Origin of the sequence: Caballeronia glathei (genome assembly GCF_000698595.1) — a bacterium.
Lineage (GTDB): Bacteria > Pseudomonadota > Gammaproteobacteria > Burkholderiales > Burkholderiaceae > Caballeronia > Caballeronia glathei.
Genome location: NZ_JFHC01000004.1, coordinates 1 through 113127 on the forward strand (window position 1 = coordinate 1; position 113127 = coordinate 113127).

Consider the following 113127-nt stretch of genomic DNA (forward strand, 5'->3'; position numbering starts at 1 on the left):
GATGTTCCAGTTGTGGCTGGAGCATCAAAAAGTCGCGACGATGCGCCCGCTTGCCACCCGGGCAACCGACCTGGCCTACATGGTCGGCTGAGATCGGCAACTTTCTGAACCCACCGGCACGGCCCCCTCACCGGATCACGATGCGGGGGCCTTTCCTCACGCGACGGGCCGTCACGAACGCAACGACGAATCCGAAATCGCCTCTTTCGCCTGTGCCGCTTCCCTCGCCTCACCCTTCGACACCGGCTCGAACACCACGTGCCTTGCCTGCGCATCGAACCGGCAGACCACGTCCGAGCCTTCCTTGATGTCTCCCTTGAGCATCTCCTTTGCCAACCCGTTCTCGATCAGTTGCCTGATCTGGCGCCGAAGCTCGCGCGCGCCGAACTCGGGCCGATAGCCTACGGTGGCGAGGTGATCGACGATCGAATCGTCGAAGCGCAGGCCGATGTCCTGACTGTGCGCCACGCGCTGCACCTGTTCGAGCTGCAGCCGCACGATATGGCGCGTCTCGTCGCGGCCGAGCGCCTTGAACAGGATGATGTCGTCGATACGGTTCAGGAACTCCGGCCGGAAGTGCTGGCGCAGCACGTCCATCACGCCGCTGTGCACCGACGCCGCGCCATCTCCGCTGAGAAAGCCCGGGCCCGCGCGGCTCTGGCCGGCGATCACGTCGGCGGCCAGATTGCTCGTCGCGATGATGAGCGCGTTGCTGAAATCCACCACCCGTCCCTTGCCGTCGGTGAGACGGCCGTCGTCGAACACTTGCAGCAATACGTTGTACACGTCGGGATGCGCCTTCTCGATCTCGTCGAGCAGGATCACGCTGTACGGCCGCCTCCGCACGCGCTCGGTCAGCTGGCCCCCCTCGTCGTGCCCCACGTAACCCGGCGGCGAGCCGATGAGCCGCGCCACCGCATGGCGCTCCATGTACTCGCTCATGTCGACGCGCACGATCGCGTCCTCGTCGCCGAACACGACTTCCGCCAGCGCCTTCGCCAGCTCCGTCTTGCCGACGCCGGTCGGCCCGAGAAACAGGAACACCGCCGTCGGGCGATGCCGCGCCTGCAGGCCGGTGCGCGAGCGGCGAACGGCGTCGCTCACCGCGGTCACCGCCTCGTCCTGGCCGATCACGCGCTCATGCAGGCGGACTTCCATGTTCAGCAGGCGCTCCTTCTCCTCGGCGGTCAGCTGCGCGACCGGAATGCCGGTGAGCTTCGCCACGATCTCGGCGACCTGCACCATCGTCACCCGCGACGTATCCGTGCCGACGTGCTGCTTCCATGCGTCCGTGGCCTCGTTGAGCGCACGCTCCTTTTGCTCGATCTCGCCATCGAGCGCATGCGCGCGGTCGAACTGCTTGCGCGACGCGGCGTAGTCTTGCTCGCGGCGCAGCTGCGCGAGTTCGGCTTCGAGTTCGAGAATCGCCGCGGGCCGCGAGGTGGCGGAGAGATTCGCGCGGGCCGCCGCCTGATCGATCAGGTCGATCGCCTTGTCCGGCAGGAAGCGCCCCGTGACGTAGCGATCCGACAGCTCCGCCGCGCCGACGATCGCGTCGTCCTCGATCGTCACCTTGTGATGCGCCTCCAGCCTGTCGCGCAGGCCGCGCAGGATGTTGATGGTCTGCACGACGCTCGGCTCGGGAATCAGCACCGGCTGGAAGCGCCGCTCCAGGGCAGCGTCCTTCTCGATGTACTTCTGGTATTCGGAAAGCGTCGTCGCGCCGATCAGGTTCAGCTCGCCGCGCGCCATGGCGGGCTTGAACACGTTCGCGATGTCGAGCCCGCCCTCGCCGCCGCCCTGCCCCGCGCCGACGATCGTATGCACCTCGTCCACGAAGAGCACGAGCGAGTCGCTGTTCGCGGTGATCTCGTCGACGACCTGCTTCACGCGCTCCTCGAATTCGCCGCGGAACTTCGCGCCCGCGACGAGCGAATTCACGTTCAGCTCGACGAGCCGCTTGTCGCGCAGCGACTCGGGGATGTCGCCGCTGATCATGCGCTGAGCGAGCCCTTCGACCACCGCCGTCTTGCCGACGCCCGGCTCCCCGATCAGCACCGGGTTGTTCTTGCGTCGCCTCGCGAGCACTTCGACCATCGTCTCGATCTCGCTCGACCGGCCGATAACCGGATCGAGCCGCCCTTCACGCGCGAGCGCCGTGAGATCGCGGCTGAACTTGTCGAGCTGCGGCGTGCGCGACGGCGCGACAGGCCCCCGCTGCCGCGCGCTCGTGCCGATGGCATGCAGGGTCTGCTGGCGCAGCGCCTCGGAATCGACGCCGAGCTTCGCGAGCAGCTGGCCGGCGAAGCTGTCGCGCACTTCGGCGAGACCGATCAGCAGATGCTCCGGTCCGACGTAGGTGTGCCCAAGCTGGCGCGACGCCAGAAACGCGCGGTCGAGCACGCTCTTCATGCGCGGCGATACGCCGATCATGCTCCCGGACGGCACCTCGCTCGCTTCACGCCGCTGCGCGTTCGCGTCGATGAACGCGCGAATACCCGACGCCTCGACGCCCAGGCTCTTGAGGATCGCGATGACGACGGCGTAGTCGGCCAGTTCGTAGAGAAGATGTTCGGTGTCCACTTCGCGGCGGCCGAACTGCACCGCGCGCTCGGCGGCACGCTGAAGCATTTCCTTTGCCAGATCGCTGAAATACTGGTCGATGCTGGCCGCTTCCGCGCCCTCGACCTGCTGCTGCCCGCCCGGGCCCGCCTGGGCGTCGGCGGGCCGTTCGCCCGCGGCGTCGGGCGCATCCGCGCGAAACAGCGCTTCGAGCGGCGATAGCGAGCGTTGATGACGCGTCAGTTGCGCATAGTGGAAGTCGCATACGTCGACGATACGGCGCTGGCCGTTCTGAAGGACGGCGAGGCGCACGCTGGCCGGACGCACGCCGCAGATGTCGCAAAGTAATCGTGCCATTCGAGGTTCCTCGTGCGATTGTCTCGATGGCGACACGTGGCGAGGGCCGGCGTCCGAACGTTCTGCTGTGTCGGAACACGGCTCCGGCGGCCACCATCCGTTTAACGGCGGAAAGTCCCTCGAGCATGTGCTGTTCCCTCCCGTCCGTGCGCAGACGGCAGGCCCGGGAAAGGTCGCTGCTCGTGAAATTGCGAGCACTGATCGTACACCGCGTGCGGCATCGCTGCGCGCAAGCGATTCAGAGCCGCGACGGGCGTACGCTCCACGCGATCCGGCTCGCGTGCATCAACCCCGCACTTCGATATGGTTGACGACGCCTCCGGTGCAATCCAGACACCAGGCGTCCTGCTCCGCCTGCCGGCTCTCGGCTTTGGTCGCCACCCGGCCCGACAGCGTGATCCTGCTGTTGCGCACATCGATACCGATCTGCTCGGCGCGCACGCGCGGATCGGCTTCGAGCACGAGGTGCAAGGCTTCTGAAATTTCTTCGTCGCCGTCCCATTCGGCGGGCATCGATTCGAGCAGGTTCACCACGTCGCGGCAGCCACCGACCCACCACGCGAGCATCCCCGCCAGCCGCCGGTGCGACAGGCTGATGACCTGCCCCGTCAGGGTCACCACGCCGCCCTCGACGGTCACCTCGATGACGCCGCTGCCTTCGTCGCCCGCCTGGTCCATCGTGCCGCGCAGCATGTCGAGCTGGCCCTTCACGCGCGCGCAGATCACGCAGTTGCGGAAATCCACCGCCTGCATGAGCCGCTCGCAGACGTGCGTGCGCAGTTCGCCATCGCCGACGGGCGGGTTCGCTGCGACACGCAACTGGTCGATCACAGGCGCCCCGTCGCCATGCAGGCGGGTCAGGCGAACGAGGCGCTTCTTGCACGCAATGTCAGGCACCTCGCCCTCGACGGTCAGCGCGCCGTCCCCGGCGCGTATATGAACGGAATGATGTTGCAGCTTCAGGTGCGACTCGCGCTCGAAGTCCGCCATCACCTGTTTCATGACCGTGTCGCTGCGTTGCATGATCCGCCTCGCGCAAGATTGATGACGCAGCGCATGGCTCAGGGGCCGGCGCCCGCGCCGCGAAGACGCCGGCGCGTCAGCCCGCGGGCATGCGCGCCGGCACGCCTGTCACACCGTCATGCCCTGGATGCGGCGGGCGAAGCTGGCGCGCTCGGCGCGGTCCATCAGGGCCAGAAACTGATCCGTGCCCATGTGGATCAGCTCTTCGTGGTCGCCGGCCTCGAAGTAGATATCGGGCTGGCGCGTGAGGCTCTCGTCGAGATAGGTCCGCATGCCATAGGCGGTGCAGACGGGCGGAACCGCTCCTGCATCGCAATCCTTGAACAGTTCGCGCAGATCGACTTCCGCGGCAAGCGAAAGCTGACGTCCGGTCGTCGTACGAAGCTCGGACAGTTGCACCGCATACGTGGATGGCAACACGGCTGCCACGTAGCCGTGCTCGTCTTCGAGAAGCACGGTTTTCGCAAGGCGGTCGCCGGGAATGTGCGCCGCCGCCGCGGTTTCCATGCTGTAGTGGCTGTACGGATGATGCACGATTTCGTAACGGGAGCCCTTGCTGCGCAGGCACTCCTCAAGCGTGGCGGACATCGACATGGCGCACCTCCTGACAAGGCGAACGGGAGATTCCTTAAGGATAGGTCGCTTTCGATCGCGTGGGAAAGGCGCCCCGGCGTCACGCACCTGTCTCGCCCGAGGGGACGGATCACCGGCGAAGCGTTTGCGGTTCACCCCGGCACGAGCCCTCGTTCCCCGAGCCACGCGGCATTGAAAAGCCGCGCGCGGTACAGGTCGCCGCGGTCGCACAGTAGCGTGACGATGGTATGCCCCGGCCCCATCTCCCGCGCGAGCCGCACGGCCGCCGCCACGTTGATGCCGGTCGAGCCGCCGACGAAAAGCCCTTCCTCGCGCAACAGCCGATAGACCATCGTGACGCACGACTGATCGTCGATGCGCACGGCATCGTCGATCGGCGTGCCTTCGAGGTTGGCCGTGACACGGCTCGACCCGATGCCTTCGGTGATCGAATTGCCCTCTGCGCTGATTTCGCCCGTTTTCACATAACTGTAGAGGCCACTGCCGTGCGGATCGGCAAGCACGGTCCTCACGCGCGGATTGCGCTCCTTGAGAAAGCGCGCGACGCCGGCGAGCGTGCCGCCCGTGCCCGTCGCGCACACGAATGCGTCCAGCTTGCCGGCCGTGTCCTGCCAGATCTCCGGACCGGTGGTCTCGTAGTGGGCCTGCCGGTTGACGAGATTGTCGAACTGGTTGGCCCAGATCGCATTGCCGATTTCCTGAGCGAGACGTCCGGCGATCTTCTGGTAGTTGTTCGGATCGCGATACGGAACCGCCGGCACCGCACGCACCTCGGCGCCCAGCAGGCGCAATTGATCCATCTTCTCCGGCGACTGCGTCTCCGGAATGACGATCACGCAGCGGTAGCCCCGCGCGGCGCAGATATGCGCGAGCCCGATGCCGGTATTGCCCGCCGTGCCTTCCACGACGGTGCCCGCCGGTCCGAGCACGCCGCGCCGCTCGGCATCCTGAATAATGTAGAGCGCCGCGCGGTCCTTGACCGACCCGCCCGGGTTCATGAACTCGGCCTTGCCGAGAATGTCGCAGCCGGTTTCCTTGCTGAGCGTCGCGAGTCTGATCAGCGGCGTGTTGCCGATGCTCCCGACGAAGCCTTCCCGTACAGCCATGACCGCCTCCCGTTCATGCCGTCCACGGCGACCGTTCCTACATTGACAGCATAGGCGAAGGGTCGAAGAGGGGCGAGGCCACCGTCGTTCCCGGTGGCGCCGATTCGTTTCCTACGTTCTTTAACCTGTTCAGGAAAAGCCCCGCGCACGGCGCGAACGCGTGGATCCGCAGCTCGCTATCTGGAGCGCACGCGTTTGCTGCGGGCTTTCGCGGGCTTGTCGTCCATCGTTCGCAGCCGGCTCAGTGCGCCGCTCGACAGCATCTCGCGGAGGATCGCCGAAAACGTGCTGGACGCAGCGCTGCTGTAAGCGCCCTTGCGCTTGAGCAGCGCAACCGTCCTGCCCGGAAACGCAGGGTCGAGCGGAACATAGGTCAGGTCGGCGTGCTCCTGCTGCATCGCGCTCGGAAGGACGGTCGCGATCTCGCCGCCGCGCACGATCTTCAGCACGACGCTGATGGAGTTCGCCTGCAGCGCGATGCGCGGCCTGATCCCGTTCGACTGAAAGTAGCTGTCGACATAGGCGCGCGCCGAAAAGCTGCTCGTGAGGAGCGCGAGCGGCAGCGCGGCCAGCTCCTGAGGCGTCACGGTGTGCGGCTTCGTCACGAGCGGATGCGCGCCGCCGACCACCAGCAGGAGACGCTCGGAAAAGAGCGGCTCGACTTCGATTTCCGCCGAGCGCACGTCGGCGAATCCGATCGCGACATCGATCTGGTCGTCCGTCAGCGCCTTCTCGATCGCTTCGAGCGAATCCTCCTTCAGATCGAGGGCGATGCCGGGATACAGCGCATTGAAGTGCCTGACGAGCGGCGCCACCAGGTACTCGGTGAACGTCGGCGTGAAGGCGAGCCGAAGCTGTCCGCGCGACAGGTCGCGCACGTCGTGCAGCGCGCGCCGCCCCGCCTCGAGATCGACGAGCGCGCGGCGGACATGCTCGACGTACGCGCTGCCGAAATCCGTCAGCCGCACGACGCGGCCGCTGCGGTCGAACAGCTGGCCGCCGAGTTCGGCTTCCAGTTGCCGGATGAACTGCGAAAGCGCGGGCTGCGAGACATGCAGCGCGTCTGCCGCGCGCGTGAAGTTGCGATGCTCGGCGACGGCGAGCAGGTACCGGATATGGCGGAGTATCAATCGGCGTCTCCATAAGATTTTCTTATTATGCAAATCCAAATCGGGTCTTGGACTTCAGCAGCGCCGCTCGGCACAATTCATGCAAGTCGGGCGCCGGCTGATTGTCAGCCGACGAATTCCCCGCCGTCAAAGGACAAGGGGTTTCACATGCAGTTCATCATCGTTGCTTCAGTCATTCTCGTGGCCATGGGGGCCCTCGCCACGTTTCTCATCGCCGACATGCTCGATGAGGGAGCGCTCTCGAAAGTCCAGCAGCACGGACGGTACGGATACCTCGGCGAAGAGGAAACGTCGGCGGCGGGCACACGTGCCGGCCTGCAGGGCGGCCTCGTTCCGGTGCCGGTGCGCGCGCGTCGCCATGCTGGCCTCGTGCGTGTCGCCGCGCGGCGCCGGGTCGCCTATCGCGGCGCGCACCGGATCTGAGCACCTCTGCCCGCGCACGTGACGCGGGCGGCGCGCCGCCTGCTACCGTTCGTCCGCTTCGATGATATGGAACACCGGCGTGGTGGCGCTCGCCGGCAGGGCGACGGCGCCGGAGAAAGCGGTCTTCCAGTCGTCGGGCAGGTTGATCGCGATGCCTTGCCGCCTGCCTCGCTCCTGCATCGTCTTCTTGAGGAGATGGCCGCTGAAGCCGAGGAAGGTGCTGGCGCTGAGCAGCGTCAGGATGCGCGGATCGTCTTTCTGCCGGGGCACGTGCGCGGCCTGTCGTCGAACCACGTCGAACAGGCTCGGAGGTGCGGCGCTGTCCCAGTCCTTCCAGGTGGGTCCGCCCCAGTGCACGCAGTGCGCGACGAAGACAACGAGTTCCACCGGCCAGTTGCTGACCACCCGGTCAGGCACCGCAGCGGCGCCCCCCTGTCCGCGCATCGCGTCCCACTCCGCTTCCATCCACTGACGGCGCATGTCGGCGTCGCCGGCGGTGTCGAGGAACGTGCTGATGAGGCCGACATCCTTTGAAAGCACATCCAGCGCCGCCGTGCCGTTCCTGACGGTCCGGGCATCCGGATCGACGACGTACCACGTGTTGCCGCGATAGATCAGGCCGGCGTTGCGCAATACCGAAACCACCTCGGCACCCGACTTGACGAGGTTGTCCATCACCCGGCGCAGCAGGCCGGTCGCGGCGAAGCCCGGGCCGAAACTGAATTTCGCCGAGTCCCACGTATTCACCGACGCCTGCGTTCCCTCGCCGACGCCCAGTTCCTTCCACAGCGCCTCGTTGACTTCCTTGCGCTTTGCGTCGGGAACATCGAGGCCGCGCGGCTGATCGCCCTTGTGCGACGGCCCGACGAACACGTAGCCGCCGGGCACGCGGTCGGCCGGCCGCGCCTTCACCGTCTGCAGCAGGTATTGCCCGGCCAGCGCCCGGTTGCGGCGGATCGCGTCGTACAGCGCCGAGTAGTAGCGCGGGTCGTTGAGGACGGGATCGTCGGGCTCGTCAGGAGGCGGAAGAAGCGGCGCCGGACGGCTGTCGGGACCGATGATGCGCGGCCAGTCGGGCGCGTCGTGCATGGCCCGCAGCTCGATTGCCTGATCCGGCAGCAGCCCCGCCGCCGCGGGTGAGCGGCCTTCGACCACATCCAGCGCAGCCATCAGACGGGCGTTCGTCCTGAACCGCGCCACGCCGGTAATCGTGGCGAAGGCGCCGGCGTCGAGCTTCAACATGCGCAGCGTATCGACGATATCGCGAATCCACAGGCCGTTGAGCGAGTCGGCGATCCGGTCGGTGTCGGATGCGAGCAGCAGATCGCGCAGGGCGTTCGCCATGCTCACCGCCGTTCCTGTCCACGCGACAGGCGCAGCCGGCGCCTGCGACTGGATACCGGAACTGCTGGCCGGTGCGCGCTGCACCGCTCGCGCGCTCGCTCGGTTGCCGGTCAGGCCCTGCATGGCGAACATGCGGGACGCGATCAGCGCATGGCCGGCGGTGCTGCGAGCGGGCGGCCGGTCGGCCTTGCGTTCGCTAGCGTCAGGCGGTTCGCCCGTTGCAGGCGCGCTCTCGGCGGGCGCGCCGCCGAGGAGCCGCTGCAACGCGTGGTTCCCGCCCGCGTCCCGGACCAGGGCGGCAACCTCCGACGCAACGCCGCCGCCCGGCTGCCGCGGAGCATCCCGGCCCGAAGAAGCCGATCTGGAATCAGCTGCCTGGCTCTTTTCGCCCGACTGGACTTTGCCTGCTGTCACCGGCCGTCTCCTTTCATTGCGCGATCCCGAGATCAATGCGCGCGCGAGGCGCCACACCGGCAACCGGACGGCCGTTCCGCACAAACGCCAGTCCGCCCGCTGCTTCCTGACCATTCTAGTGCGCGGCGGCGCCCTCTCCACTTGCGATGACGCGGCGCGATCCGCCATCGTGGGTGATAAAAGAGACACCCGATGCACGCGCAGGCCGCGCCTTGGCGGCCTTCAGGCCGCAAGGTCCGGCGCCGCCGGAAAGGTTCGAGCGGCCGGCGCGTCATTGCGCCGTGTAGCCGCCGTCGACGGCGATGCGCTGGCCGGTGAGGTAGCGCGCCTTGTCGCTGGCGAGAAAGACGATGGTCTCGGCGATCTCCTCGGGACTCGCGGCACGCCGCGCCGGCACCGCCGCGAGAAAGCCTGCCTTGGCCTTCTCGTCGCCGCCGACGAAGCGATCGAGCATGTCGGTGGCGACGGGGCCGGGCGCTACCGCGTTCACGCGCACGCCGGCGGCCGCGCCTTCGAGCGCCGCGCTCTTGGTGAGGCCTTCGACCGCGTGCTTGCTGGCCGTATAGACGGATGCGCCCGGCATGCCGACCTGTCCCGCGATGGACGAGAGATTGATGATCGAGCCCGAGCCCTGCGCGAGCATCGCGCGCATCTCGTGCTTGATCGAGAGCAGCGTGCCCAGCACGTTGGCCGTGAAGGTGTCTTCGTAGTTGGCGACGGTCTGCTCGACGATCGGCCCCGACTGGCCCTCGATGCCGGCATTGTTGACCGCCACGTCGATCCGCCCGAAGCGCTCGACGACCTGTTCGACGAGGTTGCGCACGTCGTCTTCGAAACGCACGTCGGCGCGCACGAACTCCGCTTCGGCGCCGAGGCCGCGCAGTTCGGCGGCGAGCGCCTGGCCCGCCTCCTCGCGGCGCCCGCTGACGACGACCCGGTGCCCTTCGCGGGCGAAGGCAAGCGCCGTCGTCCGTCCGATGCCGGTGAGCGCACCTGTGATCAGCACAACGTGCGGGCTGGTGGATGAGTGAGTGGACTGGTTCATTTCGATGCTCCTCTGTGTCGGGTTGACGTGTTGCGATGGATGCACTTTGATCGAATCCGGTCCGCTGAACCAGACGGCTCGCGCTCATATGACTGATTCCCATGAGGAATAGGCGCGGCGCGAAGGCGGGAGCGGCACCGTCGACAGGTTACTGCGACGCGAACTGCGTGTTCGCCGCGCGAGTGTCTTGCGATCGTATGCCTGATCGCGGCGCTGTGTTCCGTTGGGAAGCATGACGGTCGACGTCCCGGTTCTGACGAAGGCGGCCGTGCCTAGGAAGCGGAGGTTCTGGCCGAGGCGCCCTCTCGCGCGACCTGACACAATGCGCCTGGCCGCGCGGGCACGGCACCCGACGCGAGCGCTACGCCGAGGGCGGCGGCACGTTCGAGAGAAGCGGGCCGAGCCCTTCCGCTATCGTCAGATGCGCGATGACGGCATCGCGTAGCTTCGGATAGGGCAGGCCGGCAAGCATGGCGGTCTGCACGGCGGCCATGACTTCGCCCGCCTCCGAGCCGATCATCGAGAAGCCGAGGATGCGCTCGTCGGCGGCACCGACGAGCACCTTCATGAAGCCCTGTGCCTCCCCCGTCGCCGCGGTTCGCAGCACGGCGCTCATCGACAGCCGCGCGACGCGCACTTGAATGCCGCGCTTGCGCGCCTCGCGCTCGTTCATGCCGACGCGCAAGCGGGGGATCGGTGAACACGCAATACGGCATCAGCCGGTCGCTCGTCGCGCGCTTGCCGCCTGTCAGGTTGTCCCGGATGATGCGAAAGTCGTCTACCGACGCATGCGTGAACATCGGACTGCCCGCGCATTCGCCGATCGCCAAGATCTGCGGCGCGCTCGTCTCCGGCCGCAGCGATGAAGGATGGGGGACGGACCGGCGCAGCGAGACGCCGCCTACTGCCCGCGCGCAGGCGGCTGCGGATTGTTCGCCGGGTTGGTATCGAATCTGGCGATGCTCACGATGCCCGCGCCTGCGCCAAGCCCGGCGAGTTCCGATTGCAGCGCGTCGGCTGTCTCTTTCGCATACACCTCTTCACCGTCGACGTAGACCGTGAAGCTCTGCAGGTACTTCGCCTTCTTCTCAGGGTTCTCGATCGTCTGCCGGGTCCATTCGTACAGCGGATATTTTTCCGGACCCAGCCGGCGAGCCTCGTCCACGTAGTCGGCGAAGGCGTCGTACTGGCACTTCAGCGATGCGTCATGCCGGCGAAGAACGTCGCGCAACGCAGCGTGCGATGCGCATGCCGGGTCCGCGCGCAACGCGGCGGCAAGCTCGGCGGATACGCCGATCCTGATCTGAAACTTCCATGTGTCATCCATCGTCGCCTCGCTCCCCGGCACGTTCGCACGCAATCGGCATGCGCATGCGAGCCATTCTAACGATTGCCGCCACGATGCCCTTCGGCATCGTGGCGGCGAGTGCGAACTGCGAGGCAGATCCGGCTATCGCATCGACTTCAGGAACGTGATCGACGGCGCGAAGAAATACTCGCCGCCGCGCATGATGACGAAGCCCGAGAAGTCCTCCTCGCCCCTTCCGTCGCTCAGGCGCTTGCCGTATTCGACCGGCCAGCGCTGGCCCGACTGGCCGGCCGGCTGGCCGATCACCGGATCGATGCCCGTCGCCGGGTTGGGCGGATCGAGCGCCGCGCCCGTGGCCGGATCGATCAGCGCACCCGGCGCGCCCGGCTTGCCGGAGTTGCGGAAGTTCGCGTTGTTGACCCACTTCGTCTGCGTGAACTCGAACTGTTTCGCCAGATCGCTCTGGAACGCCATGAAGAGCAGCCCGACGTTGCCCGTCGGCTTGTTGTCGAGCCGGTCGTCGTTGGGATCATCGGTGCGCGTGCCGTACGGGATGCCTCGCCGTGCCATCAGGTGCGTCTTCGAATCGGCCGTATCCGTGCGCGGGTTCGACTTCCTGATGTGACCGGCGAACGGGCATTTGCGGCCCGCGGCATCGTCGGCGAAATTGAAGTTGTTGCTCGGCCCTTCGGCCGGAATCGTTCCTTCGACCGGCGACATCGTGACCGGCATGCCGTTCTCGAACCGCCCGACGACGCTCGCGCCGACATCGACGGAATTGGCCGCAAGCCCATACGTCTCCTCCAGCTGACGCGACAGCTGTTCCTCGCGCGTCTTGAAGCCGCGTACGTTCTGCTCCAGCTTCCTGAAGACGAAGTAGCTGCCGAAGCTGACGTCGTGCTTGCCGCCCGGGCACGGAACGAGCAACTGGCGAAGATGAATGGAAGGGTCCCAGTCCGATATGCCGCCCTTGCCGTTCTTCTCGCCATCGACGTCTTCCTGCAATGCGAGCGGCTGGCTGCGCCCGTCGACATAGCCGAAATGCTCGATGCCGTTGCCCGCCGCATTTCTCAACGCGTTGCCGTCTTCGCCGAACGCCGGATTCAGCAGCTTCACCGCGCCGCCGGTGCTGTTGATGCGCGCGACCATCTTGTCGCGTTCGGCGTCGCGGGTGGCCTTGTCGTCGTGGCCGATCAGGATCATCGCGTGGATCTCGCCTGCGAAATGCGGTTCCCAGGCGTTCACCGGCGGATCGTTCAACTGCCGGGTCTTCATGCCTTCCTGAAACGCCGGGTCGGCGGGCCTGGCGTCCTGCCTGCCGAGCGCGTCGTAGCCCGTCGACGACAGCATGAACGCGACGAAGGTGCCGCCGCCCACGCCCGACTTTCTGTACGCCTGCGCCTTGAGCAACTGATCGAGCGCAGCATTGACGTCGTCGGCGACACTGCCGGCGAACCTGCGTGCCGCGTCCTTCTTCTGCGGGTCGAACGCGATGAACAGATTGCTCGTATAGTCGCGGCCGTGCCCCTTGAGGATGTTGCCCTGCAGATCGTTGAGCATCGCGAGCTCTGCTGCGGCCTCGGGTTTGGCCGCAGCGTGAGCATTCGACCAGGACAGCGTTTGATCCAGGTTGAGAGACATAAATACCTCGTTGGACAAAAACTCATCACAGGCAATCACTGAAAACGCGCCGGTTTGCCAGCACGTGAAAATGGCGCCATTCCACCGGCAATCCGGTTGTTCATATACCGGCGGAATGGCCGACACGGAAATGGAATCGGACTCTTCTTTCCGAAAACAGGCGAACGCCATTAACAATTGCAAATGCCGCTTTATCCAGCCTTCATCCGAATGTAATCGGCGCATCATCCAGACGCGCCGATATCGTCGCCGCACCTGGGGATAGCGCGGGTCAAATGAAATCGCGTCGAACGCTTTTGGCTGGTGCGAGTGTCTTGGCTCGCAATATTAATTTAGGATGCCGGGGATTCGGAGTCGGCCAAATTACCGTTTCTAAACGCCGCTCGCGATAAATGCCGCGCCATTCGGTTGCGGGAATTGCGCGGCGCCGCGGCCGCCATTACCGGCTTGCAGAATTGCATTCTCGTTTCATTGCGGCCTGAAACGCCGGCGGCGAGGCAGGGATACGATACCTCTCATGCCTGGCGCGGCAGTCGCGCCGGCGTGCGGCATTTTCTTTCAGTGATCCCGGGAGCAGGCCATGTTTTCAGTGATGTTCGAAGTTCATCCGAAATCGGACCAGTGGGACGCGTATCTCGGCTACGCGCGCATGCTCAGGCCGGAACTGGAACGGATCGACGGCTTTATCGACAACATCCGCTATCGCAGCCTCACGCGCGATGGCTGGCTGCTATCGCTGTCGGGCTGGCGCGACGAAAAGGCGCTCGTGCGCTGGCGCACCGAGGCGCTGCATCACGGCGTGCAGGAGAAAGGCCGCTCGGACGTGTTCCGCGACTACCATCTGCGCGTCGGCGAGGTGACGCGCGACACGCGCCCGCCCGAGGGGCATGTGCTTCGGGAACAGCGGCTCGACGAGACGCAGGCGGGCGACGGCACGACCGTGGTCCTGATCGACGCCCGGCGCGACGCCGGGCGCGATACCGGCTGGACCGCGACGGCCGGCGCCGGGGCGGTCGCGGAGTCGCTCGGGCTGGCGCCCGAGGCGCGCGGCCTCGTCGCGTGGGACGTGTTCGACGCGGTGCTGACGCCCGGCGACGTGATCCTGCTCATGACCTGGCGGGACCACGACGCCGCCGCGGCATACGAAGCGTCGGCGCATCTGCCGGACGGCGCGCGGCTGCGCCGCGTGCGCGTCGTGCGGGACTACGGCATGTTCGACCGCCGCGAGGCGCCGCAATACTATCCCGCCGTCGAGGCTCGTCACGAAACCTGAAGGCGCGTATCGAACGGCCGATGGCGGTCAGTGCGTCCACAGCCAGTGCGTGCCGAGCCCGGCCGTGATCGCGGCAGGGTCGAACCCGTAGGCCATCAGCGCGGCGAGGCCGCGCCGCCCGTCGATCGACGCCGCCGCGCTCGTGAAGCCGTGCTTCGCCATCAGCGACGCTTCGAGCCCGTCCGCCGCCGCCTTCCCGGTCTCGATGGCCTGCATCGGCTCGGTCGCGTTGCGCGCGAGCCCGGCCGCCTGCGTGGCCGCGATGCCGAGCGCATGCCGCGTGCGCGTTTCGTCGAGCTTGAGGAGGCGCGACACCGCGAGCGATGCGCCGATCACCCCCACCGCCGACGACACGTTCCAGCGCGCGCGAAACTCCTCGCTGTCGAGCGCGGCGAGCACGCGCGCCGCCGCCTCGATGCCGACGGCCGCAGCCGCGGCAATTTCATCGGCGCTTGCCTTGAAGCGCTCGCTGGCGGCGATGACCGCGGCAAGCACGGGGATCGCGGTGGATGGCGGCGTGCGCGTGGCGAGCACGGCGCCCACGACCCACGCGCGCACGCGGGCGTCGGTGGACACGCTGCCCTGCGAGCGCAGCAGCGCGGCGATCTCGCGGCCGGTGTCGCCGGCTGCGTCGGCGATCGCGCGGGCGTGCGAAATGGCGTGGCCCGCGGCGGCGACGGCCCGCGAACGCGGGTCCGCGAGGGGCGCAGTGGCGAAGCTCACGAGCGCGTCGGAGACGGCGGAGCGGGTGGCGGTGTCATGCATGATCGAGCTCCGTGGTCGGAAGGAAGATGTCGAAAAGCGCGTCGAGATTTGCGGCGGCATCCAGCCCGGCCACTGCCGCGGCGAGCCGCAGCGCCGTGCCGTTGCCGAGCAGCGGATCGACGAGCAGGCGGACTTTTTCGATCAGCTCGTCGTCGGTCAGCGGCCGCGCGAGGCTGCCGCGCGCGTGCTCCACATGGGCCCCGACGACCGCGCCGCCGGTGAGCCGCGCTTCGATGAACACCTCGTCGCGGTTCACCGACGGGTCCGGCGCGAGCTTCGTCAGCGCCCGCAGCGCGCGCACGTCGGCGCGCACCACGCGCGCATCCTCGTATTGCGCGAGTCCGACCTGCCGGTCGCAGAGTGCCGCGGCGACGCCGTGGATCGCGCTGAAGCGCGCCTGCAGGCCGTCCTTCGGCTGCGGGTTGCCCATCAGCTCGGGCACGAGCGGATGGCAGCGCACCGTGATGGCCTCGATCGCGCCGGCGTCGTCGATCTTCGACGCGAGCACGAGGCCCGCATCGATCGCCGGATGCGCGACGATCCCGCACGGATACGGCTTGTAGGTATTGAAGAGCAGTTCCCAGCGGCCGCCCAGCTCGCCCGTCATCAGCTCGAAATCGACCTTCGTCGAGAGCGAATGCGAGTAGCCGCCCTGGGCCTCGAACACGTCCGGCGCGGCGCGCTGGCCCTGCCGCGCGAGGCGCGCGGCGGCGATGCCGTTGGCGGCCGCCTTGCCGGGGTGAAACGGCTTCGTCATCGTGCCGAAGGCTTCGCGCTGGCCGACGAACATTGATGCGGCGATGGACATGGCTTGCGCGAGTTCCTCCTCGCTCGAGCCCAGCAGCAGGCTTGCCGTCACCGCGCAGCCGATGACCCCGCAGGTGCCCGTAATGTGCCAGCCGCGGTCGTAGTGTTCCGGCGAGATCGACACGCCTGCACGCAACTGCGCCTCGCAGCCGAGCGCGAAGGCGGTGAGCGCGGCACGGCCGGTCGGCCTCGTCTCGGGCGCGAGCGCCGTCAGCACGGCAAGGACGGACGCCGCCGGATGGATGACGGTGGCGAGATGGGTGTCGTCGAAATCGTCCAGGTGGCCGGCAAAACCCGTGGCGAGCGCGGAGAAATGCACGTCGACCCGCTCTCGCCGGCCCGGCACCGGCACGATTTCGGCCACGCCGAGATCGTGCGCCGTCGCGAGAATGGCATCGACGCCCGGGTGCGCGGACGCGCCGACCGACGTGCCGACGACATTGATGAACGAACGCCTGGCTTCCTGCGCAACCGGAGCAGGCAGCGGACGGCGGGCGAGCGCGTAGAGGCCCTGCGCGAATGCGGCGGCGATGGAACTCATTGGGACAACTCCTCGAGACGAATGCCGTTGGTCTTCGGGCCGAAAAACCCGACCATCACGACGATGACGAACATGGCGGAAGAAATCAGTGCAAACACGGCGGGCACGCCCGAATGTTTCAGGAGCGCCGCCACCCAGAAGCCCACGAAGATGGAACTCACGCGGCTCCAGCTGAAGACGAAGCCCACGGCCCGGGCGCGGATGCGCGTCGGATAGAGCTCGGCCTGATAGGTATGAAAGATGCCGATCAGCCAGTTGTTGGCGATCGTCACCAGGCCGCCGAACAGCAGGATCGGCAGCGGATCGCGGGCGAGCCCGAACAGCACGCCGGCCACGGCCACCATGACCGCGCATCCGACCAGCTGCCACTTGCGCTCGATGCGCTCGGCGAACGCCATCGCGCCGAGCGCGCCGAGCGGCGTCGTGAAGGCGATCACCATCGTGTAGAGCAGCGAGTGCGTGATCGTGAGGCCCTTCGTGTAGAGCAGCACCGGCACCCACGCGCCGAAGCCGTACACGCCGAACGTCTGGAAGAAGTTGAAGAGCGAGAGCATCACCGTGCGCCTCAGGTAGCGCCCCTTCCACATTTCCGCGAACGATCCCTGGCCCTCGCCCGCGGCATCCGCCGTGCCGGTGCGCGGCGGCTCCAGCGCACGCCCCGTTTCCGCGATCACGCGGCGCTCGATCGCGTCCACGATCGTAAGCGCTTCGCCGAGGCGTCCCTTGCTCTCGAGCCAGCGCGGCGACTCCGGCAGTCCGCGCCGCATGAACCAGATCAGCACCGCGCCCGCCGAGCCGATGATCATCACCCAGCGCCAGCCGTCGAGGCCGAGGAACGCGTGCGGCACGAGCGCGTAGGACAGCACCGCGACCACCGGCACCGAAGTCAGGATCACGAGAATGCTGAACGCCATATAGCGGCCACGCGTATGGTGCGGCGTCAGCTCGGAGATGTAAGTGTCGACAGTGATCAGCTGCACGCCGATGCCGATGCCGGCAATGAAGCGCCAGAGATCCATCGTTTGCGGCGAGGTCTGGAACGCTGCGACGAACGTCGCCACCGAGTAGATCAGCATCGCGAACGTAAAGACGGCGCGGCGCCCGAAGCGGTCGGTGAAACCGCCCAGCGCTACCGTGCCCACGAACATTCCCGCGAAAAACGAGCCGAGGAAACTGGCGAAACCGTTCACGTCGAAAAGACCCACTGTGGTTGCGCGGTACATCCCGCTCCTGATCAAGCCCAGCGCGATGTAGGCCGCCATGAACATTTCGTAGAACTCGAACCAGCCGCCTATCGCAATGCGCGCGACGAGGCCGCGGAAAAATCGCGTGGGCGGCAGGCGGTCGAGCCGCGCCGACACGCCCGCTGCAACAATCTCCTTCTCCACGTACATGACAGTCTCCCGAAAGGAAAGTCAGTTGATCGCTGTATTTGGTATAGTGTCGACACTTTGCGGAGTGTAGGGCGAAACGATGCCTGCTCTCAAGTTAAAAATCTGTTAAATGTACACACTTCGGGTCATAGCGCGTGTTTAGCTAATGAGATTAGGATTTGCGCTCGATGGACCAGCCATCCCGGCCGGCCGGACCGCTGCATGACGGGGAAAAGAGATGGGCGAACGTGTCGACAGAAGCATGGCGGCGGATGACGGCGATCATTCGCCGGTGGCGGAGATCGTCGACTGGGTGGCGCGCGGGATCATCGAAGGCCGGCTGCAGCCGGGCGATGACCTGAATTCCGTCGACCTCGCGAAGCGCTTTCACGTCAGCCGCACGCCGGTCAGAGAAGCGCTGTTCGTGCTGGATCGCGAAGGGCTCGTCGACTGGTCGCCGCGCCGGCGCCCGCGCGTGTCGGCGCTCAGCCTCACCGACGCGCGCGAAATCTACGAGCTGCGCGCGCTGCTGTACGGGCAGGTTTCGCTTGCGATCGTCGCGCGCGCCAGCGACGACGACATCGAATCGCTCTGGCGGGCCCACCGGCAACTGGCCGGCGCAGCGGAGCGCGAGGACGTGGACGGCTTTTTCTGGGCCAATGTCGCGTTTCGCGACGAAGAGTTGCGCGTGAGCGGCAACGGCATTCTCAGGGAAGTGCTCGATTCGATGCGCATGCGCACCAACCGGCTCAGGCACCTGAGCGCATCGCTGCCCGGGCGGCTCAGGCGGTCCTGCGCCGATCACCAGCGCCTTTGCGAGGCGTACGCCGAGCGCGACGGCACGCTCGCCGCCGCGCTCAACCGCTCGATCGTGCTGGGCGCGCTGCGCGCCATCGAGCATGCGTGGCAGGAGACGCCGGCCGGCCGGTGACGGCGGGCTCCGGACGCGATCCGGTTCAGCGCGCGGGCCGCCTCGCGCGGCGCGCCGTTTTCGGACAAGACGAAAGGAATAGTCACGCCTCGTCGGCCGTTATGGTGATGTGCGGGGCCGTTCGCTCATGAATCGACGATCAACCGCCCGACGGCAATGCCGTTTCTTCAATACGCCGCGTCTGCGGCGCATCCAGGAATCCGGCCCCATCCAGGCACCGCTACGGGAGAGCACGCATGGCCCGCCTCGTCATTCCGTCCCACATGTCCGGAGAGCAGTACATCACGAAGGCAGCGTTGATCGCCGATCCGAAACTCGAAGTCAGGGTGTTTCCCGGCACGAAAATGCTGCTCGACGAATACAGGACAGATGCCGCACGCCGGGGTCAGTCATTGGCCGAACTTTATAATTCGCGCCATCGCACCGCTTTCGCAAACGATGCTGAAGTCAGAAACGCGATCGATCAAAAGCAGAAAGAAAACCTCAAATCGATGGTCGAATTTTTTCAAAAGGACATTATCAATCCGGCAAGGGTGTCCAGAGACGAAAATGAAAACCTCAAGCCAGTAACGCGTGGCTCGACGCAGGCCGTACGGGAGCTTTATCGCGACCCTGCGCGCAACGCGCAACAGGTCATCAGAAACGGCCTGGAAGTCGATCCTGAAACTCAACGCGGCATAGAGGAATTCTACTTTTCGAAAGGCTTGAAGAAGGACGAAAAATACGCGATTTTCTGGGGGCGAAAATCGGGCGAAATGACGGGCGCCGGTCCCGCCCTGGATACCAACGAAATCATGCTCGCCCAGATGATGTTCGTGATCCGCCGCAAGGATCCCCTGCGCAAGCTCATCCTGATCGGCGATCCGGTCGCGCTGCCGCTGGAGGTCGATGACATGAAGGTCCCGAGCTTCGACATCGATCTCGTGCGGTACTGGGACAGCGGTTTTCCCAACGCCACGGGTGTCCTCGCGCAGATGGGCTTCATCCGGCTCATCATCGACTGGAATCCGGACTCCGTCAGCATCGGCACCAATAGCGGCATTCTCGAGCTTCCGCATCTCATGGGCATGAAGACGGTATATCTCGAGAATGTGCATGACCATGCTCGCAAGGGCTTGCGGTGGCAGTTGCTTGCGGCGAACTATCGTGTTCCGACGGCGGACGAACTGAACGTGCTCGAAAGGAAACTGAAGAGCGAGCAGGCAAGCCCCAATCCCAACACAGGAAAGATCGACGCGCTCAACCGCGATATCGCGAAAATCAATAACAAGAAGATCGACGTCCTCAATCAGATCCGCCCCGGATTGCAGCGGTTCTCGACGACCACCAGCACCGAATTTCGCGCGTCGCGCAAGGCGTTGTTCGACGAGGTCGGGGCCTGGCTCGACAGGCAATCGCCGCCGGAGCCGCGCAATCCGGTCGCCGCGCATGACACCTTTCTCGATCTCCTGACATCCGCTGCGAATACCCCCGAAGGTGACAGGGAGTCGCTCGCCGGCTCTGGACAGTCATCCCCCTGGTGGACTCTTCAGCACAAGGCCGAGAGAGCGTGGGCGCCTATTCGCACTTCCCGGCAGCCATTCAGCGGATCGCCCGGAAAGCGCACGGATGCGCTCGCGGCGATGTCGGGCGCCATGCGGCTGCATGGCTTCACCACCGCGCAGAAAGAGCAGTTCTGGAACACGTTCAACTACACCTATGTCAACGACCGCGAAATGCCTGCGGTCAGCGCGCCGGACGTACGCGCAGGCTATCGGGCGTGGCTTCAGGAGACCGACGAGATATGGGCGTATGTGAAAGGCAGGCAGTTCCCCGGCAGTTAGCCACGCGATCGCCGCTCCTTCGCACGCGTGGCCTACCCTGCACGCGCATCACGTCCGCCCGTTTCGACAGCCGCCTTCGCTGCCGCCGTCATGACCGCGGCAGGCATCAGCCGCCCCTGGATCAACTGGCCCGCTGTCTTCACGGCGAGCGTGCCGATCACCACGTTCGCCGCGATGAACAGGACGGGTGCGAGCCATTCGACAGGACCCGTGGCGCCGCGCTCGACCATGCGCATCGCCATTGTCGGCAGCGCCGCGGCGCCGAAGCTGAAGGCCCAGTATGACGGCGCGAACGGCTGCTTGCGAATCCACGGCAGCAATCGCAACAGCAGGAGCGCCTGATACAGGCCGTAGCCGAGGAGGATCTGCGCGAACAGGTCGGGCGCGCCCGCACCGAGGCTCAGATAGGTCACGCCACCCACCACCGGCGGTGCAAGCTGGATGCCGACCAGCGGCCGCAATGCTTCGGAGAGTGGCTCACGAACGGCCGCGCGGTGCATCACCATCGATTCGATCGCGAGCCACGACAGCAGGCCCGCGCCGAAAAACATCGCGCCCACATGCGGCCAGCCGAAGCTCGCGGCCGCGGTTCCCGCGACGAAGCTGGGCGCGACCGACGGCAGGTACATCGCCGGGGTCACGGTTTCCGGCGGACTCACGCCCTGCCAGAAGCGCCCATGCAGAAACAGGCCGAGGACGAGCTGCCCGGCGACCGCCACGCTGAACAACGCGATCGCCGCGACCCGCGAGTACTGCAATAGCGCGAGCGCCGCAAGCAGGCTGGAAACGGGTGCGAGCGCCGCCAGCGACGATTGCACCGGATGCTGCAGTTCGGCGAGCGCCTGCGCGCGGTAGGCGATCCACTTGTGCGCGTACGCGAGCAGCAGGACCAGCCAGAGCGCGAGCGATGCGACGGTCAGCACCTGAGCCACGACAGCCGGCAAATGCCAGATCCGCACACCCACGCGCCATGCGTTCGCGAGCGCCAGCGCGCCCACAGCGATGCCGAAGAAAGCTGCCGGCATCGGTCCGCGATTGGTATTCATGCCTCACCTCCCTGATTTTTTCATGGCGCCCGCCTTGCGCAGGCGTGTCGATGGGAGGCACTTTACGAGGCCGCGCCGTACGCGGGAATGCCGCATTGACGCAGGAAAATGCTCGATCGTCTCAAAGGAACCAGGCCGGCAAAGCAAGACGAACGACGACTACCCGTCGCGATCAGGCGCGAGGCATCGAGCAGAAGGCCGCCGCGCGACGAGCGGCTCGCGCACCACAGCGGGGAACGGCTCGCCTCGACGCGGCCAATGACGATGCATCCACCGCTTCGCCGCGCACGCGACAGGCCTTCGCAAGCTCGCCGCCATGTCCGCGCCATGTTCCCTGTAACACGCACACCTTCGTATGAGCGGTGCGAACCAACGTGTGCGATGCGCAGCGACCGCATCAACTCCAGTCAATCGGGTTGTGATGGCGGACGGGGCGATCGCGCTCTTCCGTTCGCCTTCCTACGCTTTGTCCTGCTTGCCTCGACAGCGCGGCGTGCAGGGCAAAAAGAGCGGCATCGTCATGACCAAAGACGCATCGCGCCCACTCCCCGACCCGTGTCCGCCACCCACGGCGGCGCAAATAATTCATCCGATGCCGGAATATCCGCGAGCGCGTTGATGTTTACCCTTATGAACGCAGCATTCACCCGCCACCGACATCAAGGAGCAACAAAAATGAAGAAGCTCGTCCTGTTCACCGTATCCGCAATCGCCTTCGCTTCGACCGGCGTTTTCTCGAATGCATTCGCGCAGGAAAAGACGCGCGCGGAAGTCCGCCAGGAACTGATCCAGGCCGAAAACAACGGCTCGCGATTCGTGACCGACACCTCGTATCCGGCCGTCGATCCGATCTACGCCGCGCAGGTCGCGCGCCTGAAGCAAAGCCATGCCGACATGGGAACCGACACGTCGGGCTCGTCCGCGAGCGGCACGCGCATCACGATGCACAGCCATGGCGGCAATCAGTCGTGCGTGGGCCCGGCCGACTTCTGCACGCCGTTCTTCGGCAGCTGAATAGCACAGGCATCGCACTGAACCACGACACCGAACAACGAACCAGGGATTTTTCAACGATGAAAGTACTTCTTTGCCTCACCTTGGCAGTCAGCGCACTGGCAAGCCCCGCGCTCTCGTTCGCGCAGACATCGGACGCGCCGCTCACGCGCGCGCAGGTCCGCGCCGACCTCGTGCGTCTGGAGAAGGCCGGATACGATCCGAGCCGCGGCGATTACTGGAACTATCCGGTTGACATTCAGGCAGCGGAAGCAAAGGTCGCGGCGGAAGACGCGGGCCACGCGAACAACGCGGTAGGCGGTGTCGCGGACGATGGCACGTCGCGCTCGGGCCCGCCCGCCTCGCCGGTCACGACGCACTCGATCTACTTCGGCCATTGATGCACGCGTCCCTTGTCGCGCACGCCGCAATCCATGCGCGAACCGGCCCAATGCAGCACCATCGAGCGGGACTCGCCTAGCCCCACGGGTCCCGCGGCAAGCGCAGCACCGCATCCAGTCCACGCGACGGACGATTGACCAGCACGAGCGTTCCGCCGTGCGCCATCGCGATGCTTCTCGCTATCGTGAGGCCAAGTCCGCTGCCGCTCGTCCTTCCCGGACCGACGCGAAAATACGGCTCGAACACGCGCTCGAGCATGCCTTCTCCTTCGATACCCGGACCGTCATCGCTGATCGTGATGCGCACGGCGTCGCCGTCGTCGTTCATGTGCACCGAAGCCCCGCCGCCGTGGCGGATCGCGTTGTCGAGCAGATTCTGCAGGCAGCGCTTCAGGTTGCGCGGATAGCCGCTCACCGGTGCGCCGGCCCGCCCGTCGAGCGCGACACGGACGCCGGTTTCCGCGATGTCGTCGCAGAGTCCGCGCAGCATCGAATCGATGTCCATCTGGCGACGCGGCTCCGTAATCTCGACACCCTGCGCGAAGTCGAGCGTGGCGCGCACCATCGCATCCATCTCGTCGAGATCGCGGCTCAGGCGCTCGCGCGACACCTCGTCCGGCAACATCTGCGCACGCAGCCGAAGCCGCGTGAGCGGCGAGCGCAGATCGTGCGATATCGACGCAAAGAGCCGCGTGCGCTCCTCGATGGCACGAATCAGCTGCTGCTGCATCGCGTTGAACGACTGCGCCGCGACCCTCACCTCGCGCGGCCCGGCAAGATCGAGCGACGGCCGGTACACGTTCCTGCCGAGCGCTTCGGCGGCGACTGCGAGCCGTCTCAGCGGCTGCACGGCGACGCGCACCGCGATCAGCGCGAGCAGGAGCGCTGCCGCGAAACGGATCACGTAGATGCGCAGCAGATAGTCGATGGCGAGCGAGCGCGGCTCGCTTGCCATGCCGGCCTGCCCCTCGTGCGCGACGACGTCGAGCCACGTGCCGCTCGTCTGCAACTGCACGTGGAACTCGCCCGATGGCGTGCGCGATTCGAAGAGACTGAAGATGCCGCGGTGCTGGCCGGCATCGTCGGTCAGCTCGGCATCGATCAGGCGCAGCTCGACCGCCTCATTCAGACGATGCGCGAGCACGCCCGCGAGCACGTCCTCGATCGCCTGCTGCGCGACCGTATGCGCCGGCTCCGGAACCGGCGCATCGATGACGCGCAGGCGATAGCGCGCGTCGCTCAACTGACGGATGATCGCCGCGCGCGCGGCGGCGTCGGGTGAGGCCTGCAGAAGGCGTACCGTATCGGCGAGACGGCTCGCCAGGAGCCGCGCGGGAATCTCGAGCGTGCGGTTGTCGTGCGTCTCGAACCAGATCGTGCTCGTCAGCAACTGGCCGCCGAACATGCCCGCGACCAGAATCAGCACGAGCCGTCCGAACAGCGTGTCCGGCAGGAGGCGTAGCTTCATCGGCAGGGATCAGCCTTCATATGACACGTCCGCCGTGAGCATGTAGCCCTCGTTGCGCACGGTGCGAATGAGCGTCGCCTGACGCGCGGTGTCCTTCAGATGCTGGCGCAGCCGGCTGACACAGACGTCGATCGAGCGGTCGAGCGGCGAGCGCTCCTTGCCGAAGACCTCGTCGAGCAGATAGTCGCGCGAAAGCGGCCGGTTCGGATGATCGAGCAGCGTGCGCAGCGTGCGGTAATCGGAGCCGCCGAGCGTCACCACGACGCCCTCGGGCGACAGCATCTGCTTCATGCACGTATCGAGCCGCCAGCCGGCGAAGTTCACGTAGGCGGCGGCATCGCCGTGACGCGGCGCGGGCGCCTGGCGGGCGCGCCGCAGCACGGAGCGGATCTTGGCGAGCAGTTCGCGCGGATCGAAGGGTTTCGGCAGGTAGTCGTCCGCGCCCATTTCGAGCCCGAGGATGCGGTCGAGCAGACCGCCGCGCGCGCTCAGCATGACGATCGGCACGGTGTCGCGCCGGCGCAGTTCGCGGGCGATGTCGAGACCGTCCTCGCCGTCGAGCATCAGGTCGAGCACGACCAGATCGACCCGCGATGTATTGATCACCTGCTTCATCTGCGCGCTGCCGGTCGCCACCGACACGCGATATCCCACGCCCTGAAGATATTCGCGCAGCAGGTCGCGAATGCTGGCGTCGTCGTCGACTACGAGTATCTGATGCATCTGATGCGAAGCCACGAGCGCTGACTCGGGACGCGGAGGAAAAAGCGAAAAGGATCCTGAAAGGCAACATATTTCATTACAAAAGAGCCGCCTTTCAACACATCTGCATTACATTGCGCCGCTAAAGTTACGCGTCGTAATGAAACCGATTCTCATTCACAAACTATAGCATGACGAACAAGAACCGTCGCCGCACCGACGCGATCCACCACGCCCGCCGCGCCACGCGGCTCGCCGCCGCGCTCGTTTCCGGGCTGGCCGCCCATGCCGCGCACGCGCAATCGAGTGTCTCGCTCTACGGCCTGCTCGACGCGAGCCTGATCTACACGAACAACGCGCAAGGTCATTCCAACATTCAGGCGGGCAGCGGCAGCGTGACCGGCAGCCACTGGGGTCTGCTGGGACGCGAGGAGCTGGGCGGCGGCAACCAGGCGATCTTCCAGATCGAAAACGGCTTCAGCGTCACGAACGGCACGTTGCGCCAGGGAGGCCGCGAGTTCGGCTATCAGGCCTATGCGGGCCTGAGCAACCGCCAGTTCGGCACGGTGACGCTCGGGCGCCAGTACGATTCGGTGGTCGACTATCTCGCGCCGCTCAGCTTCACCGGGCGCCACCCGGGCGGCAACAACCTGTCGACGCATCCGTATGACAACGACAACCTGAACAACTCCTTTCGCGTCAACAACGCGGTGAAATTCGCGAGCGTGTCGTACGGCGGCGTGAAGTTCGGCGCGCTCTACGGCTTCTCGAACGAGGCCGGCGGCTTCAGCGACAACCGCCTGTACAGCGCGGGCGCGTCCTACGATGCCGGCCCGCTCAGCTTCGCCGCGGGCTATTTCAGAGCGGACAATCCGGGCGTCAGCAACACCGACGGAGCGGTCACGCTGACGGACCGCACCTTCATTGCCGACCTGCAACAGACGTATGGCGCAGGCGTCAACTACGCGATCGGCTCCGGACGGGTCGGCTTCGTCTGGACGCGCACGCAACTGGGCGGCCTCGCGACGATCAATGGCGCCAACAGCCTCGGCCTGCGGCAAAACGGCGAGGGCGCGAGCTTCGACAACTTCGAGGTGAACGCGGCCTACCGGCTGACGCCCACGCTCGAACTGGTCGGCTCGTACACGTACACCGACGGCACGCTGTCCACGGCGAGCGGCGGGCATCATCCGAAGTGGCACGACGTATCGATGCAGATGGACTATTTCCTGTCGAAGCGCACCGATCTCTACGTCCAGGCGACGTACCAGCACATCGCAAGCGACGGCTCGGGGCTGACCGCCGACATCAGCGGCCAGTCGCCATCGACGACCGACGAGCAGGTCGCCGTCGCGCTGGGGTTGCGGCACCGCTTCTGAGCGGCGACAAGCGCGCCACCGGCGCGCCACGCGCCCGAGGTCTTCCGAAGCACTTTCGAACGCCTTGCGAGCGCCACGCCGCGCGACTACGATCGTCGGCATGGAGATGACATCACTTGCAGGCAAGGTCGCGCTCGTCGCCGGAGCGACGCGCGGCGCGGGACGCGGCATCGCCGTGGAGCTGGGCGCGGCCGGCGCGACCGTCTACGTCACGGGCCGCTCGACGCGGTCAGCGCGATCGGAGATGAACCGGCCGGAGACGATCGAGGAAACCGCGGCGCTCGTCGATGCCGCGGGCGGCCGGGGCATCCCGGTCCGCGCCGACCATCTCGTGCCCGCCGAGGTAAGCGCGCTCGTCGATCGCATCAGACGAGAGCAGGGCCGGCTGCACGTCCTCGTGAACGACATCTGGGGCGCAACCACGATGGAGTGGAACAAGCCGGCCTGGGAATCCACGCTCGACATAGGGCTGCGCACGCTGCGCCTCGCCGTCGACACCCACGCGATCACGAGCCACTTCGCCATCCCGCTGATGCTCGAAGCGCCGGGCGGCCTGGTGGTGGAAGTCACCGACGGAACCGATGAATACAACGCAAGCCACTATCGCGTTTCGTTCTTCTACGACATCGCGAAGGCCGCAGTGAACCGGATGGCGTTCGCGCTCGCCCACGAACTGGGGCCGCGCGGGGCGACGGCGGTGTCGCTGACGCCGGGCTGGCTGCGCTCCGAGGCGATGCTCGAAGCCTACGGCGTCACCGAATCCAACTGGCGCGACGCGACGGCGCACTCGCCCCACTTCGCGATTTCCGAGAGCCCGGCGTTCGTCGGCCGGGCGGTGGCCGCGCTTGCGCAGGACCCCGACGTGTCGCGCTGGAACGGACAATCGCTGTCGAGCGGGCAACTGGCCCGCCTCTACGGCTTCACCGACCTCGACGGCAGCCAGCCCGACGCCTGGCGATACGTCCCCGAAATCCAGGACGCGGGCAAGCCGGCCGATACGACCGGCTACCGCTGACGCACGCCCCCTCATTCAAAGCAGCGCGCGCAGGCCCGCGGCGACGCGTCCGCCGGCATTTCCCCCGTTGCTGATATATTTGACACATCGGCAATGATGCGGAGCGCCCGTTTCGCGGCTCCCCTTCGTCGAACTGATCAAGGAAAGGATACGAACGATGACCAAACAGGTGATTTTCAGTGGTGCGCCTTCACAGGTCATCAACCTCCCGTCCGTGCTGAAGGGCGCGGCCGTGGTTCTGCCGATCGGCGCGATTCACTGGTATGCGTCGAACCACTTCACGGTGCACTGGAGTCTCGCGTTCGCGCAGATGGCGGCCGTCATGATCGCCTGCGGCGTGCCGTTCCTGAAGACCGCGTTCACCGAGATCGTCATCGACACCGAGCGGATCACCTGGACGCAGGGCATCCTGTCGCGGCGTTCGTCGACTCTGGAGCTGTCGAGCATCAGCGGCGTGACGCTCGCCTATCCGTGGTGGCAGCGCGTGTTCGGCACCGGCACGATCTTCATGGAGACGCTGGACCCGGCGCATCCCGTGAGGCGCCTGCCGGGCATCAGAAACGCGGAGCAACTGCGCCGGCAGCTCGACGAAGCCGCGCACGCGCGGCGCGATCCGAAGCAGGCCGCATCGGGGCCGTCCGGCCGCCCGGACGCGCAGCATCGGGCGGACCCGGAACCGGCCTGAGCCGGCCTTGATCCAGCCGGCCGACAAGGCCCTTCAAACGGGCCCCTTGATCCGGCCTCACCCCGCGCGCCGCGCCCGCACGGCGGCCGCAAGCGCATCGAGCACCGGCTCGGTCTGCGTCCAGCCGAGGCAGGCGTCGGTGATCGATACGCCGCGGCGCAACGGCACGCCCGGCTTCAGATCCTGGCACCCCTCCTCCAGATTGCTTTCGACCATCACGCCGATGATGCGCCGCTCGCCGCGCGACAGCTGCCCGGCCACGTCCTGAGCCACATCCACCTGACGCAGGTGCGACTTGCCCGAATTGGCGTGCGAGCAGTCGATCATCACCTGCTCGCGCAAGCCGAGCGTCCTGAGCGCCGCGCAGCTTTCCTCGACGGCGGCGCTGTCGTAGTTCGGCCCTTTCTTGCCGCCGCGCAGGATGACGTGCGCGTCGTCGTTGCCGCGCGTCTCGAAGATCGCGGCCATGCCCATCTTGGTCATGCCCATGAAGGCGTGGCTCGCGCGCGCCGCGACGATCGCGTCCGCCGCGATCTGCACGCCGCCGTCGGTGCCGTTCTTGAAGCCGATCGGGCAGCTCATGCCCGACGCGAGCTGGCGATGGCTCTGGCTTTCCGTGGTGCGCGCGCCGATCGCGCCCCATGCGATCAGGTCCGCGATGTACTGCGGGCTCAGCAGGTCGAGAAATTCGGTGGCGGTCGGCAGGCCGAGGCTGCTCACGTCGAGCAGCAATTGGCGCGCGCGGCGCAGGCCTTCGTTGATGCGGAAGCTGCCGTCGAGGCGCGGGTCGTTGATATAGCCTTTCCAGCCCACGGTGGTGCGCGGCTTTTCGAAGTAGACGCGCATCACGATCAGCAGGTCGTCGCGCAGCGCGTCGGCGGCGCGTTTCAGCTTGCTCGCGTACTCCAGAGCCTGGTCGTGGTCATGGATGGAGCACGGGCCCACCACGGCCACCAGACGGTCGTCGCGGCCGTGCAGGATATCCGCGACGGCCCTGCGGCTGTCCTCCACGAGCGTCTGCACGCCGGGCTGCACCGGCAGTTCGTCGAGGAGAAGCGCCGGGGAAATCAGCGGACGCACTGCGCCGATGCGCGTATCGTCGATGCGGGTCGTGTCCTGCGTGGAGTCGGCGACGCCAACTTCCTGATCGTGCGAGGGATTGTCGATGCGGCTCAAAATGGTCTCCGGGACTGGCGTGGGGCAGCGTCGATTATCGCACTCGCCCGCGCGGGCCGTCCCGGAGTCGTGGGCGCGAGCCGCCGCGCGACACGGGCGGACGGCGACTCAGCGATCATCCTCCCACACCGACGAAGCATGGCGGCACAGCGCGCGCACCCGCAGGTCCATGTACGGGAAGAGCGGCAGCCGGCTCAGCACGTCGTGCAGATGCGCGGGGCTGTCGACATCGAAGATGCTGATATTCGCGTACTGCCCCGCGATGCGCCACAGGTGCCGCCATACGCCGTCGCGCTGGAGTTGCTGCGCCATCGCCTTCTCCTCGGCCTTGAGCGCGCTCGCCCGCTCGCCGTCCATGTCGGGCGGCAGGTTGACGGTCATTTCGACGTGAAACAGCATTGCTCTTGCTCCTGATCGGTTGAAAAAAGCGCCCCGCGAAACCCGCCGGGCGAATCAAGCAGTTCTTCACACCGCGGCGCGCGGGCGCTCCACTTCGGTGCCCGGCACGTCGGCGCGCTCGGCAAAGAGCGTGAAGTCGAAGTCGATCAGCGCGAAGTTGCCTTCTACGCCGTACGGCTTGCCTTCCGCGCCCTCGGCCTTCTTCACTTCGGGCACGAGCCCGTCGCGCGTGGCGAACGCGAAGTCGTCCCACAGGTACGGATCGCCGTCGATATTGATCTGCGTCGTGAGCTTCCGGTGGCCCGGCGCCGACACGAAGAAGTGAATGTGCGCCGGACGATGACCGTGGCGCCCGAGCTGATCGAGCAACTGCTGGGTCTTGCCCGCGGGCGGCACGCTGTAGCCCACCGGCACCACGCTCGTGAACGCGTACTGGCCTTCCCCATCCGTGCGGATCGAGCGGCGCAGGTTGAACGCCGGCTGCGACTTATCGAAAAACGAGTAATTCCCCAGATGATTGGCGTGCCACACTTCGACCAGCGCGTCCGCGAGCGGCTGGCCGTCCTCGCCCAGCACGCGCCCGCGCATCACCAGCGTGTCGCCGGGATCGGTGCCGTCGTCGAGCCGCGCATGGCCGACCGACTCCGGCGCGCCCGCCACGTAGAGCGGACCTTCGATCGTGCGCGGCGTGCCGCCTTCGAGACCCGCCTTCGCCTCCGCTTCGTCCAGGCGCACGTCGAGGAAATGCTCGAAGCCGAGGCCCGCCGCGAGCAGCCCCAGCTCGCCGCTCTGCCCCGCTTCGCCCAGGTAGTTCAGCGCGGTCCAGAACTCGCCCGGCGTCACGTCGAGGTCCTCGATCGTGTAGAACAGGTCCCGCACGATGCGGTTCACGATCGTCTTCGTGCGCGGGTTGCCCTCGCTGGTGGCGCTGTCGTTGATCTTCTGCAGCAGGGCGTCGATGGCTTGCTTGTTCATGCTGTGTCTCCGTTGAATCGGTATATATGGGGAGTGATGCCGTTCAGCGCATCGCGACGCTCGCGCCGCGCTTCGAATCGCGCCGCAGGCGCCCGATGCGCTCCCAGTCGAGCGTGACGCCCAGGCCGGGGCCTTGCGGCAGATGCAGCGCGAAGTTTTCGTAGCGCAGCGGCTCGGTCAGGATTTCCTCGGTGAGCAGGAGCGGGCCGAAAAGCTCGGTGCCCCACTTCAGCTCGCTGAAGGTGGAAAAGAGTTGCGCCGAGGCGATCGTGCCGATCGCGCCTTCGAGCATCGTGCCGCCGTACAGGTCGATGTTCGCTGCAAGCGCGATGGCCGCGACGCTCGCCGCGCCCGTCAGGCCGCCCGATTGCGCGATCTTCACGGCGAACACGTCGGCGGCGCGGCTGCTGGCGAGCGCGAAGGCGTCGGCGGGGCCGTGCAGCGCTTCGTCGGCCATGATCGGCACGTGGGCGAGATCCGTCAGACGCTTGAGGCCCGCGCGGTTTCCGGCGGCCACCGGCTGCTCGATCAGGCTCACGCCCGCGTCGGCGAAGCGGGGCGCGGCCCAGATCGTGTCGGACTCGCTCCACGCCTGGTTCACGTCGACGCGCACTTCGCCGCGCGCGCCCAGCGCCTTGCCGATGGCGACCACGTGCGCGACATCGTCGGCCACGGCGCGCGCGCCGATCTTCAGCTTGAACACGCGATGGCGCTTCATGTCCAGCATCTGCTCGGCTTCGTCGATGTCGCGCCCGGTGTCGCCGCTCGCGAGCGTCCAGGCGACATCGACCGAATCGGTCACGCGGGAGCCGAAGAGTTCGGACAGCGGCACGTTCAGGCGCTGCGCCTGGGCGTCGAAGAGTGCGGTTTCCACCGCGCATTTGGCGAAGCGGTTGCCCTGAAAGAGCGCGCGCAGCTTCGCCATCGCGGCGCCGGGGCGGCTCGCGTCCATGCCCTCGAGCAGCGGGGCGAAGTAGGTATCGATGTTGACCTTGATGCTTTCGGGGCTTTCCTCGCCGTAGGCGAGGCCGCCGATCGTCGTGCCCTCGCCGACGCCCACTATGCCGTCAGCGCATACAACGCGCACGAGCACGAGCGTCTGGCAGTTCATCGTCGCCACCGAGAGCCGGTGCGGGCGAATCGTCGGAACATCGACGAGGATGGTCTCGATGGATTCAATTCTGGTGGACGTTGCTTGCATTGGCTTCTCCTGTCGAGACCAATGTTAAGAACTGCGCCCGGTCGAGTCCAACACCGTTTCCGACTACTTCCATACCTCCAGAGCATGCAGGCCGGCGCGCCCGGCGGCTGCGGCGTTCGCGGGCGCGCCGCAAGGCAATTGCAGCGCGGATAGAATCGCAGCATGTCCACGTCATCTTCTCCCGGCAGCGAGCGCGATCAAGAGCGCGATCACGACCACGAGCTTCCGCTGCACACGCCGAGCGTCGCGTCCCTGTCGCTGGCCGCGGCGATCGCGCTGATCGCCTGGCTCGCCGTCGCGGCGCAGGCCGACATCACGATCGGGCGCATGCTCGCCCGCGGCCTGTCCGTGCTGGAAGGGCTCGAACGCATGAGCAGCTACCTGACGAACCTCACGGTGTTCATCAGCGCGATCTGCTTCTCGTGCGTGGCGACGCGCGCGCGTTCGCCGTTCGCGCGCTTCTTCCGGCAGCCGACGGTGGTGACCGCGATCGTCGTCTACATGGTGTTCGTGGGGATCGCGTACAACGTGCTGCTGCGCTATCTGTGGACGCCTTCGGGGTATCGGGCGCTCGTCAACGAATGCCTGCACACCGTCGTGCCCGCACTGGCGGCGCTGTACTGGGTGCTGTTCGTCCCGCGCTTTCACCTGCGCGCGCGGCAATGCGCGCTCTGGCTCGTCTATCCGCTGTGCTACCTGTTCGTCACGCTGTGGCGCGGCAGCGTCTCGGACTTCTATCCGTACCCCTTCATCAACGTGAGCGAGCTCGGCTACGCGCACGCACTCTTGAACGCGACGCTCCTCGTGCTCGGATTCGTCACGCTGATGGGCGTATTCATCGCGATCAACCAGCGCCGGCCGGACCTGAACATGCCCGAGACCGGCGAGCAGAACGATCAGACGCGCGCCGAACCCTGACGCGGCGCGCCCAAGCGGCAGGACTTGCGGGGCCGTCACCGCCTTGCGGGCGACCAGCACGCTTGCGACGAACGCCCGCACGCGCGCCACGGCGCCACACAGGAAGATGAGCGCGTAATCGCTGTGCGTGTGCCCGAGGAGGAACGAATAGCGCTAGCCGCCGATCGCCTGGAACAGCGCGAAGGCCGTCGCCGCGCGGCTCCGGGCGGCGCGCCGCCCGGCATGGTCGTGCGGCACCATCTGTTTCAGCCCGCCGCCGGCGCGGAGCGGTAGACGGAGATGCCCTCCATCGGATCGACGTGCTCGCGCCACGGCGCCCGCCGGATCATGCGCGCGGTGTCCTCGTGGCCCGCCGCCCAGCGCCGTTCGATCCCGCCCGGCGAGAAATCGATGTCCTTGTTCAGGTCGTCGCCTTCGAAGCGCGGCGCGTCGAGTTCGAGCACCTGCATCGTCGTGCCGCAGCCCCAGCCGAGCAGTTCCCTTACCGCCGCCGTGTCGCGCTTGTCTTCGGCAATGTGCTTGCCGAGTTCGCGGATCACGTGGCGCAGCCGGTGAATCTGCATCTGCCGCTCCAGATGACTCTCCGAGCGGCTCGAATACTGGATGTCGCGCTGACGGCTCATCGCCTGCCAGATCGACTCGGGTTCCGGGCCGCTCGCCGGCCACAGCTGCACGGCGAAGATCACGGAGCTGTGGCGCGGACGGTCGTCGAGCACCGCTTCGAGCGGCGTATTCGAATAGATGCCGCCGTCCCAGTAGGTCTCGCCGTCGAGCCGCACCGACGGAAAACCCGGCGGAAATGCGGCCGATGCCATCACGTGGCCGATGTCGAGTGTCTCGTCGCGGTTCGTGAAATAGCGCATGCGCCCGCTGCACACGTTGACGGTGCCGACCGTCAGGCGCATCTGCCGCGCGTTCAGGTAGCCAAAATCGACGAGCGAATCGAGCGTCGCGCGCAGCGGGTCGGTGGAATAGAACGCGGCCTGTGTGAGCCCGACGCGCGCATGCAGGCCGAACCACGGTTCGAGTCGCGGCGTGAAGAACGACGGAATGCCCTTCGTGATGACCCCGATGTTGCGCAGCCAGTCGTCGAGGCCCGGCATCGCGCTCATGCCCGCGACGCCGCCGCCGAACCCCCGATAAGCGACCTGGTCCCAGAAACGCTTCAGGCGCGCGAGCCTGTCCTGCGACGGGTTGCCCGCGATGATCGCGCCGTTGATCGCCCCGATCGACGTGCCGATCACCCAGTCCGGCTCGATGCCCGCGTCGTGCAGCGCCTGATACACGCCCGCCTGATAGGCGCCGAGCGCGCCGCCGCCCTGAAACACGACGACGACCTGACCGGGAATGTCCGGATGGCCGGCCGGCGGGACCGGCTCTTCGCTGCGCGTCTTTCTGGCCATGTCGTTTTCTCCGTTCGCGAAGCGGCCCGCGGCCGGGCGTTCCCTGCCTGCCGGAGCTCGCGCACCGCGGCTGCCCGGCGGCGCCTGTCACGCGCTCAGACGTCCTTCGTGTCGAACATGAGGAGTTCGACGCCCGCCTGCGCGAAGTTCGCCAGATCGTCGGCTGTCGCCTTGCCCTGGGGGGAGGCGAGCGCGGCCTTGATCGCGTCCATCGACTCGAAATGCAGGATCGCCACGAGGTAATACGGCGACTCGCCCTGCCCGACCGCGACCGGCCCCGCATTCACCTCGTAGCGCGTGAGGCCGGGCAGCGTGCCCGCGAGCGGCGCATGGGTGGCCGCATAGTACGCGTCGAATGCGGCTGTATCGGACGGATTCCTGTAAAGCGCGACGAGCTTGGCCATCGTTAGTCTCCTTTGGTTGTGGGCTGGCGAAATTGCGTGGTCACTGCTTTTCGAGTTGCAGGTAGAGCCGCTGCACGTTCTGCGGCTGCGCGGCCGCGTAGAGCTTGTAGCTGCGGAAATCGGGTACCTGGACGGTGCGCATCGCGTCGGTGAGCCCGGTGCCGTTCGCGTAGGCACGCCGCACGGCGGCATCGAGCTGGCGCAGATAGTCGCCCGTCGCGGTGAGCGCGGCATCGTCCTTCACGACCGGGCCGAAGCCCGGCACGATCGCGTGCGGCGCGAGCGCCCGCACCCGGTCGAGCGCGGCGAGCCAGCCGGGAATCTGCTCGTTGCGCAGCTCCGGAATGCGCCCGGCGCTCACGAGCCCGCCTGCGAACAGCACGCCGGTGGAGGTGTCGAGCACGGCGAGGTCGCCGGGCGTGCTCGCCGGGCCGAAATAGAGCAGCTGCAGCGCGCGCCCGCCGCTGTCGATCTGCGTCGTATCCTCGACGGTCCGGTCCGGCACCGTCACGCGCGAGCCGCCCATCTCGTCGTCGCCGAGCGTGCGCTGCAGGTTCTTCAGACAGATCGCGCAACGCTCGCGGATCAGCTCGGCGGTGCGCCGCTGTGCGAGGATCGGCACGTCGCGGTCACGAAACGCCGACGCGCCGAACACGAATTCCGGCGCCTGATGCGTGATGATCACGAGCTCGATCGGCAGCGGCGTGATCTTGCGGATCGCCTCGATCATCGCGCGGCCGTAGCGGTAGGACGTACCGGTGTCGATCACGGTCACGCCGCGCGTGCCCACGATGAACCCGTTATTCGCGACGATGCCGCGATTGGCCGGCGCCACGGCGTCGCCGTTGCCGAGCATCGCGTAGACGCCGGGGGCCACCGCGACCGGCACAGGAACATCGCTCGCCGCCGCCCGCGCGAGCGGCGCCCACGCGAGACATGCCGCCACGAGGCAGGCCGCCACAAGGCAAGCCCACATGACAAGCGCGAGCCGCCACGCTCCGCGCCGCGCCTTTTCGCTCACGCCGCACGCGCCCATCAAAGCTTCGTCGACGAAGTTTGCTGCGCCGCCGGCTGCGGATTGACCGCGACCGCGCCATCGAACTTCCGGTTCTTCGTGTCCTCGACGTGCGCCTTCAGCTCGCCGCTCGTGCGCGGCACGAAGTAGAAGCGGAAATTCGGGTTCTCGCTGATCGAAAAGTTCACGTCCGCGATCATGACCGGCTTGTCCGCGTAGCTCACCGTCACCTTGCGGATGAAATACGCCGTCGCGTAGTTGCGCGTGATCTGGTTCATCGCCATGCCGGTGCGGTTCGGATGGCGCACCATCAGCTGCGCGAGCTGGGGCCGGCCGGCGACGGCCTGGCCTTCCGGCGTGAGGCGCACCGAACCCGCGCTCGCCTCGGCGGCGGCGTCGTCCTTGCCGGCCGGCGCCGAACAGCCGCCCGACGCCTTCACGAACCGCACCGAGCTGTACAGGCGGCCGTCGTTGGTCTCGGCGATCGCGCGCATGAACGTGTAGTCCTCCACGCGCACGCGCGTCTCGATGCTCGCGAGCCCGGACTCCGGCGTGAACTCGAACGAGCCGGCATACGGCTCGGGGTTCTCGTCGATGAACAGATAGATCTTCCTGATGTAGTGCGACGGCGTCTGCGGAAACTGCGCCGCAATGGAGATCGGCACGACGGCCGCGTCCGCCGCCCGCGCGGGCGCCTCCAGCCGGATCACGGCGTCGCCCCGGGCATCGACCGGGCGGCCCTTGAACATGCCTTCCTTGAAATCCAGCCAGCGGGCGACCTTGCTCGGGTCGTCGTCGGGCTGCGCTGCGTACGCCGGATGCGCCGCCAGGGCCGCCATTGCAGCGCCCGCGGCGAGCCAGCCAGCCAGCGCGGCCTGCCTGATCGTGGTCATGATGTTCCCCTCCGTTGCTGCCTTGCGTGCCGGCGCCAGCCGCCGCGCGGGCGTCCTGTGCCTGCCCCGCATTCGTCCTACTGTTCCCACTCGAGTTCGGCATACGCGGCCGTCACGTTGCGGCGATGGTAGATGTCGAAGAGCCGCCACTTGTCGCGCTGGTCGAGGCCGATCGTGTCGATGGCCTGCTGCATCGTCTCGCCCCGCCTGATCGCCGCACGCACATCGCGCGCCAGGCCGGCGAGATACGCCTCTTCGGCGTCGAGCGACGCGGGCCAGGGCGCATCGAGCGGGCCGTGCCCCGGCACCACGCGGCGCGGTTTCATCTGGCGAATCGCCGCGATGTCGGCGAGCCAGCCAACGAGGCTGCCGTCGATCACCGGAATGCACTCGACGAACAGCAGATCCGCGAGCCACAGCGTGCCGCTCTTCTCATCGTATACCGTCAGGTCGTTGTTGGTATGTGCTGTTTTCCATGTGCGCAGCGTGAGCTGGCGGCCGCCCAGATCGAGCGTTGCCGTGCCGTCGACGAGGAGCGTCGGCGCGATGATTTCGCTGCCGTCGGCAATCGCGCCGAGCTCGCGGCGCAGCACGCGCAGATAGCTGTCCGCGTGCGACGCCTCGGCCTCGGGAAGCGTCGCGCTGCCGACGAACTGCGGATGATCGTCCCTGAACGCGGCGTTGCCGAGAATGTGGTCCGGATGCATGTGTGTGTTGATGACATAGCAGACGGGCAGCGGCGTGACCGCGCGAATCGCGGCGCGCAGCGCGCGGCCCTCCTCGGCGGTGCCGCCGGTGTCGATCACGGCGACGCAGCGCGTGCCGACCACGAAGCCGACATTCGCGATGTCGCCGCGGTTCGCGGGCGTCGCGACGTCGTCGTGGCCGCGGTGCGCGTAGAGGCCGGGCGCGAGTTCCGTCACGGCGAACGGGGCCGCAGCGGGCGCCGCCCGCATGGCTGAAACGAGAAGGATCGCGGCAAGCGCAAAATGCACGCGACGCACGCGGCCCACGCTGCGCGTCATCGCGACGGGCCCGCATCGGCCGCCGTGCCGCCGCCGATCCGCTCGCTTCCCTTCGGCGGCCTCAGCGCGAACTGCGCGTATTCGCGCTCGAGGAACGGCGCGGCGTGTTCGAGCAGGAAGCGCCGGAACACGAGGCACGTCGGCGAAAGCTGCTTCGAGCGCGAATGCACGAGCTGCCAGGTGCGCTCGATCGGCGTGCCGTTCACGTCGAGCAGCGCGATCTCGCCGGTGCGCAGTTCGAGCGCGAGCGTATGAAGCGAAATCAGGCTCACGCCCAGGCCGGCCATCACGGCCTGCTTGATCGTTTCGTTGCTGCCGAGCGTCACGCTGCGCGCGGGCACGAACAGATGCTGCCTGAACATGTGCTCGACCACCCCGCGCGTGCCGGAGCCGGGCTCCCGCAGCAGGAACGTGTCGCCGGCAAGCTCCTGGAGGTCGAAGCGCCGCGCGTGGCGCAACGGATGCGACAGCGGCGCGATGATCACATGCGGGTGATACGCGAGCGGCTCGGCGGTCGTGCCAAGCTCGGGTGGCGGGCGGCCCATGATCGCGAGATCGGTGGCGTTGTCCTGCAGGAGCCGCAGCAGCGTCTCGCGGTTGCCGACCGAAAAGTGCACATCCACCTTCGGATACTGCTGCGAATAGAGCGCGAGCAGCTTGGGCGCGAAATACGTGGCCGAACTGACGATGCTCACCGCGATCGATCCGCTATCGGCCTGCGTGAGCGACATCATCGCGTCCTCGGCGTCCTTGATCTCGCCGAGAATGCGGCTCGCGTGATGCGAAAGGCGCTCGCCCGCCTCGGTCAGCGCGAGCTTGCGCGCGACGCGCTCGAAAAGCGGCAGGCCGATGGCTTCCTCCAGCTGCCGGATCTGCATCGACACTGCGGGCTGCGTCAGATGCAGTTCCTCGGCCGCGCGCGCGAAGCTCGGGCAGCGGCTCGCGATCACGAAGATCTGCAACTGGCGCAACGTCAGCGAACGGATGAAATTCACGATGAGCGGCCACCGGTCGATAGGAGTCGGCGCAACGGGTCGCACGCGGGCGCGCCGCACGGCCCGCGCGAACGTCAGCGGCTCGCGCGCGGCGCGTTCCCGGGCTTGACCGGCGTCGAGAGGTCGGGCTTCGACGGCGCCAGGTTCTTCAGTGCACCCTGAAAATTCAGCGTTTCGGTTTGCAGCGGATGGGCGAAGTCGTTGTTCGGGCCGGGCACCTCCGTGCGGATCATCACGACCTGCCCGGGCACGTCGTCGGCCATGATGAACGTGTAGCGCTTGCCCGTGTACTGCGCGAAACGCGCGGCGTTCGGGTCGTCGAGGTAGGGCTGGATCACGATCTTCTGCGCCTTCACGCGCTTGCCGGCGGCTTCGCCGGTGACCGGCGTGATCGGCGGCGCCGCGGCGAGCGCGAGCCGCACGCGCTTCTGGAAATAGCGGCGCTGCCCGCCCGTCAGCTGCTCCATCTCGGCGATGTCGTGCTCGAGGAAATACAGGATCACCGGATTGCACGGCAGCCCGCCCGGCACTTCCACCGGGCCGGTGTGATCGCTGATGCGCGCGTCGCCCTTCGTGTTGTCCGGGCTCAGCACGAGTACCCGCACCGTGTCGGTGAGCTTTTCGGGCGGCCCGGAATAGTTCACCACGTAGTCGAGTTCGGTCTGCGCAGCGACGCCCGCGAGATGCGCCGACATGAAGAGCAGCCGCTCGGCAGGGGCGATGGGCGCCTGCTGATCGGCCGCGGCGGCGCTGCCCGCGACGCTCATCGCAAGGCACACCACGCCCGCCGCCGCGAGCCGCCACGCACGCCGCACGCCCGACACCGCGCGTCTCATTGCGCGGCAGCCGGCTGCAGCGGCAGCAGCGGGACCTCGTAACTCGTGAGGATCTGGTCGATCTTCGGCTGGTTCGCCGCGATCCAGTTGTCGACCTTGTCGCGCCACGCCTTTTCTCCGTAACGCACGCCCATCGAAATCTCGAAATCGAAGCGGATGCCGGGTGTCGGCGGGAACGGCACGAGCTTCACGGAATCGCCCGCGCGCTTGACGAAGTAGCCCGCGATCGGCCCCCACAGGAAGGCCACGTCGACGTTGCCCTTCGACAGGTCGCGCTCGATGATCTCGCCCGGAAACGCCCCCGGGTCGCCGCTTTGCGCCTGATACGAGACGGCCTGCTCGAGCAGGTTGTTGCCGAGCAGCCAGTCGGCGGCGGGCGACTGCGTGAAGATGCCGAGGCGCAGCTTGCTCAGCACGTCGGGCGGCAGCTTGAGCAGGTCAGACGGCGTGCGGATGCTCGCAAGCTCCGGGCGGTTCGCGAACACCATTGCGTAGGTGGAGTGCAGATACGGCCGGGTCGTCGCCGTCAGTTCGTAGCCCTTCGGCACGCCGATCACGAGATCGCACCGGTAGCGCTCGGTGTCGGGCTCCTTCTCGCGCAGCGTGCGCCGGATGAAGCCCATGCGCTGCGGAAAGTACGTGTATTCCAGCTTGTAGCCGAAATCGCTCGCCATCTGGCTCGCGATCTTGTTCTCGTAACCCTCGCCCTTGCTGTTCGACAACGGCATGTTGTTCGGGTCGGCGCACACGCGCAGCACGCCGTCCGCGCCGTCGTTGTTGGGCAACGCATCGGCGGCGGGCGCGGCATGGGCGGCGAGAGCGGCACAGAGCGCGGCAGCGAACCGTACCACCGCGGCACGGGTTACTTTGCGATCGGACATCGACACCTCCGGAAAGGACGGCAAGCAGGCTCGGGGCAAGAAACGGATCACGCGGATCACACGGCAACTCACGCGGTGCGTGTCATTTTGCATCGATCGCCTGCAGATCGCCCGGATTGATCTTGCCATCGGAGCGTCCTTTCAGATACGCGTACAGGTTTTCCCAGTTCTTCTGCATCATCGTGCTCGAACTGAAGTCGGGCATGCCCTTGTCGACGCGTCCGCCGAATACCGTGCGATGAAACTCCTTCGGATCGAGCGTCTTCAGCGCGTCGATCAGCGAGGGGCCGACCATGCCTTCCTGCTTCGCGCCGTGGCAGCGTTCGCACGCGAGCGCGCGCCAGGTCTTCCAGCCTTGCAGGGTATTGCTGTCGACCTTGTTGCCATCGACGACCTTGTACGAAACCGGCTTGATCTGCCCTCCATCGGTCTGGGCGTAGGAAGCAGGTAACGCAAAGAGTGCTATCGCCAGCGGCAAAAGTGATCGGCCTTTCATGCGCATGTCTCCTTTCGAATTGCGAGTTCGGCCGGGCCGCCCGGAGGCGGCCGCGGACCGGAACGTTGATGCGGGGTGCGGGCTTCGGAAGACGCCGCCCGCCGCTGAAAATCACGAGGCGAGGCGTGCGTCTTCATTTGAAACCCGCGGGTTGGGCGCGTCAGCCGCCCGGGATGGCGAACACGAAGAGCGTGCCGCCGAGCGCCGTGTACTTCGCCAGTTCTTTGTAACCGCCGACCGCGCCCAGGCCTTCCGTCGACTTCTGCAGGCCCGCCGCCATGCCGATGCCGGCCCAGCCGCCGATGCCCGAATACACGCCGACGTACTGCTTGCCCTGGAACTGGTACGTGAACACGTTGCCGATAATCCCTGACGGGGTCTTGAACTTCCACAGCTCCTTGCCGTCCTTGATGCGCACGGCCTTGATGTAGCCTTCGAGCGTGCCGTAGAAGACGATGCCGCCTGCCGTCGCCAGCGCGCCGGACCACACCGAGAAGCGTTCCGGCTTGGACCACGCGATCTTGCCCTTGCTCGCGTCCCACGCGATGAAGTTGCCCATCGCGCCCTTCTCGTTCGGACCCGGATACATCGAAAGCGTCGCGCCCACGAACGGCTGGCCCGCCACGTATTCGACGTCGAACGGCTCATAGTCCATGCAGACGTGATTGGTCGGCACGAGGAAGAGCCCCGAGGGCGGATCGAAGGCGGCAGGCTGCTGGTCCTTCGAGCCGAGCGCCGCCGGGCAGATGCCCTTCACGTTGTGGTCCGGACCCGCTTTCTGCGTCGAGTAGGTGGCGTTGCGGATCGGCAGGCCGCTCTTCAGATCCACGCTGTCGGCCCAGTTGACCGCCGGGTCGTACTTCTGGGCGACGAGCAGTTCGCCCGTCACTCGATTGAGCGTGTAGCCGAAGCCATTGCGGTCGAAGTGAACGATGGCGGGCACCTTCTTGCCGCCGATCGGCAGATCCGCGAGGATCATTTCGTTCACGCCGTCATAGTCCCACTCGTCGTGCGGCGTCATCTGGTAGACCCATTTCGCCTTGCCGGTGTTCAGGTCGCGGGCGAAGATGGACATCGACCATTTATTGTCGCCGGGCCGCTGCGTCGGGTTCCAGGTGCCGGGGTTGCCGGTGCCGTAGTAGACAAGGTTGAGCTTCGGGTCCCAGGCGTACCAGCCCCAGGTCGTGCCGCCTCCGGTCTTCCACTGGTCGCCCTTCCAGCTCTTGAGCGACGAATCGGCGCCGATCGGGATCATCTTGCCGTCGGACCAGGTCATCGTCTGCTGGGGGTCGAGCAGCATCTCGTTGTCCGGACCCGTGCTGTAGGCTTTCCAGACTTCCTTGCCGCTCTTGATGTCATAGGCGATGAGCCGCCCGCGCACGCCGAACTCGCCGCCCGAGATGCCGGTGATGACCTTGTCGCCGAACACGTGGGGCGCGTTCGTGTTGGTTTCACCCGCCTTCGGATTGCCGTTCTGCGCCGACCAGACCACTTCGCCGGTCTTCGCGTTGAGCGCGACGAGCTTCGTGTCGGCCTGCTGGAGGAAGATCTTGTCGTCGCCGTAGGCGAGCCCGCGGTTGACGGTGTCGCAGCACATCACGGACACCACCTGCGTGTCCTGCTTGGGTTCGTATTGCCAGAGGAACGTCTGGTCCTTCAGATTGACGGCGATGACCTTGTTGGGGAATGGCGAGTGGATGTACATCGTCTCGCCGATGACAAGGGGCGACCCTTCGTGACCGCGCAATACACCGGTCGACATGGTCCAGGCCACCTGCAGCTTGCCCACATTGCCTTCGTTGATCTGCTTGAGCGTGCTGTAGCGGTGGTTCGAGTAATCGCCCGCCTGTGCCGCCCAGTTCGATGGGTTCTTGATCAGCGTGTCGAGCTGCGAATCGGCCTGCGCCACATAGGAATTCAGGCCCGCCGTCGCGACCACCGCCAGTCCAAGAACCAGGGTGCGTAAGTTCATGTCTCCTCCAGAATGGTGATGCCGTCCGATCCAGGAATGACCACGCTACCGCGTTGCATCGCGCGCGCCTTCTCGATGCAGGTAACGAGCTTCAGCTTCGCCCGGTGCATTGCCGGACTCTTGCGTATCTGAGGCATTTGCATATTCCATGCCGGGAGCGGCCGCGACCGCCGCCGCCTGTCCCACCGGCGAACGCTCCCCGCGCGGCGGGCGTTCCCTTTCCGGATTGCGACACATACTGTGTCAATTCCGCCATAGCGTGCGCGACGCGGTGCGCGATTCGCAACACACTCGGGCGCGGCAGGCCGTGACGCACCGCAGCACGCGCCACCGCGTGTCTTTATCGTCGTGCGGCGCGGGCGCATACTGGGTGCAACCATCGCTTGTTCAACGAACCCGCTCGCGGAGGGCTTTGCCATGACTCAAACCGAACAGGTCTTTTCCGACGACGAGATAGCGGCGCGTCTGACCGGCACGCTGCAACACTGGTACCTGGAAGACGGATGGCTCAGGCGCAAGTACAAGACGGAGGGCTGGAAGGGCACGCTGATGGTCGTCAACGCGGTGGGCCATCTCGCCGAGGCCGCCTGGCATCACCCGGATCTGACGGTGTCGTACGCGTTCGTCGTCGTGAAGCTGAAGACGCATACCGCGAAGGGCATCACCGCCAAGGACTTCGCGCTCGCGTCGAAGATCGAGGAAGTGATCCAGTGGCAGCCGGGCAAGGAGGGCGGTCCGCTGGAAGGCACGCCGTCCGACGACCAGCGCTTTCGCTATATCAAGTACGACGCGCCAAAGTCCTGAGCGGCGTCAGCCGCGCACCTGCGCAATCTGGCGCATGCGCCGCACAGTCTGGCGCATGCGTGACACAGTGCGCACGGCGCACGCGCCCGCGCCTGCCCTCCTGCGCGCCCTCCCGCGCCTTCCCTGTCCGCCTCGCCGGGCCCGCCCGCCGGGCGCGGGCCGCCGCTGGTACGGCTCTTGCCTGAGATGCACGGCTCGCGCCGCGACCCGTACGCGGGCGGCCAAGCCCACCGTGACAGACCAGTGAGATCAAAAGGACACTCGCGATGCAGAACCCATCCGGTCGCCTTTCGCCGCCATCGGCCGTGACGGTCGATGCGCCCGCACGCCTGCATCTGGGCTTCCTCGACCCGAACGCGTCGCTCGATCGCGCGTTCGGCAGCGTGGGCCTCACGATCGACGGATGCGGCACGCGGATCACGGCCCGGGTCGCGGACGAAATGCGCATCGAAGGCGCGGCCACCGATGCGCAGCGCGAGCGCATCGCGCGGCTGCTCGACCAGTTGCACAACGCCTACGGCGGCCCGCCGGTCGCGATCGACGTTCAGCGCACCCCGCGCGCCCACACTGGCTTGGGCTCCGGCACGCAGCTCGCGCTCGCGGTCGGCACGGCGTTCGTGCGCCTCGCCGGGCGCACAGCGAGCACGGCCGGGCTTGCGCGGCTCCTCGGCCGCGGCGCGCGCTCGGGCATCGGCATTCACGGTTTCGATCACGGCGGCGTGCTGGTCGACGGCGGCCGCAGCGGCAGCACGTCCGGCATCGCGCGGCTGCCGCCGCTCCTCTTTCGCCAGCCGTTTCCCGACGCGTGGCGCGTGCTGCTCGTCGACGACACATCCCGCGAAGGCCTGCACGGCGACGAGGAACGGCGCGGCCTCGCGTCGCTCGCGCCGTTCCCGCCGGCGCTCGCCGCGCACCTGTGCCACCTCGCGCTGATGCGCATCCTGCCGGCCGTCGCGGAAAGCGATTTCGACGCCTTCGCCCGCGGCATCACCGAACTGCAGCGCACCATCGGCGAATATTTCGCGCCCGTGCAGGGCGGCGTGTTCGCGAGCCCCGCCGTCGCCCGCGCGCTCGAATCCGTCGCGGCCGGGCAGACGGCCGGCATCGGACAGACGTCGTGGGGCCCGACCGGCTTCGCGTTCGTCGAGAGCGCGGGCGAGGCCGAACGCGCGCTCGCCGCGGTCCGCGCCGCGAGCCGCGACACGCCCGCCATCGCGTACGCGGTCGTCACCGGCCGCAACCGCGGCGCGACGTGGCGCGCAACCGATCTAGAGAGGTGCGGGATCGACGCCGCATGACATACCGCACGGCGCGCGCCCCGGGCCACGAGCCCGCGGCACGCGTCCTGCCAGCCCGCCGGACGCCAACCTGAACGAGACGAGCCCACCGCCATGCCCGAAGCCACCGAAAGGCCCTATATCCTGCACATGTTCACGTCCACGCCGCAGATGAGCCCGTTCGACGTCAACATGGCCGCCGACGCCGGCTATCAGATCGTCGTGCCGTATTGCAACGTCGACGAGGACAGCGTCGTCCAGCTCACCCAGGACGCGATTTTCTCGCGCGGGCCGAAAGGCGTGTCGCGCACCGGCATCTTCATCGGCGGGCGGGACGTGATGCTCGCCGCCGACATGCTCGACCGCGCCCGCCAGGCAATGGTCCCGCCGTTCGAAGTCTCCGTGTTCGCCGACCCGAGCGGCTCGTACACCACCGCGGCGGCGCTCGTCGCGCTCGTCGAGCGGCATCTGAAGGCCGAGCACGGCGCGGAACTCGGCGGCAAGCGCGTGCTGATTCTCGGCGGCACCGGCGCCGTGGGGCGCGTCGCGGCGGCGATGGCGGCCTCGCTCGGCGCGGACGTCGCGATCGCGAGCCATTCCAGCCAGTCGCGCGCGACCCAGGTGAGCGACGAAATCAACCGCCGCTTCGACATCGCGACGTCAGGCGTCGCGACCGGCACGCCCGAGCAGCTGCACAAGGCCCTCACGCGCGCCGAAGTGGTGTTCGCAACGGCGGTCGCGGGCGTGCAGGTGATGACCGCCGCCGACCTCGCGCGCGCGAAGAACCTCCTGATCGCCGCCGACGTCAACGCCGTCCCGCCGGAAGGCATTGCGGGCGTGAACGTGATGGACGACGGCAAGCCGCTCGCCGGCGCCGCGCGGGGCGACGCCATCGGCATCGGCGCGCTCGCGATCGGCAACGTCAAGTACCAGGTCGAACACCGGCTCTTCGTGCGCATGCGCACGGGCGGCAAGCCCGTCTACCTCGGCTTTCCCGAGGCGTTCGACGAAGCCCGCGCGATCGCCGCCGGCCCGGGCTGATGCACACGCCGCCGCTCCCCTCCCGCGCGCCGCATGCGCGCGCGCCGTGCGTCGCGGTCGCGGGGCTGTCGGCGCGGATGCTCGCGCAGTCGGCGGCGCGCGCCGGGTTCAACGTCGTCGCGCTCGACATCTTCGGCGACCGCGACACGCGCGAGTACGCGGGCCTCTGGTTCGACATCGGCGGCGAGGGGCTCGTGATCGACCGCGCGCGCCTTCATGACGCGCTCGAACACGCCGCGCGCCTGCCGCGCATGCTCGGTCTCATCGTGACGAGCGGGCTCGAGCCGCTCGCCGACGGCCTCGCGCGCGGCGAGCGGATGCCGCGCTTCATCGGCAACGGCGCGCAGGCGATCTCGGCGGTGCGCGACCCGCGGCGCTTTTTCCCGATGCTCGACGAAGCCGGCATCGACCATCCCGAGGTGCGCTTCACGCGGCCCGCCGATCCGCGCGGCTGGCTCGTCAAGCGCGCCCACGGCTGCGGCGGTGTGCACGTCGAGCCCGCCGGCGGCGAAGGCGGCGATGGCGTCGGCGATGACGCCTCCGCTTCGCCCGCCGGACCCGCCTACTTCCAGCGCATGAGCCCCGGCCGTTCGATGTCCGCGCTCTTCGTCGGCGCGCGGCGCGAGGTGTCGGTGATCGGCTTCGCGGAACAGCTTAGCGTCGCGTGCGGCAAGCTGCCGTTCGTGCACGCGGGCTCGGTCGGCCCGCTGGACCTGCCGCCCGCCACCGCCGAAAGGATCACGGCCGCGATCCGCACGATCGTCTGGCAGACGGGCCTCACGGGCCTGAACAGCATCGATTTCCTGCTCGACGGCGACACGTTCCGCGTGCTCGAAATCAACGCCCGCCCGTCCTCGACGATGGCGCTCTACGACGCCGCCTGGCCCGGCGCCTGGCCGCGCGGCCTGTTCGGCTGCCATCTGGACGCCTGCCTGGACGGCGACCCCGCCGCCGTGCCGCCCGCGCCCGCGCGACGGGTGGCCCAGCATGTCGTATTCGCGCCGCGCGGCTTCACCGCGTCCGCGCGCTTCAGCGACGCCTGTTTCGTCGACCCCGCCTGCCACGACGTGCCGCTCGCCGGCACGCGCGTCGAAGCTGGCCAGCCGGTGTGCACGCTCGTCGTCGCGGCGTCGACGCTCGCCGCCGTGCGCGACGAGCTGGAGCGCCAGCACGCGCGGCTCCTGCAACGCATCGAAACCTGTCACGAGTGCTCCCATGACGCCCTCTCCCCCCGCTGAACCCTTGAGCGTGAACGCGCTGAGCGAGCGCCTCGTCGCGCGTCTCGTCGAGAGCGCCGCGCGCCTGTCGGTCGACATTTCCCGCACCGCCGACGGCACCGTGATCGCCGACGCGGGCGTGGCCGCGCCGGGCGGCGTCGAAGCGGGCCTGCTGATCGCGCGCATCTGCATGGGGGGCCTCGGACGCGTCGCGCGGCGCATGAGCGGCGACGCCGATCCGCTGTGGCCGACCCTGATCGAAGTGCACACGTCGAATCCGGTGCTCGCCTGCCTCGGCAGCCAGTACGCGGGCTGGAGCCTTTCTGCGACCAAGGAGCAGACGGGCGGCAAGAAGTTCTTCTCGCTCGGCTCGGGCCCCGCGCGCGCGCTCGCGGCGAAGGAGCCGCTTTTCGGCGAACTCGGCTACCGCGACCGGCACGACAGCGGGGCGCTGGTGATGGAAGTGGACCGCCTGCCGCCGCAGGTCGTGATCGACAAGGTGGTGCGCGACTGCGGCCTCGCGCCCGAACGCCTGACCATTGCCGTTACGCCGACACACTCTGTCGCAGGGACGGTGCAGGTCGTTGCACGCGTCGTCGAGGTTGCGCTGCACAAGACGCACGTGCTCGGCGTGGACCTGCACGAGATCGTGGAAGGCAGCGGCACCGCGCCGCTGCCGCCGCCCGCGCCGGACGGCATCCAGGCGATGGGCCGCACCAACGACGCCATCCTGTACGGGGGCCGCGTGCATCTGACCGTGAAGCACGACGAGGTGGCGAGGCGCCTCGCGGCCGAGCTGCCGTCGTCGAACGCGCGCGACTACGGGCGGCCGTTCGCGGATATCTTCACGTCGTTCAACTACGACTTCTATCAGATCGATCCCGCGCTCTTCGCGCCCGCCGAAGTCTGGGTGAGCAGCCTCGAAAGCGGCGCGACGTGGCACGGCGGCAGGGTCGATGGCGCGCTCCTGCAGGCGCAGTGGGGCAGCAAGCCATGAGCACGGCGGCGCGCATCGCGGTCATGACCGACGAAACCGGCTGGCACACGTCGCGGCTGAAAAAGGCGTTCCGCGCGCGCGGCTGCGAGGCGCGCTGCGTCGATCTGGCCGACTGCCGCATCGACACCACCTGGGCGCCGCACGGCCTCGCGATCCCCGGCTTCGGCCACGGGCTGCCCGATGCGGTGTTCGTGCGCGGCATCGCGGGCGGCACGTTCGAGCAGGTGACGCTGCGGCTCGGCATCCTGCACGCGCTGCGCGAATGCGGCGTGCCGGTCTACAACGACGCGCGCGCGATCGAGCGCAGCGTCGACAAGTCGATGACGAGCTTCCTGCTGAACCGCCACGGTGTGCCGACGCCCGCGACATGGGCAGGCGAATCCGCGGCGTTCGCGCAGCGCGTCCTGATGCGCGAGGCGGCGGCGGGCCGCCGGGTCGTGATGAAGCCGCTCTTCGGCTCGCAGGGCAAGGGCTTGCGGCGGCTCGGCATGCGCGGCGGGCGGCTCGCGCCGCTGCCGTCGCTCGCCGGGTACAGCCGCGTGGCGTATCTGCAGCGCTATGTCGAGGGCGCGCGGCCCGGCTTCGACTGGCGCGTGCTCGTGATCGGCGGCCGGGCGGTGGCGGCGATGCGCCGCGTCGGCGGCCGGGGCTGGATCCACAATTTCGCGCAGGGTGCGGCCTGCGAGCCCGCCGCGCTCACGGACGCGCTCGCGCAGACCGCTGTGCGCGCGGGCGAGGCGCTCGGCCTCGACTACGCGGGCGTCGACCTGATCGCGCAGCACGGCCAGAATCCCGATGACGCCGGCGGCAACCTGCCCCCGCTCGTGCTCGAAGTGAACGGCGTCGCGGCGTGGCGCGGGCTGCAATCGGTGACGCAGCTCGACATCGCCGCCGCGCTCGTCGACGATCTGCTCGATCGCCGGCTCGCCGCACCTGGCGCGCCGCTCGTCCCCGTTACGTTTGCAGGCGGCGATGCCAGTGCCTGACGACATCGCGCGCGCCGCGTTCCTGCGCGCCTGCCGGCTCGACGTAGAGACGCCGAAGCCCGGCAACGTGAGCGCCGACAGCGCGGGGCACGGCATGACCGCCGCGCAGTTCATCGCGAGCGCCGAGGCGGCCGCGGCGCCGCTTTTCACGCCGCGCGCGGCCGTGGGCGAGCGCATCCTCGGCGCGGTGACGCGCACGCTCGAAGTCGCGGGCTGCAACACGAACCTCGGTATCGTGCTGCTCGCCGCGCCGCTTGCCGCCGCGCTCGACGACCTCTCCCCGCCCGTCGACGCGCTGGAATGGCGCGCCGCCACCGAGCGCGTGCTGGAACAGCTCGATCTTTCCGACGCCCGCGCCGCCTACCGCGCGATCGCGGCGGCGAACCCGGGCGGCCTCGGCGACGCGCCGGAGCAATCGGTGCGGGCGGAGCCGTCGGTCGGGCTGCGCGCGGCGATGTCGCTCGCCGCCGAGCGCGACAGCATCGCGCGCCAGTACGCGAACGGCTTTCGCGACATCTTCGAGACGGGGCTCGCGGCGGTGCGCGACCTGTCGGCTAAACCCGACGGCATCGTCACGCTCAACGTGTTCCTCACGTTTCTCGCCGGCTGGCCCGATTCGCACATTGTGCGCAAGCAGGGTGTGCCGGTGGCGCAAAGTGTCACGCGCGAAGCCAGGCTGCGCCACGCGCAATGGCGTGCCGCGCCTTCGGGCGTGCAAACGCCGCGCCTGTCGGCATGGGACGCCGAACTGAAGGCGCGCGGCATCAACCCGGGCACGAGCGCGGATCTCACGGTGGCGACGCTCTTCGTGGCGGGTTGCACCGTGCGGCCGTGAAGCGGCGGCGGCTCGCGCCGGCGCGCGATTGGCACGGAACATGTTAGTCACAACGTGGTTTGCCGATCCAAGCCTTGCGCGGCCGGAATCCGGCGTCGCGAGTTGACCGCAAGTCGCACTATCCGAGACCCAAAATCACTGGAGGAACAGCATGGCCAAGATCAATCGCGTCCTGGTAGGAGAGTCGCTCGTCGGCGAGGGCAACGAGGTCGCTCATATCGACTTGATCATCGGACCGCGAGGCTCCGCTGCCGAAACCGCGTTCTGCAACGCGCTCACCAACAACAAGGACGGCTTCACGTCGCTGCTCGCGGTCGTCGCCCCGAACCTGCTCACCAAGCCGAACACGATCCTGTTCAACAAGGTGACGATCAAGGGCGCCAAGCAGGCGGTGCAGATGTTCGGACCCGCGCAGCACGCGGTCGCGCTCGCGGTGGCGGACAGCGTCGAGGACGGCACCATCCCGCAGGACGAAGCCGACGACCTCTTCATCTGCGTCGGCGTGTTCATCCACTGGCAGGCCGACGACGACAAGAAGATCCAGGAGTTCAACTACAAGGCGACGCGCGAGGCGCTGCAGCGCGCCATCGCGGGCGAGCCGAAGGCGTCGGAGGTCGTCGCGAAGAAGGCCACGGCGGCGCACCCGTTCGCGCCGAACTGAAGCGGCCGTCACGGGCACCGGTGCCGCCTGGGGCGGCTGCGGTGCCCGCATCGCATGTCATCGCATGTCGAACCGATCAACGCTTTTGCAGAGGCATTTCGCATGACCTTTCGAAGTCGCACGCTGCTCGCCGCCGCCTGCCTCTCGCTTGCTGCGCCCGCCGCGCTCGCGGCCGACGCGGCCCCGCCGGCGCAAAACCACGACTACCCGACACAGGGCCGCGTGGAATATGTCCTCAGCTGCATGGACGACAACGGCCACGACTTCGTGAACGTCTACAAGTGCTCGTGCGTGATCGACCGCATCGCGGCCGTGCTTCCCTACGACGATTTCGTCGAGCAGTCCACGTTCTCGAAGTACGCCACGCTCGGCGGCGAAGGCGGTGCGGAGTTCCGCGTGGATCGCGCGAAGGCGCAGACCAAGAAATATCGCGCGCTGCAGGCCGACGCGTACCGCGCCTGCGGCATCGGACAGGCGTCAGCCGCGGCGAAGTGAGCCTGCCGGCGGCATGCGCGCGCCCCGCCGGGCGCGCGCATGCCGCCGGCTGCGCTCAGTTCGGCACGAGCCCTTCCCCGAGCCAGGCGAAGGTCGCGCGCGCCGGATTCGGCTGCACGCGGCGCCGCTCGATCAGCACGCCCACCGATTCGACGTCGTCGAACTTGGCGGGCTTCTCGATCGACACGCGTACCCAGTGAGCGCCGAAATCCCTGATCAGCATCTGCGCGACCTTTTCCGCGAGCGCCTCGAGCAGCTGCACGCCGTGCGACGCGAGCAGCGCGTGAAGCGCTTCGCGCACGGCCGCGTAGTTGATCGTGTCCTCGATGCGGTCGGTCGTGCACGCGCGGATGGCGGGTACGCCGATTGCGAGGCTCATACGCACCGGCTGGGCGGCGTGCAGCTCGCTTTTGTCGATGCCGATCACCGTCGAGCCCGTCAGCCCCTCGATATAGACGATGTCCATGGGCACCTCGCGCTCGCCGTGCGACGGGGCGCGGGAAGCGGCTTGCTGCGGTGCCGCATCGTCTGCCGGGGCGTTGTCCGGCGGGGTCGGGAAGCGGGTGTGGCGAATCGCATCGAAACGGTCCATGGTGAAAGCTCCGCCGCTGTGCGGCCCAGATCGGTGGTTGAAGGTCCGGTTGAAACGCCAAGCAAAAATCGGGCGCGTCGGCCATACTCTATGAGAACACTTATTGAACCGAAGCGTCATCGGATGTAGAGTTCTCGCGATAGTCGGCCCGACTGGCGCCAAAGACAGGCCACAAACAGGCTATACACAGGCCATCAACAGCCGAGGCTCCTGGCGCGCCTGCGTGCATCTGCAAGCCCGCAGCGCAAGGGGAACACAACAGACTCGGCGCCGAAGGCGTTGCGCAACGGCGCAATGCCTATCGGACGCCACGGAGACAAGCCCCCATGTCGTCGATCGCTGACATAGATACGCATGTCCGAGAAGTCCTGAACATAGTCAACAATCCGCTGGCTGCGCGCGTGGCCAACGATTCGGTCACCCAATCGTGGATTCGCTGCCTGAACGAGTTCAGGCTCGACCCGGCGCACTTCGTGATGCCGCCGATTCTGACCCAGAAGGAACTGGCCGACCGCCGCGAGGCGGCAAGCGACCTGATCGCCTGCTCGAAGCTTGAAATGACCACGCTGTACCAGCAACTCGCGGACCCGGAACTCGCGGTCGTGCTGGTCGATGCGGACGGCGTGATCGTGCATCAGGTGTCCTCGGTGCCGTTCGGCGAGGCGGTGGCCGCCGACGGGCTGCGCGTCGGCGCGCTCTGGAGCGAGCGCGAAGCGGGCACCAACGGCATGGGCACGTGCCTCATCGAGCGCGACTGCATTGCCGTGTGCCAGCACGAGCACTTCTATCCGCGCTATACGTCGCTCACCTGCTCGGCCGCGCCGATCTTCGACGACCGCGGCACGATCGTCGGCGTGCTCGACGTGACGAGCCGCTCGAAGCTCCTGCAGCAGCATTCGCTCGTGCTCGTCGGCATGTCGCGGCAGATGATCGAGAACCGCCTGATCGACGCGCGCTACCGGCACGCGAACATGATCCACTTTCACAGCCGCCCCGAGTTCGTCGGCACGCTGCACGCGGGCAAGCTCGCCGTGAGCGACGACGGCGTCGTGCTCGCCGCGAGCCGCAGCGCCCTCTTCCAGCTCGACTTCCGCTCGCCCGGCGAGCTGTGCGGCAAGCGCATCGAGGAAGCGTTCAACGCGTCGCTGGAAGACATGATCGCGAGAAGCATCCGCGGCTCGTTCCACCCGGTGACGGTGTACAGCGCGAAGGCGAACAGCCGATTCTTCCTGACCGCGCAAACGCCGCGCGAAGCCGCGAGCGGCGCAACCCGCATCCTGATGAACGACCCGATCTCGCGCAACCCGTCGGCGGGCGCGCGCGGCAAGGCGCTCACGAAGGACGTACGCGAGACGACCGGCCGCCTCGACAAGCTCTCGCATCTCGAATTCGGCGACCCGCGCATGGCCTCGCAGATCCAGCTCGCGGCGCGCGTGATCCAGCGCAAGATTCCGATCATCCTGCGCGGGCAGACCGGCACCGGCAAGGAAGTGTTCGCCAATGCGCTGCACAGCATCAGCCCGAATTGCGGCGGCGCGTTCGTCGCGGTGAACTGCGCGTCGCTGCCGGAGAACCTGATCGAGAGCGAGCTGTTCGGCTATCGTGCCGGCGCGTTCACCGGCGCGCAGCGCGAAGGCCGCCGCGGCAAGATCGTGCAGGCGAACGGCGGCACGCTCTTTCTCGACGAAATCGGCGATATGCCGATGGCGCTGCAGGCGCGCCTGTTGCGCGTGCTGGAGGAGCACGAGGTGACGCCGCTCGGCGCGGAAACCACGGTCAAGGTGGACTTCCAGCTCATCAGCGCGAGCCACCGCAATCTCGTCGAACTCGTGCAGACGGGCCTGTTCCGCGAAGACCTGTATTACCGGCTGAACGGCATCGAGATCAATCTGCCGCCACTGCGCGAACGTGCCGATGCGCTCGCGCTCATCAACCACATTCTCGGCAGTGAAGCGGAAGACCCGCCCACGCTCGGCGCCGAGGCGCGCCAGGCGCTGCTCAGCTACGCGTGGCCGGGCAACATCCGGCAGCTGCGTCACGTACTGCAGATGGCGATCGCGCTGTGCGATGGCGGCGAAATCAAGTGCGCGCATCTTCCGGCCGACATCGCGAACGGCGGCAACGCGGCGGCCGCGCGCCTTCCCGCGGCGCCGGTGCCGGCGCCCTCACCCGCCACGCCGCCGCATCTCGCCGACGACGCCGACACCTCCGCGCTCAACGCCATACAGGTGCGCGAACGCGAGACCGTGCTCTCACTGCTCGACGAGCATCGCTGGAACGTGAGCAACGTGGCCAAGGTGCTCGGCATCAGCCGCAACACGTTGTACCGGAAGATGCACAGACTGCATATCCGGCTGTCGCACGACGGAACATCGACCCAAGCCGACGCATGACAGAACACACGCCCGCCCGGCGGCTCGACGAGTTCAAGCCCGACGCGCGCTTCGCGTGGTGCGTGACAGGCTCCGGCCACATGATCGAGGAATCGATCGACCTCGCGCTGCTGCTGCCGGGCGTCGATCTCTTCCTGTCATCCGCCGGCGAGGAGGTGCTGCCGCTCTACGGGTGGCCGGTGCCCAGGCTGCGCGAGCATTTCCGCGTGTTCCGCGACAACAGCGCGAGCAGCGTGCCCGTCGGCATGCTGTATCAGGGCGACTATCACACGGTCGTGATCGCGCCCGCCACGAGCAACACGGTCGCCAAGTGCGCGCTCGGCATCTCCGACACCCTGCCGACCAACCTCTTCGCGCAGGCCGGCAAGCAATGCATGCCGGGCATCGTTTTCGCATGCGACACGGAGCCGAGCGTCATCACGCAGAGCCCTCACGAGTGGGTCGAAGTGCGGCCGCGGGCGATCGAGTTCGAGAACGTCGAGCGGCTCGCGCGCTTCGAAAACACCACGGTCGCGCGCTCGCTCGACGACCTGAAGGCGGCGCTCGATCAACGGCTGTCCACACTCGGGCTCGCATGGAACACATCGTCTTCCTGACCGGCAGGCTGGCCGAGAAGAGCCTGTATCAGGTGCTCGAAGGCATGGCGCCCACGCCCTTCACCTGGGAAGTGCGCGAGATCGGCTTGCAGGTGGCGGGCCTCATGACCGCCGACATGATCCGCCGCCGCGTGCCGCAGCCCCTGCCGCCCGAAACGAAGCGGATGATCGTGCCGGGGCGCTGCCGCGGCGACCTCGACGCGTTGACGGAACACTACGGCGTGCGCGTCGAGCGCGGCCCGGAGGAAGTGAAGGACCTGCCGCAGTTCTTCGGGCGCGAGGCGCGGCGCCTCGACCTGTCGCGTTACGAGACGTGGATTTTCGCGGAGATCGTGGATGCGCCGCGGCTCGATCTCGACGGCATCGCGGCGCGCGCCCGCGACTATGCGGCGCAGGGCGCGGACGTGATCGACATCGGCTGCCTGCCCGAGACGCCGTTTCCGCATCTCGAAGACGCCGTCGCGCTGCTGAAGGACCAGGGCTACCGCGTGAGCGTCGATTCGATGCTTGCCGACGAACTCGTGCGCGGCGGCCGCGCGGGCGCCGATTATCTGATGAGCCTGAACATCGACACGCTGTGGATCGCCGACGAAGTGGCCTCCACGCCCGTGCTCGTCGCGCGCGAGCCGTCGGACCCCGCATCGCTAGATGCGGCGATCGATGCGATGTCGCAACGCGGCCGCGCCTTCCTCGCCGATCCGATCCTCGACCCGATTCCGTTCGGGCTCGCGGCGTCGATCGCGCGCTACGTGTCGCTGCGCGAGCGCTACCCCGAGGTTGCGATCATGATGGGGATCGGCAACGTCACCGAGCTGACCGAGGCCGACACGAGCGGCATCAACGCAGTGCTGCTCGGCATGGCGGCGGAGCTGCGCATTGCCGCCGTGCTCACGACGTCGGTGAGCCCGCATGCGCGGCGCGCCGTGCGCGAAGCCGACGTCGCGCGGCGCGTGATGCACGCGGCGCGCGAGGCGCAGGTGCTGCCGAAGGGCATCTCCGGCGATCTGTCGGCGCTGCACGCGCGGCGGCCGTTCCCCTATGGCCCCGATGAGATCGACACGATCGCGAGCGCCGTGCGCGATCCGAATTTCCGCGTGCAGGTCGCCGCCGACGGCATCCACGTCTACAACCGCGACGGCCACCGGACCGGGCGCGATCCGTTCGCGCTCTATCCCGACCTCGGAGTCGAGAGCGACGGCGGGCACGCGTTCTACATGGGCGTGCAGCTCGCGCGTGCCGAGATCGCGTGGCAACTGGGCAAGCGCTTCGATCAGGACCAGCCGCTCGACTGGGGATGCGCGGTCGACCGGCCGGAAGAGGATCTGGACGCGTGGCATGCGCCCGGCTCGACGATGAAGAAGAAGTGAGCCACGTGGCGCCCCGCAGCTGCGCGGGAGGCAGCCACTGATGCAGCGAGTGCCGGGCCTTCGTTTGCGCGGCGAGCGGCTCGTGCAGCGCGTGAACCTTCATCTCGCGCCGGGCGGACGGTTCCAGCCCGCGCAGGAGTGACGCTTCATGGAGGGCGGCGGCACGCCCTCCATGCGTTCACATCACTTCAGCACTTCGCCGCCGTACTCTTCTCGTCGGCGTGGCCGTGCAGTTCGGGCGCCGTCGCGCTGCCGCCGTGCTCGTCGAGATACTTGCACGCGTTGACGATGTCGCGCGCGAGGATCATCGCCACGTTGTGGTTGATGTGCGGCCGCACCACCACGCGCAGGCTCCTCACCTCCTGCGCATCGGGCGGCATCGAATAGGCGGACAGCACCCAGCCCTTCTCGCGCACCTTGTTCGACACGTCGAACTCGTTGAACTTCTTGATCTTCGGATCGAGCGTGACGGCCACCACCGGTATGCGCTGCGTCTCGTTCATGATCGTGAAGTAGCCGCTCTTCACCAGTTCGTCGCGCAGGGCCACCGCGTTCGCCAGCGTGTGCGTCATGCCGCGCTTGTAGCCGTCGAAGCCCAGGCGCAGGAACTGGTAATACTGGACCGCGATCGGCGCGGCGTTGCGGCTGAAGTTGAGCGTCGCTGTCGGCATTTCGCCGCCGAGGTAGTTCACGTAGAAGATCAGGTCCTCGTTGAACACCTTGCGCTCGCGAAACACGACCCAGCCGAGCCCCGGCGGCGTGAGCCCGAACTTGTGCCCCGACGCGTTGATCGACTGCACGCGCGGCAGGCGGAAATCCCACTTGTAGTCGGGATAGAGGAACGGGTTCACGAAGCCGCCCGAGGCGCCGTCGATGTGCATCGGAATCGAGATGCCGGTCTTCTTTTCGTAGGCGTCGAGCCAGTCGTGGATTTCCTGGATGTCGTCGTCTTCGCCCGTGAAGGTCTGGCCCGCGATCGCCACCACGGCGATCGTGTTCTCGTCGACGAACTGCTCGAGACGCTCGGCGGTGAGGCGGTAGTTGCCCGGCTTGAGCGGCACGATGCGCGGCTCGACGTCGAAATAGCGCAGGAACTTCTTCCATACGACCTGCACGTTGCCGCCCGTCACCATGTTCGGCCGGGTCGCGTCCTTGCCCGCCTTCTCGCGCGCCTGCCGCCAGTTCCACTTGTGCGCGAGCCCGGCGAGCATGCAGGCCTCCGACGAGCCTATCGTGGCCGTGCCATAGGGTTCGACACCCTTCGGGCCGTTCCACAGCTGATGCAGCCACCTGACCATGCGCGTCTCCATCGCGAAGACCTGCGGATACATGTCATGGTCGATGTAGTTCTTGTACATGTTGCGCTTCGCGACTTCGACCGCTTCCGGCTCCGCAAAGGTCGTCACGAACGACGACATGTTGAGCATCGGATTGGCGTCGGTCCATTCTTCGCTGACTACCAGCGCGGCCGCGGCGCGCGCCGAAATGCCGGACTTCGGAAACTCGTTCTCCGGAATCTCGAAGTTGAATTCGTCGTACGGCGTGACTTTGTCGACAGGTATGGCCATTGCCTTTCTCCTGAGCATACGGATGGGACGAAGCAAGCGGGCTAGAGCACCCTGTTCTTGTCGAGCTTCTTGCCGGTCTCCGCGTTGTAGCGATCGACGTATTCCGCGAGCAGATTGCGGATTGCGCGGCCGATCTGCACGTAGTCGCTCTCGTTCAGATTGGCGAGCGACACGCGCCCCGAAGGATGCAGCGTGCCGAAGCCGCGCCCGGGCAGCAGCACGACGCGCGCGTCCTTCGCGAGGCGAAACAGCATCTCGGACGGCTTGGTGTTCTGGATGAGCCAGTCGACGAACTCCCGCCCATACGCGCGCTCGCCGAGATATTCGAGATCGAGGATCGTGTAGTAGTCGACCTTGTTCTCGTCGCTGTCGTCGAAGCTGATGCCGATCTCGCGATAGAGCGCCTGCTTGCGGCTGCGGATCAGGCGCTTCAGGGCGTTCTTGTAGGCGTCGGGCGTGTCGATCAGCGAGAAGAGCGAGAACAGCACCATTTGCACCTGCTGCGGCGTGGACAGGCCCGCCGTGTGATTCAGCGCCACGGTGCGGCTGTCGGCGACGAGGCGGTCGATGAACTTGAGATTCTCCGGCTCCGTCGTGATCGACTCGTAGCGCTCGTGCAGTTCCTTCTTCACGTCCTTCGGCAGCGCCGCGAGCTGCTGGTCGAGCACGTTCTCGCGATGCGTCGCGATCGCGCCGAGGCGCCAGCCGGTCGCGCCGAAATACTTCGAGTACGAATACACGAGGATCGTGTTCTTCGGGCACAGCGCGAAGAGCGAGACGAAGTCGTCGGCGAACGTGCCGTAAACATCGTCGGTGAGGAGGATCAGGTCGGGCCGCTCCTCTACGATCTCCGCGATGTATTCGAGGCTTTCCGTGTTCATCTTCACCGACGGCGGATTGCTCGGATTCACGAGGAAGAACGCCTTCACCTTCGGGTCGCGCAGCTTGTCGAGTTCCTCCTTCGAGTATTGCCAGCCGTTCGCGACATCCGCTTCGAGATTGACGACATTCATCCGGTAGTCGTTGAGCCGCGGAATCTCGATGTACGGCGTGAAGATCGGCGTGCCGAGCGCGATCGTGTCGCCGGCCTTGATGAGGTGGTTCTCGCGCATCGTGTTGAAGATGTACGTCATCGCGGCCGTGCCGCCTTCGACGGCGAAGATGTCGAATTCGCCGATGAACGGATGATTGCCGATCATCTCGCGCCGCAGATATTGTCCGACGATCACCTCCGAGAGCCTCAGCATCCGGTCGGGAACCGGATAGTTCGACGCGAGAATGCCCTCGCACATTTCATAGAGGAATTCGCCCGCGTTCAGCCCGATCTGGTCGCGCACATACGACACCGCCGCGCGCAGGAAGTCGATGCCCGGCACGCCCTTGTTGTCGCGCGCGAAGATCTCGAAACGCTCCTCCAGCCCTTCGCGCTTCGGAAAGCCGCCGAGGCCCTCCGGCATGTGCGCGAACGAGCGCTCCGATTCGCGCATCGCGAAGAGGCCGAGTTGCCAGAAGCCGTGGCGCGGCGTCGTCGCGAGAAAATTCGGGTTGCCGCGCCCTGCGTTGAGCATCGATGCGTTCGCGGGACGCGCCACCGCGCCGCCGCCCGCCGCCTTGATGAGTTCGTCCTTCAGTTCGAACGGGCTGAGCGAGGCCATCTTGGAACTATTGTCGGCGCCTGCTTTCGCGGACTTTGCCATCCCACACCTCCAGACATTGGTGAATTTCGTAAGGGGAAGCCGGACATGCGGACCGGGTGCATCAGGTCATGAGGATCACCATGACCATGCCCCAGATCGTGAGCAACGTATTGCCGACCGCGTAGGTGACCGTGTAGCCGAGGCCCGGCACCTGGCTTTTCGCCGCGTCGCAGATCATGCCGAGCGCGGCCGTGGTGGTTCGCGAACCGGCGCAGATGCCGAGCAGGATCGCGGGATGAAACTTGAAGATGTACTTGGCGACGAACATGCCGATGATGAGCGGCACGGAGGTCGCGACGATGCCCCATAGAAAGAGGCTCACGCCCAGTTGCTGAAGCCCCTTCACGAACCCCGGACCCGCCGTGAGCCCGACGACCGCGATGAACACGTTCAGGCCGACCGAGTTCATGAACCAGATGGTCGGCTCGGGGATGCGTCCGAAGGTCGGATGAATCGCGCGGAACCAGCCGAACACGATGCCCGCGATCAGCGCGCCGCCCGCCGTCGACAAGGTGATCGGGATACCCGCCGCCTTGATGACCACGGCGCCCACCAGCGCGCCGAGCGTGATTGCGAGACTCGCGAACGCGATGTCTGCCGCGTTGCTCGGCCGGTCTAGCACGCCGATCACCTTCGCGGCAGCGCTGGTGTCCTGCGTGCGGCCGACGAGCGTCAGCGTGTCGCCGCGATGCAGCTTCGTGCTCGGCAGGACCGGAATTTGCGTTTCCGTCGCGCCGCGCTTGATCCGGCGAAGGAACACGCCGCGCGCGCCCGGCGAGCCCGCAAGCTCCTGCAGCGTCTTGCCGTCCACGTCCTTGCTCGTCACGAAGACATCGACGCCTTCGGCCGGCACCGCCAGCAGCTCCGGATCCTCCACTTCGAGTCCCTTCGGCCCGAGCAGCTCGATGAGCTGCTCGCGGCGCCCCGCAATTGCCACGACGTCGCCCACCTGAATCGTGTCCTCGAGTTTTGCGTCCTGCACCGTGTTCCCGCGCCTGATGCGCTCGATAAAGAGCCGCGTGCCGGCCGGCACCATCGATTCGGCCTGCCCCACCGTGCGGCCGACGACCGGCCCGCCTTCCGGTATCCGGTACGCGCGCAATTCGTAACGATGCCAGGCCTGTCCGGCGCCGCCCAGGTCCGGCGTGCCGCCGAGCGTCGCTTCATATTCCTTGCAGGCCGCGACGAGGTCGATGCCGAGCAGCTTCGGCCCGATCATCGCGAGGATGATGGCCGAGCCGATCGTGCCGAAGATGTAGGTGACCGCGTAGGCGGTAGGCATGGCGTCGAGCAGCGCCTTCGTCTCGTTGGCGGGGAGGCTGAGGCGGTTGATGGCGTCGGTCGCGAGGCCCATCGATGCGGAGATGGTCTGCGAGCCGGCGAAGAGCCCGGCCGCAGAGCCGATGTCGTAGCCCGCGATCTTCGCGGCCGCAAGCGGCGCCGCAAGACACAGCACGCATTGCACGACGGAGAACAGCGCCTGCGGAAGACCGTCCTTTGCGATTCCACGGACGAATTGCGGACCGACCCCGTAGCCGACCGCGAACAGGAACATCAGGAAGAAGACAGACTTGACGTTCGGGGAGATCGTGATGCCGAGCTGCCCGATCGCGATCGCGGCGAGCAGCGTGGCCGTCACCGCTCCGAGGCTGAATCCCTTATAGCTCTTTCCTCCAACCCAATACCCGATTCCCAGCGAGAGAAAGACCGCGATTTCCGGATAACTGCGTAGTGTTGCTGTAAGCCATGACATACGCACTCCCTTTGGGTGTTCCAAAAGAGGACATCTCAACGAGCGCAATTGAAACGGACTACGACACTACCTGGACAAGGTGAGGCCCCGTTTGCTGGCGATCCTGAGCGAAGAAGCGTGCGTTTCGATTTGGCGACGTGCCGAAGAATCGAAACGATTCCTGCCACTGTTGCGCTTTCTTATTGGTTGCATGCTGCGTGCCGGGCACCGCTGTATGTATGTACCCGTATCATCTTAGACGGGCGATACCGAATGTAAACCAACGAATGTTCGTAAGCCTGAGGAACTACCCCGCCGATGTCCGTGGCTGCGGGCTCCCGCGAGATACACGGGACAAACTCCGGTTGCGCGCGGCTCGCCGAGGGAGTATTGATCGCTGATGGCGACACGCGCGCACCCGGTCCCATGCCTGTCGCTAGAAGTTGTGCCGCACCCCCACCATCGCAGCGGTCGTTGCCATGCCCGGCGCGACGGGCTGTCCGTAGGCAATCGTCTGCGTCATCGTGCCTTTGTTGTTGACGTGGCCGACTTCGCCATACACCATCGTTCGCTTCGACAGGCTGTACTCCGCACCCGCCGCGATCTCGGTCGACTTGTTGGCCGAATTGTTCCTGTCCTTCAGATAATAGACACCGCCCGTCACCCTCAGCGCAGGCGTGAAGCGATAGCCCAGGCCCGCGGTGTACATGTCGAGGTTCACCTGGTTCGAGCGCGCCGGGTTCTTCCCGTTGCTGTACGACGCCGACAGCGTGAAGTCGTGGAACGTGTAGAGCGCGCCGAGATAGACGAAGCGGTTGTTGGCGAGTCCGGTCGGGGTCGAGTTCGGTGCGGGGTTGGTGTCGTGGCCGTTGTAATAGGCAGCCGAAAGCCTGAGCCCGTAGTTCGAATACTTCAGTACGGCCGACTCGCGCGTGCCGCCCTGAAAGCTTCCTGCAACGCCGCCCGGCGCGTATTCGAGCTGTGCCTTCACGCCGGCGAAGCTCGGCGATTCATAGACGATCGCGTTGCTGTCGTACAGCGCGCCGAGCGGGCCGTTGGTGCTCGTGCCGGTCCAGCCGGCCGCCTGGTTCATGCCGAGCCACGACGTCAGGATGCTGCCGAACCAGCGGCCGCCGCGCGCGTCGGTTTCGGCCATCGCGATCGCCATCGGCGCGATCTGGCGTCCCGCGTTGACCGAACCGAACGGCCCCGCCACGCCCACGCTCGCGATCTGGTTGAACGCCGCCGTGACACCCGGCGTATCCGAGAGGCCGGCGCGGCCGTTGCCGGTATCGAAGGTGCCCTGCAGCCTGAAGTTCACGCGGTAGCCGCCGCCGAGGTCTTCCGTTCCGGTGATGCCCCAGTTGCTCGAATAGATGCCGGCGTCCTTGAAGCGATAGAGCTTGCCGAGGTTGCGTGCCGACGGGTTGAAGGATGCCGCCGCGGTGCTTTGATACATGAAGCCTGCATCGAGCACGCCGTACAGCGTCACCGACGATTGCGCCTGCGCCGTGCTGCCGAACGCAGCGGCCGCTGACGCGGCCAGCCATTTCAATTTCATTTCGTCTCCTGCTCTTATGGGTGCCATCGGGGTCGGATAACCGTCGACGGCTGCTTCACGCGCCAGCTCCGTGCGACCGCGCGCCCGTCTGCGCCGTGGCAGACGGGCGTGAACGCGGTTCGCGCGGGCTGGTGCGGGTCTCCTCTTTGCATCGGTGCCGCGCATCCGGCGCTGCTGGACTTCGCCAGCTTGTGCGTGCGCGGACTCGGGCAACGACGCGATATCAATGCGTGCGCGCTGCAAAGCGCGCCGCCTCGTTTGCTTTTTCTGACGCGGCGCTCAGGCAGCGACGGCTTCGCGATCGACGCGTGCCGTCGTCTCCGTGTGCGTGCGGTACGCAATCAGGTCGCGGATCGTGACGATGGGCAGGCCGTGCAGACGCGCGAACGCCGCGAGTTGCGGCAGGCGCGCCATGCTGCCGTCGTCGTTGACGATTTCCGCGAGCACGCCGCCTTCACGCAGCCCTGCGAGCCGGCACAGGTCCACCGCGGCTTCGGTGTGCCCCGGGCGGCGCAGCACGCCATCCGCCACCGCGCGCAGCGGAAACAGATGGCCGGGCCGGTTGAAGTCGTCGGCGTGCGCCTGCGGATCGACGAGCGCGCGAACCGTCGTTGCGCGATCCGCCGCCGATATGCCCGTCGTCGTGCCGTGCCGGTAGTCCACCGATACGGTGAACGCGGTCTGCATCGAGTCGTGGCCGCCGGGCACCATCAGCGGCAGCCGCAGCGCGTCGAGCCGCGCGCCGGGCAGCGCCACGCACAGCACGCCGCTCGTGTAGCGGACCATGAAGGCGATTGCCTCGGGCGTCGCCATTTCGGCGGCCATGATGAGGTCGCCTTCGTTTTCGCGGTCCTCGTCGTCCACCACCACCACGAGCGCGCCTTGCGCCATCGCGGCGAGCGCGTCTTCGATCCGGTCGATTGAGATAGCGTCGTGCACTGCCATGTCTGTTATTCCTGATTGCCTTGATCCGGACCCTTGCCGGGCCGGCGTGATGAATCGTGTTCGCTTATGCGTCGGGATTGCGCTCGAAGCAGACGGCGCCATCGGCGAGCGGCACCCACGGCTGCGCCGAGCATCGCCAGATATGGACGTTCGGCTGCACCCAGGAGGGGTCGTCGAGCGTGCCCGCCTTCAGCGCGACCACACCCGGATGCGCTTGCACCTCCGAATAGACCGGCGACCCGCAATTGCTGCAGAAATGGCGCTTCACGGCGAGCCCGCTGTCGCCGACGTCGTCGTATGTCGCGAGCGTCTTCGCCGCGACGCTGAAGCCCGCCGCGGGCACGACCACATTGGTCGAGAAGGCGCTTCCCGATTGCTTCTGGCAGTGGCTGCAATGGCACACCGCGCTCATCACCGGCGCCTGCGCGCTTTCGTAGCGCACGCCGCCGCACAGGCAGCCGCCCTTGATCTCGTTCATGTCTTTGTCCTCTGGATGCGTTGTCTGCGAGCCCGTGCGGTCCCGCACGGGCCGCACGGCCGTGGACCGCTGCCGCGTCAGGCGACGCAGTCCAGCACGTTCGCGTACTCGCGCCGCAGGTCCACCTTCTGCACCTTGCCGGTCGCGCCGAGCGGCAGGGTGTCGAGGAAAATCACCTCGTCCGGCAGCCACCACTTCGCCACCTTGTCCGCGAGATAGGCGACGATGCCGGCCTTGTCCACGTCCTGTCCGGGCTTCTTCACCACGAACATCACGGGCCGCTCGTCCCACTTCGGATGCCGCGCGCCGATCACGGCCGCCATCAGCACCGCCGGATGGCCGGCGGCCGCGTTCTCCAGATCGATCGAGCTGATCCACTCACCGCCCGACTTGATGACGTCCTTCACGCGATCGGTGATCTGCATGTAGCCGTCGGCGTCGATCGTGGCGATGTCGCCGGTGGGGAACCAGCCGTTGCGCAGCGCCGGCGCCTCGCCCTTGAAGTACGCCCCGGCGATCCATGGTCCGCGCACTTCCAGCTCGCCCGCGGACTTGCCGTCGCGCGGCCGCTCGTTGCCGTCGGCGTCGACGACGCGCATTTCGACCCCGTACACCGCCCGCCCCTGCTTCGCGCGCTGCGCGCACTGCTCGTCGATGGTCGCGGCGCCATGCTTCGGCAGCAGGCACCCCTGGGTGCCGAGCGGACTTGTCTCCGTCATGCCCCACGCGTGCCGCACCTCGACACCGAAGCGCTGCGTCCACGTGTGGATCTGCGCCTGCGGCATCGCCGAGCCGCCGACCACGGTGCGCTTCATCGTCGTCGGCACGAGGCCGTGCTGCTCCATGTATTGCGCGAGCGAAAGCCAGATGGTCGGCACGCCCGCGCTGCACGTCACGCGCTCGTCCTCCATCAGCTGAAAGAGGCTCGCGCCGTCGAGCTTCGGCCCCGGCAGCACGAGCTTGCAGCCGTTCATCGCCGCGGCGTAGGGAATGCCCCACGCGTTCACATGGAACATCGGCACGACGGGCAGCACGCAGTCGTGGGCGGAAAGCGAAAGCGTGTCCGGCACGCTGAGCGCGAAGCTGTGCAGGACGGTCGAGCGGTGCGAGTACAGCACGCCCTTCGGGTTCCCCGTCGTGCCCGACGTGTAGCAGAGCGTGCTTGCCGTGCGTTCGTCGAACTCGGGCCACGCGAAGTCGTCGTCCGACGCGGCGAGCAGGTCCTCGTAGCAAATGAGGCCCGGAACGCGGCTCTCCTTCGGCATGTCCTCCGGGCCGCCGAGCAGCACGAAGTGGCGAAGCGCCGGACAATGCCCCGCGCCCGCCTCCACGAGCGGCAGGAACGTGGCGTCGAACATCAGCACCTCGTCTTCCGCATGATTGAGGATGTAGGCGAGCTGCTCCGGATGCAGGCGCGGGTTGCACGTGTGCAGCACGGCGCCGCTGCCGGACACCGCGAAGTACGCTTCCAGATGCCGGTGGTTGTTCCAGGCGAGCGTCGCGACGCGGCCGCCGTGCGCCACGCCGAGCCGCGTAAGCGCCTTGGCGAGACGGCGCGCGCGCGACGCGGCAGCGCGGTAGGTGTAGCGAAAGAGCGCGCCGCCTGTTTCGCGCGACACGATCTCAGTCGCCCCGAACTGCCGCTCCGCGTGCTCCAGCAGCGACGAGACGAGCAGGGGCCGATCCATCATCGATCCAAACATGGCATGTGTTCCTTTGTTGCAGTCGATTCGCGTATTCACTCGGCCGGCATTTGCACGGCCTTGTATTCGAGGTATTCCTCAAGGCCGTACTTGCCGAACTCGCGCCCGTTGCCGGACTGCTTGTAGCCGCCGAACGGCGCAAGCAGGTTGAACGGCGCGCCGTTGATGTCCACCCGGCCGGTGCGCAGGCGTCGCGCGACGCGTTTCGCGCGCTCGGCATCGGACGACCACACCGCTCCGCTCAGCCCGTAGATCGAGTCGTTGGCGATGCGCACGGCGTCGTCCTCGTCCTCGTAGGCGAGCATGACGAGCACCGGGCCGAAGATCTCTTCGCGCGCGATCGTCATGTCCGGCGTGACGCCGGCGAAGACCGTCGGCCGCACGAAGAAGCCGTGCGTGAGACCGGCGGGCGCGTCGGGACCGCCCGTCACGAGTTCCGCGCCCTCTTCGATGCCCTGGCGGATGTAGTCCCGCACCCGCGCCCGCTGGAGCGCCGAGATGACCGGGCCGATCGTGTTCTGTTCGTCGAGCGGATTGCCCACCTTCATGCCGCCGACCGCCTGCGCGGCGATCGCCCTGGCTTCGGCCATGCGGCCCCTCGGCACCAGCAGGCGCGTGTGGGCGAAGCAGGTCTGCCCGTTGTTCAGGTAGCACGCCGCTATCGCGCCGCGCACGGCGCTCGCGAAATCGGCGTCGTCCAGGATGATCGCGGCCGACTTTCCGCCCAGTTCGAGGGCGACGCGCTTGATCGTGCGCGCGCCCAGCTCGCCGACGCGGCGGCCCGCCGCCGTCGAGCCCGTGAAAGAGATCATGTCGACCTGCGGGTGCGACGCCAGCGCCTCGCCGACCACCTGCCCCACGCCCGGCACCATGTTGAACACGCCCGGCGGCAGGCCGGCTTCGTGGATCACTTCGGCGAGCAGATAGGCCGTGAGCGGCGCGACTTCCGACGGCTTGAGCACGACGGTGCACCCCGCCGCGAGCGCCGGCGCCACCTTGGCCGCGATCAGCGTGAGCGGATAGTTCCACGGCGTGATGCAGGCCACCACGCCGACGGGCTCGCGCAGCACCTCGGAATGGCCCACGTGCTCCGTGAAGGCGAATTCGCCGAGCAGTTGCGCCGCGACCGCGAAATGAGCGACCGGCGCGCCCGCCTGCGCATACTGCGACCAGGCGATCGGCGTGCCGACTTCCGCGCTGATGAGTTGCGCCGCTTCGGCCGCGCGCGCTTCGAGGCCCCCCGCGATCTTTGCGATCCATTCGGCGCGCTGCAGCGGGCTGGTTTGCGACCAGCCGTCGAAGGCCGCGCGCGCGGCGCGCACGGCCCGGTCAGCGTCGCCCGCGTCACCGAGCGGCACGCGCCCGATCACGTCTTCCGTCGTGGCGTTGATCACGTCGGCGTGATCGCGTCCGCTCGGCTCGATCCACTGTCCGTTGATATAAACGTGCTTGTAGTTCTTCATTGGTTTTTCCTTTTTGATTGAGTCTGTCTATCGATATGTCGATGATCCGGCGCGCGAGTCGTTGCCGACCCGCGAGCCATGCACTCGGGGAGTTTCAGTACGGTCCCGCCGGTTTCAGTGGACGACCGCGCTCGCTTTCGCCGTGACGGGTTCCGACGCGGGCGCGCGCCCGGGCCGCCAGTCGGCGGCGTTCTTCAGGGTGTCGCGATAGGACGCGAAGCCGGACCGGAAGAGCACGCAGGCAATGGCTCCGAACACGAGGCACACGATGCCGATCGAGCGCCCGATTGCCATCGGATTGCGCAGCACGTAGTCGGTCAGGAGCCCGACCAGGACCGGGCCGCACCCTGCCCCGAGCAGATTCAGGACGCCCGTGTACAGCGCCGCGAACTGGCCGCGCATCGGGCCGGGCGAAAGCTCCTGGATCGCGGCCGGCCCGGTGCCGCCGAACAGGAAGAAGGAAAAGCACGACGCCAGCGCCACGAAGACCAGCGCCAGATTCGCGCTCGGCATGCTTACGATGCCGATGGCCGACAGGGCGAGGCCCGCGCTCCCCACGAATGCCACACGCAGGTATCCGTGAGCGACCCCGCGACGCTTCCAGTAGCCGCCGAGCCACCCCCCCATCAACGCACCCAACGGGCCGACGAACGCGAGCAGGAGGCCGAGCGCCTTGCCGATCTGCGAGTATTTCCAGCCGAACTCGCGGACGAAATACGTCGGAGCCCAGGCGGACCAGCCGTAGACGCAGGTGTAGAAGAATCCGGCGCCGAGCATCAGCGCGACCATCGTTCTGCGGTTCTCCGCGATGTAGCGCCTGACCGTCGAAACAGGCACGCTCGCGGCCACCTCCCTCCTGGCGCCAGCGTGCTGCTCGGCGTCGGACGACCCGCGGCGCGCGTGTCTCGGCTCCGCCACCAGCAGCATGAACAACGCGACGATGACGCCCGGCAACCCCAGGGCCACGAACGTGGCCTGCCACGGCAGGAGGGTGCCGAATCCGGGCAGCGTGGGCGGCGCGAGGGTGAATATGCCGAGGATCAGACCGCCGGCGATCAGCCCGGCTCCCGAGCCGAACGGGGCGCTCGCGCCGAACACGTTCATCGCGCGGCCACGCTGGTTGGCGGCGAAGAGGTCCGCGATCAGCGAAACGGCGCCCGGCAGCAGCACCGCCTCTCCGATCGCCACGCCGATGCGCGCGAGGAGCAGGTGCCAGTATTCGGTCGCGAGGCCGCCGGCAGCGGTGGCGAGGCTCCACATCGCGATGCCGATGGCGATGACGAGCCGCCGGTCGCCGCGATCGATGATGCGCGCGATGGGCAGGCCCATCAGCGCGTAGAACGCCGCGAACGTGAAACCGTGCAGCATGCCCATCAGCGTGTCGTTGACATGCAGCGTCTGCTGAATCGGGCCGACCAGCAGCGTGAGAATCTGCCGGTCCATGATCGAAAAAACATAGGCGACGAGGAGCACGCCGACCGCGTACCAGGCGCGTCCCGCGCTGACGGCAGGCGGCTCGGCATGCCCCTCGTGGGCCGGTCCCTTCGATTGATTGTCTTCTGCTCTCATGCTTGTCTCCCCCGGAAAAGGGTCGCCTGTGTGTTTTTGTCGGCGACCGCTCGGGTCATTGTTCGGCCGCCCGGCCGGATGCGGCGGACGGCGGCTTCGTGTCGGATGCGGCAGGCCGCGCTCGGGTCGCGTTTCAGGTCGCGTGCGTCGTGACGGCGTCCCGCCACAGGCTCTGGCCGCGCCAGAAATGGTCCCTTTGCCAGTGATCGGGCAGCGCCGCCGCCGTCGACCGGATCACGCGCTTGAGCAACAGCGTCATGACCTGCGCTTCGCGGTAGTCGAGGTTCTCCTCGGCGTCGCTCTGCGCCGCCTTCGCGATCGCCAGCAGCTCGATGGCATAGCGGCGCCCGGCGCCGGTGAACTGCACGACGGCGTCCTTGCTGCCGTGCCGGTCGAGCGAAACCAGCCCGCGCTCGACCAGCATGCCGATATCTTCTTCGGTCACTCGCGAGCCGGAAATCGAAACGAGCTGATCCAGCTCCGCGATCGTCCGGCCGTCGCCCATGCTGAGGACGGTGAGAACGTTGTAGTCGATGTCGCGCAGGCCCTGACTGGCCAGGTTCTTCCTGACGGGCATCAGCAACTGATAGTAGGCGCGGGCCAGCAGGAAGCCGAGCCAGCCGTCGCCGAAGCTCGAACCGGCGTCGGCCGTATCGTCCGATTTTTTCATCACGAACCCATAGTTCCCGCCGTGGAACGCAAGCGGCGGCCGGTTGAAACTGTCGAAGTTCAGGACTTCGCCCACGAAAATGACGTGGTCGCCGCCTTCGTACCGGTGAACCACGCGACATTCGAACCGCGCGGAACAGCCGTCGAGCAGCGGCACGCCGCCGTGGCCGCGCGCGAGCGCGCAGCCCGCGAACTTGTCGGTGCCGCTCTTCGCGAAACGGTTGGACATGCTTTCCTGATCGGCGGCCAGGATATGCACCGCGAAGTGTTCCGCGGCGGCAAAGACCGGCAGGCTGGTCGATTTTTTGCCGAGGCTCCAGAGCACCATCGGCGGGTCCATCGAGACCGAATTGAAGCTGTTCGCCGTCAGGCCGTAGTCCTTGCCGTCGCCGCCGTTCGTGGTGACCACCGTGACGCCCGTGGTGAATGCCCCAAGGGCCTTGCGAAACTGCATGGCATCGATTGCCGTAGTCATGTTTTGTCTCCTTCATGCCCCGGCCGATTCATTATTTTGATCTTGCCGGCCGGGGTATTTGTGTCTTTGTGTGTTAACGCATCAGGAGGGGCATCACCAGCCGGCCGAAACGCTCGGCCTCTTCGTGATGCGGATAGCCGGAGAGGCAGAAGCCACTGCAGCCCACTTCGATGAACTCGCGCAACTGCGCCGCGACCTGCTGCGGATTGCCGACCACCGCGACGCCCGCGCCCGGACGCACTTCGGTGATGCCGGTCCACAGGTGAGGCGTCATCATGCTGCCGGCCGTCTGCGACAATTCCCGCTGACGCTGGTTGGCGACGGAATTCATCTGCATGGACTTGACCTGCTCCTTCCACTCCTGCGCGCCCGCCACGAGCCGGTGCGCCGCGTCCCAGGCCTCGTCTTCGGTTTCGCGGCACACGATCTGCAGACGCATCGCGAAGCGCAGTTCATTCTCGCGGCCGTACTTGGCAGCGCGTGCGCGCATCTCCTTGATCTGTTCGCCGATGCGCTCGGGGTAGTCGCCCCAGAAGAGGTGCACGGCCGAGTGCCGCGCGGAAATCTCGGCGGCCTGCTCAGAGCCGCCGCCGAGGAAGAAAGGCGGATACGGACGCTGCACGGGCTTCGGAACGATGGCGGGCTTGTCGACGTGAAAGTACTTGCCGGAGAACTGCGCCTGCTCCTCGGACAGCAGCTTCTTGATGATGACGACTTCCTCTTCGAGCTGCGCGTAGCGCTCCTCCTTCGAAACCAGTTGCCCTTCGGCCATCGCGTCCTTCTCGCTGAGGCCGGCGATCAGGTTCACGTAGATGCGCCCCTGCGAAAGCTGATCGAACGTCGAGATCATCTTGGCCTGCGCGACCGGATGAATGAAGCCCGGCTTCACTGCGACCAGCGCCTTCAGCTTCGTCGTGCGGCTGACGAGAAACGACGCCGTGACCCACGCGTCCCAGCATATCGGCGTGACCGGGACCAGTATGTAGTCGAAGCCGGCCTTCTCCGCCGCCACGGCAACGCGCTCGAAATGCTCCATGGATTGAGGAATGGTGCTGGCGGGGTCGCCGAATGCGGTCGTGTCGCCGAGAGTCGGGCAAAACCAGCCCATCGAAAGCGGTACTGCACTGCTCATGTTCGTCTCCTTTGTGGTGCAACGTTTTTTATATATCAACAGGAGTAGTCCTATAAGTAAAATGAAGTGTTCTCATCCGACCCATGCACGGGATTTATGCGTAACGAGGCAGCCCGGACGGACGCGGGAGACGGAAGATCGGACGGGAAAACAGAAGGCGCGGGGCGCGCGGAAGCGAGGAGGGAAAGAAGGACGCGACGGATCAGTCGGCCGATACGACAGCGCGGATTTGCGCGAGCAGCCACGCGTGCGCAGGATCGGCATCGAAGCGCTTGTGCCACGAAATGAACAGCGGTGAAGCGTCGAAATCGATCGGCAGTTCGTGCACGCTCAGATCGAACAGATCGGCGAACATTCCGGCCATGCGGGTCGGAAAATTGCAGATATAGCCGGTACGGGCGGCCACCATCGGCATCGCCATGAAGCTCTGCACCACCGCGCCGATCTGCCGCTGCAAGCCGCGCTGCGCAAGCACCTGGTCGATGATGGTTCCCTGACGCTCCGGCATCCTGATCACGACGTGCGGCCGCTTCACGTAGAGCGCGAGCGGAAAGCGCTTCCTGGTCAGGTTCTCGCGCTTCCAGATGAGCGTGGAGAGATCGATCTTCGCGAGCGTCTCGTTGTGGATCGCCAGGCCCTTGAGCGGCGTACCGCCGATCACGAAATCCAGTTCCCCCGATTCCAGGCGCTGACAGGCAAGCCCTTCATCCGGCACGGCCCCGAGCCGGACGATGATGCCGGGCGCCTGCTGCGCGATCTGCTCGACGAGCCGCGGGACGATCGAAAACTCCACGAGGTCGCCCGCCGCGATATTGCACTCGCGCCGGGCAAGCGACGGAACGAACGTCTCTTCGTCCAGAAGCGCCTCTTCGATCTTCCCGAGCGCTTCGCGCACCGGCGCGATCAGCGTCTCGCAGCGCGAGGTCGGCACGAGGCCCCCTTTGGCGCTCACGAACAGCTCGTCGCCGAGCGCGTCGCGCAGGCGCCGCAGCGCGTGGCTCACGGCAGGCTGTGTCAAGGCCAGACGCTCACTTGCGCGGGTCACGCTGCGCGTCTCCCAGAGCATCACGAAGACCGCCAGCAGGTTCAGGTCGAACGTCTTGACATTAATCTTGTGCATGTCACCGATGATATCAGTTCATTTTACTTATAAGACTAATCCTGTTGACATGTCGCGCTAAACGACAAACACGGAGACACAACCCATGACGACGTCACTTCTCACAGCGCGATCGGCCGCGCAACAGGATACCGGGCCCGCCACCGAAATCCCAGCTTACCGCCTCGCCACGCTGCACGAGTTCGTCGGGCGCGAACTCGGCGTGTCGGACTGGATGCCCGTCGACCAGGCGCGCATCGACGCGTTCGCGCACTGCACCGGCGACCACCAGTGGATCCATGTCGATGTCGAGCGCGCGCGCCGCGAGAGCCCGTACGGCGGCACGATCGCGCACGGCTATCTGACGCTGTCGCTCGTGGCGGCGCTGTCGATGCAGGCGGGACTCATGCCCGCCGACGCCCGGACCGGCGTGAACTACGGGCTCGACAAGGTGCGCTTCATCGCGCCGGTGCGCGCCGGCGCGCGTGTTCGCAACCGCGTGACGCTGGTCGCCGCCGAGCCGAAGGGCGACGGCCGCGTGCTGGTAACGACGGAAAACCGGCTCGAGATAGACGGCGAAGCGCGCCCGGCGCTGATCGCCGAAGCCCTCGCGATGCTCGTCGCCTGATGAACCCCACGAGGAGATTGCAATGACCACCCCGACCGACGCCGGCACACGGCAACCCGGCGCACCCGATGATGTCGCGGCCCGCGCCGCCGAAGGCATGCTCGGGCCCAACCCGTTCATCGGATTGCGTACGCAGGATGTTTTCACGGCCGCCGGACAGGTCGGCGTGCAGGCGCTCCGGCAGCCCGCGCTGATGTTCGGCGAAGACGGCGTGCTCGCCCGCATGCTGAGCCTCGCGTGGTCCGGCGTGGCGCCTGCGACGCTCGCCGGAGCCGACAAGCGCTTCGCCGATCCGGCATGGCGCGACAATCCGCTGTACCGCCTCTCGCTGCAGGGCTACCTCGCGTGGCGAAACGCGCTGGCGGACCTCGTCGACCGCTCGGCTCTGGACGACAGGAGCAAGGAGCGCGCGCAATTCGTGACGTCGCTCGTCACCGACGCCCTCGCGCCGACCAACACCCTCGCAGGCAATCCGGCCGCGCTCAGGAGGATGCTCGAATCCGGCGGTGCAAGCCTCGTCTGCGGACTGAGCAACGCGCTCTCGGACACGCTCACGAACCAGTGCATGCCCGCCCAGGTCGACAAGCGCGCGTTCGAGGTCGGCCGGAATCTCGCGACGTCGCCGGGCGCCGTCGTGTTCAGCAACGAGGTGCTGGAGCTCATCCAGTACACGCCCGCCACCGCCGATGTTCACGCGCGCCCGCACCTGATCGTCCCGCCGCAGATCAACAAGTTCTACGTCTTCGACCTCTGCGAAGGAAAGAGCATCGTCGAGTATCTGGTGCGAAGCGAGTTCCAGGTGTTCACCGTGAGCTGGCGCAATCCGACCGCGGCCCAGCGCGACTGGGATCTGGATACCTACGTCGCCGCGCTGATCGAGGCGATCGACGCGGTGCGTGAGATCACCGGCAGCGCCGACGTGAACCTGCATGGCGCCTGCTCCGGCGCGATGACGATTGCGGCGCTGCTCGGCCACCTCGCAAGCCGCGGCGAAAGCGCGGTGCATTCCGCCACGCTGATGGTGGCAGTGCTCGACAACACCGTCGATTCGCAGATCGGCCTTTTCGCCACGCCGCCGACGATCTCCGCGGCCAAGCAGGGCAGCGCGGCCAGGGGCGTGCTGGAAGGCTCGGAGATGGGCCGCGTGTTCGCCTGGATGCGCCCCAACGATCTGGTGTGGAACTACTGGGTCAACAACTATCTGATGGGCAACGCGCCGCCGGCCTTCGACGTCCTCTACTGGAACAGCGATACCACGCGCCTGCCCGCCCGGCTGCACGCGCAGTTGCTCGATATCTTCACGCAGAACCTCTTCAGCCGGCCTCGCGAGCTGAGCATTCTCGGAACGCCGGTCGATCTCTCGGAGGTCACGTGCGACAAGTACGTGGTGGCGGGCGTCACGGATCACATCACGCCGTGGAAGGGCGTCTTCAACACCGCGCGCGCGTTCGGCGGCAAGACCGAGTTCGTGCTGAGTTCGAGCGGCCATATCCAGAGCCTGATCAATCCGCCCGGCAACCGCAGGGCGAAGTTCTTCGTCAATCCGGAACTGTGCGCCGATCCCGACGCATGGCTCGCCGGCGCGCAGAGCGTGCCGGACTCATGGTGGAGCCACTGGCGCGAGTGGCTCGCCGAGCGTTCCGGCGACAAGCAGAGCGCGCCCGCGTCGCTCGGCAGCGAACGGCACCCGGCGGGTGTCGCCGCGCCCGGCCGGTACGTCACCGAAGCGTGACGCCGCGTGCGGCGCCGCGATTGCCGGAAGACCGGCAATCGCGGCGCCCGTCAATCAATCGGAGGATTTCAGGATGACAGAAGCAGAGACCCGCCCCGACGTCGTCAGCAGCCTGAAGACGCGCGTCGTGGATATCGACGGCCAGTTGCTGCGCGTCGGCATCCGGCGCGGCAATGGCGCGACGCCGCCGCTCGTCGTATTCAACGGCATCGGCGCGAACCTCGAACTGGTCGAGCCGTTTGCGGCAGCAATGGAAGACGCGGAAATCGTGGTCTTCGACATCCCGGGTGTCGGCGGCTCGCCCGTGCCGCTCGCGCCCTACCGCTTCTCGACGCTCGCGGCGCTCACCGACAAACTGCTGTCGCGCCTCGGCTACGACGGACCGGTCGACGTGCTCGGCGTATCGTGGGGCGGCGCGCTCGCGCAGCAGTTCGCGCTGCTTCATCCGGCGCGCTGCCGCAGGCTGGTGCTGGCGGCGACGTCGCCGGGCGTCATCATGGTGCCCGCCAAACTGTCCGTGCTTGCGAAGCTGATCGGGCCGCGCCGCTACACCGACCCGGAGTACCTGCAGCGCATCGGCGCAGATCTCTACGGCGGCGCGTACCGGCACGATGCCGGGCTGCTGCGCGAGCACAGCCGGCACATCCAGCCGCCGCGCGGACGCGGCTACGTGTATCAGCTGCTGGCCGCGTGGGGCTGGAGCAGCCTGCCGTGGCTCGGACGCCTGAAGCAGCCGACGCTCGTCATGCACGGCAACGACGACCCGATCGTCCCCCTGACCAACGCGAAGATTCTGGCCGCGCGGATTCCCGATGCGTCGCTGTACGTGATCGACGACGGGCACCTCTTTCTCGTCGCGCGGGCGAACGACGTCGCGCCCGTGGTGCGCCAGTTCCTGCGGGAGGACGCGTCCTGATGTTCGTGCCGGGGGACGGGGAACGCGGCTCGCCGGCCGCATCCGATACCGCGGCCGACGCACGCGCTGCCACGCGCGACGAGGAAAAGCGCGTCGCGCTGCAACGCATGCGCACGACAGCGACCTTCATGCTGGCGATCATGCTCGCGCTGCTGTTCGCGAGCGCCGCGTTCGAGGCGGCCCATCCCTGGCTGCACTGGTGCCGCGCGTTCGCGGAGGCGGCAGCGGTTGGAGCGATCGCCGACTGGTACGCCGTCGTCGCGCTGTTCCGGCGCCCGCTCGGGCTGCGCATCCCGCACACGGCCATCATTGCGCGGAATCAGGAGCGCATCGCCGAGAGCCTCGGCCGTTTCGTCGCGGAGCATTTTCTGACGTCGCGGAACATCGTCGGGAAACTGCGCGGGCACAATGCCGCGAAGTCGCTCGGCGTGTGGCTCGCCGATCCGGGCAACAGCCGGCAGGCCGCGGCGGCCATCGCTGAATCGGTTCCCGCGCTGATCGACGGAATCGAAGACGCGCAGTTTGCGCGAAGCGTGGAACGCGCGGTCCTGCCGCACCTGCGCAGGCTCGACGCGTCCCGTCTTGCCGCCGGCGTGCTGGGCGCCGTAACCGAAAGACGGCGCCACCAGTGGCTGCTGGATCGCGCGCTCGCCGGCATGGAGCGCTGGGTCACGGCAAACGAGGGCCTCCTCAAGGCCAAGTTCAGCGAGGTGTCGAAATACACGCCCGGGCGTCTGGACACCTATATCGTCGACCGGTTTGTCGGAGGCATCGTCGCGCTGCTTCGCGAGGCCGCCGCGAATCCGCATCACGAGCTTCGCCTTCAGTTCGATCGGGCCGTGCAGGACCTGGCCGCGCGCCTGCGCACGTCCGACGACTGCCGCCGGGCCGGCCGCACGCTGATGCGCGATTGCGTCCGCCATGTCAGGAACGAGGGTCATTGCCGCGCGCTATGGGAGCGCACGCGAGCGCGCGTGCTGGCCGACGCAAGCCGCGAGCATTCGATCCTGGCCGACGTGATCGCCGGCGCGCTCGTTTCCCTCGGCAAGGGGCTGGCTGACGACGCCGCGATCCAGCGCCGGCTCAACGCGTGGTGGCTCGGCCTTGCCCGCGCGATGGCCTGCCGCTACCGGCACCACATTCCGGCGCTGATCACCGACGTCGTGAAAGGCTGGAACGCCGAAGACGCCGGGCGGAGGATCGAGGCGGAGATCGGTCGCGACCTGCAGTACATCCGTATCAACGGGACGTGGGTGGGCGGCATCGCGGGCGTCATGCTGCACGCGGCGGCGCTGCTCGTGGCGCGGTGAAGACCCGTCGGGCGGGCCCGGCGCCATCCGGAAGGAAGGCGCGTCGTTCAGCGAGGTGAACGCGGCCCTTGAGTCGCGTGCTCTTCGCTCGCGGCGCGCAGCGAGACGAGCCGCGCGAGGACGATCGCGGGATAAAGCTGGCCGATCAGCGCCTCGATGATGACGAGCGACTTCGCAGCGTGCGCGAGCGGGGTGAGGTCGCCATAGCCGACCGTCGTGAGCGTCACGAAGCTGAAGTAGATCCAGATGGTCGGATCGGCGGGATCGCCGGCGCCGCGCATGCCCGCGTAGGCGTCAGGCACGTGCACGCCGACCAGTTGATACGCATTGGCCCACACGATGCCAATCAGGACGTAAAGCGCGACCGCGCCGAGAATGCGGTCGATCGTCACCACGCCGCCGCTGAATACATTGATGCCGATGACAGCGCCAAGGATGCCGAGCGAAAACGGCACCGACTCGTCGAGCAGTACCGGTGCGCCACCGGTCGGAAAGAGCCATCCGGACCAGCGCAGCAGCATCGCCGCCGCGGCGACGCACAGGATCACCACGAATTGCGAACGATGCTCCGACACCGCCGCCACCCCGCTCAGCAGGATCAGCGAAAGGAGCACATCCCGCGCGAGCCGCGAGAAGACGCCTTCCGGCGCGGCAACGAACGGAACCACGAACACATTGAGCACCAGCAGGATCAGCAGCGCCGCCATGCTGCCGATACGCATGCGCACCGTACGATCACGCCACCATCGCATGCGCCTCATCACCCGACTTTCTCGTCCACCGCGCGCGCCTGTTCGTGGGCGACCGCCTGCTCCAGGTTAAAGAACATTCGCTCGCGGCCCAGCGTCTCGCCGAGCGGGGAGCGCTGCACCATCGCGAGCACGCCGGGGTTCAGTCCCACGAGCCAAAGCGAGACCCCCGCCTGCCGCAACCTCTGCTCGGCCTGGATCAACATCCGCAGCGCGGTGTATTCGATATCGAACACGCCGCCGAAATCGAGCACCACGATTGCGGGCTTCGCCTCGTCGATCAGCGGCCTCATCTTGTGGCTGATGTGTTCGGCATTGGCAAAAAAGATGCGCCCTTCCGGCCGCAGCAGCAACATGCCGGGAAAGGACTCGTCCTCGGGATGCGCCTCAGCCTTCGGGCGGAACACGTTGGTGCCGCGCTTGCGCACCAGAACGTGCACGGGCGGGTCCGAGACCTGGTACGCGAGCGCCGCGAGCGAAACGACGATCGCCACCAGAATGCCGTGCAGCGTGCCGAGCAGCACGACACCGGCGAGCGCCGCGAGTGCCCACACGAATTCCGTGCGGCGCACGCTGTGGATCGCGCGGAACTCCGCCGTATCGAACAACCCCGACGAGTACACGATCACCACCGCGGCCAGTGCCGCATGCGGGATCAGGCCAATGACGGGCGCGAGCAGCAACATACAACCCAGGGCCACGGCGGCCGTGACCAGTGCCGCCACCTGCGTGCGTGCGCCCGCCTGCCGGTTCACCGCGGTCTGGGTCGTTCCGCCGCCGGCGGGCATCGCCCCAAGAAACGCACCGCCGAGGTTGCCGAGACCGGTCGCGAGCAGTTCGCGGTTCGCGGCCGGCGTGGGCTCTCCGCCCTGCACGAAGGCGCGGCCGGCCGCGACGGTCTCCGTGAAACTCATCAGCGCGATGCCCAGCGCCATCGGCCAGAGTTGCCCGGCCAGCGACAGGTCGGGCAGCGTCAGCGAGGGCAATCCGGTCGGAACGTGGCCGACCGTCTGCACGCCATGAGCGGAGAGGCCGAACAGCCCCACGCCGGCCACCGCGCAGGCGATCACGACGAGCGGCGCCGGCACACGCGGCAGGAAGCGCCGCATCGCAAGCAGCGCGCCCACGCACACCGCGCTGAGCGCGACCGTTGTCAGCGACGCGTGCGGGATCCCTTCGCCGATGGCGCGCGCGTTGTGCAGGAACGATCCCTTCGGAAAGTGAATGCCGAGCAGCTTCGGAACCTGATCGGCGATGATGACGATCGCAATGCCCGCCTTGAAACCGGTCAGCACGGGTGCCGAAATGAAGTTGGCCAGAAATCCCAGCCGCAGTACCGCTGCAAGCACGAGCATGCATCCGACCATGGCCGCGAGCGTCGCCGTCGCGGCAAGCAACGCCGCGGGGTTCCCGTCAGGAACCGCATGACCGAGGGCGGCCGCCGCGAGAATGGCGAGGGTCGTCGTGGTGCTGACGCTCAGCGGCCTCGACGTGCCGAGCACGGCATAGATCACCATCGGCACGAACGCCGTGTACAGGCCCGCCTGCACGGGCAATCCGGCGATACTCGCGTACGCGAGCGCATTGGGAATGACCACGGCGGCGGCGGTCAGCCCGGCGGTCGCGTCGGCTCTTGCCCATTGTCTTTCGTAGTGGAACAACCAGTCCAGCACGGGCGGTCCGGCCTTTCGCACAGGGCGGCTGGATGTTTCATCAGACTTGCGCATGGGTCTTCCGGAAAACGACGGCTCCGCCGCACCTGCGGCGGATGATTGAATGCTGACTGAGCCCGGTTGAACTTATGCGGGAGAATGAGCGGTGAAGACCACATGCGCGCGAACCACGGGTCAACCCTTCACGCGCGGCACACCCGAACGCGTCCCGCTGGCGGCACACGAACGGGCGACGGTTCTTCTAGAACTGCTCGGGAACGTACTTGAACGGATAGTTCGGATCGCGATAGTTGCCGGCCTTTTGCCGCTTCGGCAACGATACCTTTTCGCGCGGGATCGACTCGTACGGAATACGGCTCAGCAAGTGACTGATGATATTCAGGCGCGCCCGCCTCTTGTTGTCGGAGCGTGCGACGAACCACGGAGCCAGCTCGGTATCGGTCGCGGCGAACATCTCGTCGCGCGCACGCGAATAGTCGTACCAGCGGCTATACGACTTGAGATCCATGCCTGTCAGCTTCCACGTCTTGCGCTCGTCCGTGATGCGCGCTTCGAGCCTGCGCGTCTGCTCTTCCTCGCTGACCTCGAGCCAGTACTTGATCAGGATGATGCCGGAACCGATCATCGCCCGCTCGATGAGCGGCGTCGATTTCAGGAACGCGTGCGCCTGATCTTCAGTGCAGAAACCCATGACCCGCTCGACCCCTGCGCGGTTGTACCAGCTGCGGTCGAAGATCACCACTTCACCGGCGGCGGGAAAATGCGGCAAATAGCGCTGCACGTACATCTGCGTCTTTTCGCGCTCGGTCGGCGCCGGCAGCGCAACCACGCGAAAGATGCGCGGACTCACGCGTTCGGTGATCGCCTTGATCGTACCGCCCTTGCCCGCGCCGTCACGTCCTTCGAATACGATGCAGACCTTCGCGCCGGTGTGCACGACCCATTGCTGCAGCTTCACCAGTTCGACGTGAAGGCGCGCAAGCTCCTTGTCGTACTCCTTGGCCGAAATCCGGTCCCCTGCTTCGGGACCCTTGTCTTTTGCACTTTTCTTCACATCGACAGCCATGGTTTTACTCCGGGACAGCTTGCATTCGATCAGAACAGTATAGGCAGCGCCGTTTACGCGTTGTGTTGCGCGGCGAACGTCACCGCGGCGGCCGCGTCTTCCGCTAGTCGAATGCTTGTTGGATTTGGTCTCATCCTTGCGTGGGGAACGATCGACAAACACTTCGCGTCACGCAAAGCCATCCCTCAGAAGCTGCGCGGTGAGCTTGCGGCTCTTCCAGTGCATGTTGTGGATACGCTGCTGCAGCTTGCCGATGGCAGTCGGATCGGCGCCCTCGAATGTCACAAGGACGGCCGGCCGCGAACCGTCGCCCGGCTCGTGTTCGATCGCATCGAACGACGGAAATCCGTACCTCTGCAGAAACGCGCGGATCTCGTCGTCCGACGTGCCGGGCTCGATGTTGCCAAGAAAAAGGCGGGTCATGGTGCTTGCTCCAGTAATGCGCGATGGCTACGCCATGATGTGCACGCCACCGTCGATATAGACGGTCTCGCCCGACAACCGCCTTGCATAGGGGGTCGCGAGATAGGCGCAGGTGAACCCCACGTCCATGATGTCGACCAGTTCGCCGAGCGGCGCGCGTTCCGCGGCTTCGGTGAGGAGCAGGTCGAAGTCCTTCAGCCCCGACGCCGCGCGGGTCTTGAGCGGCCCGGGCGATATCGGATGCACGCGGATGCCCTGCGGTCCGAGCTCGTACGCCAGATAACGCGCCGACGCTTCGAGCGCCGCCTTCACCGGCCCCATCACGTTGTAGTTGGAGACGACCTTGTTCGCGCCGTAATAGCTCATCGTGAACATCGTTCCGCCATCCTTCATCAGCGGCGCGGCCAGGCGCGCCATTCGTATGAAGGAGTGGCACGACACATCCATTGCCTTCGCGAAACCTTCCGCCGAGCAGTTCAGCAAGCCTCCCTGCAGGTCCTGCATGGGCGCCCACGCGATGGAATGCACCAGCATGTCGAGCGAGCCCCATTCCTTCCCGATATGCGCGAAGACGGCTTCGAGATCGCCCGGCTGCGCGACATCGAGCGGCATGAAGATGGGCGCCTCCAGTTCGCGCGCGAGCGGCTCGACGTATCCTTTGGCCTTCTCGGTGGCGTAGGTGATGGCGAGATCGGCGCCCAGTTCGCGAAACGCCTTCGCGCATCCGTATGCAATCGAATATTCATTGGCGATGCCGCAAACCAGTGCTTTCTTTCCTTTCAGGATCTGGCTCGGTGCTGGCTCCGTCATGACGACGCTCCTCGAAGTTCGGTCGGGGGACGCGCGCCCTTCGCTGCGTTCAGCGTGTGGCGCGCGATCATCAGTTCCTCGTTGGTGGGGATGGCCCACACGGACACCTTGCTCGATGCCGTGCTGATGCGTGGGCCGCCCGCCTCGTTCGCCGCTGCATCGAGTTCGATGCCGAGCCACGCAGCGTCGCGGCAGACGCTCTCGCGTATCGCGGGCGCGTGCTCGCCGATGCCCGCGGTGAAGACGAGCGCGTCGATGCCGTTTGCCGCCGCCGCAAGCGATCCCAGCTCGCGCCCGATCCGGTACGCGAACAGAGCGACGGCCTGACGCGCACGCGGATCGTCGCTTGCAAGGAGCGCGCGCATGTCGCTCGATATGCCCGACACGCCGAGCAGCCCCGAGCGGCGGTAGATCAGGTCCTCGATGGCGCGCGCGTCCATGTCGAGTTCGTCCATCAGATACAGGATCACGCCGGGGTCGAGACTGCCGCAGCGCGTGCCCATCGGCAGGCCGTCGACGGCGGTGAAGCCCATCGTGCTCGCCACGCTCTGCCCGCCCACCATCGCGCACATGCTGCTGCCGTTGCCGAGATGCGCGACGACCGTACGGCCGGCGGCCGCCTTCGGATCGAACTGCGCGAGCACGCTGGCAATGTATTCGTATGACAGCCCGTGAAAGCCGTAGCGCCGCACGCCGAGCGACGTGATGGAAACCGGCAGCGCGAACGCCTGCGCCACTTCCGGCTGCCCGCGATGAAATGCCGTATCGAAGCAGGCCACCTGCATCAGGTCCGGGCGCAACTGCGCGAGGATGTCGATGGGCTTGAGATTGTGCGGCTGATGCAGCGGCGCGAGCGGTGCGAGCTTGCCGAGAGTCGCGACGACGTCCTCGGTGACGACCACCGCCTGCGTGAAGCTCACCCCGCCATGCACCACCCGATGGCCTACCGCCACGAGCGTGTGGTCGCCGCGATGATTGCGCAGGAAATCGATCAGGTAGGCGATCGCGCCGCCATGTCCCAGTTCGACGCCGCTCTCCCAGACGTTCACGCCAATGCATACACCCTGCGCGTCTTCGGCCTTGAAGCGCGGCGCCGTGTAGAGCCCTTCGATCTGGCCGTGCAGCAGGAGCGGCAGGGCGTCGTCTGCTGCGTCGAACACGCTGAACTTGATGCTCGACGAGCCCGCGTTGAGCACGAGAATCACATCGGCCACGGTGTCACCCCATCACCTTTGCGCCTTCGCGGCGGGCCTTGGCGACCATCGCCGCGACCGCGCACGAAGCGAGCCTCGTCAGAAGGGAGTCGGCGCGGCTGGTCAGAATGATCGGCACCCGCGCGCCGAGCACGATGCCCGCGGCGTCCGCCCCGGCCAGAAACGACAGACTCTTCGCGAGCATGTTGCCCGCTTCGAGATCAGGCACGAGGAGCACGTTGGCCCGCCCCGCCACCGGAGAATCGATTTTCTTGATGCGCGCCGCTTCGATATCGATGGCGTTGTCGAGCGCGAGCGGCCCGTCGACGAGCGCGCCCGTGATCTGATGACGGTCCACCATCTTGCAGAGCGCCGCCGCCTCGACGGTGGAAGGCACCTTCGGGTTGACGGTTTCCATCGCCGAGAGGATCGCCACGCGCACCTCGTCGATCTGCAGCGCGTGCGCGAGATCGATTGCGTTTTGCAGGATGTCCGCCTTTTCCTCGAGCGTCGGGGCGATGTTGACGGCCGCGTCGCTGATGATCAGCGCCTCTGCGCGGCCCGGCACGTCCATGACGAAGCAGTGGCTCACGCGCCGCGCCGTGCGCAAACCGGTGTCGCGCTTGACGACGGCCGCCATCAGCTCGTCCGTGTGCAGGCTGCCCTTCATCAGCGCTTCCACCTTGCCTTCGCGCACGAGGCGCACGGCGGTCTCGGCGGCTGCGTTGCTGTACGGCGCATCGATGATCTCCACGCCGGACACGTCCGCGCCGCACGCGGCGGCGACCGCTTCGATCCGCTCGCGCGGCCCCACGAGAACGGGCACGATCAGACCGAGCCGGAACGCTTCGAGCGCGCCTTCCAGAGACGTCTCGTCGCACGGATGGACAACGGCCGTGGGCGTGGGCGGAATCGTCTTGCAATAGTCGATCAGACGCTGGTATTTAGCGTGTTTCGCTTCCATCAAGGCTCCCTAGTCATCGACGACGTGGCATTGTGATCGGCTTCAGGCGCGTCCGGCCGTCGCGGGGCGGCGCGTCTTCTCCGCTTTCTCGGCTTTCTCCGCCTTGCCGGCCTTCGGCGCGTTGCCCGCCAGCACCTTCCGGATACGCTCGAGCATCGCCAGTTGCTCCGTCGTCGGCGACGTGTCCTGCACGCGCTTGTCGGCCATCAGCTTGTCGAGCAGCGTGAGCAGCCGCTCGCGGTCAGCGTGATCGCGCAGCAGCGTGGAGAGCGTCTCGACCGCCCGATCCGGCTCGTAGCGCGCGATGAGTTCCTGTTCACCGCGAATGCGCCGCCATTCATACGGCGGCAGGCCGGGCAAATACTCTGCGTAATCGGACACGAGTTCCTGCTTCAACTCCAGCCGTGACAGCGGCAACGGCTCGCCCTCGCGCTTGAGCAAAAACGCCGCGCGTGCGAGCGCCTCGACATAACCGCCTTCCTCGATGGCCGCGAGCGCGTCGCGGACCACCGGCAGCTCGAGCGGATCGATCTTGCGGTCGGCGGCATTCGTCTGCGCGGCTGGCTCGGCGGCATGATCACGCGCATACAGATTGCCGTAGACAGTGAAGAAGGCCGCCTCGGTCATTGCGTCGCGGATGCCGCGGTAGTAGTCGAGCGACGCGCTGATCATCTCGGCGCCGAAATGCTCGGCCCGGCGCGCCGGATCGTTCTCGTCGAGCGCCTGGCGATTCGCCTTGACCGCCTGTTCGGCGGGCGCGAGCCACGAGAGCCACGGATTGAAGCGCGACACCGACCAGTTCTGGAACCGCAGCGGATGAAACGCCCGCAGCAGTTGCGCCGTGCCGTCGTTCGACATCGCCTGCACGAGCGGCCGGCCGAACAATTCGTAGGCCCGCTGGTTGAAATCCGACACCTCCGCCACCGCTTCGAACGCCTTCTCGTCGATGCGCTGAAACCGGTTGAGCCGCGCCGTGATGTCTTCGAGGCGGTGCTCCCGAAACTCGACTTCGTATTCGGTCTCGCCACCCGGGCCGCGCGTTTCCATGACGTTCATGCCATAGAGACCGGGCGGCAGCCCTTCGATGGTCTTCAACACCGAGACGATCTGCGCATGCTCCTTCTTTGCCACCTTGCCGGAAACGAAAATGCCGAGATGGCCGACGTTCTCATGCAGCAGCCCGACGATCACCTGACCGCTCGCCTTGATTTCCTCGGTGCTGCCGTAGACGTCCGCCACCCAGTTGAACGCCTGTTGCGGCGGCGTGATATTGTCGCCCATCGAGGCGAACAGGACGATGGGCGAGCGGATCGCGCGCAGATCGAACGCATTGCCGCTCGACGACTTGACGTCGCCGCCCCAGAGCTTGTTGCCGACGAACAGATTGCGCGTGATCCATTCGATCTCTTCGCGATTCATCAGGTAATAGCCGCCCCACCAGCGCTCGAATTCGAGAAAGCGTGGCGGCTCGGTGTCGGCCTTGTCGAACACGTGATAGAACTTGTCCCACAGGCTGTTGGCGGGATTCAGGTTCTCGAAGTTCTGCACGAGATGCGCGCCGTCGAACTTGCCGTTGCCCATGTCGGCCGTAAGCGATGCGAGCCACGACCCGCCCAGCATGCCGCCCGCATAGCGCATCGGATTGTCGCCCTCGCCTTCCGTCCATGCGCCGCCCCAGTAGGACATGGGCGCGCCGTTGATCACGATCGGGCCGGTGTCCTCGGGATCGGAAGCCGCGAGCATCATTGCCGCCCATCCGCCCTGGCAGTTGCCGATGAGCGCGGGCTTCGCACTGTCCGGGTGCAGTTCACGCACCTTCTTGACGAAGAGCTGCTCCGCATGACAGACGTCGAGCAAGGTCTGGCCGGGCTCAGGATCGCGAAAGAAGATGACGAAATACACCGGATGCCCGGCGCGCAGTGCCACGCCCACCTGCGAATCGTCCTTGAAGCCGCCGATGCCGGGGCCGTGGCCCGCACGCGGATCGATGATGAGATACGGCCGAAGCGACGGATCCACCGTGACGCCCGCGGGCGGCGTGATGCGCAAGAGCGCGTAGTTGACCGGGCGATCGAACGAGCGCCCGTCGAGCACGGTTTCGTATTCGAAATGAAGAACGGGCTTGAGGCCCTCCGCAGTGTGCTCGATGAAGTTGTTGCCGCGCTGCCAGAGCGTGTGCCAGAACAGGACCGAACGCTGTGTCGCGTCGACGGCGTAGCCGTACCAGCTTGCCGGATTCATCGCGGCCGCGGCGGCGGCGAACGGGTCGATCGCATAGTTCGACTTCGCTTCGTTCACGCGCTGCGTGAATTTCTCTTGCGTCGTTTGTACGCGCTTATTGAGTACCTTGGCTGCCTTCGCAGCGACGTCCTGACTGCGCGCAAGCTGGGCTCGTGCGTCCATGGCGAAAACTCCGGGTTGGTTGACTCGATCGACTTTCGCGCGGCTGGCACGATTGCGCTGTGAGTCGATATTACATAGTCCCCCCGGCGATGTCATCCCGCGAGCCGAACTCGAGACGATTGTTTACATCGAAGCATGCAGTGCAGGCACTACGCGCGGATTCTTGAACAATGACGCGGCAAGTTGCCGCAGGAGACAGACCGCGCCGGTCACGCGATCAGATGAGGAACTGTCGAGGACACCTTCGTCACGGATGCGTCACGCCCCCGACATGTGCCGGAAGCGTGACGCCCGCGAGCGACGCGTTGCGCGCCGGGAAAGACTCAGTGATAGCGACGCGCCATCGCATCGAGCGGCATCGGCCGGATGCACTCGGCCTGGCCCGCGCAGCCGAACGCCTCGAAGCGCTCGATGCACAGCGCGCGCGCCGCCGCGGTTGCCGCCTTCAGCGCGTGGCGCGGATCGAACTCCGAGCGCGCCGAAGCCAGCGCGCGCCGGATCGCGCCCGTCATGGCGAGCCGGATGTCGGTGTCGATGTTCACCTTGCGCACGCCGTTCGCGATGCCGCGCTGGATCTCCGCCACCGGCACCCCATACGCTTCGGGAATCTCGCCGCCGTATTCGCGGATCGTCGCGAGCCACTCCTGCGGCACCGATGACGACCCGTGCATCACGAGGTGCGTGTCGGGAATGCACTCGTGGATCGCGACGATGCGGTCGATCGCAAGGATGTCGCCGGTCGGCTGGCGGCTGAATTTGTATGCGCCGTGCGATGTGCCGATCGCGATCGCCAGCGCATCGACCCCCGTTGCCTCGACGAACGCGCGCGCCTGCGCCGGGTCGGTGAGCAGGTCGTCGCGCGAAAGCGTGCCCTCGGCGCCGACGCCGTCCTCCTCGCCCGCCGCGCCGGTTTCGAGCGAGCCGAGACAGCCAAGCTCCCCTTCCACCGATACGCCCACCGCGTGCGCCGCCTCCACCACGCGGCGGCTCACTTCGACGTTGTATTCGTAGGCGGCGGGCGTCTTCTGGTCGGGCAGGAGCGACCCGTCCATCATCACCGACGTGAAGCCCGAGCGGATCGCCTGCTGGCACACCGACGGACTCGCCCCGTGATCCTGATGCAGCACGACGGGCAGGTCCGGATGCGCTTCGAGCGCGGCAAGCACGAGATGGCGCAGGTACGGCTCACCCGCGTACTTGCGCGCACCCGCCGACGCCTGCAGGATCACGGGGCTCTTCGTCGCCTCCGCGGCCTGCATGATCGCCTGCACCTGCTCCATGTTGTTGACGTTGAACGCGGGCACGCCGTAGCCATGCTCCGCCGCGTGGTCCAGCAGTTGACGCAAAGCGATGAAGGCCATCACAAGCTCCTCGTGGTCATGGTCGTAGCCGTGGATCTTGCGACGCGCCGCGCCGCTTCCACGACGGCTTGCGAAGTCAGCCCGAAATGCTCGAACAGCGCGGACGCGGGCGCTGACTCGCCGAAGCGGTCGATACCGACCACACCGCCTTCGAGCCCCACATATTGCCGCCAGAACGCGGTGACGCCCGCTTCCACCGCGACGCGCGGCACGCCTTGCGGCAGCACCCTGTCGCGCCATGCGTATGACTGGCGATCGAACACGGTAGTCGAAGGCATCGAGACCACACGCGCCAGAATGCCCTCCTCACGCAGCGGCCCGACGGCTTCGAGCGCAAGCACGACTTCGGAGCCGGTCGCGATCAGCACGATGCGCGTGTCGCCGGGTCCCATCGAGCCGGGCCAGTCGCGCAGCACGTAGCCGCCGCGCTCTATCGCATCGATCTGGTCCTCGTCGCGCGAGACGAAGGGCAGGTTCTGGCGGCTCAGCAGCAGGCACGACGGACGATCGCGCTCCACCGCGCACACCCAGGCCTGCGCGGTCTCGACGGTATCGCATGGACGCCACACGTCGAGGCCCGGGATCAGCCGCAGGCTCGCCGCATGTTCGACGGACTGATGCGTCGGCCCGTCCTCGCCGAGTCCGATCGAGTCGTGCGTGAAGACGAATACGGAGCGCGTCTTCATCAGCGCCGCCATGCGCAGCGCGTTGCGCGAATAGTCGGAAAACGTGAGGAACGTGCCGCCGAACGGAAGGTGACCGCGATGCAGCGCGATGCCGTTGAGCATCGCGCTCATGCCGAACTCGCGCACGCCGAAGTGCACGTAGTTGCCCCCGTAGTTGCCGCCATGGTGGCCATCGACGGCCGCCCCGCCGGGCTGCACGGTCACGGCGTCCTTCCAGCGCGTGAGGTTCGAGCCGGTCAGGTCCGCCGATCCGCCAAGCAGTTCGGGCAATGCACGCGCGAGGCCTTCGATGGCGATCTGCGAGGCCTTGCGCGTCGCGATCGACTGTCCCGCGCGGTCGGCGTCGCGCACGAGCGCGAGGGCGGCCTCGCGCCATTGCGCGGGCAATGCGCCGCGTGCACGCCGCTCGAATTCCGCGGCTTCAAGCGCAAAGTGCTGCCGGTAGCTCTCGAAGCGCCGCGTCCAGCCGGCTTCGGCCGCCGCGCCCTGTTCGCGTGCGTCCCACAGTTGCCGTATCGAACCGGGGATGTCGAACGGCGCGTGCGGCCAGTCGAGCGCCTCGCGCGTCGCGGCGGCTTCCTTGTCGCCGAGCGGTGCGCCGTGCACGTCGTGCGTGCCGGCCATCGACGGCGCACCCTTGCCGATCACCGTGCGGCAGCAGATGAGCGTCGGGCGTTGCGACGCGCGCGCATCCTCGATCGCGCGATCGACCGCATCGACGTCGTGTCCGTCCACGCCGCGCACCACGTGCCAACCGTATGCGGCGAAGCGCGAGGGCGTGTCGTCGGCGAACCAGCGCTCGACATGGCCATCGATCGAGATGCCGTTGTCGTCGTAGAGGACGGTCAGCTTGCCAAGGCCGAGCGTGCCCGCAAGCGACGCGGCCTCATGCGAGATCCCTTCCATCAGGCAGCCGTCGCCGACGAACACATAGGTACGGTGATCGACGATATCGTGCCCGGGCCGGTTGAACTCGCGTGCGAGCAGCGCTTCGGCGAGCGCCATGCCCACCGCGTTCGCGAAGCCCTGTCCGAGCGGACCGGTCGTCGTTTCGACACCGGGGGTCACACCCACTTCCGGATGGCCGGGCGTCCTGCTGTGCAGCTGACGAAAGCGCTTCAGTTCGTCGAGCGGCAGGTCGTAGCCCGTCAGATGCAGCAGCCCGTAAAGCAGCATGGAACCGTGCCCGTTCGACAGCACGAAGCGGTCACGGTCCGGCCAGTCCGGATTGCGCGGATTGTGCTTCAAGTGCCGGCTCCACAGCGCGACCGCGATCTCGGCCATGCCCATCGGCATGCCGGGATGCCCGGAGTTCGCCTGCTGGACCGCATCGACGGCGAGCATGCGCAGCGCGTTCGCCATCGTCCGCGTGTCGGTGGAAAGCTCTTGCCTGGGTAAAGCCTCTGCGACGGCATTCATCGGATGCCTCCTTTTCTTCGAGTCGGAAAGCGGTTCATGCAGGCCAGCTCATGCAGGCCAGTTCACGCGCGCGCGGAGCGGTCGCGCAGCTGAAGGATCATCGGCGTGAAGATGAGCTGCATCGCGAGTCCCATCTTGCCGCCCGGCACGACGATCACGTTCGGTCGCGACATGAACGAGTCGTGCAGCATGGTGAGGAGATACGGGAAGTCGATGCCCTTCGGCCGTGTGAAGCGGATCACGACGAAGCTCTCGTCCGGCTGCGGTATCTCGCGGGCCGTGAACGGATTCGACGTATCCACCGTCGGCACGCGCTGGAAGTTCACATGCGTGCGCGAGAACTGCGGGCAGATGTAGTTCACGTAGTCGGGCATGCGCCGCAGGATCGTATCGACCACCGCTTCGTGCGAGTAGCCGCGCATGGTCTGGTCGCGGTGCAGCTTCTGGATCCATTCGAGGTTGATGATCGGCACCACGCCGACGAGCAGGTCGGCATGCCGCGCGATATCGACCTTGTCGGTGACGGCGGCGCCATGCAGGCCCTCGTAGAACATGAGGTCGGTGCCGTGCGCGAGGTCCTCCCACGGCGTGAACGTGCCCGCGTCCTGCCCGTAATGCGCGGCTTCGGCGTCGTCGTGGATGTAGCGCCGGAACTTGCCGGTGCCGCTTTCGCCGTAGCTCGCGAAGAGCTGCTCCAGCTCTTCAAGCAGGTTCGCGCCCGGGCCGAAGTGGCTGAAATTCAGCACGCCGTCGCGCTCGCTCTGCTTCATCGCCTCGCGCATGCCGAGGCGGTCGAAGCGATGGAACGCGTCGCCTTCGACGATCTGCGCATTGATGCGCTCGCGCCTGAAGATATGCGTGAAGCTCTTCATGACCGTTGTCGTGCCGGCGCCGCTCGAGCCGGTCACCGCGATGATCGGATGTTTGACTGACATGCGCTTGTCTCCCTGTGGTTTATCCGTATGCGCAATCGAGCGGCATCACACCGGCGTCTCGGGCAGAAAGAGCGAGCGCTCGTTGAACAGCGGCGACGTGTACGGCTTGTCCTCGCCGCGGTCGTATTCGCCGTGATAGCGGCCGATGCGCGCCACTTCGTTCTTGGAGCCGAGGATCACGGGCACGCGTTCGTGCAGCGCACGCGGCATCACGTCGAGGATGCGCTCGCGCCCGGTGATCGAGAGGCCGCCCGCCTGCTCGACGAGAAAGCTCATCGGGCTCGCTTCGTAGAGCAGCCGCAGGCGTCCCTGCATCGCGGGCGTCTTGAAGTCGCGCGGATACATGAACACGCCGCCGCGCATCAGGATGCGATGCACCTCGGCGACCATCGATGCGATCCAGCGCATGTTGAAGTCGCGCTCGCGGCAGCCGCTGCGCCCGGCCTTGCACTCCTGCACGTAGCGGCGCACGGGCGGCTCCCAGAAGCGCTCGTTCGATGCGTTGATTGCGAACTCGCACGAGTCTTCTGGAATGCGGATATCGGAATGCGTCAGCACGAAGTTGCCGACGTCGCGCTCGAGCGTGAAGCCGTGCGTGCCGTTGCCCACCGAAATGACGAGCATCGTCGACGGGCCGTAGATCGCGTAGCCCGCCGCCACCTGTTCGCGGCCCGGGCGCAGGAAGGCCGCTTCACCGGATGCAGCAGATTCGTTGTTCACGCGCAGCACCGAGAAGATCGACCCGACGACGCCATTGATATCGATGTTCGACGAACCGTCGAGCGGATCGAACGCAAGCAGGTATTCCCCGCGCGGATAGGCCTCGGGGATCGCATAGACACCCTCCATTTCCTCCGACACCATGCCCGCGAGCAGGCCGTCCCACTCGCAGTGCTGGAGGAAGATGTCGTTGGTCGCCACGTCCAGCTTCTTCTGTTCCTCGCCGTGCGTGTTGAGCGTTTGCGCGGAGCCGTAGTTGCCGCCGAGCGCGCCCTTGGTCAGCGCCGCGGAGATCGTCTTGATCGACGCGGCGACGTCGATCAGCAGGGCCGACAACCCGCTCGCGGATTGCGACCCCGGCTTGCGGTCGAGCGTGTCGATGAGGAACTTCGAAAGGGTGGTTCGTCCGTCCTGCATGGCGCTCTCCTTGGAGGTCTATCGAATCGGATCGGGCGGCGGCGCATCGGATGCGCCGCTGAATACGCGGCTCGCGCGGATGTCCTCGGCAGCGATGAGCGTGAGCGCGGCGCCGTCCGCGGCCTTGCCGCCCGCGAGCGCATCCGCGAACAGGCGATTCGCCTGACGCAGACGCGCGCGGTCGAGCGCGTTGCGCACCGAGCGCGCGTTCGCAAAGTTCGGCTGGCGGATGCGGTGTGCGAGATAGTCTTCGAACGCGCCGCGCGAGGCGGCATCGAGGCGGTACTGCATCGTGTCGAGCATGCGCTGCGCGATCAGCAGCAGCTCAGCCTCGTCGTAATCGGGAAACGTGATGTGATGCGCGATGCGCGACCGGAAGCCCGGGTTGCTCCTGAAGAACGTCTCCATGCGCGACTCGTAGCCCGCGAGGATCACGACGAGATCGTCGCGCTGGTTCTCCATCGTCTGAAGCAGGATCTCGATGGCTTCCTGGCCGTAGTCGCGCTCGTTCTCGGGGCGGTACAGGTAGTACGCCTCGTCGATGAAGAGCACGCCGCCCATCGCGCGCTTGAGCACGTCGCGGGTCTTGGGCGCGGTGTGGCCGATGTACTGGCCGACGAGGTCGTCGCGCGTGACCGAGACGAGATGATTGCGGCGAATATAGCCGAGCCGGTGCAGCACTTCTGCCATGCGCAGCGCGACGGTCGTCTTGCCGGTTCCCGGGTTGCCGGAGAAGCACATGTGCAGCGTCGGCGCGCCGCTTGCGATGCCGAGCGTCTCTCTCGCGCGCTCCACGAGCAGATGCGCCGCGATTTCGCGGATGCGTGTTTTCACGGGCACGAGGCCGACGAGATCGTGGTCGAGTTCCGCGAGGACATCGCCGATGCCCGAGTCGCGAAAGAGCGCGACGAGATCGACACTTGGCGGGCCGGTTGTCGTGTGCAGCGGCGGGTCGAGGGTGGTGGCATCGGCGCTCATTGCTTACCTCGGTGCGTAGCGTTCGCCCGAGGGCTGGTCGCTCGCGTAGGTGCGAATCGCGTAGCGTTGCGCGCGGCCGGGGCCGTCCTGGCGTTCGAGCCTGAAGCCGGGCTCCGTGGCGGGGCGGTTGACGATGAACGACATGCGCATCGTCTCGAAGCCGCGTACCGAATCGAACGCGTTGACCTTGATGTAGTGATGCGGGTACGTCGTGCGGCATGCGTTGACTTCCTGCAGCACGCCTGCTGCGTCGTGGAGATCGAACATCGGGAGGCCCCACATTTCCCAATACGTGTTGCGGGGATGCGGATCGTCGGTGAATTCGACCGAGCAGGACCAGCCCTCGCGCAGGGCATAGTCGATCTGCATGCCGATTTCTTCGTCCGTCAGTTCCGGCAGGAACGAGAAAGTGCCTTGTGTGATGTGCATTTGTCTTTCCTTTTCGATTGGGTTTGATTCTGTTCCAAACCGTTTGATGCGCTTTGTGCTTCTGTGAAACTTGATTTCTTAATGGTCTATTAGCTCGCCGCTGTGCGGGGCGGCAGTCACTTTCTTTGCTGCTGCAAAGAAAGCAGCTTTTCAGGCCAACAGCATTAGGACGTGACCACGTTTGAGTCTTTCAGAGTGGCCCGACCGTCGGAGTGTCCACTTCGGTTCGTCAGGCGGATAGGCTCACGGACCCACTGCGTCATCGCACCACCAGACAAAGTGGTAAGGCAATCATCCATCCGTCCTCGCTTCGCTCCGACGCAGGGTCCACTACAACCAGTTGCTTCGCTCCGTTTTCACGGACATCTACCGTATTTCGCGCGCTACGCGCTCCACCACCGAATTTACCCTTCGTCGGGCACGCAGTGCCAAGACGGATGAATGACTGCCTTACCACTCCGTTTGAAGGCGCGAGAGCGCAGTGGGTCCGCGTACCTATCTGCTCAACATACAGAGGTGGACACTCCCACGGTCGGGCCACTCTGAAAGACTCCATGTGATTCCCTCCTAACACTGCTGAGCCCATAGCTGCTTTCTTTGGTTACTTTCTTTGCAGCAGCAAAGAAAATGACTGCTGCCCCGCACAGGGGCGAAGCTAATAGACCAATAACAAAGCAAGTTTCACAGGAAGCGCAAAACCATCAAACGGTGTTAAAAGAAGCGCCAGCAAAAAATCAACGACCGGGGACATTTCAAGCAGCAGTAGGCGTAACAGCAAAGTCCGGCGTATCGGTAGACGCATAGTTGAAGGTCACATCGCGCCAGGTATCGAGCGCCTGCTTGAGCGGGGTGCACCACCGCGCTGCCGCTTCGAGCACGTCCGGTCCCTCATTCGCGATATCGCGCCCTTCATTACGCGCCTTGACCATCGCCTCCAGCGCCACGCGATTCGCCACCGCGCCCGCCTGAATGCCTCCAGGATGCCCAATGGTGCCGCCGCCGAACTGCAGGATGCAGTCGTCGCCGAAAAGATCGAGCAGCTGATGCATCTGCCCCGCATGAATCCCGCCCGACGCCACCGGCATCACCTTGCGCAAACCGGCCCACGGCTGGTCGAAGAAAATGCCGCGCGACAGATCGACCTCGTTGCGCGCCTCGCGGCACACGTTGTAGTAGCCCTGAACGGAAAGCGGATCGCCCTCCAGCTTGCCGACCGCAGTGCCCGCGTGCGCATGATCGACGCCCGCCATGCGCAGCCACTTCGCAATCACGCGAAACGAAATGCCGTGATTGCGCTGCCGCGTATACGTGCCGTGCCCCGCGCGATGCAGATGCAGGATCATGTCGTTCCTGCGCGCCCACTTCGACATCGACTGGATCGCCGTCCAGCCGATCACGAGGTCGATCATCACGATGCACGAGCCGAGCTCCTTCGCGAATTCGGCGCGCTCGTACATGTCCTCCATCGTCCCGGCAGTCACGTTCAGATAGTGGCCCTTCACTTCACCGGTCTCGGCCTGCGCGCGATTCACGGCCTCCATCGAGAACAGGTAGCGGTCGCGCCAGTGCATGAACGCCTGCGAATTGATGTTCTCGTCGTCCTTCAGGAAATCGAGCCCGCCCTTCAGCCCTTCATAGACCACGCGCCCATAGTTCTTGCCCGAAAGCCCGAGCTTGGGCTTGACGGTCGCGCCGAGCAGCGGCCGCCCGTACTTGTCGAGCCGCTCGCGCTCGACCACGATGCCCGTCGGCGGCCCCTGGAACGTCTTCAGATACGCGACCGGTATGCGCATGTCCTCGAGCCTCAGTGCCTTGAGCGGCTTGAAGCCGAACACGTTGCCGATGATCGACGCCGTCAGGTTCGCAACCGATCCCTCTTCGAACAGATCGAGTTCGTAGGCGATATACGCGAAGTACTGCGGCTCACCGCCGTTCGCGTTCGGCACCGGGTCGACGCGGTAGGCCTTCGCGCGGTACATGTCGCATGCGGTCAGGCGATCGGTCCAGACGACGGTCCACGTCGCTGTCGACGACTCGCCCGCCACCGCCGCCGCCGCTTCCTCCGGCTCGACACCGGGCTGCGGCGTGATGCGAAAGAGCGCGATGACGTCGGTGTCTTTCGGCGTGTAGTCCGGCTGCCAGTAACCCATCTCGCGATACTTCATGACGCCCGCCGCATAGCGGGAACGCGGATCGAGAGGATTGCGGGCCGGCTCGACGGCTGCCTTGCTGAAGTCGTTCATTGCGGTTCCTCGGAAAGTGTCCGGCGGTTGCGGTGTGCGTTGCATGAGTCTGCAGAGTAGGCGCGGCGTCTTCCGAAGTGAATTCACGAATTTCTTGTGCGGGCTTAAGCGATCCCTTTATCGCGGGTTATTGCCTATGACCCGGATGGAACACTTTGCTGCGTTTCCGCGACAGTAAGGCGTGTAATCCCGCGCCCAGGTATTCGCCGTCCGGCGAAAAGCGTTTGGCATGGGCCTTGCGTATAGCTCCGTGCCCGAGTGGTTCCGAGCGGTTCAAAGCGGAAACGCGAAGGCGCACGGCTGAAACCACCAACGAGGAGGACGTGTATGCAATGGACCACACCGAGCTTCACCGATATGCGTTTTGGTTTTGAAATCACGATGTATATCGCCACCCGTTAAACCCGCACGAGCCGCGATGAGCGGCTGCGCGGCATCGTATTTCAGGTAGTGCAACCTGCCGGCTCGAGCCGCCGCCACGACCAGCGTTCCCCGACATGATTTTCGAAACGATCGTCACGACCGCGGCGCGCGATGGCCGGCCCCACATTGCACCGATGGGCGTGCGCTTCGAGGACGGCCTGGCAATCCTCGCCCCCTTCCGGCCATCGGCCACGCTGGACAACATCCTCGCCACGCAGGCCGCGGTAATCAACTGCACCACGGACGTGCGTGTCTTCGCGGGCTGCGTGACCGGCGCGCAGCGTGACTGGCCTACGCGGCCGGCAAGCCGCGTCGAGAGCGTGAGGCTCGATGGCGTGCTCGCGCATACGGAACTGCGGCTCGAGGCGCTGCAAGACGACGAAACGCGTCCCGTGCTGCGCATGAAGCCCGTGCATCAGGAAACCCACGCGCCGTTTCCCGGCTTCAACCGCGCGCAGGCGGCCGTCGTCGAAGGCGCGATTCTCGTGAGCCGGCTCTTCATGCTGCCCGCCGACAAGGTCGATAGCGAAATGGCCTACCTGCAGATCGCCATCGACAAAACCGCCGGCGACGCCGAGCGCGCCGCGTGGGACTGGCTCGTCGCCGCGGTCGCGCGACATCGGGCGGGCGCTGGTTCCTTGCCTTAAGCAGTAGCAAACCGTCCGCCCACGTCTTCCGGAGACAGCCATGACCGCATTGCTCGCGAGCGTCCGCTCGGCCGACGAAGCATTCGACGCAGCGCGCGCCGGCGCTGAACTGATCGATCTGAAGGAGCCGAAGGAAGGCGCGCTCGGCGGCGTCGCCGTGGACGAGATCGCGCGGATCGTGCGTGCGCTGCGCGCGCAGTATCCGGTCAAGCCGATCAGCGCGACCATCGGCGACGTGCCGACCGAGGCCTGCGACGAAATCGCGGCGCGGGTGATCGAAGTGAGCGCGGCAGGCGTGGACTACGTGAAGGTCGGCGTAATGCCCGGCCCGGCCGCGGCGCGCTGCCTGACCCAGCTCGCGAGCCTGCCCGCCGCCGTGGTGCCGGTGCTGCTCTCGGACGCCGGCGCCGACGCGAAGCTCGCGGCGTTCGCGGCGGAACTGGGTTTCGCGGCCATCGTCTTCGATACCGCCGCGAAGGACGGCCGGACGCTTTTCGATTGCGTCGACGCGGGCGAGCTCTCGCAGTGTCTCGCGCTTGCCAGCGCGCGCGGCGTGATGACGGGGATCGCGGGCGCGCTCGGCTGGGCGCAGCTTGCGCAGATTCGCGCGCTGGCGCCGGATATCGCCGGGTTTCGCACCGCGCTCTGCGCGCGGGCCGAGGGGCGCGCCGGCCGCCTCGACCCCGTGCTCGTCGAACAATGGGCGAACGCGCTGCATCACGCGCCGCACGAAGTCGGAACCGCCTGAAAACCGCATGAAGACCACGTAAGGCGCGGCGCCGCCGATGCGGCGCCGCTATCGTCCGACCATCAGACCACGGGCATGTTCAGCAGACGGTCCCGCATCAGCGCGACGTCGCTCTTGTTGAAAAGCTCGACCACGTAGTTGGCCTCCTTCACGTAGCTCAGGAAGCGCGGATCGATCACGCCGTTCGACGCGAGCGCTTCGAGCGGCGTTCCGGCATCGACGGCACACGACTTCACGACCATCAGGCGCTCCGCGTTGAGCGTCGCCGAGAGCCAGGCGGCAAGGCTGTCCGACGTGGTGTCCCAGTTGGTCATCGGGTCGGGCGTGACGCGCATCAGCTCGGTCGGCACCCACACGGCGACGCGGCCGTCGCGCAGCGCCCGGCGGATGCGCTGTTCGTTCGACGCCAGCACGAGTTCGGGCAGCACGCCCTGCATCAGGATCGCGTACTGCGCCATCGCGAGCAGGCACATGTTGTGGGCGGCGACGTCGTTGAAGCGCCACTCGCGCTGATACTGGCGCACCGTGTCGGCGAAGTCGCCGCCGCCCGGCACGATCACGACCCGCCCGCCGCCCACTTCCCAAAGCTGCGTCAGCCACTCACGCAGCGCCGGGTCGTGACTCAGGCTTCCCCCGATTTTCACCACCCACATGACCATTCCTCGCTTTCGATGTTGCGTTTTGCACCCTTCGTTTCCCGCCGTTTGCGCGTTTGCGCATTGCTTCATTGCGGCTGATCCGCCGCGATTCCTCGCTGTGTCACATGTGCCTCAGGCGACGCGCCTGCCCGCCCCCCGCTCCGCTTCACCCGGCCCGGCGGCGGAAACGGCCTGATCCTTCGCATCCGGCACGACCTCCGACGCCGCGGCCGAAGCCGCCAGCAGCGCGACGGCCACACTCGGCGCGCAGGTCGCAACCCATTCCGCAAACTCGCCGTCGCGCCGGGGCAGGCCGGCGAGCATCGCGAAGTCGATGTAGCTGCGCGCGTCCTGCCGCGCGAGCGCCGCCGCGAGAAAGCGACCGCAGCCCGCGCCGACGAGCGGCGCCGTCGCGAGCGACGGATGCGCCGCGCACACGCGCGCGAGATTCGCGCCGATGGTACGCAACTGCTCGCTGCGCCACGTCTGCGCGAAACGCCGCCAGTCGGCGTCGCTCGCGTCGGCGGCGTCGCGCCCGATCATGCGTGCAAGGCGCTCCCGGCTCGCCGCTTCCGTCTTCGGGCCGTTGTCCGCGCTCGGATGCTGGTCGTGCGGCGCCCACAGTTCACCCGTCAGACGATAGACATCCGCGCTCGTCGCGAACCATTCGTTCATGACGCCGGTGGTCTCGCCGCGAAACGCGATGCGGTGCGCAATGCCGCACAGCGGCGTGCGCACGACGCCCTGATACACCAGTTCGCCGCTTGCGAGCCGCGCGGCGTCGTTCGAGCCGCGCGCGGCCACCCGGCCCTCCACGACCGGGATGATGTCCGTCGTAGTGCTGCCGATATCGACGAGCACGCACTCCGGCATGCGCGTCGCGACCCATTGCGCGGTCGCGAGCCAGTTCGCCGACGCCACCTTGCGCCAGCCGTCCGCGCAGGCGGAGCGCGCGAGCCAGCCCGCCGCCCCCGCAAAGAACAGCGTGCGCGGGCCGAGCCGCTGCGCGAGCGTGCGCGTGAGCGCGCGCACGCCCTCGGCGCGGCTGGGGAAGAGATCGACCATTTCGCCCGTCATCGTGATCGCATGGCGCGCGCCCGCCTCGCGCGCGGCAGGCCAGCGCTCGAACACGAGATCAATCGCGCGCTCGAGATGCGCGAGCCCCTGCCATAGCGGGCACGCCCACTGGGCGACATCGGCGAGCGCGCCCGAGCGTGCCGCCACCGACACCTTCACGTGCGCGCCGCCGACATCCCAGCCGAAGACCGGCGATTCGGGGGCAGTGGCGGGCGGCGAGGCAGGCGTTTGCGCGGGAGGCGCTTCGCGCCTCGCCTTCACGATGCCCCTCCGCATGCGCAATAGCGCAGCGCGGCATCGACGCGTACGCCGTGCGACGCAAGCAGCTCGGCCGCGAGATTGCGGCCAAGCCGCGCGGAGAGCCCCGCGTACGCCACCGTGAGCCGCGGATTCACCTCGATCACGACGGGCCCGCGCTGCGGGTGCCACACCAGATCGATGCCGGCGAACCCGCGCAGCCCCGGCAGCGCCGCGACGACCCGCTGCGCGAGCGCCTCGAGCGCGCGGCCCTGCACGCCGTGGCGGTCGATCTGATCGACATCCACGCCGGTGAACTCGACGATGCGCTCGTGCCGCCCGGGCGCGGCCGCGTCGGGCAGGCCGATTCGCTGGCGGTTGATGCTGACGAGTTCCGCCCCGTGCTCGCCGCAGATCAGCGAAAGGCTGAGCGGCTCGCCGTCCACCCATTCCTGCAGCACCGGATTGCGCCCCGCCGCCTCGCGCGAGTCGTATTCGGCGCAGGCGTGGCCGAAGTCGTCGTAAACGTAGGTGTCGAGGCCGCCCGCGCCGTCGTCGGGCTTGACGACCCAGCGCGTCGCCCCGGGCGATGCGTTCTCGCGCGCATCGAGCGAGGGTGTCGCGGCAATGCCGTGGGCGGCAAGGCACGCGGACGTCGCGTGCTTGCTCGATGCGGCCGCGATCGCCTCCCTGGCGCAGCCGAGCCAGCGCGCGGCGCCGACCGCCTCGTGAAGACGCAGCAGCAGGCTGTCGCATTCGGGCGCGATGATGCAGGCATAGTCGTGCTCACGCGCCGCCCGCGCGACGAACGCGGTCATCGGCTCGCCGGGCTGGGCGCGGCAGTGGACCTGCGCGGGGTCGGGCGTTTCGAAGCGCGAACTCGCGAACGTCGTCTCGACGCCGGGGAGTTCGAGCAGGTCCGCGACGAGCGCGTCACGCATCACGCGGCCCTCGACGATCAGCGCGCTCAGGTCCGCGAGACTGCCTTCGCCCGCCAGTTCCGGGTCGATGCCGCCGCCAGTGAGGTACTCGAAGACAAATATCTTGGTCAAGGGAAGTCATCCATGCAGGTGATGCCGGTTCTCGCTCTGCCCGACGGCCACGCCTTGCGCGCCGTGCGCGGCGAGCGGTCGCGCTACCGGCAGGTTCAGTCTTCTCTCTGCGCGCCGGGCGACCCGATCTTCGTCGCCGTCGCCCGCGCCCTCGTTGCCGCCACCTGCGCGCACACGCCGTTGTCGCCGGAAAGGAGCCTGGCCTCGCCACCTTCGTGACCTTCGCCGCCATCCGGCCCCGCGCGGGCAAGCGTTCGATGATCGGCGCGGGCGGCATCCGCAACAGCGCCAGTCCCGCAGCGGCGGCGTCAGGCGACGCGCCCCGCGTGACCCCGCGCTTGCGCGCTCCACGACGGGCAAATCGCCCGACCCGGCGGCCCACCCGGCGAAGACGCCTGAGCCGATGACACAATATCCGTGCCAACTGGTGCGGCGCGTCATGGCTGTAATGATTCGGCAAGGCAGTGTCGCAGCGCGTATCCGGCGGGTGACACTGTGTTACGACGCGGCGCACATACTGTGCTGCAAGGTCGGCGTTCCGACTGCGCCGCTCGCACAGCGCGGTGAATTTTCGGGTATCCGCCGTTCCTTCCCTGCATGAAGCGGCGCCGCGCGGCCGCAAAGGGCCGAACCGGCCACATTCGCGCATGCGCCGCGCAAACCGGCATGGACCTTGCTCGAGACGCGCCATGCACGATTCGTCCTCCACCCCGTCGAATGCCGGTGACGCGGGCGCCGCTCACGCGCCCGTGCCGTCCTTTTCGGGGGCCGCAACCGGGTCTCCCGCAACCACGCACGACTGGACCTGCCCGTTCTGCCCGCTGCTATGCGACGACATCTCGATCGACTTGCGCGGCGACAACACCCTCGCCGCAAGCAACACCGACTGCCCGCGGCTCGCCCGCTCGATTGCGCACTTCAGCGCAACCGCAGCGACATGCAGGCCGTCTGTCGACGGCCAGGACACCGATCTCGAGTCGGCGCTCGCGCGTGCCGGGGAGATCCTGTCCCGCGCACGGCGCCCACTCTTCGGCGGCCTCGCGACCGACGTAGCCGGCGCCCGCGCCCTGTATGAACTCGCGGCCCGGTGCGGGGCGATCCTCGATCACCTGCACGGCGACGCCCTCTTCGCATCGACGCTCGCGCTCCAGGACCGCGGCGCCTTCTTCACGACGCTCTCGGAGGTGCGCTCGCGCGCCGACCTCCTGATCGTGTTCGGCTGCCAGCCGTCCGCGCGCTACCCGCGCTTCTACGAGCGCGCGCTGCGTGGCCTCGCGCGGCCGCTCGGCGTGTGCTTCGTCGCCTGCGAAGCCGATCCGGCGGCAAGCGCGCTGCCGAACGCGAGCGTCGATTCGATCCTGCCGCAAGCCGACCCGTTCGACGTCCTCGCGGTCTGGTCCGCGCTGGCCGAAGGACGCCGCATCGAAAGCGGCAAACACGCGGAAATCGCGGACCTCGCGCAACGCGTGGCGTCGTCGAGCTACACCGTGGTCGTCTACGAGCCCGCCGCGCTTCCCGGCCCGCACGCCGCGCTGCTCGTCGAGGCGCTGAACCGCATCGTCAAGGCCGTCAACCGGACGACGCGCGCGGGCGGCCTCGCGCTCGGCGGCGACGACGGCGCGCTCACCGTGAGCCAGGCGGTGACGTGGCTCTCGGGCTTTGCGCTGCGCACGCGGGTGTCGATGCGCGCGCCGCTCGACTACGACCCGTATCGCTACCGCACGCAGACGCTCCTCGCCGGCGGCGAAGCCGACGCGCTGCTCTGGGTGGCGAGCTTCGTGCCGCAACCGCTGCCGGATGCGCTCGGCGCGGACGTGCCGGCCATCGTGCTCGGCCATCCGTCGATGGCGGGCACGCTCGGCACGCGCCGCGCGCCGACCGTGTTCATCCCCGTCGCGACGCCCGGCGTCGACAGCGGCGGGCATCTCTTTCGCATCGACGCGACGGTGGTCGCGCCTCTACGCGCCGCGCGCCACGCGCAGTTGCCGGGCGTCGCCGAAATCGCCGGGCGGCTAGCCGCCGCAAGGAGCCAGCCATGAGCCTCGCGCGGCTCGCGGGCGGGATCGTCTACGATCCCGCGAACGGCGTGAACGGCGAGCGCCGCGACCTGTATTTCCGCGACGGCCGCATGGTCGCGCACACCGGCGACGCTGCCGTCGACGAGGAATACGACGCCACCGGCATGGTCGTCATGGCGGGCGGCATCGACCTGCATTCGCACATTGGCGGCGGCAAGACGAACCTGTCGCGCCTCCTGCTGCCGGAGGACCACCGCGCCGATCCCGCCCGCGATTCCGATTCCAGCGGCAAGTACCTGCGCCTGCCCTCGTGCGGCGTGTGCACGCCCGGCACGCTCGCAACCGGCTACCGCTATGCCGAAATGGGCTACACCGCCGCGTTCGAGCCCGCGATGATGCCCTCGAACGCCCGCCACACGCATCTGGAAATGGGCGACACGCCGATCATCGATCACGGCGCCTACGTGATGCTGGGCAACGACGAGCTGTTCCTGCAGATGCTCGCCGCCCGGGACGACTTCGAGCGCCTGCGCGACTACGTCGGGTGGACGATCAACGCGAGCAAGGCGCTCGGCGTGAAGGTGGTCAATCCGGGCGGCATCTCGGCGTTCAAGTTCAACCAGCGCTCGCTCAACGTGGACGAGGCGCACGCGCACTACGGCGTCACGCCGCGCGACGTGCTGCGCACGCTGTCGCGCGCGCTGACCGAGCTGCGCGTGCCGCATCCGCTGCACGTGCACGCGAGCAATCTCGGCGTGCCGGGCAACATCGACTCGACCATCGCGACGATGGACGCCGCCGACGGCCTGCCCATCCACCTCACGCACATCCAGTTCCACAGCTACGGCACCGAGGGCCCGCGCAAGTTCTCGTCGGGCGCGCGGGCGATCGCGGAGGCGGTGAACGCGCGGCCGAACGTGTCGATCGATGTCGGGCAGATCATCTTCGGGCAGACCGTGACCGCCTCCGGCGACACGATGATGCAGTTCCGCAACGCGCCGATGGGCCGGCCGCACAAGTGGATCGTGGGCGATATCGAATGCGACGCGGGCTGCGGCGTGGTGCCGTTCCGCTACCGTGAAGAGAGCTACGTGAACGCGCTGCAATGGATCATCGGACTCGAGATCTTCCTCCTGATCGACGACCCCTGGCGCGTCTCGATGACGACCGACCACCCGAACGGCGGCCCGTTCACGAGCTATCCGCACCTCATCCGCCTCCTGATGGACAAGGCCTTTCGCAACGAGCAGCTCGCGAAGCTGCACCCGGAAGCGCAGGTGGCGAGCGCGCTGCCCGAGCTTGCGCGCGAGTTCTCGCTCTACGACATCGCGATCATCACGCGCGCCGGGCCCGCGCGGCTTCTCGGCCTCGCCGACCGCGGCCACCTCGGCGCGGGCGCGGCGGCGGACATCGCGGTGTATCGCGACGAGCCGGACCGCGAGCGGATGTTCACGTCGCCTGCGTACGTATTCAAGGACGGCCGGCTGGTCGCCCGCGACGGCACGCTCGTCGCGGCACCGGCGGGCGGCATCCATTTCGTGTCGCCGGACTACGACCGCGGCATCGAAAAGACGCTGCGCGCCTACAGCGACGCGAACCTCGCCGGCAACTTCGCGCACGCCGCCATCAGCGACGACGAAATCTGCGCCTGCTGCCGCGGCGGGCGGCTCCTGCCCGTCGCCTGCTTTCCGAACGGCTGAGCCATGCAGATCAACGGCACCCTGATCGACGACACCTTCGCGGAAGCCTTCCCGATGAAGGCGACGCGCCTCGTCATCACCGCGCACACGCCGGCCTGGGCACGCAACGCGGCGCAGTCGCTGACCGGCTTCGCGACCTCGGTGATCGACTGCGGCTGCGAGGCGGGCATCGAGCGCGAACTCGGGCGCGGCGAGACGCCCGACGGTCGGCCGGGCATCTCGGTCCTCATGTTCGCAATATCGTCGAAGGAGCTGGCGAAGCAGGTCATGCGGCGCGTCGGCCAGTGCGTGCTGACGTGCCCGACCACCGCCGTCTACAGCGGCATCGATCCGGCGGCGAGCCGCGCGCCGCTTTCCGACAACGCGCCGCTTGGCGGCGCCCTGCGCTTTTTCGGCGACGGCTGGCAGATTTCGAAGATGATCGGCGGCAAGCGCTACTGGCGCGTGCCGGTGATGGACGGCGAGTTCGTCTGCGAGGAAAGCACGGTCACGGTGAAGGCGGTCGGCGGCGGCAACCTGCTCTTTCTCGCCCGCGACCTCGACGCGGCGCTCGCCGGCGCCGAAGCGGCCGTCGCTGCGATGCACAAGCTGCCGAACGTGATTACGCCGTTTCCCGGCGGCGTGGTGCGCTCGGGCTCGAAGATCGGCTCGAAGTATGCGGGCGCGACGGCCTCGACGAACGACGCCTTCTGCCCGACGCTCGTCGGCTTGTCGAAGAAGAGCGAACTCTCGGCGGAGGTGGCCTGCGTGCTCGAAATCGTGATCGACGGCCTGACCGACGCCGACGTCGGCGCCGCCATGACCGCGGGCATCGCGGCGGCTGCCGGAATCGGGGGCGCGGCCGGCATGCTGCGGGTGTCGGCCGGGAACTACGGCGGCAAGCTCGGGCCTTACCATTTCCACCTGCGCGAACTTGCGGCGGGCATCGACGGGAGCCGCGCATGAGCACCCGCATGAGCACCATCACATTGCGCGTAAAAAGTGCGCCGGGGTTTCGCGTCGATGCGTCAAGACTGCTGCCTGCCGCCCTCGCGCCGCTCTCGGCCGACGACATCGCGCGCCTTGCGCTGCCCGCGGGCAACGAGACCTGCGCCGCCGGCGACCTGTTCGACGTGGCCCTCACCGACAGCGACACACCTGAACTCGTCATAGAAGGCGACGCGCCCTGGCTCGACCGGCTCGGCGCGCAGCTCGCCGCCGGGCGGCTCGAAGTGCGCGGCGCGGCCGGCGACTACGCGGGCTTCGGCATGAGCGGCGGCGAACTGCATATCGAAGGCGACACCGGGCGCTTCACCGGCTGCGAAATGAGCGGCGGCCGCATCACGGTTGCGGGCAACGCGGGCGATTTCGCCGCGGGCGCGCTGCCCGGCGACATGGAAGGCATGACGGGCGGCACGCTCACGATCCGCGGCAATGCCGGCGCGCGGCTCGCGGACCGCATGCGGCGCGGGCTCGTGATCGTCGGCGGCGACGCGGGCGACTTCGCGGCATCGCGGATCGTTGCGGGAACGGTGTGCATCGCGGGGCGGCCCGGGGCGCATTACGCTTATGGTATGAGGCGCGGCACGCTGCTGCTCATGCAGGCACCGGACCGCGTGCCGCCCACGTTCACCGAGGGCGGCCACGGCTTCGATGTTTTCTGGTCGCTGCTCGCCCGCTCGCTTGCGCGCGAGATCGCGCCGTTCGCCACGCTCGATGCGGGGGCGCCGCCGCGCCGGTACACGGGCGACCTCGCCGTGGACGGACGAGGGGAATTGCTGATCGCGCAACGGTAGCGGTGCGATGAAAATGAACAGGCGTCAGATTTAAGGATACCCTTCAAAAGGAGCCTGACATGAATGCTGCGCAATCGCCTGGCGCGACCCGTGACCAACGGGCACCGGATGCGGGCGGCGAGCGCTTCGCCCGGCCGCTGATCGCGCTGCACTGGTTGATTGCGCTTTGCATCATTGCCATGCTCGGCATCGGCCTTTATATGGTCGGGCTGCCGAAGGGCCTGCCTTTCAAGGCGACCGTGATCAACTTCCACAAGTCGCTCGGGATGACGATTTTCCTGCTGGTGCTGATCCGCATCATGGTACGCATCGCTTATGGCCGACCGCCTCTGCCGCCGATGGGAGCGTGGCAACGCGCCGCCGCGAGCACCACGCAGGCTCTTTTATACGTGGCAATGGTCGGGATGCCGCTGACCGGTTATCTCGGTTCGTCGTTCAACACTTACGGTACGCGGTTCTGGGGCATCCTGCTGCCCAAGTGGGGCTGGGACGATGCGCGGCTGCGGCATATTTTCTTCACCGTGCACGAGGTGATCGCATGGACGATGATTGCGCTCATCGCGCTGCATGTTGCAGGGGCGCTCAAGCATCAGTTTGTCGATCGGGATGGGTTGATCGGGAGGATCTGGCCTTAGACGGGTCGCTGGCGCTTGGACGGGGTGTTTACACCGTTTGATGCACACAGGCTCCTATGAAACTTGTTTTTTCTTTGGTCTATTAGCTCGCCCCTGTGCGGGGCAGCAGTCACTTTCTTTGCTGCCGCAAAGAAAGTAACCAAAGAAAGCAGCTTTTTTTAGGTAAGCGGTGTTAGGACGTGACCACGTTTGACTCTTTCAGAGTGGTCCGACCGCAGGAGTGTCCACCTCGGTCCGTCGAGCGGACAGGTCCGCGGACCCACTGCGCCCCCGCACCCTCGAACGAAGTGGTAAGGCAGTCATTCATCCGTCTTCGCTTCGCTCTGACGACAGGTGCAATCGGTGGCGCGTTGCTAAACGCGAGACTGGAGCGAAGCGCTGATTTGTGATGTGCCCGACGTCCGAGCGCAGCGAGGAGGGAGCGGAACGAAGTGCTTACCGCTTCGTTGGAGGGTGCGTTGTCTCACTGGGTCCGCGGGCCAAGCCGGGTGGTTTTGTGGGGGTGACACTTAGGGGCTGTGCCAGATTGGTGGGTGGGATCAAAAGGAATTGCGGGCGAAACGGCTGCTTTCTTTGGTTACTTTCTTTGCAGCAGCAAAGAAAGTGACTGCCGCCCCGCACAGGGGCGAGCTAATAGACCGCGAACCAAGCAAATTTCATAGAGGCCGAAGCGCATCAAACGGTGTAGAACCCCGAACCCCAAGCGCCAGCGGCCAAATAGTAGACCGATAGGAAATCAGGTTCACAGGAAGCGCAAAAACATCAAACGGTGTAAACGTAAACCCAACAAAGACCTGTCCGCGGAAGCAATGAAATGAAGATCAAGGTACTCGGTTCGTCGGCTGGCGGAGGCTTCCCGCAGTGGAACTGCAACTGCCGCAATTGCGATGGTGTCCGCCGCGGCACGCTCAAGGCCACACCACGCACGCAATCCTCGATCGCGGTCAGCGACAACGGCACCGACTGGCTCCTCGTGAACGCGTCCCCCGACATTCTCGCGCAGATCGCCGCGACCCCCGAATTGCAACCGGCACGGCGCGCGCGCGACAGCGGCATCGCCGCCGTGCTCACGATGGACGCGCAGATCGATCACGTCACCGGCCTCCTGATGCTGCGCGAGCGCGACACGCCGCTGCCACTTCATGTCACCGATTCCGTGTGGCAAGACCTGTCGACAGGCTTCCCCGTCACGTCGATCCTCTCGCACTACTGCGGCATCGAACGCCATCGCATCGCACTCGACGGCAACGCACTCACGGTGCCCGCGCTGCCTCGCGTGCGCATCGACGCGCTGCCGCTCGCGAGCAAGGCGCCGCCCTATTCGCCGCACCGCGAGGCACCCGAGCGCGGCGACAACATCGGCCTGGTTTTCACGGATGCGGCCTCGGGCAAGCGCGCATTCTATGCGCCGGGTCTCGGCGCGATCGAGCCGCACGTGTACGAAGCCATGTCGGACGCGGACCTGATCCTCGTCGACGGCACGCTCTGGACCGACGACGAAATGATCCGCCTCGGGCTCTCGAAGAAAACGGGCGCCGACATGGGGCATCTCGCGCAGACGGGCGCGGGCGGCATGATCGAAGTGCTCGACTCGATCGACCGCCCGAACGTGCGCAAGGTGCTCATCCATATCAACAACACGAATCCGATCCTCGTCGAGGACGGCCCCGAACGGCGCTTGCTGGCGGAACACGGCATCGAGGTCGCAAGCGACGGCATGGCATTCGAACTATGAACGGAGACCCATCGATGACGAACGCGACGGACAACGCGAAACCCGCCTGGAACCGCGAGGAGTTCGAGGAACAACTGCGCGCAAAGGGCACCGCGTACCACATCCATCATCCGTTCAACGTGAAGATGAACAGCGGCGGCTGCTCGCGCGAGCAGATCCGCGGCTGGGTCGCGAACCGCTTCTACTACCAGATCAACATTCCGCTGAAGGACGGCGCGATCCTCTCCAACTGTCCCGATCGCGCGACGCGCCGCCGCTGGGTGCTGCGCATCCTCGATCACGACGGCTATGGCGACCAGGAGGGCGGTATCGAAGCGTGGGCGCGGCTCGGCGACGCGGTCGGCCTCACGCGCGACGAACTGTGGTCGCTGAAACTCGTGACGCCGGGCGTGCGCTTCGCGGTCGACGCATACGTGAACTTCGCGCGCCGCGCGCCGTGGCAGGAAGCCGTGTGCTCCTCGCTCACCGAGATGTTCGCGCCACAGGTTCACAAGGACCGCCTCGCGAGCTGGCCCGAGCACTATGCGTGGATCGAGCCCGAAGGCCTCGCGTATTTCCGCTCGCGCATCACGCTTGCGCAGCGCGATGTCGAGCACGGCCTCGAAGTGACGCTCGAACATTTCAGGCGGCGCGACGAGCAGGAGCGCGCGCTGGAGATTCTGCAGTTCAAGCTCGACATCCTCTGGACCATGCTCGATTCGATAGAAAAGGCCTTTCCCCAATGACCGAGAGCGCCATGAACGAAAACGAAGCGCATCGCCCGAAGCTGAGAAAGCTGTTTCGCCTGCAATGGGAACCGGCTCAGGACGCGCACGTCCTGCTGTATCCCGAGGGCATGGTGAAGCTGAACCAGAGCGCGGCGCAGATTCTCCTGCGCTGCGACGGCACGCGCGAGTTGCCCGCGATCGTCGCCGACCTCGAGCAGGCGTTCAACGCGACGGGGCTCGATGCCGACGTGCGCGCGTTCATCGCCGGCGCGCAATCGCGCGGCTGGCTGGAGTAACAGCATGACCGATCTCTCCCAACCCGTTGCCGCAGCAGAATCCGAAGCACAGCCGGCCGGCGTCGCGCCGCCGCTGTGGCTGCTCGCGGAACTGACCTACCGCTGCCCGCTGCATTGCGTGTTCTGTTACAACCCGGTGAACTACACGGATCACAGCAGCGAGCTCGACACCGCGCAATGGATCGACGTGCTGCGCGAGGCGCGCGCGCTCGGCGCGGCGCAGCTCGGCTTTTCGGGCGGCGAGCCGCTTTTGCGCGACGACCTCGAAGTGCTCGTGTCCGAAGCGCGCAAGCTCGGGTTCTATACGAACCTCATCACTTCGGGGATCGGTCTCACCGACAAGCGGCTCGACGCGCTGAAGGACGCGGGGCTCGACCATATCCAGCTGTCGTTTCAGGACTCGACGCAGGAGCTCAACGATTTCCTCTCCAGCACGCGCACGTTCGAACTGAAGAAGCGCGTCGCCGAGGCGATCAAGGCGCACGGCTTTCCGATGGTGCTCAACTGCGTGCTGCATCGCTACAACCTGCCGCACGTCGACAAGATCATCGACATGGCGCTCGCGATGGGCGCCGAGTACCTCGAACTCGCCAACACGCAGTATTACGGCTGGGCGCACACGAACCGCGCGCAGCTGATGCCCACCGCCGAACAGCTGAAGGAAGCCGAAGCGGTCGTCGAGCGCTACCGGCGCGAGATCGGCGAGCGGTGCAGGATCTTCTTCGTCGTGCCCGACTACTTCGAGCGCCGGCCGAAGCGCTGCATGAACGGCTGGGGATCGGTGTTTCTCGGCATCGCGCCCGACGGCGCCGCGCTGCCGTGCCACACGGCGCGCTCGCTGCCGGGCCTCACGTTTCCGAACGTGCGAGACATATCGCTGCGCGAGATCTGGTACGAAAGCGATGCGTTCAACCGCTTTCGCGGCTTCGACTGGATGAAGGAGCCGTGCCGCAGTTGCGACGAAAAGACGATCGATCTGGGCGGCTGCCGCTGCCAGGCGTATCTGCTGACACAAGACCCGGCGAATGCGGACCCGGTTTGCGACAAGTCACCGCATCACGAAAGCGTGATCCGCGTCGTGCGCGCCGCCGCGGCACGCGAGGCGAACGAGCAGCCCGTCCTCTTCCGCAACGACGCGAATTCACGGCGCCTCGCGGCCACGCACGACGACGACGACCCCACGCAAGGAACGCGCAAATGACGACCGCCAACATCTCCGTGCTGCTCGTGGACGATCACGCCGTGGTGCGCGAAGGCTACCGGCGCCTGCTCGAACTGAGCCCCGACGTGCGCGTCGCGGGCGAAGCCGCCGACGCCGCACAGGCCTATCAGCGCTTCTGCGCATTGCAGCCGGACGTCGTTGTGATGGATCTGGCGCTGCCGGGCGCAAGCGGCATCGAGGCGATGCGCAGGATGCTCGCGCGCGAGCCGGACGCGAGCGTGCTGATCTTCAGCGTGCACGAGGAGGCGATCTTCGTGCGCCGCGCGCTCGATGCCGGCGCGCGCGGCTACGTGACGAAGGCGAGCGCCCCCGATGTGCTCGTCGAAGCAGTGCGGTCGGTCGCGCGGCGCGTGTGCTATCTGAGCGCGGACATCTCGCAGGCGCTCGCGCTGCGCGCCGCGTTTCAGGAAGGCCCGCCCGGACGGCAGCTGTCGCCGCGTGAATTCGAGGTGCTGCGCCTGCTCGTGCAGGGCTACACGCTGCCGAGCATCGCGGAGAAGCTCGGCCTGAGCCAGAAGACGGTGGCGAACCATCAGTCGGTGATCCGGCAGAAGTTCGGCGCCGACAACGGCGTGCAGCTCGCGCAGATGGCCAACCGCCTCGGGCTTCATTTCTCCGATCTCTCCGGCAACGGCGCGTCGTCCTCGTTCGGCTCGCTCGGCTCCGGCAGCCCTGCCTGAACCGGCACGCGCGCGCAGAACAGAAAGCCGCCGCCCGGCTGGCTCGCGATGTGGAACTCGCCGCCGAGCGCTTCCACGCGCTCGCGCATGCCGATGAGGCCGAGCCCCGCGCGCGGCTTCGACAGATCCGTGCCGGGACCGTCATCGGCCATCGTGACGACGATCTCGCCTGAGCGCGCCGCGTCGCCCGGCGCGCGCACGAGGTAGATCTCCACGCGCGAGCTGCGCGCGAACTTCGATACGTTCGTGAGCCCTTCCTGCACCAGCCGGTAGAGCGTGATGTTGAGCGTGTCGGCGAGGCGCGAGAAGTCGCCGTCGACAGTCAGCGTGAAGCTCGCCTGCGGCAGACGCTCGCGCCAGCTTTCCACGCAATGCTCGAGCGCGGTGGGCAGCCCGAATTCGTCGAGGCCGATCGGGCGCAGCCGCCGGATCATGTCGCCGATCTGCCGGTACACGTGGCTCGCGCTCTGCATCAGCGAAAGCGCAAGCCGATGAGTTTCCGGCTCGCGCCCCGCGGACAGGTCGCGGATGCGTCCCGCATCGAGCGAGATCGCATTCAGGTACTGGCCGAGTTCGTCGTGCAGTTCGCGCGCGAGATGCCGGCGCTCGGTCTCCTGCGCATTCATGCCCTCGCTCGCGAGCCGCCGGTTGTCGGCGAGGAGCCGCTCGGCTTCCTCTTCCAGCGCGCGGCGGTGCTGCAACTCCCGCTGCGATTCCCGATAGCGCCGCCATGCGAACCACGCGCAACCGGTGGCAAGCACGAAGAGCGTCGCCGGCAGTTCGTCGAGCTGGAAGCGCTCGGCGCTGCGCGTCCAGTGATAGGCGAACTCGCTGAAGTCGAACGTCGCGAAGAGCGCGCCCGCGAGTACGGTGATCACGACTACGCAGGCGAGGTCGCGCCGCACTGTCGAGTGCGGCGAACGGGCCCTTGCTGGCGACGGCAAAAAGTTGGATGGCATCACGAACCGATTTTACGCATGTGTCTCGCTTTCGTCGTGCTTACAAGAGCCCATTTGGGAAGGCTTCCCAGCGCGATCGGGAGAACCTCCCGGGGTCGCCCGCAACCTCCTGTGCGACGCTTTCAATCAGGGCTCTTGCAACACACAGGCCCCATACAACAATAACAGGAGACGACGATGCAGAGCATGCCGCGCAAACCATCGGGCGCGCATCCGTTCAAACCCCGAGCCTTGTTCCGGCTGTGCTGCGGCAGCGCGCTCGCGAGCCTCACCGCCACCGCCTGGGCGCAGGCCGAGCCTGCTCAGGCGGCGAGCGCAACGGAAGCGGCGGCCACCGAACTGCCGTCGATCATCGTGGTCGGCACGACGCCGCTTCTCGGTATCGGCACGCCACTCGAGAAGGTGCCGGCCAACGTGCAGACGATCCGCGGACGGGAGATCGAGCAGCAGCACGCGCCCACGATCACCGGCTATCTGGCGAACAACGCAGTGAGCGTCGACACGAACGACGCGCAGGGCAACTCCTCGCAGACCGACATCAACTATCGCGGCTTCACCGCCTCGCCGCTCCTCGGCACGCCGCAGGGGCTCTCCGTTTTCCTCGACGGCGTGCGCGTGAACGAGCCCTTCGGCGACGTGGTGAACTGGGACCTGATTCCGCAGGCGGCGATCAGCACGATCCAATTGATCCCCGGTTCCAATCCGACCTTCGGCCTCAACACGCTTGGCGGCGCGGTCGTCGTCGCGACGAAGAACGGCCGCAGCAATCCCGGCGGCAACGCCGAGGTCAGCGCCGGCTCGTGGGGCCGCAAGACGGCGCAGGTCGAACAGGGCGGCACGATCGGCAGCAACCTCGACTACTACTTCACGGCCAACGTGACGAACGACAACGGCTGGGCCGACCACAATTCGAGCCGCCTGCGCCAGGCATTCGGCAAGCTGCGCTACACCGACGCCGACACCACGATCTCGCTTTCGATGGGTGGCGCCGACAACACGCTCAACGGCTCGCAGACCATCCCGAGCTCGTTTCTCGACAACCGCAAGCAGGCGTACACGTATCCGGACACGAACCAGAACCAGGTCGGCTACCTGACCCTCTCGGGCGATCACTACTTCACGCCGAACATCGAGCTGAGCGGCAACGTGTACTACCGGCATTACCGCAACAAGAACACGAGCAGCAACGTGAACGACGAGTTCGGCACCGTCGAGGACGACGGCGACATCGATACGGTGCAGGCCACCAACGACCAGTCCGTGATCGTCACCGACAGCTATGGCGCGAGCCTCCAGCTGACGCTGCTCGGCAAGCTGCTCGGACGCGACAACCAGCTCGTGATCGGCGCGGCCGGCGACTTCGCCAACTCGCACTTCACGCAGGCGTCGCAGGAGGCGTTCTTCACCGACTCGCGCGCGACGGTGGGCATCG

At 66.9% G+C, this 113127-nt stretch carries 104 protein-coding genes (1 of these 104 only partly in view); 41 read left to right on the forward strand and 63 right to left on the reverse strand.

All coding sequences use genetic code 11. The features are described from left to right. Positions 1-171 precede the first annotated feature (171 nt). The 5 genes from BG61_RS04455 to cynR all read right to left on the reverse strand — a co-directional run bounded on the left by BG61_RS04455 (position 172) and on the right by cynR (position 6772). On the reverse strand, positions 172-2919 hold the full coding sequence (locus tag BG61_RS04455; RefSeq protein ID WP_051672267.1) for an ATP-dependent Clp protease ATP-binding subunit: 2748 nt from the start codon (positions 2917-2919) through the stop codon (positions 172-174). Between the two features lie 285 nt (positions 2920-3204). Then, positions 3205-3942, reverse strand: a complete 738-nt coding sequence (locus BG61_RS04460) for a BON domain-containing protein (RefSeq protein WP_035926876.1) — start codon at positions 3940-3942, stop codon at positions 3205-3207. A gap of 108 nt (positions 3943-4050) precedes the next feature. Next, complete coding sequence (locus BG61_RS04465; RefSeq protein WP_035926879.1) at positions 4051-4536, reverse strand: aminoacyl-tRNA deacylase; 486 nt, start codon at positions 4534-4536, stop codon at positions 4051-4053. Positions 4537-4667: 131 nt separating this feature from the next. Further along, positions 4668-5642, reverse strand: coding sequence for a cysteine synthase A (locus BG61_RS04470; RefSeq protein WP_035926882.1), 975 nt, complete (start codon positions 5640-5642; stop codon positions 4668-4670). Positions 5643-5818: 176 nt separating this feature from the next. After that, positions 5819-6772 (reverse strand): transcriptional regulator CynR, encoded by a 954-nt coding sequence (gene cynR / locus BG61_RS04475; RefSeq protein WP_051672268.1) that lies wholly within the window; start codon positions 6770-6772, stop codon positions 5819-5821. A gap of 147 nt (positions 6773-6919) precedes the next feature. Between cynR and BG61_RS04480 the strand changes: the two genes are divergently transcribed. Further along, a complete protein-coding gene (locus BG61_RS04480; protein ID WP_035926885.1) occupies positions 6920-7195 on the forward strand; it encodes a hypothetical protein in 276 nt (91 codons plus the stop codon). Positions 7196-7237: 42 nt separating this feature from the next. Here the strand turns inward: BG61_RS04480 and BG61_RS04485 are convergent, their stop codons facing one another. The 5 genes from BG61_RS04485 to BG61_RS04505 all read right to left on the reverse strand — a co-directional run bounded on the left by BG61_RS04485 (position 7238) and on the right by BG61_RS04505 (position 12948). Beyond that, the gene (locus BG61_RS04485) at positions 7238-8953 is read right to left on the reverse strand and encodes a hypothetical protein (RefSeq protein ID WP_161783661.1); all 1716 of its coding nucleotides are present in this window, start codon (positions 8951-8953) and stop codon (positions 7238-7240) included. 271 nt (positions 8954-9224) lie between these two features. Beyond that, positions 9225-9998, reverse strand: coding sequence for an SDR family NAD(P)-dependent oxidoreductase (locus BG61_RS04490; protein WP_051672269.1), 774 nt, complete (start codon positions 9996-9998; stop codon positions 9225-9227). 361 nt (positions 9999-10359) lie between these two features. Continuing rightward, positions 10360-10671, reverse strand: a complete 312-nt coding sequence (locus BG61_RS04495; protein WP_232255992.1) for a hypothetical protein — start codon at positions 10669-10671, stop codon at positions 10360-10362. 228 nt (positions 10672-10899) lie between these two features. After that, positions 10900-11325, reverse strand: coding sequence for a hypothetical protein (locus tag BG61_RS04500; RefSeq protein WP_035927160.1), 426 nt, complete (start codon positions 11323-11325; stop codon positions 10900-10902). A 123-nt stretch (positions 11326-11448) separates the two neighbouring features. Then, on the reverse strand, positions 11449-12948 hold the full coding sequence (locus tag BG61_RS04505; protein WP_035926893.1) for a Dyp-type peroxidase: 1500 nt from the start codon (positions 12946-12948) through the stop codon (positions 11449-11451). Positions 12949-13528: 580 nt separating this feature from the next. Between BG61_RS04505 and BG61_RS04510 the strand changes: the two genes are divergently transcribed. After that, positions 13529-14221 carry an antibiotic biosynthesis monooxygenase family protein gene (locus tag BG61_RS04510; RefSeq protein WP_035926895.1) on the forward strand — a complete coding sequence of 231 codons (693 nt, stop codon included), beginning with the start codon at positions 13529-13531 and terminating at the stop codon, positions 14219-14221. 27 nt (positions 14222-14248) lie between these two features. Here the strand turns inward: BG61_RS04510 and BG61_RS04515 are convergent, their stop codons facing one another. The 3 genes from BG61_RS04515 to BG61_RS04525 are packed head-to-tail and all read right to left on the reverse strand — an operon-like array spanning position 14249 to position 17728. Next, positions 14249-14986, reverse strand: coding sequence for an MmgE/PrpD family protein (locus BG61_RS04515; protein ID WP_035926898.1), 738 nt, complete (start codon positions 14984-14986; stop codon positions 14249-14251). Beyond that, on the reverse strand, positions 14979-16334 hold the full coding sequence (locus BG61_RS04520; RefSeq protein WP_035926900.1) for an MmgE/PrpD family protein: 1356 nt from the start codon (positions 16332-16334) through the stop codon (positions 14979-14981). The genes BG61_RS04515 and BG61_RS04520 overlap by 8 nt, the downstream gene beginning before the upstream one ends. Beyond that, positions 16331-17728, reverse strand: coding sequence for an MFS transporter (locus tag BG61_RS04525; RefSeq protein WP_035926902.1), 1398 nt, complete (start codon positions 17726-17728; stop codon positions 16331-16333). Before BG61_RS04525 ends, BG61_RS04520 begins: the two co-directional genes overlap by 4 nt. Before the next feature lie 217 nt (positions 17729-17945). On the opposite strand from BG61_RS04525, the gene BG61_RS04530 reads away from it, so the two are divergent. After that, positions 17946-18638 (forward strand): GntR family transcriptional regulator, encoded by a 693-nt coding sequence (locus BG61_RS04530; RefSeq protein ID WP_035926904.1) that lies wholly within the window; start codon positions 17946-17948, stop codon positions 18636-18638. Positions 18639-18874: 236 nt separating this feature from the next. After that, positions 18875-20461, forward strand: coding sequence for a hypothetical protein (locus tag BG61_RS04535; protein WP_035926907.1), 1587 nt, complete (start codon positions 18875-18877; stop codon positions 20459-20461). Between the two features lie 32 nt (positions 20462-20493). On the opposite strand, the gene tehA is transcribed toward BG61_RS04535, so the two are convergent. Continuing rightward, positions 20494-21507 carry a dicarboxylate transporter/tellurite-resistance protein TehA gene (tehA, locus tag BG61_RS04540; protein WP_035926909.1) on the reverse strand — a complete coding sequence of 338 codons (1014 nt, stop codon included), beginning with the start codon at positions 21505-21507 and terminating at the stop codon, positions 20494-20496. A gap of 675 nt (positions 21508-22182) precedes the next feature. Between tehA and BG61_RS04545 the strand changes: the two genes are divergently transcribed. Both BG61_RS04545 and BG61_RS04550 read left to right on the forward strand, forming a co-directional pair. Beyond that, positions 22183-22521, forward strand: coding sequence for a DUF4148 domain-containing protein (locus tag BG61_RS04545; RefSeq protein WP_035926911.1), 339 nt, complete (start codon positions 22183-22185; stop codon positions 22519-22521). 59 nt (positions 22522-22580) lie between these two features. Further along, the gene (locus BG61_RS04550) at positions 22581-22901 is read left to right on the forward strand and encodes a DUF4148 domain-containing protein (RefSeq protein WP_035926914.1); all 321 of its coding nucleotides are present in this window, start codon (positions 22581-22583) and stop codon (positions 22899-22901) included. Positions 22902-22977: 76 nt separating this feature from the next. Here the strand turns inward: BG61_RS04550 and BG61_RS04555 are convergent, their stop codons facing one another. After that, on the reverse strand, positions 22978-24369 hold the full coding sequence (locus tag BG61_RS04555) for an ATP-binding protein (protein ID WP_035926917.1): 1392 nt from the start codon (positions 24367-24369) through the stop codon (positions 22978-22980). 9 nt (positions 24370-24378) lie between these two features. Beyond that, positions 24379-25092: a response regulator gene (locus BG61_RS04560; RefSeq protein ID WP_035927163.1), complete on the reverse strand. Its 714-nt coding sequence runs from the start codon at positions 25090-25092 to the stop codon at positions 24379-24381. A gap of 170 nt (positions 25093-25262) precedes the next feature. Between BG61_RS04560 and BG61_RS04565 the strand changes: the two genes are divergently transcribed. The 3 genes from BG61_RS04565 to BG61_RS04575 all read left to right on the forward strand — a co-directional run bounded on the left by BG61_RS04565 (position 25263) and on the right by BG61_RS04575 (position 28150). Further along, positions 25263-26450: a porin gene (locus BG61_RS04565; RefSeq protein ID WP_081867977.1), complete on the forward strand. Its 1188-nt coding sequence runs from the start codon at positions 25263-25265 to the stop codon at positions 26448-26450. A gap of 100 nt (positions 26451-26550) precedes the next feature. Then, a complete protein-coding gene (locus tag BG61_RS04570; RefSeq protein WP_035926919.1) occupies positions 26551-27465 on the forward strand; it encodes an SDR family oxidoreductase in 915 nt (304 codons plus the stop codon). A gap of 157 nt (positions 27466-27622) precedes the next feature. Next, the gene (locus BG61_RS04575; protein WP_051672270.1) at positions 27623-28150 is read left to right on the forward strand and encodes a PH domain-containing protein; all 528 of its coding nucleotides are present in this window, start codon (positions 27623-27625) and stop codon (positions 28148-28150) included. A gap of 57 nt (positions 28151-28207) precedes the next feature. Here the strand turns inward: BG61_RS04575 and BG61_RS04580 are convergent, their stop codons facing one another. The 4 genes from BG61_RS04580 to BG61_RS04595 form a co-directional block, all read right to left on the reverse strand. After that, positions 28208-29326 (reverse strand): 3-deoxy-7-phosphoheptulonate synthase, encoded by a 1119-nt coding sequence (locus BG61_RS04580; protein ID WP_035926922.1) that lies wholly within the window; start codon positions 29324-29326, stop codon positions 28208-28210. Between the two features lie 108 nt (positions 29327-29434). Further along, positions 29435-29725, reverse strand: coding sequence for a muconolactone Delta-isomerase (gene catC / locus BG61_RS04585; RefSeq protein ID WP_035926925.1), 291 nt, complete (start codon positions 29723-29725; stop codon positions 29435-29437). 66 nt (positions 29726-29791) lie between these two features. Continuing rightward, complete coding sequence (gene catA / locus BG61_RS04590; protein ID WP_035926926.1) at positions 29792-30700, reverse strand: catechol 1,2-dioxygenase; 909 nt, start codon at positions 30698-30700, stop codon at positions 29792-29794. A 43-nt stretch (positions 30701-30743) separates the two neighbouring features. Beyond that, entirely contained in the window at positions 30744-31901 is a 1158-nt protein-coding gene (locus BG61_RS04595) for a muconate/chloromuconate family cycloisomerase (RefSeq protein ID WP_035926928.1), read from the reverse strand. A 162-nt stretch (positions 31902-32063) separates the two neighbouring features. On the opposite strand from BG61_RS04595, the gene BG61_RS04600 reads away from it, so the two are divergent. Then, positions 32064-32819, forward strand: coding sequence for a Pr6Pr family membrane protein (locus BG61_RS04600; RefSeq protein WP_051672271.1), 756 nt, complete (start codon positions 32064-32066; stop codon positions 32817-32819). 245 nt (positions 32820-33064) lie between these two features. On the opposite strand, the gene BG61_RS04605 is transcribed toward BG61_RS04600, so the two are convergent. The 11 genes from BG61_RS04605 to BG61_RS42700 form a co-directional block, all read right to left on the reverse strand. Then, positions 33065-34222: a patatin-like phospholipase family protein gene (locus BG61_RS04605; protein WP_051672272.1), complete on the reverse strand. Its 1158-nt coding sequence runs from the start codon at positions 34220-34222 to the stop codon at positions 33065-33067. 95 nt (positions 34223-34317) lie between these two features. Beyond that, positions 34318-34626 carry an EthD family reductase gene (locus BG61_RS04610; RefSeq protein WP_035926930.1) on the reverse strand — a complete coding sequence of 103 codons (309 nt, stop codon included), beginning with the start codon at positions 34624-34626 and terminating at the stop codon, positions 34318-34320. A 40-nt stretch (positions 34627-34666) separates the two neighbouring features. Next, positions 34667-35602 carry an MBL fold metallo-hydrolase gene (locus tag BG61_RS04615; RefSeq protein WP_035927178.1) on the reverse strand — a complete coding sequence of 312 codons (936 nt, stop codon included), beginning with the start codon at positions 35600-35602 and terminating at the stop codon, positions 34667-34669. A gap of 59 nt (positions 35603-35661) precedes the next feature. Beyond that, a complete protein-coding gene (locus BG61_RS04620) occupies positions 35662-36534 on the reverse strand; it encodes a quinoprotein dehydrogenase-associated SoxYZ-like carrier (protein ID WP_051672273.1) in 873 nt (290 codons plus the stop codon). Between the two features lie 77 nt (positions 36535-36611). Then, positions 36612-37559 (reverse strand): quinoprotein relay system zinc metallohydrolase 2, encoded by a 948-nt coding sequence (locus tag BG61_RS04625; RefSeq protein ID WP_051672274.1) that lies wholly within the window; start codon positions 37557-37559, stop codon positions 36612-36614. After that, on the reverse strand, positions 37556-38554 hold the full coding sequence (locus BG61_RS04630) for a LysR family transcriptional regulator (RefSeq protein WP_051672291.1): 999 nt from the start codon (positions 38552-38554) through the stop codon (positions 37556-37558). Before BG61_RS04630 ends, BG61_RS04625 begins: the two co-directional genes overlap by 4 nt. A 74-nt stretch (positions 38555-38628) precedes the next feature. After that, positions 38629-39390, reverse strand: coding sequence for a hypothetical protein (locus tag BG61_RS04635; RefSeq protein ID WP_035926934.1), 762 nt, complete (start codon positions 39388-39390; stop codon positions 38629-38631). Continuing rightward, a complete protein-coding gene (locus tag BG61_RS04640) occupies positions 39387-40271 on the reverse strand; it encodes a substrate-binding domain-containing protein (protein ID WP_051672275.1) in 885 nt (294 codons plus the stop codon). The genes BG61_RS04635 and BG61_RS04640 overlap by 4 nt, the downstream gene beginning before the upstream one ends. A gap of 82 nt (positions 40272-40353) precedes the next feature. Beyond that, entirely contained in the window at positions 40354-40767 is a 414-nt protein-coding gene (locus BG61_RS04645) for a c-type cytochrome (protein WP_035927192.1), read from the reverse strand. 160 nt (positions 40768-40927) lie between these two features. Next, entirely contained in the window at positions 40928-42739 is a 1812-nt protein-coding gene (locus BG61_RS04650) for a methanol/ethanol family PQQ-dependent dehydrogenase (protein WP_035926936.1), read from the reverse strand. Beyond that, positions 42736-42876, reverse strand: a complete 141-nt coding sequence (locus tag BG61_RS42700; RefSeq protein ID WP_158447152.1) for a hypothetical protein — start codon at positions 42874-42876, stop codon at positions 42736-42738. The genes BG61_RS04650 and BG61_RS42700 overlap by 4 nt, the downstream gene beginning before the upstream one ends. Positions 42877-43156: 280 nt before the next feature. On the opposite strand from BG61_RS42700, the gene BG61_RS04655 reads away from it, so the two are divergent. From BG61_RS04655 to BG61_RS04695, 9 genes are all read left to right on the forward strand, one after another. Further along, complete coding sequence (locus BG61_RS04655; protein ID WP_035926939.1) at positions 43157-43543, forward strand: 4a-hydroxytetrahydrobiopterin dehydratase; 387 nt, start codon at positions 43157-43159, stop codon at positions 43541-43543. Positions 43544-43809: 266 nt separating this feature from the next. After that, positions 43810-44841, forward strand: coding sequence for a beta-ribofuranosylaminobenzene 5'-phosphate synthase family protein (locus BG61_RS04660; RefSeq protein ID WP_035926942.1), 1032 nt, complete (start codon positions 43810-43812; stop codon positions 44839-44841). Between the two features lie 93 nt (positions 44842-44934). After that, entirely contained in the window at positions 44935-45861 is a 927-nt protein-coding gene (locus BG61_RS04665; RefSeq protein ID WP_035926946.1) for an NAD(P)-dependent methylenetetrahydromethanopterin dehydrogenase, read from the forward strand. Next, entirely contained in the window at positions 45861-47099 is a 1239-nt protein-coding gene (locus tag BG61_RS04670; protein WP_035926949.1) for an ATP-grasp domain-containing protein, read from the forward strand. The genes BG61_RS04665 and BG61_RS04670 overlap by 1 nt, the downstream gene beginning before the upstream one ends. Next, on the forward strand, positions 47077-48075 hold the full coding sequence (mch, locus tag BG61_RS04675) for a methenyltetrahydromethanopterin cyclohydrolase (protein WP_035926952.1): 999 nt from the start codon (positions 47077-47079) through the stop codon (positions 48073-48075). The genes BG61_RS04670 and mch overlap by 23 nt, the downstream gene beginning before the upstream one ends. Then, on the forward strand, positions 48072-49061 hold the full coding sequence (locus BG61_RS04680; protein ID WP_051672276.1) for an ATP-grasp domain-containing protein: 990 nt from the start codon (positions 48072-48074) through the stop codon (positions 49059-49061). Before mch ends, BG61_RS04680 begins: the two co-directional genes overlap by 4 nt. Further along, positions 49048-49896 (forward strand): triphosphoribosyl-dephospho-CoA synthase, encoded by an 849-nt coding sequence (locus BG61_RS04685; RefSeq protein WP_035926956.1) that lies wholly within the window; start codon positions 49048-49050, stop codon positions 49894-49896. Before BG61_RS04680 ends, BG61_RS04685 begins: the two co-directional genes overlap by 14 nt. A 151-nt stretch (positions 49897-50047) precedes the next feature. After that, positions 50048-50557 (forward strand): formaldehyde-activating enzyme, encoded by a 510-nt coding sequence (gene fae / locus BG61_RS04690; protein ID WP_035926959.1) that lies wholly within the window; start codon positions 50048-50050, stop codon positions 50555-50557. A gap of 102 nt (positions 50558-50659) precedes the next feature. Continuing rightward, positions 50660-51052, forward strand: a complete 393-nt coding sequence (locus tag BG61_RS04695; protein WP_035927198.1) for a hypothetical protein — start codon at positions 50660-50662, stop codon at positions 51050-51052. A 55-nt stretch (positions 51053-51107) separates the two neighbouring features. Here the strand turns inward: BG61_RS04695 and BG61_RS04700 are convergent, their stop codons facing one another. Beyond that, positions 51108-51644 carry a dihydroneopterin aldolase gene (locus BG61_RS04700; protein WP_035926962.1) on the reverse strand — a complete coding sequence of 179 codons (537 nt, stop codon included), beginning with the start codon at positions 51642-51644 and terminating at the stop codon, positions 51108-51110. 326 nt (positions 51645-51970) lie between these two features. Here BG61_RS04700 and BG61_RS04705 point away from each other — a divergent pair, with 326 nt between their 5' ends. Genes BG61_RS04705 through BG61_RS04715 form a run of 3 tightly spaced genes read left to right on the forward strand, consistent with a single transcriptional unit; the run spans position 51971 to position 56000 of the window. Beyond that, on the forward strand, positions 51971-54037 hold the full coding sequence (locus BG61_RS04705; RefSeq protein WP_035926965.1) for a sigma-54-dependent Fis family transcriptional regulator: 2067 nt from the start codon (positions 51971-51973) through the stop codon (positions 54035-54037). Then, positions 54034-54633 (forward strand): flavoprotein, encoded by a 600-nt coding sequence (locus BG61_RS04710; RefSeq protein ID WP_035926968.1) that lies wholly within the window; start codon positions 54034-54036, stop codon positions 54631-54633. The genes BG61_RS04705 and BG61_RS04710 overlap by 4 nt, the downstream gene beginning before the upstream one ends. After that, positions 54612-56000: a DUF6513 domain-containing protein gene (locus BG61_RS04715; protein ID WP_035926971.1), complete on the forward strand. Its 1389-nt coding sequence runs from the start codon at positions 54612-54614 to the stop codon at positions 55998-56000. The genes BG61_RS04710 and BG61_RS04715 overlap by 22 nt, the downstream gene beginning before the upstream one ends. Before the next feature lie 188 nt (positions 56001-56188). On the opposite strand, the gene gad is transcribed toward BG61_RS04715, so the two are convergent. The 12 genes from gad to BG61_RS04775 form a co-directional block, all read right to left on the reverse strand. Beyond that, positions 56189-57568, reverse strand: coding sequence for a glutamate decarboxylase (gad, locus tag BG61_RS04720; RefSeq protein ID WP_035926974.1), 1380 nt, complete (start codon positions 57566-57568; stop codon positions 56189-56191). 41 nt (positions 57569-57609) lie between these two features. Beyond that, positions 57610-59265, reverse strand: a complete 1656-nt coding sequence (locus tag BG61_RS04725; RefSeq protein ID WP_035926978.1) for a bifunctional aspartate transaminase/aspartate 4-decarboxylase — start codon at positions 59263-59265, stop codon at positions 57610-57612. A gap of 61 nt (positions 59266-59326) precedes the next feature. Then, positions 59327-61018 (reverse strand): aspartate-alanine antiporter, encoded by a 1692-nt coding sequence (aspT, locus tag BG61_RS04730; RefSeq protein ID WP_035926981.1) that lies wholly within the window; start codon positions 61016-61018, stop codon positions 59327-59329. Positions 61019-61433: 415 nt separating this feature from the next. Continuing rightward, the gene (locus BG61_RS04735) at positions 61434-62558 is read right to left on the reverse strand and encodes a porin (RefSeq protein WP_035926984.1); all 1125 of its coding nucleotides are present in this window, start codon (positions 62556-62558) and stop codon (positions 61434-61436) included. A gap of 279 nt (positions 62559-62837) precedes the next feature. Further along, on the reverse strand, positions 62838-63503 hold the full coding sequence (gene ribB / locus BG61_RS04740; RefSeq protein WP_081867978.1) for a 3,4-dihydroxy-2-butanone-4-phosphate synthase: 666 nt from the start codon (positions 63501-63503) through the stop codon (positions 62838-62840). A 64-nt stretch (positions 63504-63567) separates the two neighbouring features. After that, positions 63568-63981, reverse strand: coding sequence for a GFA family protein (locus tag BG61_RS04745; RefSeq protein WP_035926987.1), 414 nt, complete (start codon positions 63979-63981; stop codon positions 63568-63570). 77 nt (positions 63982-64058) lie between these two features. Beyond that, positions 64059-65684, reverse strand: a complete 1626-nt coding sequence (locus BG61_RS04750; RefSeq protein ID WP_035926990.1) for a 3-(methylthio)propionyl-CoA ligase — start codon at positions 65682-65684, stop codon at positions 64059-64061. Positions 65685-65719: 35 nt separating this feature from the next. Further along, on the reverse strand, positions 65720-67147 hold the full coding sequence (locus BG61_RS04755) for an aldehyde dehydrogenase family protein (RefSeq protein ID WP_035926993.1): 1428 nt from the start codon (positions 67145-67147) through the stop codon (positions 65720-65722). Positions 67148-67261: 114 nt separating this feature from the next. After that, positions 67262-68716: a spinster family MFS transporter gene (locus tag BG61_RS04760; RefSeq protein ID WP_051672277.1), complete on the reverse strand. Its 1455-nt coding sequence runs from the start codon at positions 68714-68716 to the stop codon at positions 67262-67264. 133 nt (positions 68717-68849) lie between these two features. Continuing rightward, complete coding sequence (locus BG61_RS04765; protein ID WP_051672278.1) at positions 68850-69860, reverse strand: flavin reductase family protein; 1011 nt, start codon at positions 69858-69860, stop codon at positions 68850-68852. A 73-nt stretch (positions 69861-69933) separates the two neighbouring features. After that, entirely contained in the window at positions 69934-70992 is a 1059-nt protein-coding gene (locus BG61_RS04770) for an LLM class flavin-dependent oxidoreductase (protein WP_035926995.1), read from the reverse strand. A 202-nt stretch (positions 70993-71194) separates the two neighbouring features. After that, on the reverse strand, positions 71195-72112 hold the full coding sequence (locus BG61_RS04775; protein ID WP_035926998.1) for a LysR family transcriptional regulator: 918 nt from the start codon (positions 72110-72112) through the stop codon (positions 71195-71197). An 85-nt stretch (positions 72113-72197) separates the two neighbouring features. On the opposite strand from BG61_RS04775, the gene BG61_RS04780 reads away from it, so the two are divergent. The 4 genes from BG61_RS04780 (at position 72198) to BG61_RS04795 (ending at position 76677) form a co-directional block, all read left to right on the forward strand. Beyond that, positions 72198-72719: a MaoC family dehydratase gene (locus BG61_RS04780; RefSeq protein WP_081867979.1), complete on the forward strand. Its 522-nt coding sequence runs from the start codon at positions 72198-72200 to the stop codon at positions 72717-72719. Between the two features lie 22 nt (positions 72720-72741). After that, complete coding sequence (locus BG61_RS04785; protein ID WP_035927001.1) at positions 72742-74451, forward strand: alpha/beta fold hydrolase; 1710 nt, start codon at positions 72742-72744, stop codon at positions 74449-74451. A 73-nt stretch (positions 74452-74524) separates the two neighbouring features. After that, positions 74525-75367 carry a poly(3-hydroxyalkanoate) depolymerase gene (phaZ, locus tag BG61_RS04790; protein ID WP_035927211.1) on the forward strand — a complete coding sequence of 281 codons (843 nt, stop codon included), beginning with the start codon at positions 74525-74527 and terminating at the stop codon, positions 75365-75367. Further along, entirely contained in the window at positions 75367-76677 is a 1311-nt protein-coding gene (locus BG61_RS04795; protein ID WP_035927004.1) for a DUF445 domain-containing protein, read from the forward strand. The genes phaZ and BG61_RS04795 overlap by 1 nt, the downstream gene beginning before the upstream one ends. A gap of 47 nt (positions 76678-76724) precedes the next feature. On the opposite strand, the gene BG61_RS04800 is transcribed toward BG61_RS04795, so the two are convergent. The 15 genes from BG61_RS04800 to BG61_RS04870 all read right to left on the reverse strand — a co-directional run bounded on the left by BG61_RS04800 (position 76725) and on the right by BG61_RS04870 (position 95146). Next, complete coding sequence (locus BG61_RS04800) at positions 76725-77438, reverse strand: potassium channel family protein (protein ID WP_051672279.1); 714 nt, start codon at positions 77436-77438, stop codon at positions 76725-76727. After that, positions 77438-79153, reverse strand: coding sequence for a SulP family inorganic anion transporter (locus BG61_RS04805; RefSeq protein ID WP_051672280.1), 1716 nt, complete (start codon positions 79151-79153; stop codon positions 77438-77440). The genes BG61_RS04800 and BG61_RS04805 overlap by 1 nt, the downstream gene beginning before the upstream one ends. Before the next feature lie 187 nt (positions 79154-79340). Beyond that, complete coding sequence (ppk2, locus tag BG61_RS04810; RefSeq protein ID WP_035927010.1) at positions 79341-80165, reverse strand: polyphosphate kinase 2; 825 nt, start codon at positions 80163-80165, stop codon at positions 79341-79343. A gap of 168 nt (positions 80166-80333) precedes the next feature. Then, positions 80334-80588: an RNA-binding protein gene (locus BG61_RS04815; protein WP_035927013.1), complete on the reverse strand. Its 255-nt coding sequence runs from the start codon at positions 80586-80588 to the stop codon at positions 80334-80336. Between the two features lie 27 nt (positions 80589-80615). Next, entirely contained in the window at positions 80616-81398 is a 783-nt protein-coding gene (gene fabI / locus BG61_RS04820) for an enoyl-ACP reductase FabI (protein WP_035927015.1), read from the reverse strand. Further along, positions 81395-82612 (reverse strand): acetate/propionate family kinase, encoded by a 1218-nt coding sequence (locus BG61_RS04825; RefSeq protein ID WP_035927020.1) that lies wholly within the window; start codon positions 82610-82612, stop codon positions 81395-81397. The genes fabI and BG61_RS04825 overlap by 4 nt, the downstream gene beginning before the upstream one ends. A gap of 4 nt (positions 82613-82616) precedes the next feature. Continuing rightward, positions 82617-83555 (reverse strand): phosphate acetyltransferase, encoded by a 939-nt coding sequence (locus BG61_RS04830; RefSeq protein WP_035927023.1) that lies wholly within the window; start codon positions 83553-83555, stop codon positions 82617-82619. A gap of 42 nt (positions 83556-83597) precedes the next feature. Further along, on the reverse strand, positions 83598-85958 hold the full coding sequence (locus tag BG61_RS04835; RefSeq protein WP_051672281.1) for a DUF3141 domain-containing protein: 2361 nt from the start codon (positions 85956-85958) through the stop codon (positions 83598-83600). Positions 85959-86281: 323 nt separating this feature from the next. Then, on the reverse strand, positions 86282-87319 hold the full coding sequence (gene fba, locus BG61_RS04840) for a class II fructose-bisphosphate aldolase (RefSeq protein WP_035927026.1): 1038 nt from the start codon (positions 87317-87319) through the stop codon (positions 86282-86284). Beyond that, the gene (gene tkt, locus BG61_RS04845; protein ID WP_035927029.1) at positions 87319-89424 is read right to left on the reverse strand and encodes a transketolase; all 2106 of its coding nucleotides are present in this window, start codon (positions 89422-89424) and stop codon (positions 87319-87321) included. The genes fba and tkt overlap by 1 nt, the downstream gene beginning before the upstream one ends. A gap of 62 nt (positions 89425-89486) precedes the next feature. Next, positions 89487-90359 carry a phosphoribulokinase gene (locus BG61_RS04850; protein ID WP_035927031.1) on the reverse strand — a complete coding sequence of 291 codons (873 nt, stop codon included), beginning with the start codon at positions 90357-90359 and terminating at the stop codon, positions 89487-89489. Positions 90360-90404: 45 nt separating this feature from the next. Continuing rightward, a complete protein-coding gene (locus BG61_RS04855; protein ID WP_035927035.1) occupies positions 90405-91496 on the reverse strand; it encodes a class 1 fructose-bisphosphatase in 1092 nt (363 codons plus the stop codon). Positions 91497-91514: 18 nt separating this feature from the next. After that, entirely contained in the window at positions 91515-92474 is a 960-nt protein-coding gene (cbbX, locus tag BG61_RS04860) for a CbbX protein (protein WP_051672282.1), read from the reverse strand. A 3-nt stretch (positions 92475-92477) separates the two neighbouring features. Next, the gene (locus tag BG61_RS04865; RefSeq protein WP_035927037.1) at positions 92478-92903 is read right to left on the reverse strand and encodes a ribulose bisphosphate carboxylase small subunit; all 426 of its coding nucleotides are present in this window, start codon (positions 92901-92903) and stop codon (positions 92478-92480) included. A 752-nt stretch (positions 92904-93655) separates the two neighbouring features. Further along, positions 93656-95146 carry a ribulose-bisphosphate carboxylase large subunit gene (locus BG61_RS04870; protein ID WP_035927040.1) on the reverse strand — a complete coding sequence of 497 codons (1491 nt, stop codon included), beginning with the start codon at positions 95144-95146 and terminating at the stop codon, positions 93656-93658. Positions 95147-95473: 327 nt separating this feature from the next. On the opposite strand from BG61_RS04870, the gene pqqA reads away from it, so the two are divergent. The 3 genes from pqqA (at position 95474) to BG61_RS04880 (ending at position 96964) form a co-directional block, all read left to right on the forward strand. Beyond that, a complete protein-coding gene (gene pqqA / locus BG61_RS39880; protein WP_008354335.1) occupies positions 95474-95548 on the forward strand; it encodes a pyrroloquinoline quinone precursor peptide PqqA in 75 nt (24 codons plus the stop codon). 95 nt (positions 95549-95643) lie between these two features. Further along, positions 95644-96216, forward strand: coding sequence for a DUF447 domain-containing protein (locus BG61_RS04875; protein ID WP_035927042.1), 573 nt, complete (start codon positions 95644-95646; stop codon positions 96214-96216). A gap of 40 nt (positions 96217-96256) precedes the next feature. Further along, positions 96257-96964, forward strand: coding sequence for a (5-formylfuran-3-yl)methyl phosphate synthase (locus tag BG61_RS04880; protein WP_035927045.1), 708 nt, complete (start codon positions 96257-96259; stop codon positions 96962-96964). A 62-nt stretch (positions 96965-97026) separates the two neighbouring features. Here BG61_RS04880 and BG61_RS04885 read toward each other — a convergent pair whose 3' ends face one another. From BG61_RS04885 to BG61_RS04895, 3 genes are all read right to left on the reverse strand, one after another. Beyond that, entirely contained in the window at positions 97027-97617 is a 591-nt protein-coding gene (locus BG61_RS04885; RefSeq protein ID WP_035927220.1) for an amino acid kinase family protein, read from the reverse strand. A gap of 117 nt (positions 97618-97734) precedes the next feature. Continuing rightward, positions 97735-98940 carry a hydantoinase/oxoprolinase family protein gene (locus BG61_RS04890; protein ID WP_051672293.1) on the reverse strand — a complete coding sequence of 402 codons (1206 nt, stop codon included), beginning with the start codon at positions 98938-98940 and terminating at the stop codon, positions 97735-97737. After that, positions 98937-99968 carry an ATP-grasp domain-containing protein gene (locus tag BG61_RS04895; protein ID WP_035927048.1) on the reverse strand — a complete coding sequence of 344 codons (1032 nt, stop codon included), beginning with the start codon at positions 99966-99968 and terminating at the stop codon, positions 98937-98939. The genes BG61_RS04890 and BG61_RS04895 overlap by 4 nt, the downstream gene beginning before the upstream one ends. A gap of 12 nt (positions 99969-99980) precedes the next feature. On the opposite strand from BG61_RS04895, the gene BG61_RS04900 reads away from it, so the two are divergent. The 11 genes from BG61_RS04900 (at position 99981) to BG61_RS04950 (ending at position 110736) form a co-directional block, all read left to right on the forward strand. Beyond that, complete coding sequence (locus BG61_RS04900; protein ID WP_035927050.1) at positions 99981-100187, forward strand: hypothetical protein; 207 nt, start codon at positions 99981-99983, stop codon at positions 100185-100187. Positions 100188-100657: 470 nt separating this feature from the next. Continuing rightward, on the forward strand, positions 100658-102007 hold the full coding sequence (locus BG61_RS04905; RefSeq protein ID WP_035927053.1) for a molybdopterin-binding domain-containing protein: 1350 nt from the start codon (positions 100658-100660) through the stop codon (positions 102005-102007). Next, positions 102004-103686 carry a formylmethanofuran dehydrogenase subunit A gene (locus BG61_RS04910; protein WP_035927055.1) on the forward strand — a complete coding sequence of 561 codons (1683 nt, stop codon included), beginning with the start codon at positions 102004-102006 and terminating at the stop codon, positions 103684-103686. Before BG61_RS04905 ends, BG61_RS04910 begins: the two co-directional genes overlap by 4 nt. A gap of 3 nt (positions 103687-103689) precedes the next feature. Further along, the gene (fhcD, locus tag BG61_RS04915) at positions 103690-104631 is read left to right on the forward strand and encodes a formylmethanofuran--tetrahydromethanopterin N-formyltransferase (protein ID WP_035927058.1); all 942 of its coding nucleotides are present in this window, start codon (positions 103690-103692) and stop codon (positions 104629-104631) included. An 8-nt stretch (positions 104632-104639) separates the two neighbouring features. Continuing rightward, on the forward strand, positions 104640-105461 hold the full coding sequence (locus BG61_RS04920) for a formylmethanofuran dehydrogenase subunit C (protein WP_035927226.1): 822 nt from the start codon (positions 104640-104642) through the stop codon (positions 105459-105461). 59 nt (positions 105462-105520) lie between these two features. Next, on the forward strand, positions 105521-106096 hold the full coding sequence (locus BG61_RS04925; RefSeq protein WP_035927060.1) for a cytochrome b: 576 nt from the start codon (positions 105521-105523) through the stop codon (positions 106094-106096). Between the two features lie 814 nt (positions 106097-106910). Then, a complete protein-coding gene (gene pqqB, locus BG61_RS04930; RefSeq protein ID WP_035927062.1) occupies positions 106911-107831 on the forward strand; it encodes a pyrroloquinoline quinone biosynthesis protein PqqB in 921 nt (306 codons plus the stop codon). 14 nt (positions 107832-107845) lie between these two features. Continuing rightward, positions 107846-108556 carry a pyrroloquinoline-quinone synthase PqqC gene (gene pqqC, locus BG61_RS04935; RefSeq protein ID WP_129572054.1) on the forward strand — a complete coding sequence of 237 codons (711 nt, stop codon included), beginning with the start codon at positions 107846-107848 and terminating at the stop codon, positions 108554-108556. Positions 108557-108567: 11 nt separating this feature from the next. Next, a complete protein-coding gene (gene pqqD, locus BG61_RS04940) occupies positions 108568-108834 on the forward strand; it encodes a pyrroloquinoline quinone biosynthesis peptide chaperone PqqD (protein WP_035927228.1) in 267 nt (88 codons plus the stop codon). Positions 108835-108838: 4 nt separating this feature from the next. Beyond that, positions 108839-110035: a pyrroloquinoline quinone biosynthesis protein PqqE gene (pqqE, locus tag BG61_RS04945; protein ID WP_035927067.1), complete on the forward strand. Its 1197-nt coding sequence runs from the start codon at positions 108839-108841 to the stop codon at positions 110033-110035. After that, positions 110032-110736 carry a response regulator gene (locus BG61_RS04950; protein WP_035927070.1) on the forward strand — a complete coding sequence of 235 codons (705 nt, stop codon included), beginning with the start codon at positions 110032-110034 and terminating at the stop codon, positions 110734-110736. The genes pqqE and BG61_RS04950 overlap by 4 nt, the downstream gene beginning before the upstream one ends. On the opposite strand, the gene BG61_RS04955 is transcribed toward BG61_RS04950, so the two are convergent. Then, positions 110664-111695, reverse strand: coding sequence for a sensor histidine kinase (locus BG61_RS04955; RefSeq protein ID WP_035927072.1), 1032 nt, complete (start codon positions 111693-111695; stop codon positions 110664-110666). The genes BG61_RS04950 and BG61_RS04955 overlap by 73 nt on opposite strands. Positions 111696-111872: 177 nt before the next feature. Between BG61_RS04955 and BG61_RS04960 the strand changes: the two genes are divergently transcribed. Beyond that, a protein-coding gene (locus BG61_RS04960) for a TonB-dependent receptor (RefSeq protein ID WP_051672283.1) crosses the window boundary here: on the forward strand, positions 111873-113127 show its 5' portion. 1067 nt of this gene lie beyond the right edge of the window; only the first 1255 of its 2322 coding nucleotides appear in the window; its start codon is at positions 111873-111875; its stop codon lies off the right edge, out of view.

Excerpts from the sequence above, each read along its gene's own strand:
- BG61_RS04880 (WP_035927045.1), top strand. The coding sequence starts at position 96,257 with ATGACCGCATTGCTCGCGAGCGTCCGCTCGGCCGACGAAGCATTCGAC.
- BG61_RS04835 (WP_051672281.1), bottom strand. The coding sequence starts at position 85,958 with ATGGACGCACGAGCCCAGCTTGCGCGCAGTCAGGACGTCGCTGCGAAG.
- BG61_RS04855 (WP_035927035.1), bottom strand. The coding sequence starts at position 91,496 with ATGCAGGACGGACGAACCACCCTTTCGAAGTTCCTCATCGACACGCTC.
- fae (WP_035926959.1), top strand. The coding sequence starts at position 50,048 with ATGGCCAAGATCAATCGCGTCCTGGTAGGAGAGTCGCTCGTCGGCGAG.
- BG61_RS04505 (WP_035926893.1), bottom strand. The coding sequence starts at position 12,948 with ATGTCTCTCAACCTGGATCAAACGCTGTCCTGGTCGAATGCTCACGCT.
- BG61_RS04455 (WP_051672267.1), bottom strand. The coding sequence starts at position 2,919 with ATGGCACGATTACTTTGCGACATCTGCGGCGTGCGTCCGGCCAGCGTG.
- BG61_RS04815 (WP_035927013.1), bottom strand. The coding sequence starts at position 80,588 with ATGACCCGCCTTTTTCTTGGCAACATCGAGCCCGGCACGTCGGACGAC.
- BG61_RS04695 (WP_035927198.1), top strand. The coding sequence starts at position 50,660 with ATGACCTTTCGAAGTCGCACGCTGCTCGCCGCCGCCTGCCTCTCGCTT.
- BG61_RS04670 (WP_035926949.1), top strand. The coding sequence starts at position 45,861 with ATGCACACGCCGCCGCTCCCCTCCCGCGCGCCGCATGCGCGCGCGCCG.
- BG61_RS04515 (WP_035926898.1), bottom strand. The coding sequence starts at position 14,986 with ATGCATGACACCGCCACCCGCTCCGCCGTCTCCGACGCGCTCGTGAGC.
- mch (WP_035926952.1), top strand. The coding sequence starts at position 47,077 with ATGACGCCCTCTCCCCCCGCTGAACCCTTGAGCGTGAACGCGCTGAGC.
- BG61_RS04520 (WP_035926900.1), bottom strand. The coding sequence starts at position 16,334 with ATGAGTTCCATCGCCGCCGCATTCGCGCAGGGCCTCTACGCGCTCGCC.
- BG61_RS04735 (WP_035926984.1), bottom strand. The coding sequence starts at position 62,558 with ATGAAATTGAAATGGCTGGCCGCGTCAGCGGCCGCTGCGTTCGGCAGC.
- BG61_RS04460 (WP_035926876.1), bottom strand. The coding sequence starts at position 3,942 with ATGCAACGCAGCGACACGGTCATGAAACAGGTGATGGCGGACTTCGAG.
- tkt (WP_035927029.1), bottom strand. The coding sequence starts at position 89,424 with ATGAATGCCGTCGCAGAGGCTTTACCCAGGCAAGAGCTTTCCACCGAC.
- BG61_RS04575 (WP_051672270.1), top strand. The coding sequence starts at position 27,623 with ATGACCAAACAGGTGATTTTCAGTGGTGCGCCTTCACAGGTCATCAAC.
- tehA (WP_035926909.1), bottom strand. The coding sequence starts at position 21,507 with ATGAATACCAATCGCGGACCGATGCCGGCAGCTTTCTTCGGCATCGCT.
- BG61_RS04595 (WP_035926928.1), bottom strand. The coding sequence starts at position 31,901 with ATGCAAGCAACGTCCACCAGAATTGAATCCATCGAGACCATCCTCGTC.
- BG61_RS04785 (WP_035927001.1), top strand. The coding sequence starts at position 72,742 with ATGACCACCCCGACCGACGCCGGCACACGGCAACCCGGCGCACCCGAT.
- BG61_RS04605 (WP_051672272.1), bottom strand. The coding sequence starts at position 34,222 with ATGGCCAGAAAGACGCGCAGCGAAGAGCCGGTCCCGCCGGCCGGCCAT.
- BG61_RS04685 (WP_035926956.1), top strand. The coding sequence starts at position 49,048 with ATGCCAGTGCCTGACGACATCGCGCGCGCCGCGTTCCTGCGCGCCTGC.
- BG61_RS04795 (WP_035927004.1), top strand. The coding sequence starts at position 75,367 with ATGTTCGTGCCGGGGGACGGGGAACGCGGCTCGCCGGCCGCATCCGAT.
- pqqD (WP_035927228.1), top strand. The coding sequence starts at position 108,568 with ATGAACGAAAACGAAGCGCATCGCCCGAAGCTGAGAAAGCTGTTTCGC.
- BG61_RS04850 (WP_035927031.1), bottom strand. The coding sequence starts at position 90,359 with ATGTCAGTCAAACATCCGATCATCGCGGTGACCGGCTCGAGCGGCGCC.
- BG61_RS04600 (WP_051672271.1), top strand. The coding sequence starts at position 32,064 with ATGTCCACGTCATCTTCTCCCGGCAGCGAGCGCGATCAAGAGCGCGAT.
- fhcD (WP_035927058.1), top strand. The coding sequence starts at position 103,690 with ATGCAGATCAACGGCACCCTGATCGACGACACCTTCGCGGAAGCCTTC.
- BG61_RS04480 (WP_035926885.1), top strand. The coding sequence starts at position 6,920 with ATGCAGTTCATCATCGTTGCTTCAGTCATTCTCGTGGCCATGGGGGCC.
- BG61_RS04545 (WP_035926911.1), top strand. The coding sequence starts at position 22,183 with ATGAAGAAGCTCGTCCTGTTCACCGTATCCGCAATCGCCTTCGCTTCG.
- BG61_RS04910 (WP_035927055.1), top strand. The coding sequence starts at position 102,004 with ATGAGCCTCGCGCGGCTCGCGGGCGGGATCGTCTACGATCCCGCGAAC.
- BG61_RS04500 (WP_035927160.1), bottom strand. The coding sequence starts at position 11,325 with ATGGATGACACATGGAAGTTTCAGATCAGGATCGGCGTATCCGCCGAG.
- BG61_RS04805 (WP_051672280.1), bottom strand. The coding sequence starts at position 79,153 with ATGCGCAAGTCTGATGAAACATCCAGCCGCCCTGTGCGAAAGGCCGGA.
- BG61_RS04885 (WP_035927220.1), bottom strand. The coding sequence starts at position 97,617 with ATGTGGGTGGTGAAAATCGGGGGAAGCCTGAGTCACGACCCGGCGCTG.
- pqqE (WP_035927067.1), top strand. The coding sequence starts at position 108,839 with ATGACCGATCTCTCCCAACCCGTTGCCGCAGCAGAATCCGAAGCACAG.
- BG61_RS04635 (WP_035926934.1), bottom strand. The coding sequence starts at position 39,390 with ATGAGACGCGCGGTGTCGGGCGTGCGGCGTGCGTGGCGGCTCGCGGCG.
- phaZ (WP_035927211.1), top strand. The coding sequence starts at position 74,525 with ATGACAGAAGCAGAGACCCGCCCCGACGTCGTCAGCAGCCTGAAGACG.
- BG61_RS04510 (WP_035926895.1), top strand. The coding sequence starts at position 13,529 with ATGTTTTCAGTGATGTTCGAAGTTCATCCGAAATCGGACCAGTGGGAC.
- ribB (WP_081867978.1), bottom strand. The coding sequence starts at position 63,503 with ATGGCAGTGCACGACGCTATCTCAATCGACCGGATCGAAGACGCGCTC.
- BG61_RS04470 (WP_035926882.1), bottom strand. The coding sequence starts at position 5,642 with ATGGCTGTACGGGAAGGCTTCGTCGGGAGCATCGGCAACACGCCGCTG.
- BG61_RS04530 (WP_035926904.1), top strand. The coding sequence starts at position 17,946 with ATGGGCGAACGTGTCGACAGAAGCATGGCGGCGGATGACGGCGATCAT.
- BG61_RS04865 (WP_035927037.1), bottom strand. The coding sequence starts at position 92,903 with ATGCACATCACACAAGGCACTTTCTCGTTCCTGCCGGAACTGACGGAC.
- cbbX (WP_051672282.1), bottom strand. The coding sequence starts at position 92,474 with ATGAGCGCCGATGCCACCACCCTCGACCCGCCGCTGCACACGACAACC.
- BG61_RS04560 (WP_035927163.1), bottom strand. The coding sequence starts at position 25,092 with ATGCATCAGATACTCGTAGTCGACGACGACGCCAGCATTCGCGACCTG.
- BG61_RS04645 (WP_035927192.1), bottom strand. The coding sequence starts at position 40,767 with ATGAAAGGCCGATCACTTTTGCCGCTGGCGATAGCACTCTTTGCGTTA.
- BG61_RS04525 (WP_035926902.1), bottom strand. The coding sequence starts at position 17,728 with ATGTACGTGGAGAAGGAGATTGTTGCAGCGGGCGTGTCGGCGCGGCTC.
- BG61_RS04570 (WP_035926919.1), top strand. The coding sequence starts at position 26,551 with ATGGAGATGACATCACTTGCAGGCAAGGTCGCGCTCGTCGCCGGAGCG.
- BG61_RS04650 (WP_035926936.1), bottom strand. The coding sequence starts at position 42,739 with ATGAACTTACGCACCCTGGTTCTTGGACTGGCGGTGGTCGCGACGGCG.
- BG61_RS04950 (WP_035927070.1), top strand. The coding sequence starts at position 110,032 with ATGACGACCGCCAACATCTCCGTGCTGCTCGTGGACGATCACGCCGTG.
- BG61_RS04705 (WP_035926965.1), top strand. The coding sequence starts at position 51,971 with ATGTCGTCGATCGCTGACATAGATACGCATGTCCGAGAAGTCCTGAAC.
- BG61_RS04620 (WP_051672273.1), bottom strand. The coding sequence starts at position 36,534 with ATGACCACGATCAGGCAGGCCGCGCTGGCTGGCTGGCTCGCCGCGGGC.
- BG61_RS04830 (WP_035927023.1), bottom strand. The coding sequence starts at position 83,555 with ATGGAAGCGAAACACGCTAAATACCAGCGTCTGATCGACTATTGCAAG.
- BG61_RS04875 (WP_035927042.1), top strand. The coding sequence starts at position 95,644 with ATGATTTTCGAAACGATCGTCACGACCGCGGCGCGCGATGGCCGGCCC.
- BG61_RS04490 (WP_051672269.1), bottom strand. The coding sequence starts at position 9,998 with ATGAACCAGTCCACTCACTCATCCACCAGCCCGCACGTTGTGCTGATC.
- BG61_RS04715 (WP_035926971.1), top strand. The coding sequence starts at position 54,612 with ATGGAACACATCGTCTTCCTGACCGGCAGGCTGGCCGAGAAGAGCCTG.
- aspT (WP_035926981.1), bottom strand. The coding sequence starts at position 61,018 with ATGTCATGGCTTACAGCAACACTACGCAGTTATCCGGAAATCGCGGTC.
- BG61_RS04725 (WP_035926978.1), bottom strand. The coding sequence starts at position 59,265 with ATGGCAAAGTCCGCGAAAGCAGGCGCCGACAATAGTTCCAAGATGGCC.
- BG61_RS04955 (WP_035927072.1), bottom strand. The coding sequence starts at position 111,695 with ATGCCATCCAACTTTTTGCCGTCGCCAGCAAGGGCCCGTTCGCCGCAC.
- BG61_RS04680 (WP_051672276.1), top strand. The coding sequence starts at position 48,072 with ATGAGCACGGCGGCGCGCATCGCGGTCATGACCGACGAAACCGGCTGG.
- pqqB (WP_035927062.1), top strand. The coding sequence starts at position 106,911 with ATGAAGATCAAGGTACTCGGTTCGTCGGCTGGCGGAGGCTTCCCGCAG.
- BG61_RS04900 (WP_035927050.1), top strand. The coding sequence starts at position 99,981 with ATGCAGGTGATGCCGGTTCTCGCTCTGCCCGACGGCCACGCCTTGCGC.
- BG61_RS04755 (WP_035926993.1), bottom strand. The coding sequence starts at position 67,147 with ATGAAGAACTACAAGCACGTTTATATCAACGGACAGTGGATCGAGCCG.
- BG61_RS04640 (WP_051672275.1), bottom strand. The coding sequence starts at position 40,271 with ATGTCCGATCGCAAAGTAACCCGTGCCGCGGTGGTACGGTTCGCTGCC.
- BG61_RS04495 (WP_232255992.1), bottom strand. The coding sequence starts at position 10,671 with ATGAACGAGCGCGAGGCGCGCAAGCGCGGCATTCAAGTGCGCGTCGCG.
- BG61_RS04905 (WP_035927053.1), top strand. The coding sequence starts at position 100,658 with ATGCACGATTCGTCCTCCACCCCGTCGAATGCCGGTGACGCGGGCGCC.
- fba (WP_035927026.1), bottom strand. The coding sequence starts at position 87,319 with ATGGCCTTCATCGCTTTGCGTCAACTGCTGGACCACGCGGCGGAGCAT.
- BG61_RS04535 (WP_035926907.1), top strand. The coding sequence starts at position 18,875 with ATGGCCCGCCTCGTCATTCCGTCCCACATGTCCGGAGAGCAGTACATC.
- BG61_RS04660 (WP_035926942.1), top strand. The coding sequence starts at position 43,810 with ATGCAGAACCCATCCGGTCGCCTTTCGCCGCCATCGGCCGTGACGGTC.
- BG61_RS04655 (WP_035926939.1), top strand. The coding sequence starts at position 43,157 with ATGACTCAAACCGAACAGGTCTTTTCCGACGACGAGATAGCGGCGCGT.
- ppk2 (WP_035927010.1), bottom strand. The coding sequence starts at position 80,165 with ATGGCTGTCGATGTGAAGAAAAGTGCAAAAGACAAGGGTCCCGAAGCA.
- BG61_RS04700 (WP_035926962.1), bottom strand. The coding sequence starts at position 51,644 with ATGGACCGTTTCGATGCGATTCGCCACACCCGCTTCCCGACCCCGCCG.
- fabI (WP_035927015.1), bottom strand. The coding sequence starts at position 81,398 with ATGACGGAGCCAGCACCGAGCCAGATCCTGAAAGGAAAGAAAGCACTG.
- BG61_RS04550 (WP_035926914.1), top strand. The coding sequence starts at position 22,581 with ATGAAAGTACTTCTTTGCCTCACCTTGGCAGTCAGCGCACTGGCAAGC.
- catA (WP_035926926.1), bottom strand. The coding sequence starts at position 30,700 with ATGAACAAGCAAGCCATCGACGCCCTGCTGCAGAAGATCAACGACAGC.
- BG61_RS04710 (WP_035926968.1), top strand. The coding sequence starts at position 54,034 with ATGACAGAACACACGCCCGCCCGGCGGCTCGACGAGTTCAAGCCCGAC.
- BG61_RS04665 (WP_035926946.1), top strand. The coding sequence starts at position 44,935 with ATGCCCGAAGCCACCGAAAGGCCCTATATCCTGCACATGTTCACGTCC.
- BG61_RS42700 (WP_158447152.1), bottom strand. The coding sequence starts at position 42,876 with ATGCCTCAGATACGCAAGAGTCCGGCAATGCACCGGGCGAAGCTGAAG.
- BG61_RS04765 (WP_051672278.1), bottom strand. The coding sequence starts at position 69,860 with ATGACTACGGCAATCGATGCCATGCAGTTTCGCAAGGCCCTTGGGGCA.
- BG61_RS04745 (WP_035926987.1), bottom strand. The coding sequence starts at position 63,981 with ATGAACGAGATCAAGGGCGGCTGCCTGTGCGGCGGCGTGCGCTACGAA.
- BG61_RS04925 (WP_035927060.1), top strand. The coding sequence starts at position 105,521 with ATGAATGCTGCGCAATCGCCTGGCGCGACCCGTGACCAACGGGCACCG.
- BG61_RS04750 (WP_035926990.1), bottom strand. The coding sequence starts at position 65,684 with ATGTTTGGATCGATGATGGATCGGCCCCTGCTCGTCTCGTCGCTGCTG.
- BG61_RS04565 (WP_081867977.1), top strand. The coding sequence starts at position 25,263 with ATGACGAACAAGAACCGTCGCCGCACCGACGCGATCCACCACGCCCGC.
- catC (WP_035926925.1), bottom strand. The coding sequence starts at position 29,725 with ATGCTGTTTCACGTCGAAATGACCGTCAACCTGCCGCCCGACATGGAC.
- BG61_RS04625 (WP_051672274.1), bottom strand. The coding sequence starts at position 37,559 with ATGACGCGCAGCGTGGGCCGCGTGCGTCGCGTGCATTTTGCGCTTGCC.
- BG61_RS04870 (WP_035927040.1), bottom strand. The coding sequence starts at position 95,146 with ATGAACGACTTCAGCAAGGCAGCCGTCGAGCCGGCCCGCAATCCTCTC.
- BG61_RS04465 (WP_035926879.1), bottom strand. The coding sequence starts at position 4,536 with ATGTCGATGTCCGCCACGCTTGAGGAGTGCCTGCGCAGCAAGGGCTCC.
- gad (WP_035926974.1), bottom strand. The coding sequence starts at position 57,568 with ATGGCCATACCTGTCGACAAAGTCACGCCGTACGACGAATTCAACTTC.
- BG61_RS04615 (WP_035927178.1), bottom strand. The coding sequence starts at position 35,602 with ATGTGGGCTTGCCTTGTGGCGGCCTGCCTCGTGGCGGCATGTCTCGCG.
- BG61_RS04760 (WP_051672277.1), bottom strand. The coding sequence starts at position 68,716 with ATGAGAGCAGAAGACAATCAATCGAAGGGACCGGCCCACGAGGGGCAT.
- BG61_RS04800 (WP_051672279.1), bottom strand. The coding sequence starts at position 77,438 with ATGAGGCGCATGCGATGGTGGCGTGATCGTACGGTGCGCATGCGTATC.
- BG61_RS04770 (WP_035926995.1), bottom strand. The coding sequence starts at position 70,992 with ATGAGCAGTGCAGTACCGCTTTCGATGGGCTGGTTTTGCCCGACTCTC.
- pqqC (WP_129572054.1), top strand. The coding sequence starts at position 107,846 with ATGACGAACGCGACGGACAACGCGAAACCCGCCTGGAACCGCGAGGAG.
- BG61_RS04780 (WP_081867979.1), top strand. The coding sequence starts at position 72,198 with ATGACGACGTCACTTCTCACAGCGCGATCGGCCGCGCAACAGGATACC.
- BG61_RS04775 (WP_035926998.1), bottom strand. The coding sequence starts at position 72,112 with ATGCACAAGATTAATGTCAAGACGTTCGACCTGAACCTGCTGGCGGTC.
- BG61_RS04920 (WP_035927226.1), top strand. The coding sequence starts at position 104,640 with ATGAGCACCATCACATTGCGCGTAAAAAGTGCGCCGGGGTTTCGCGTC.
- BG61_RS04610 (WP_035926930.1), bottom strand. The coding sequence starts at position 34,626 with ATGGCCAAGCTCGTCGCGCTTTACAGGAATCCGTCCGATACAGCCGCA.
- BG61_RS04555 (WP_035926917.1), bottom strand. The coding sequence starts at position 24,369 with ATGAAGCTACGCCTCCTGCCGGACACGCTGTTCGGACGGCTCGTGCTG.